The sequence below is a fragment of the Pinisolibacter sp. DMC100 genome (assembly GCF_056313705.1).
In genome coordinates, this window is sequence record NZ_JBQUZT010000006.1 from 1 (window position 1) to 110,116 (window position 110,116).

At 69.7% G+C, this 110,116-nt stretch carries 111 protein-coding genes, 1 tRNA gene and 1 pseudogene (1 of these 113 cut by a window edge); 74 read left to right on the forward strand and 39 right to left on the reverse strand.

Features of this window, described 5'->3' with window-relative positions:
* Positions 1-234 precede the first annotated feature (234 nt).
* A tRNA-Met gene (locus tag ACT541_RS17340) sits at positions 235-311 on the forward strand.
* A gap of 271 nt (positions 312-582) precedes the next feature.
* Here the strand turns inward: ACT541_RS17340 and ACT541_RS17345 are convergent.
* Positions 583-780, reverse strand: a complete 198-nt coding sequence (locus tag ACT541_RS17345) for a hypothetical protein (protein WP_476138356.1) — start codon at positions 778-780, stop codon at positions 583-585.
* 549 nt (positions 781-1,329) lie between these two features.
* Here ACT541_RS17345 and ACT541_RS17350 point away from each other — a divergent pair.
* Positions 1,330-1,896, forward strand: coding sequence for an RBBP9/YdeN family alpha/beta hydrolase (locus ACT541_RS17350; RefSeq protein WP_476138357.1), 567 nt, complete (start codon positions 1,330-1,332; stop codon positions 1,894-1,896).
* Between the two features lie 76 nt (positions 1,897-1,972).
* Here ACT541_RS17350 and ACT541_RS17355 read toward each other — a convergent pair whose 3' ends face one another.
* The 8 genes from ACT541_RS17355 to ACT541_RS17390 form a co-directional block, all read right to left on the reverse strand.
* A complete protein-coding gene (locus ACT541_RS17355; protein WP_476138358.1) occupies positions 1,973-3,064 on the reverse strand; it encodes a sulfate/molybdate ABC transporter ATP-binding protein in 1,092 nt (363 codons plus the stop codon).
* A 7-nt stretch (positions 3,065-3,071) separates the two neighbouring features.
* Positions 3,072-3,965 carry a sulfate ABC transporter permease subunit CysW gene (gene cysW, locus ACT541_RS17360; RefSeq protein WP_476138359.1) on the reverse strand — a complete coding sequence of 298 codons (894 nt, stop codon included), beginning with the start codon at positions 3,963-3,965 and terminating at the stop codon, positions 3,072-3,074.
* Positions 3,965-4,825 (reverse strand): sulfate ABC transporter permease subunit CysT, encoded by an 861-nt coding sequence (gene cysT / locus ACT541_RS17365; RefSeq protein ID WP_476138360.1) that lies wholly within the window; start codon positions 4,823-4,825, stop codon positions 3,965-3,967. Before cysT ends, cysW begins: the two co-directional genes overlap by 1 nt.
* 77 nt (positions 4,826-4,902) lie before the next feature.
* Positions 4,903-5,973, reverse strand: a complete 1,071-nt coding sequence (locus ACT541_RS17370) for a sulfate ABC transporter substrate-binding protein (RefSeq protein ID WP_476138361.1) — start codon at positions 5,971-5,973, stop codon at positions 4,903-4,905.
* A gap of 222 nt (positions 5,974-6,195) precedes the next feature.
* The gene (locus ACT541_RS17375; protein ID WP_476138362.1) at positions 6,196-6,780 is read right to left on the reverse strand and encodes a LysE family transporter; all 585 of its coding nucleotides are present in this window, start codon (positions 6,778-6,780) and stop codon (positions 6,196-6,198) included.
* The gene (locus ACT541_RS17380; RefSeq protein ID WP_476138363.1) at positions 6,777-7,235 is read right to left on the reverse strand and encodes an RrF2 family transcriptional regulator; all 459 of its coding nucleotides are present in this window, start codon (positions 7,233-7,235) and stop codon (positions 6,777-6,779) included. Before ACT541_RS17380 ends, ACT541_RS17375 begins: the two co-directional genes overlap by 4 nt.
* A gap of 183 nt (positions 7,236-7,418) precedes the next feature.
* Positions 7,419-7,979 (reverse strand): NADPH-dependent FMN reductase, encoded by a 561-nt coding sequence (locus ACT541_RS17385; protein ID WP_476138364.1) that lies wholly within the window; start codon positions 7,977-7,979, stop codon positions 7,419-7,421.
* Between the two features lie 158 nt (positions 7,980-8,137).
* A complete protein-coding gene (locus tag ACT541_RS17390; RefSeq protein WP_476138365.1) occupies positions 8,138-8,329 on the reverse strand; it encodes a CsbD family protein in 192 nt (63 codons plus the stop codon).
* A 245-nt stretch (positions 8,330-8,574) separates the two neighbouring features.
* On the opposite strand from ACT541_RS17390, the gene ACT541_RS17395 reads away from it, so the two are divergent.
* The 5 genes and pseudogenes from ACT541_RS17395 to ACT541_RS17415 all read left to right on the forward strand — a co-directional run.
* Entirely contained in the window at positions 8,575-8,721 is a 147-nt protein-coding gene (locus ACT541_RS17395) for a hypothetical protein (RefSeq protein ID WP_476138366.1), read from the forward strand.
* 1 nt (position 8,722) lies between these two features.
* On the forward strand, positions 8,723-9,349 hold the full coding sequence (locus tag ACT541_RS17400) for an exopolysaccharide biosynthesis protein (RefSeq protein WP_476138367.1): 627 nt from the start codon (positions 8,723-8,725) through the stop codon (positions 9,347-9,349).
* The gene (locus tag ACT541_RS17405) at positions 9,346-10,248 is read left to right on the forward strand and encodes a lipid kinase (protein ID WP_476138368.1); all 903 of its coding nucleotides are present in this window, start codon (positions 9,346-9,348) and stop codon (positions 10,246-10,248) included. The genes ACT541_RS17400 and ACT541_RS17405 overlap by 4 nt, the downstream gene beginning before the upstream one ends.
* Before the next feature lie 32 nt (positions 10,249-10,280).
* Complete coding sequence (locus ACT541_RS17410; RefSeq protein WP_476138369.1) at positions 10,281-10,508, forward strand: hypothetical protein; 228 nt, start codon at positions 10,281-10,283, stop codon at positions 10,506-10,508.
* A 79-nt stretch (positions 10,509-10,587) separates the two neighbouring features.
* A pseudogene (locus tag ACT541_RS17415) lies at positions 10,588-11,439 on the forward strand (YihY/virulence factor BrkB family protein); the annotation flags it as partial.
* Here the strand turns inward: ACT541_RS17415 and ACT541_RS17420 are convergent.
* Positions 11,397-12,581 carry a zinc-binding metallopeptidase family protein gene (locus tag ACT541_RS17420; protein WP_476138370.1) on the reverse strand — a complete coding sequence of 395 codons (1,185 nt, stop codon included), beginning with the start codon at positions 12,579-12,581 and terminating at the stop codon, positions 11,397-11,399. The pseudogene ACT541_RS17415 and the gene ACT541_RS17420 overlap by 43 nt on opposite strands.
* Before the next feature lie 201 nt (positions 12,582-12,782).
* Positions 12,783-13,088, reverse strand: coding sequence for a hypothetical protein (locus ACT541_RS17425; protein ID WP_476138371.1), 306 nt, complete (start codon positions 13,086-13,088; stop codon positions 12,783-12,785).
* A gap of 380 nt (positions 13,089-13,468) precedes the next feature.
* Here ACT541_RS17425 and ACT541_RS17430 point away from each other — a divergent pair, with 380 nt between their 5' ends.
* From ACT541_RS17430 to ACT541_RS17445, 4 genes are all read left to right on the forward strand, one after another.
* A complete protein-coding gene (locus tag ACT541_RS17430; protein ID WP_476138372.1) occupies positions 13,469-13,633 on the forward strand; it encodes a DUF1328 domain-containing protein in 165 nt (54 codons plus the stop codon).
* 312 nt (positions 13,634-13,945) lie between these two features.
* Positions 13,946-15,451 carry a sensor histidine kinase gene (locus ACT541_RS17435; protein WP_476138373.1) on the forward strand — a complete coding sequence of 502 codons (1,506 nt, stop codon included), beginning with the start codon at positions 13,946-13,948 and terminating at the stop codon, positions 15,449-15,451.
* Between the two features lie 29 nt (positions 15,452-15,480).
* On the forward strand, positions 15,481-15,894 hold the full coding sequence (locus ACT541_RS17440; protein WP_476138499.1) for a response regulator: 414 nt from the start codon (positions 15,481-15,483) through the stop codon (positions 15,892-15,894).
* Position 15,895: 1 nt separating this feature from the next.
* Complete coding sequence (locus tag ACT541_RS17445) at positions 15,896-16,987, forward strand: sensor histidine kinase (protein ID WP_476138374.1); 1,092 nt, start codon at positions 15,896-15,898, stop codon at positions 16,985-16,987.
* 104 nt (positions 16,988-17,091) lie between these two features.
* Here ACT541_RS17445 and ACT541_RS17450 read toward each other — a convergent pair whose 3' ends face one another.
* The 3 genes from ACT541_RS17450 to ACT541_RS17460 form a co-directional block, all read right to left on the reverse strand.
* Complete coding sequence (locus ACT541_RS17450) at positions 17,092-17,388, reverse strand: hypothetical protein (protein ID WP_476138375.1); 297 nt, start codon at positions 17,386-17,388, stop codon at positions 17,092-17,094.
* A gap of 124 nt (positions 17,389-17,512) precedes the next feature.
* Complete coding sequence (locus ACT541_RS17455; protein ID WP_476138376.1) at positions 17,513-17,899, reverse strand: hypothetical protein; 387 nt, start codon at positions 17,897-17,899, stop codon at positions 17,513-17,515.
* A gap of 2 nt (positions 17,900-17,901) precedes the next feature.
* Positions 17,902-18,312: a hypothetical protein gene (locus tag ACT541_RS17460; protein WP_476138377.1), complete on the reverse strand. Its 411-nt coding sequence runs from the start codon at positions 18,310-18,312 to the stop codon at positions 17,902-17,904.
* 200 nt (positions 18,313-18,512) lie between these two features.
* Between ACT541_RS17460 and ACT541_RS17465 the strand changes: the two genes are divergently transcribed.
* Entirely contained in the window at positions 18,513-19,598 is a 1,086-nt protein-coding gene (locus ACT541_RS17465) for an AI-2E family transporter (RefSeq protein WP_476138378.1), read from the forward strand.
* A 114-nt stretch (positions 19,599-19,712) separates the two neighbouring features.
* Here the strand turns inward: ACT541_RS17465 and ACT541_RS17470 are convergent, their stop codons facing one another.
* Positions 19,713-20,270 carry a sigma-70 family RNA polymerase sigma factor gene (locus ACT541_RS17470; RefSeq protein WP_476138379.1) on the reverse strand — a complete coding sequence of 186 codons (558 nt, stop codon included), beginning with the start codon at positions 20,268-20,270 and terminating at the stop codon, positions 19,713-19,715.
* Positions 20,267-20,467, reverse strand: coding sequence for a NepR family anti-sigma factor (locus ACT541_RS17475; RefSeq protein WP_476138380.1), 201 nt, complete (start codon positions 20,465-20,467; stop codon positions 20,267-20,269). The genes ACT541_RS17470 and ACT541_RS17475 overlap by 4 nt, the downstream gene beginning before the upstream one ends.
* Before the next feature lie 194 nt (positions 20,468-20,661).
* Between ACT541_RS17475 and ACT541_RS17480 the strand changes: the two genes are divergently transcribed.
* Both ACT541_RS17480 and ACT541_RS17485 read left to right on the forward strand, forming a co-directional pair.
* The gene (locus ACT541_RS17480; protein ID WP_476138381.1) at positions 20,662-21,465 is read left to right on the forward strand and encodes a response regulator; all 804 of its coding nucleotides are present in this window, start codon (positions 20,662-20,664) and stop codon (positions 21,463-21,465) included.
* 49 nt (positions 21,466-21,514) lie between these two features.
* A complete protein-coding gene (locus tag ACT541_RS17485) occupies positions 21,515-22,855 on the forward strand; it encodes a sensor histidine kinase (protein ID WP_476138382.1) in 1,341 nt (446 codons plus the stop codon).
* Between the two features lie 8 nt (positions 22,856-22,863).
* Here the strand turns inward: ACT541_RS17485 and ACT541_RS17490 are convergent, their stop codons facing one another.
* Entirely contained in the window at positions 22,864-23,706 is an 843-nt protein-coding gene (locus ACT541_RS17490; protein ID WP_476138383.1) for a LysR substrate-binding domain-containing protein, read from the reverse strand.
* 125 nt (positions 23,707-23,831) lie between these two features.
* Between ACT541_RS17490 and ACT541_RS17495 the strand changes: the two genes are divergently transcribed.
* On the forward strand, positions 23,832-24,869 hold the full coding sequence (locus tag ACT541_RS17495) for a bile acid:sodium symporter family protein (protein ID WP_476138384.1): 1,038 nt from the start codon (positions 23,832-23,834) through the stop codon (positions 24,867-24,869).
* A gap of 3 nt (positions 24,870-24,872) precedes the next feature.
* On the opposite strand, the gene ACT541_RS17500 is transcribed toward ACT541_RS17495, so the two are convergent.
* Positions 24,873-25,295 (reverse strand): HutP family protein, encoded by a 423-nt coding sequence (locus ACT541_RS17500; RefSeq protein ID WP_476138385.1) that lies wholly within the window; start codon positions 25,293-25,295, stop codon positions 24,873-24,875.
* Positions 25,296-25,701: 406 nt separating this feature from the next.
* On the opposite strand from ACT541_RS17500, the gene mdcB reads away from it, so the two are divergent.
* The 19 genes from mdcB (at position 25,702) to ACT541_RS17595 (ending at position 41,932) form a co-directional block, all read left to right on the forward strand.
* Positions 25,702-26,676 (forward strand): triphosphoribosyl-dephospho-CoA synthase MdcB, encoded by a 975-nt coding sequence (gene mdcB, locus ACT541_RS17505; RefSeq protein ID WP_476138386.1) that lies wholly within the window; start codon positions 25,702-25,704, stop codon positions 26,674-26,676.
* A 138-nt stretch (positions 26,677-26,814) separates the two neighbouring features.
* Positions 26,815-28,029: a Na+-transporting malonate decarboxylase, carboxybiotin decarboxylase subunit gene (madB, locus tag ACT541_RS17510; protein WP_476138387.1), complete on the forward strand. Its 1,215-nt coding sequence runs from the start codon at positions 26,815-26,817 to the stop codon at positions 28,027-28,029.
* Positions 28,030-28,054: 25 nt separating this feature from the next.
* Positions 28,055-28,918, forward strand: coding sequence for a biotin--[acetyl-CoA-carboxylase] ligase (locus ACT541_RS17515; RefSeq protein WP_476138388.1), 864 nt, complete (start codon positions 28,055-28,057; stop codon positions 28,916-28,918).
* Positions 28,915-30,579 (forward strand): malonate decarboxylase subunit alpha, encoded by a 1,665-nt coding sequence (gene mdcA, locus ACT541_RS17520; protein WP_476138389.1) that lies wholly within the window; start codon positions 28,915-28,917, stop codon positions 30,577-30,579. Before ACT541_RS17515 ends, mdcA begins: the two co-directional genes overlap by 4 nt.
* 12 nt (positions 30,580-30,591) lie before the next feature.
* On the forward strand, positions 30,592-30,903 hold the full coding sequence (mdcC, locus tag ACT541_RS17525) for a malonate decarboxylase acyl carrier protein (protein WP_476138390.1): 312 nt from the start codon (positions 30,592-30,594) through the stop codon (positions 30,901-30,903).
* A 16-nt stretch (positions 30,904-30,919) separates the two neighbouring features.
* Positions 30,920-31,876 carry a biotin-independent malonate decarboxylase subunit beta gene (locus ACT541_RS17530; RefSeq protein ID WP_476138391.1) on the forward strand — a complete coding sequence of 319 codons (957 nt, stop codon included), beginning with the start codon at positions 30,920-30,922 and terminating at the stop codon, positions 31,874-31,876.
* A gap of 16 nt (positions 31,877-31,892) precedes the next feature.
* The gene (gene mdcE, locus ACT541_RS17535) at positions 31,893-32,774 is read left to right on the forward strand and encodes a biotin-independent malonate decarboxylase subunit gamma (protein ID WP_476138392.1); all 882 of its coding nucleotides are present in this window, start codon (positions 31,893-31,895) and stop codon (positions 32,772-32,774) included.
* A 78-nt stretch (positions 32,775-32,852) separates the two neighbouring features.
* Positions 32,853-33,941, forward strand: a complete 1,089-nt coding sequence (locus ACT541_RS17540; RefSeq protein ID WP_476138393.1) for an AMP-binding protein — start codon at positions 32,853-32,855, stop codon at positions 33,939-33,941.
* Positions 33,938-34,723, forward strand: coding sequence for a malonate decarboxylase holo-[acyl-carrier-protein] synthase (gene mdcG, locus ACT541_RS17545; protein WP_476138394.1), 786 nt, complete (start codon positions 33,938-33,940; stop codon positions 34,721-34,723). Before ACT541_RS17540 ends, mdcG begins: the two co-directional genes overlap by 4 nt.
* 38 nt (positions 34,724-34,761) lie before the next feature.
* The gene (locus ACT541_RS17550; protein ID WP_476138395.1) at positions 34,762-34,971 is read left to right on the forward strand and encodes a biotin/lipoyl-containing protein; all 210 of its coding nucleotides are present in this window, start codon (positions 34,762-34,764) and stop codon (positions 34,969-34,971) included.
* A 171-nt stretch (positions 34,972-35,142) separates the two neighbouring features.
* Complete coding sequence (gene madL, locus ACT541_RS17555) at positions 35,143-35,541, forward strand: malonate transporter subunit MadL (protein WP_476138396.1); 399 nt, start codon at positions 35,143-35,145, stop codon at positions 35,539-35,541.
* A gap of 10 nt (positions 35,542-35,551) precedes the next feature.
* Complete coding sequence (gene madM / locus ACT541_RS17560; protein ID WP_476138500.1) at positions 35,552-36,319, forward strand: malonate transporter subunit MadM; 768 nt, start codon at positions 35,552-35,554, stop codon at positions 36,317-36,319.
* A gap of 118 nt (positions 36,320-36,437) precedes the next feature.
* Entirely contained in the window at positions 36,438-37,322 is an 885-nt protein-coding gene (locus tag ACT541_RS17565) for an energy-coupling factor ABC transporter ATP-binding protein (RefSeq protein WP_476138397.1), read from the forward strand.
* Positions 37,319-37,966 carry an energy-coupling factor transporter transmembrane component T gene (locus ACT541_RS17570; RefSeq protein ID WP_476138398.1) on the forward strand — a complete coding sequence of 216 codons (648 nt, stop codon included), beginning with the start codon at positions 37,319-37,321 and terminating at the stop codon, positions 37,964-37,966. Before ACT541_RS17565 ends, ACT541_RS17570 begins: the two co-directional genes overlap by 4 nt.
* 2 nt (positions 37,967-37,968) lie before the next feature.
* Positions 37,969-38,544: a biotin transporter BioY gene (locus ACT541_RS17575; protein WP_476138399.1), complete on the forward strand. Its 576-nt coding sequence runs from the start codon at positions 37,969-37,971 to the stop codon at positions 38,542-38,544.
* A gap of 30 nt (positions 38,545-38,574) precedes the next feature.
* Positions 38,575-38,775, forward strand: coding sequence for a hypothetical protein (locus ACT541_RS17580; protein WP_476138400.1), 201 nt, complete (start codon positions 38,575-38,577; stop codon positions 38,773-38,775).
* A 67-nt stretch (positions 38,776-38,842) separates the two neighbouring features.
* Entirely contained in the window at positions 38,843-39,241 is a 399-nt protein-coding gene (gene madL / locus ACT541_RS17585; RefSeq protein ID WP_476138401.1) for a malonate transporter subunit MadL, read from the forward strand.
* A complete protein-coding gene (madM, locus tag ACT541_RS17590; protein ID WP_476138402.1) occupies positions 39,238-40,002 on the forward strand; it encodes a malonate transporter subunit MadM in 765 nt (254 codons plus the stop codon). Before madL (ACT541_RS17585) ends, madM (ACT541_RS17590) begins: the two co-directional genes overlap by 4 nt.
* A 241-nt stretch (positions 40,003-40,243) precedes the next feature.
* Positions 40,244-41,932, forward strand: coding sequence for a methyl-accepting chemotaxis protein (locus ACT541_RS17595; protein ID WP_476138403.1), 1,689 nt, complete (start codon positions 40,244-40,246; stop codon positions 41,930-41,932).
* A gap of 57 nt (positions 41,933-41,989) precedes the next feature.
* Here ACT541_RS17595 and ACT541_RS17600 read toward each other — a convergent pair whose 3' ends face one another.
* Together ACT541_RS17600 and adh are read right to left on the reverse strand one after the other, a co-directional pair.
* Complete coding sequence (locus ACT541_RS17600; protein ID WP_476138404.1) at positions 41,990-42,394, reverse strand: DUF779 domain-containing protein; 405 nt, start codon at positions 42,392-42,394, stop codon at positions 41,990-41,992.
* A gap of 179 nt (positions 42,395-42,573) precedes the next feature.
* Complete coding sequence (adh, locus tag ACT541_RS17605) at positions 42,574-44,094, reverse strand: aldehyde dehydrogenase (RefSeq protein ID WP_476138405.1); 1,521 nt, start codon at positions 44,092-44,094, stop codon at positions 42,574-42,576.
* A 324-nt stretch (positions 44,095-44,418) separates the two neighbouring features.
* On the opposite strand from adh, the gene ACT541_RS17610 reads away from it, so the two are divergent.
* From ACT541_RS17610 to ACT541_RS17710, 21 genes are all read left to right on the forward strand, one after another.
* Positions 44,419-46,428: a sigma-54-dependent Fis family transcriptional regulator gene (locus ACT541_RS17610; RefSeq protein WP_476138406.1), complete on the forward strand. Its 2,010-nt coding sequence runs from the start codon at positions 44,419-44,421 to the stop codon at positions 46,426-46,428.
* A 316-nt stretch (positions 46,429-46,744) separates the two neighbouring features.
* Positions 46,745-47,584 carry an XdhC family protein gene (locus tag ACT541_RS17615; protein ID WP_476138407.1) on the forward strand — a complete coding sequence of 280 codons (840 nt, stop codon included), beginning with the start codon at positions 46,745-46,747 and terminating at the stop codon, positions 47,582-47,584.
* Between the two features lie 115 nt (positions 47,585-47,699).
* Positions 47,700-50,465 carry a molybdopterin-dependent aldehyde oxidoreductase gene (locus tag ACT541_RS17620; RefSeq protein WP_476138408.1) on the forward strand — a complete coding sequence of 922 codons (2,766 nt, stop codon included), beginning with the start codon at positions 47,700-47,702 and terminating at the stop codon, positions 50,463-50,465.
* Between the two features lie 122 nt (positions 50,466-50,587).
* Positions 50,588-52,945, forward strand: a complete 2,358-nt coding sequence (locus ACT541_RS17625; RefSeq protein WP_476138409.1) for a pyridine nucleotide-disulfide oxidoreductase/dicluster-binding protein — start codon at positions 50,588-50,590, stop codon at positions 52,943-52,945.
* The gene (locus tag ACT541_RS17630) at positions 52,942-53,160 is read left to right on the forward strand and encodes a DVU_1557 family redox protein (protein ID WP_476138410.1); all 219 of its coding nucleotides are present in this window, start codon (positions 52,942-52,944) and stop codon (positions 53,158-53,160) included. Before ACT541_RS17625 ends, ACT541_RS17630 begins: the two co-directional genes overlap by 4 nt.
* Complete coding sequence (gene trsM / locus ACT541_RS17635) at positions 53,160-53,870, forward strand: DVU_1556 family methyltransferase (RefSeq protein ID WP_476138411.1); 711 nt, start codon at positions 53,160-53,162, stop codon at positions 53,868-53,870. Before ACT541_RS17630 ends, trsM begins: the two co-directional genes overlap by 1 nt.
* Entirely contained in the window at positions 53,867-54,325 is a 459-nt protein-coding gene (locus ACT541_RS17640) for a DVU_1555 family C-GCAxxG-C-C protein (protein ID WP_476138412.1), read from the forward strand. The genes trsM and ACT541_RS17640 overlap by 4 nt, the downstream gene beginning before the upstream one ends.
* A complete protein-coding gene (locus tag ACT541_RS17645) occupies positions 54,322-55,494 on the forward strand; it encodes a DVU_1551 family NTP transferase (RefSeq protein WP_476138413.1) in 1,173 nt (390 codons plus the stop codon). Before ACT541_RS17640 ends, ACT541_RS17645 begins: the two co-directional genes overlap by 4 nt.
* 17 nt (positions 55,495-55,511) lie before the next feature.
* On the forward strand, positions 55,512-56,897 hold the full coding sequence (gene trsS / locus ACT541_RS17650; protein ID WP_476138414.1) for a radical SAM (seleno)protein TrsS: 1,386 nt from the start codon (positions 55,512-55,514) through the stop codon (positions 56,895-56,897).
* The gene (locus ACT541_RS17655) at positions 56,894-58,219 is read left to right on the forward strand and encodes a DVU_1553 family AMP-dependent CoA ligase (protein WP_476138415.1); all 1,326 of its coding nucleotides are present in this window, start codon (positions 56,894-56,896) and stop codon (positions 58,217-58,219) included. The genes trsS and ACT541_RS17655 overlap by 4 nt, the downstream gene beginning before the upstream one ends.
* The gene (locus ACT541_RS17660) at positions 58,201-58,845 is read left to right on the forward strand and encodes a histidine phosphatase family protein (protein WP_476138416.1); all 645 of its coding nucleotides are present in this window, start codon (positions 58,201-58,203) and stop codon (positions 58,843-58,845) included. The genes ACT541_RS17655 and ACT541_RS17660 overlap by 19 nt, the downstream gene beginning before the upstream one ends.
* Positions 58,846-59,101: 256 nt before the next feature.
* Positions 59,102-59,506 (forward strand): ExbD/TolR family protein, encoded by a 405-nt coding sequence (locus tag ACT541_RS17665; protein WP_476138417.1) that lies wholly within the window; start codon positions 59,102-59,104, stop codon positions 59,504-59,506.
* 55 nt (positions 59,507-59,561) lie between these two features.
* Positions 59,562-60,257 (forward strand): energy transducer TonB, encoded by a 696-nt coding sequence (locus ACT541_RS17670; RefSeq protein WP_476138418.1) that lies wholly within the window; start codon positions 59,562-59,564, stop codon positions 60,255-60,257.
* A 37-nt stretch (positions 60,258-60,294) separates the two neighbouring features.
* On the forward strand, positions 60,295-62,844 hold the full coding sequence (locus ACT541_RS17675; RefSeq protein WP_476138419.1) for a TonB-dependent receptor: 2,550 nt from the start codon (positions 60,295-60,297) through the stop codon (positions 62,842-62,844).
* Positions 62,844-63,437 carry a MotA/TolQ/ExbB proton channel family protein gene (locus ACT541_RS17680; protein WP_476138420.1) on the forward strand — a complete coding sequence of 198 codons (594 nt, stop codon included), beginning with the start codon at positions 62,844-62,846 and terminating at the stop codon, positions 63,435-63,437. The genes ACT541_RS17675 and ACT541_RS17680 overlap by 1 nt, the downstream gene beginning before the upstream one ends.
* A 64-nt stretch (positions 63,438-63,501) precedes the next feature.
* On the forward strand, positions 63,502-65,430 hold the full coding sequence (locus ACT541_RS17685) for a bifunctional 2',3'-cyclic-nucleotide 2'-phosphodiesterase/3'-nucleotidase (RefSeq protein WP_476138421.1): 1,929 nt from the start codon (positions 63,502-63,504) through the stop codon (positions 65,428-65,430).
* Between the two features lie 118 nt (positions 65,431-65,548).
* Positions 65,549-66,688 (forward strand): ABC transporter ATP-binding protein, encoded by a 1,140-nt coding sequence (locus ACT541_RS17690; protein ID WP_476138422.1) that lies wholly within the window; start codon positions 65,549-65,551, stop codon positions 66,686-66,688.
* Positions 66,685-67,611, forward strand: a complete 927-nt coding sequence (locus tag ACT541_RS17695) for a carbohydrate ABC transporter permease (RefSeq protein ID WP_476138423.1) — start codon at positions 66,685-66,687, stop codon at positions 67,609-67,611. Before ACT541_RS17690 ends, ACT541_RS17695 begins: the two co-directional genes overlap by 4 nt.
* On the forward strand, positions 67,608-68,432 hold the full coding sequence (locus ACT541_RS17700; RefSeq protein WP_476138424.1) for a carbohydrate ABC transporter permease: 825 nt from the start codon (positions 67,608-67,610) through the stop codon (positions 68,430-68,432). Before ACT541_RS17695 ends, ACT541_RS17700 begins: the two co-directional genes overlap by 4 nt.
* Before the next feature lie 46 nt (positions 68,433-68,478).
* Positions 68,479-69,765 carry an ABC transporter substrate-binding protein gene (locus tag ACT541_RS17705; protein WP_476138425.1) on the forward strand — a complete coding sequence of 429 codons (1,287 nt, stop codon included), beginning with the start codon at positions 68,479-68,481 and terminating at the stop codon, positions 69,763-69,765.
* Between the two features lie 56 nt (positions 69,766-69,821).
* The gene (locus ACT541_RS17710; protein WP_476138426.1) at positions 69,822-70,622 is read left to right on the forward strand and encodes a phosphodiesterase; all 801 of its coding nucleotides are present in this window, start codon (positions 69,822-69,824) and stop codon (positions 70,620-70,622) included.
* Here the strand turns inward: ACT541_RS17710 and ACT541_RS17715 are convergent.
* On the reverse strand, positions 70,562-70,921 hold the full coding sequence (locus ACT541_RS17715; protein WP_476138427.1) for a hypothetical protein: 360 nt from the start codon (positions 70,919-70,921) through the stop codon (positions 70,562-70,564). The genes ACT541_RS17710 and ACT541_RS17715 overlap by 61 nt on opposite strands.
* Before the next feature lie 321 nt (positions 70,922-71,242).
* On the opposite strand from ACT541_RS17715, the gene ACT541_RS17720 reads away from it, so the two are divergent.
* The 4 genes from ACT541_RS17720 (at position 71,243) to ACT541_RS17735 (ending at position 76,138) form a co-directional block, all read left to right on the forward strand.
* Positions 71,243-72,397, forward strand: coding sequence for a glycerate kinase (locus tag ACT541_RS17720; RefSeq protein ID WP_476138428.1), 1,155 nt, complete (start codon positions 71,243-71,245; stop codon positions 72,395-72,397).
* Between the two features lie 44 nt (positions 72,398-72,441).
* Positions 72,442-73,857 (forward strand): pyruvate kinase, encoded by a 1,416-nt coding sequence (gene pyk, locus ACT541_RS17725; protein WP_476138429.1) that lies wholly within the window; start codon positions 72,442-72,444, stop codon positions 73,855-73,857.
* A gap of 134 nt (positions 73,858-73,991) precedes the next feature.
* Positions 73,992-75,125 carry a sugar diacid recognition domain-containing protein gene (locus tag ACT541_RS17730; protein WP_476138430.1) on the forward strand — a complete coding sequence of 378 codons (1,134 nt, stop codon included), beginning with the start codon at positions 73,992-73,994 and terminating at the stop codon, positions 75,123-75,125.
* Positions 75,122-76,138, forward strand: coding sequence for a GlxA family transcriptional regulator (locus ACT541_RS17735; RefSeq protein WP_476138431.1), 1,017 nt, complete (start codon positions 75,122-75,124; stop codon positions 76,136-76,138). Before ACT541_RS17730 ends, ACT541_RS17735 begins: the two co-directional genes overlap by 4 nt.
* Here the strand turns inward: ACT541_RS17735 and ACT541_RS17740 are convergent.
* The 5 genes from ACT541_RS17740 to katG form a co-directional block, all read right to left on the reverse strand.
* A complete protein-coding gene (locus tag ACT541_RS17740; RefSeq protein ID WP_476138432.1) occupies positions 76,102-76,653 on the reverse strand; it encodes a sarcosine oxidase subunit gamma in 552 nt (183 codons plus the stop codon). The genes ACT541_RS17735 and ACT541_RS17740 overlap by 37 nt on opposite strands.
* Positions 76,646-79,636, reverse strand: coding sequence for a sarcosine oxidase subunit alpha family protein (locus ACT541_RS17745; protein ID WP_476138433.1), 2,991 nt, complete (start codon positions 79,634-79,636; stop codon positions 76,646-76,648). The genes ACT541_RS17740 and ACT541_RS17745 overlap by 8 nt, the downstream gene beginning before the upstream one ends.
* On the reverse strand, positions 79,633-79,929 hold the full coding sequence (locus ACT541_RS17750; RefSeq protein WP_476138434.1) for a sarcosine oxidase subunit delta: 297 nt from the start codon (positions 79,927-79,929) through the stop codon (positions 79,633-79,635). The genes ACT541_RS17745 and ACT541_RS17750 overlap by 4 nt, the downstream gene beginning before the upstream one ends.
* Before the next feature lie 10 nt (positions 79,930-79,939).
* Positions 79,940-81,193: a sarcosine oxidase subunit beta family protein gene (locus ACT541_RS17755; protein WP_476138435.1), complete on the reverse strand. Its 1,254-nt coding sequence runs from the start codon at positions 81,191-81,193 to the stop codon at positions 79,940-79,942.
* A gap of 239 nt (positions 81,194-81,432) precedes the next feature.
* Positions 81,433-83,607: a catalase/peroxidase HPI gene (katG, locus tag ACT541_RS17760; protein ID WP_476138436.1), complete on the reverse strand. Its 2,175-nt coding sequence runs from the start codon at positions 83,605-83,607 to the stop codon at positions 81,433-81,435.
* Positions 83,608-83,717: 110 nt separating this feature from the next.
* Here katG and ACT541_RS17765 point away from each other — a divergent pair, with 110 nt between their 5' ends.
* Positions 83,718-84,632 carry a hydrogen peroxide-inducible genes activator gene (locus ACT541_RS17765; RefSeq protein WP_476138437.1) on the forward strand — a complete coding sequence of 305 codons (915 nt, stop codon included), beginning with the start codon at positions 83,718-83,720 and terminating at the stop codon, positions 84,630-84,632.
* A gap of 58 nt (positions 84,633-84,690) precedes the next feature.
* Here the strand turns inward: ACT541_RS17765 and ACT541_RS17770 are convergent, their stop codons facing one another.
* The 13 genes from ACT541_RS17770 to ACT541_RS17830 all read right to left on the reverse strand — a co-directional run bounded on the left by ACT541_RS17770 (position 84,691) and on the right by ACT541_RS17830 (position 97,314).
* Complete coding sequence (locus ACT541_RS17770) at positions 84,691-85,950, reverse strand: (Fe-S)-binding protein (protein WP_476138438.1); 1,260 nt, start codon at positions 85,948-85,950, stop codon at positions 84,691-84,693.
* A gap of 19 nt (positions 85,951-85,969) precedes the next feature.
* The gene (locus tag ACT541_RS17775; protein ID WP_476138439.1) at positions 85,970-87,715 is read right to left on the reverse strand and encodes a nickel-dependent hydrogenase large subunit; all 1,746 of its coding nucleotides are present in this window, start codon (positions 87,713-87,715) and stop codon (positions 85,970-85,972) included.
* Positions 87,716-87,797: 82 nt separating this feature from the next.
* Positions 87,798-88,451 (reverse strand): hypothetical protein, encoded by a 654-nt coding sequence (locus tag ACT541_RS17780; RefSeq protein ID WP_476138440.1) that lies wholly within the window; start codon positions 88,449-88,451, stop codon positions 87,798-87,800.
* Between the two features lie 5 nt (positions 88,452-88,456).
* Positions 88,457-89,512, reverse strand: coding sequence for a hydrogenase small subunit (locus ACT541_RS17785; RefSeq protein ID WP_476138441.1), 1,056 nt, complete (start codon positions 89,510-89,512; stop codon positions 88,457-88,459).
* Complete coding sequence (locus ACT541_RS17790) at positions 89,505-89,945, reverse strand: hydrogenase expression/formation C-terminal domain-containing protein (RefSeq protein ID WP_476138442.1); 441 nt, start codon at positions 89,943-89,945, stop codon at positions 89,505-89,507. The genes ACT541_RS17785 and ACT541_RS17790 overlap by 8 nt, the downstream gene beginning before the upstream one ends.
* A complete protein-coding gene (locus tag ACT541_RS17795) occupies positions 89,942-90,442 on the reverse strand; it encodes a hydrogenase maturation protease (RefSeq protein ID WP_476138443.1) in 501 nt (166 codons plus the stop codon). The genes ACT541_RS17790 and ACT541_RS17795 overlap by 4 nt, the downstream gene beginning before the upstream one ends.
* A 102-nt stretch (positions 90,443-90,544) precedes the next feature.
* On the reverse strand, positions 90,545-90,988 hold the full coding sequence (locus ACT541_RS17800; RefSeq protein WP_476138444.1) for a glycine cleavage system protein H: 444 nt from the start codon (positions 90,986-90,988) through the stop codon (positions 90,545-90,547).
* Positions 90,989-91,049: 61 nt separating this feature from the next.
* Complete coding sequence (locus ACT541_RS17805; RefSeq protein ID WP_476138445.1) at positions 91,050-91,430, reverse strand: DsrE family protein; 381 nt, start codon at positions 91,428-91,430, stop codon at positions 91,050-91,052.
* 179 nt (positions 91,431-91,609) lie between these two features.
* Positions 91,610-92,674, reverse strand: a complete 1,065-nt coding sequence (locus tag ACT541_RS17810) for a lipoate--protein ligase family protein (protein ID WP_476138446.1) — start codon at positions 92,672-92,674, stop codon at positions 91,610-91,612.
* Between the two features lies 1 nt (position 92,675).
* Positions 92,676-93,932 (reverse strand): radical SAM protein, encoded by a 1,257-nt coding sequence (locus ACT541_RS17815; protein WP_476138447.1) that lies wholly within the window; start codon positions 93,930-93,932, stop codon positions 92,676-92,678.
* Positions 93,929-95,041, reverse strand: coding sequence for a geranylgeranyl reductase family protein (locus ACT541_RS17820; protein ID WP_476138501.1), 1,113 nt, complete (start codon positions 95,039-95,041; stop codon positions 93,929-93,931). Before ACT541_RS17820 ends, ACT541_RS17815 begins: the two co-directional genes overlap by 4 nt.
* On the reverse strand, positions 95,038-96,084 hold the full coding sequence (locus ACT541_RS17825) for a radical SAM protein (RefSeq protein WP_476138448.1): 1,047 nt from the start codon (positions 96,082-96,084) through the stop codon (positions 95,038-95,040). Before ACT541_RS17825 ends, ACT541_RS17820 begins: the two co-directional genes overlap by 4 nt.
* 150 nt (positions 96,085-96,234) lie before the next feature.
* Positions 96,235-97,314, reverse strand: a complete 1,080-nt coding sequence (locus ACT541_RS17830) for an acetoin utilization protein AcuC (RefSeq protein WP_476138449.1) — start codon at positions 97,312-97,314, stop codon at positions 96,235-96,237.
* A 222-nt stretch (positions 97,315-97,536) separates the two neighbouring features.
* On the opposite strand from ACT541_RS17830, the gene dsrE2 reads away from it, so the two are divergent.
* The 14 genes from dsrE2 to soxB all read left to right on the forward strand — a co-directional run.
* On the forward strand, positions 97,537-98,037 hold the full coding sequence (gene dsrE2, locus ACT541_RS17835; RefSeq protein ID WP_476138450.1) for a sulfur carrier protein DsrE2: 501 nt from the start codon (positions 97,537-97,539) through the stop codon (positions 98,035-98,037).
* Between the two features lie 51 nt (positions 98,038-98,088).
* Positions 98,089-98,316, forward strand: coding sequence for a sulfurtransferase TusA family protein (locus ACT541_RS17840; protein ID WP_476138451.1), 228 nt, complete (start codon positions 98,089-98,091; stop codon positions 98,314-98,316).
* 154 nt (positions 98,317-98,470) lie between these two features.
* Positions 98,471-99,727 carry an OmpP1/FadL family transporter gene (locus tag ACT541_RS17845; protein ID WP_476138452.1) on the forward strand — a complete coding sequence of 419 codons (1,257 nt, stop codon included), beginning with the start codon at positions 98,471-98,473 and terminating at the stop codon, positions 99,725-99,727.
* 206 nt (positions 99,728-99,933) lie between these two features.
* Positions 99,934-100,485 (forward strand): ferritin family protein, encoded by a 552-nt coding sequence (locus tag ACT541_RS17850; protein WP_476138453.1) that lies wholly within the window; start codon positions 99,934-99,936, stop codon positions 100,483-100,485.
* A 118-nt stretch (positions 100,486-100,603) separates the two neighbouring features.
* A complete protein-coding gene (locus ACT541_RS17855) occupies positions 100,604-101,266 on the forward strand; it encodes a DsbA family protein (RefSeq protein WP_476138454.1) in 663 nt (220 codons plus the stop codon).
* A gap of 29 nt (positions 101,267-101,295) precedes the next feature.
* A complete protein-coding gene (locus ACT541_RS17860) occupies positions 101,296-103,107 on the forward strand; it encodes a sensor histidine kinase (protein WP_476138455.1) in 1,812 nt (603 codons plus the stop codon).
* Complete coding sequence (locus tag ACT541_RS17865) at positions 103,100-103,714, forward strand: response regulator transcription factor (protein ID WP_476138456.1); 615 nt, start codon at positions 103,100-103,102, stop codon at positions 103,712-103,714. The genes ACT541_RS17860 and ACT541_RS17865 overlap by 8 nt, the downstream gene beginning before the upstream one ends.
* A 247-nt stretch (positions 103,715-103,961) precedes the next feature.
* Positions 103,962-105,341, forward strand: coding sequence for a sulfite dehydrogenase (soxC, locus tag ACT541_RS17870; RefSeq protein ID WP_476138457.1), 1,380 nt, complete (start codon positions 103,962-103,964; stop codon positions 105,339-105,341).
* A complete protein-coding gene (locus ACT541_RS17875) occupies positions 105,325-106,380 on the forward strand; it encodes a c-type cytochrome (protein WP_476138458.1) in 1,056 nt (351 codons plus the stop codon). Before soxC ends, ACT541_RS17875 begins: the two co-directional genes overlap by 17 nt.
* A 64-nt stretch (positions 106,381-106,444) precedes the next feature.
* Positions 106,445-106,915 carry a thiosulfate oxidation carrier protein SoxY gene (gene soxY / locus ACT541_RS17880; protein ID WP_476138459.1) on the forward strand — a complete coding sequence of 157 codons (471 nt, stop codon included), beginning with the start codon at positions 106,445-106,447 and terminating at the stop codon, positions 106,913-106,915.
* Between the two features lie 21 nt (positions 106,916-106,936).
* Complete coding sequence (gene soxZ, locus ACT541_RS17885; protein ID WP_476138460.1) at positions 106,937-107,248, forward strand: thiosulfate oxidation carrier complex protein SoxZ; 312 nt, start codon at positions 106,937-106,939, stop codon at positions 107,246-107,248.
* Between the two features lie 56 nt (positions 107,249-107,304).
* Positions 107,305-108,120, forward strand: coding sequence for a sulfur oxidation c-type cytochrome SoxA (soxA, locus tag ACT541_RS17890; RefSeq protein ID WP_476138461.1), 816 nt, complete (start codon positions 107,305-107,307; stop codon positions 108,118-108,120).
* A 10-nt stretch (positions 108,121-108,130) separates the two neighbouring features.
* Positions 108,131-108,781, forward strand: coding sequence for a sulfur oxidation c-type cytochrome SoxX (soxX, locus tag ACT541_RS17895; protein WP_476138462.1), 651 nt, complete (start codon positions 108,131-108,133; stop codon positions 108,779-108,781).
* 67 nt (positions 108,782-108,848) lie between these two features.
* On the forward strand, positions 108,849-110,116 hold the 5' portion of the coding sequence (soxB, locus tag ACT541_RS17900) for a thiosulfohydrolase SoxB (RefSeq protein ID WP_476138463.1). Its footprint extends 454 nt past the window's final position; the window shows 1,268 of its 1,722 coding nt (coding positions 1-1,268); the start codon lies at positions 108,849-108,851; the stop codon falls past the right edge of the window.

The window sequence follows — 110,116 nt, forward strand, 5'->3', positions numbered from 1 at the left end:
CAGGCCTGCCAAGAACATCCCTTTCTCGATCCTTCTCTCACGACTTCGCCTCGGCGACACATCGCGAAACACGTCGAAACGACGATCCGCCCCGAAGGCTTCCGCCCGAGGGGCGTTCGGTCTTCAAGGGCTCCCCTTCGATCGAACCGACTTCCGCCGCCTCGCCACCGGGACGAGGATCGACGGCAAAGCCTCTCGGACGCTTCGCCGACCGCGAAACCGTCCACCGCCTCACGCGGGGTGGAGCAGCCCGGTAGCTCGTCAGGCTCATAACCTGAAGGTCGTCAGTTCAAATCTGGCCCCCGCAACCAAACACGAAAGCCCCTCCGGGAAAAAACCCGGAGGGGCTTTCGCGTTTCGGAAGGGCAAAAGGGCGGATGAGCGGGAGCACGTCACCCCGAGCACCGGCTCTCGCAGCGACGGCCTCGGAGAGCGTGGGCAGCGATGCCGACGTCGGTCGCTCGTGTCGGCACTTCACGGTTCGCCGGCGAAGCGGCTCTCTCCTTCCTCGGCCGGGGGATCGGATCCGCCGAAGGGCGGCGAGACCGGAACGCCAACTCCGACTGCTCCGGTCTTCGGGGATCAGGCCATGACGCGGCGGGCTCGGCGTGTGACGGCGAGCTCGCGTGCTGCGCGGTTGACCTGGTCGAGCGAACGGAAGATCCGACCCTCGAGGCCGTCGAAGGCGGGGGCGGAGGAGAAGAACTTGAAATCGCCCGGCTCACCGACCGCGACTCCCGCGGTCTGGTGGTGGACGTCGATGGCATAGGCGATGTGCATGGCGTCATTCGCCGCGTAGCTCGCGGCGTCCTCTGAAACGATGGCGAAGGGGGCTATCCGCCGTGAGCCGCTTCGTGCGCGGCCGTCCGGGCGGAGCGATCGGTGCGACGGACGGATCAGCGGTCGCTGCGACAGGTCGTGGACATGGGTACCTCCGAGGACGAGGAGCCCACGAAACCCTTCGTGGTGCTTTTAGCCTTGTTGACGCGGTGCAAGCTGCTCCGACAAATCCCGCGATCTCGGGGCGAAATCGCCCCGTCGATGGTTGCAGAATGCCCGCCGAGACGGGCTCCGTCGACGAACGGCGTTTCCGATATCCGTCCCGCGGGGAAAAAGTATACTTTCTTTGTGGACTATCTTTCGAGGCGCCGAGAGGCGGCTTCGCGCCACTCCCGGCGCCTTGCGCCACGCCGTCGCGCAAGGGCGGAGGCCTTTGAAAATCAAATCAGTTCCGGGTCTCGACTTTGGAACGTTCGACCACGCCGTCGGCCGCGTGTCGACCTAGACTGAGGGTTCATCGGGCGGATCCGCCCCGACGCGGAGGGACTCATGACCACGCTTCTGCTTCCCGGCCTCGACGGCTCCGGTCCCGGCCATTGGCAGCGCCACTGGGCCGACGAGGTCGCCGACACGGTGTTGGTCGACCAGGACGACTGGGCGCGCCCGGACCTCGAGCGCTGGCTCGCCCGCGCCGTCGCGGCGGTCGAGGCCGAACCCGGCGCCTTTCTCGCCGGCCACAGTCTCGGTGCCGTGTTGGCGGTGCATCTCGCCACGCGGCGACCCGATCTGCCGATCGCCGGTCTCCTGCTGGTCGCGCCGGCGGACGCCGACCGACGGGCGGCGGCGAATCCGCTCGTCGCCTCCTTCGCGCCGCTTCCGGTCGCCTCGCTCGGCTTCCCGGCGATCGTGGTGGCGAGCCGCAACGACCGTTGGATGTCGATCGATCGTGCACGCGTCCTCGCCGACATGTGGGAGGCGGGCTTCGTCGACATCGGCAAGGCCGGGCACATCAATGCGGAGAGCGACCTCGGCGTGTGGCCGGAGGGACTGGCGCTGCTCGATCGCCTGCGCCACATGGGCGGCGGCCTGACCGCGCGCCGAAGGGCGACGCGTTGACGGCGGGCGACGAGACGGGCGGCGGAGAGAACTCCCGCCGCCCGCTTCGTTCCGATCGGGCTTCCTGCCGGGTCCTTCAGCCGGCGGCGCGCGTCGCGACACCGGTCTCCTCGGCCGCTCCGCCGACCGAGCGGCCGTCGGCGAAGAAGATCCGCCAGCGCGTCGGCGCCAGCGTCAGTCGGTCGCCGATGGCGACGGCGATCTCCGGCGCCAGGTCGATCTCGACCGTCGTGCCGCCGTCGAGCGCGAGGTCGAGCCGGCGGGCGGTGCCGTGGCGGCGGGTGGCGACGACGATCGCGGAAGGCCCGCCGTCGCCGGTGCCGAGGCGCCAGTGCTGCGGCCGGACGAAGAGGGTCGCCGGCCCGGCGCCGAGGACGTCGACGCCGAGATCGAGGCGGGCGCCGCCGATCACCACCCGGCCGTGCTCGACGGTGACGGGGATGCGGCTGGCGTCGCCGATGAAGTCGAAGACGAAGGGCGAGGCGGGCGCGTCGTAGATCTCGTCCGGCGTGCCGATCTGTTCGATCCGCCCCTTGTTCAGCACCACCACCCGGTCGGCGAGTTCCAGCGCCTCGTCCTGGTCGTGGGTGACGAAGACGGTGGTGTAGCCGGTGTGGTCGTGGATCTCGCGCAGCCACTTGCGCAGATCCTTGCGCACCTGGGCGTCGAGCGCGCCGAAGGGTTCGTCGAGGAAGAGCACGCGCGGATCGACCGCCAGCGCCCGGGCGAGCGCCACGCGCTGGCGCTGGCCGCCGGAGAGCTGCGAGGGGTAGCGCTTGGCGAGCGTCGGCAGTTGGACGAGGTCGAGCAGTTCCTCGACCCGCCGCTTGATCTCGGCGCCGCTGGGGCGCTCCGACTTCGGCTTGACCGTGAGACCGAAGGCGATGTTCTCGGCCACCGTCATGTGGCGGAAGAGGGCGTAGTGCTGGAAGACGAAGCCGACGCGACGTTCGCGCACGGGAAGGAGCGAGGCGTCCTCCTCGCCGAAATGGACGGTCCCCGCGCTCGGCTGTTCGAGGCCGGCGAGCACGCGCAGCAGCGTCGTCTTGCCGGAACCCGACGGGCCGAGGAGGGCGAGGAGCTCGCCCGAGCGGATGTCGAGATCGAGCCCGTGGAGGGCGGGAAAGTCGCCGAAGTCCTTGGCGAGGCCGCGAATGTGAATGTCCATGGGTGCCTCAGTGCCGGGCCGAACGGGCGAGTTCGTCGCCGTATCGCCATTCGAGGAAGGTCTTGAGAACGAGCGTGACGAGCGCGAGGACCGCCAGGACCGAGGCGATCGCGAAGGCGCCGACGAAGTCGTACTCGTTGTAGAGGATCTCCACCTGCAGCGGCATGGTGTTGGTCTGGCCGCGGATGTGGCCGGAGACGACCGAGACCGCGCCGAACTCGCCCATCGCCCGGGCGTTGCAGAGAAGCACGCCATAGAGCAGGCCCCACTTGATGTTGGGCAGCGTCACCCGGGTGAAGATCGTCCAGCCCGACGCCCCGAGCGTCAGCGCAGCCTCCTCGTCGGCCGACCCTTGCGCCTGCATGATCGGGATCAGCTCGCGGGCGACGAAGGGGAAGGTGACGAAGATCGTGGCGAGGACCAGTCCGGGGACGGCGAAGATCACCTGGATCCCGTGCGCCTTGAACCACGGGCCGACGAGTCCGTTGGCGCCGAAGAGCAGCACGAAGACGAGGCCGGAGACGACCGGCGACACCGAAAAGGGCAGGTCGATCAGCGTGACCAGCAGGTTGCGGCCGGGAAACGAGAACCGGGTGATCGCCCAGGCGGCGGCGATGCCGAACACCAGATTGGCCGGCACCGAGATCGCCGCGACGAGAAGCGTCAGCCGGATCGCGGCGAGGGCGTCTGGATCGGCGAAGCTGGCGAAATAGGCGCCGAGCCCCTTGCGCAGGCCTTCGGTGAAGACCCCGGCGATCGGCAGGGCGAGCACCAGCGCGAGGAAGGCGATCGCCAGGGCGACGAGGACGCGGCGCGCCCCGGCGGTCTCGCCGATCGGCGGCGGCACCGGCAGCGCCCGCGGGCGGGGCGGATCGAGCGGAAACGTCTGGTCGGTCGCCATCACCACCTCTTCTCGGTCCAGTGTTGCAGGGCGTTGATCGCGAAGAGCAGGGCGAAGGAGACCGCCAGCATGACGACGGCGATGCCGGTCGCCCCGACGTAGTCGAACTCCTCGAGCTTGATGACGACGAGCAGCGGCGCGATCTCGGTCAGCCCCGGCATGTTGCCGGCGATGAAGACGATCGAGCCGTATTCGCCGACGCCGCGCGCGAAGGCGAGCGTGAAGCCCGTCAGTACCGCCGGAACGAGCGGCGGCAGCAGCACGCGGAAGACGGTCGCCGCCCGGCTCGCGCCCAGCGTCGCGGCGGCCTCCTCGACCTCGCGGTCGAGGTCGGCGAGGAGCGGCTGCACCGTGCGCACGACGAAGGGCAGGCCGACGAAGACCAGCGCCACCACGACGCCGAGGCGGGAATAGGCGACCTCGATGCCGATCGGCTCGAGGAACGACCCGATCCAGCCGTTCCTGGCGAAGAGGGCGGCGAGCGTGATGCCGGCGACCGCGGTCGGCAGCGCGAAGGGCAGGTCGACGGCGGCGTCGACCAGACTGCGGCCGGGGAAGCGGTAGCGCGTCAGCACCCAGGCGACGAGCACGCCGAAGACGGCATTGATCGCCGCCGCGATCAGCGCCGCGCCGAAGGAGAGTTCGAGCGCGGCGAGCACGCGCGGGCTCGCGAGCAGCTTGGCGAATCCGTCGATGCCGAGGCCGGATGCCTTCAGCACGAGCGCGGCGAGCGGGATCAGCACGACGAAGGAGAGCCAGACCACGGTCCAGCCGAAGGCGAGGCCGAACCCCGGCAGGACGCCGGAGACGAGCGGCGCGCGACGCGGAACGGTACGGGGGGAGGCGGGGACGTCGGTCATGGAGCGCCTTCGCAGGTGTCGATCACGCCGACGACCTCGGACCGAGCCGAGGTCGCCGTCTCACGCGCCGGCGCGGGTCAGTTCGCCGGCTTGTAGAGCTGGTCGAAGGTGCCGCCGTCGCCGAAGTGGAAGGCCTGCGCCTTGCCCCAGCCGCCGAACAGCGGATCGTCGATCGAGATCAGCTCGACCTTCGGGAAGCGGTCGAGCAGCGCCTTGTCGACGCCGGCGGGGTTCGACGGGCGATAGTGGTGCTTGGCGGCGAGGTTCTGACCCTTCTCCGAATAGAGGAAGGCGAGATAGGCCTCGGCCTGCTTGCGGGTGCCCTTGGCGTCGACGACGCCGTCGACCAGCGCCACCGGCGGCTCGGCGAGGATCGAATAGGGCGGTACGACGATGTCGAACTTGTCGGCGCCGAACTCGTCGAAGACGAGATAGGCCTCGTTCTCCCAGGCGAGCAGCACGTCGCCGAGACCGCGCTGGGCGAAGGTCGTGGTCGAGCCGCGGGCACCGGTGTCGAGGACGGGGACGTGTTTGAACAGCTCGGCGATGTAGGCGCGGATCTTGGCGTCGTCGCCCTTGTATTCCCTGGCCGCCCAGGCCCAGGCGGCGAGGTAGTTCCAGCGCGCGCCGCCCGAGGTCTTCGGGTTGGGCGTGATCACCTCGACGCCGGGCTTCACCAGATCGGACCAGTCCCTGATGCCCTTCGGGTTCCCCTTCTTGACGAGGAAGAGGATGGTCGAGGTGTAGGGCGAGGAATTGTTGGCGAGCCGCTTCTGCCAGTCGGCCGGCAGCTTGCCGGTGTGCTTGGCGATGGCGTCGATGTCGGCGGCGAGCGCCAGCGTCACCACGTCGGCGTCGAGGCCGTCGATGACCGAACGCGCCTGCTTGCCCGAGCCGCCGTGTGACGCCTTGATGGTGACCGTCTCGCCGGTCTTGGCCTTCCATGCGTCGGCGAAGGTCTGGTTCACCTCCTTGTAGAACTCCCGGGTGGGGTCGTAGCTGACGTTCAGGAGCGCGGTTTCGGCGCGCGCGAAGACCGTGGTGGCGAGAACGACGCCGAAGGCGGCGCCGACGATCGCGAGATCGCGGAGGCGTCGGCCGCGCCGGGCGGACGAGGGGAGCAGGGAACGCGCGTTGGTAGCCGGCATGCTGATCTCCGAGGGATCGAGGACATGCGATAAAAGCTATAGCATCGATGGACTATGTCTATTCCATAGATTTCGGACGATTGGAAGTGCGTTTCTCGTAGGGGGTGTCGGCCGGAACGGTGTTTCGCGCGAACCGCCGCGAGCCCTCGCCCGGAGAAAATGCTCCTGCTACGGGCGGCGAGGTACCGGGAGGGCGGCGGCTTCGGCCGGCGCCGGGCGGGCTCAGACGTAGGCGGAGACGGTCCGGCCGGCGATGACGACGGCGAAGCCGACGAGGGCGATCGAGGCGATCCTCGGCACCCATGCGGCGGCGGCGCTGCCGCCGTGGCGGCGGATGCGGTGTCCGAGGTGGAGCCAGGTGAGGCCGGCCGCCAGCACGACGCCGGAGAAGCCGGCGGTCCAGAGCGCGAGCGCGGCGAGGCCGTCGTGCGGCATCAGGACGAAGGCGAAGATCGCCGCCTTGGGATTGAACAGCGTGGTGAGGAAGATGCGTCCGGGCGTGATCACGCGCGAGGTCGCCTCCGCCTCCTCGCTGCGCCACAGGCAGCAGCCGAGCAGAACCAGATAGGCGGCGAGGCCGAGGCGGATCACCGGCGCGACCAGGGGCACGGCCTCGACCAGCAGGCCGCCGACCAGCCACAGGAGGTTGGTCGAGACGAGGTATCCGGTGAGTTCGGCGACGGCGAGACGCAGCGGCGGAGCCCCGCGCGCCGCGGCGCCGGCGGTGGCGAGCAGGGCATTGGTCGGGCCCGGCACGAACAGCACGAGCGCGGCACCGGTGAGGGCCGAGACGAGGTCCGCCGTCATCCGGCCGCTCCGGTCGGGCTCGTCGCGCCGCGGGCATCGTCGATCTTCGCCGCCATGTCGGCGAGCGACAGTGCGTCCAGCACGCCGGCCATGGCGTCGCGTACCTCGAGCATGGTGAGGCGCACGGCGCAGGCGGTCAGGTCGTGGCAGTCGTCGCAGGGCTGGTAGGCGGTGCGGCTGGCGCAGGCGATCGGGGCGAGCGGCCCGTCGAGGGCGCGGATGATCGAGCCGACCGGGATCTCCGCCGCCGGTTTCGCCAGGCCGTAGCCGCCGCCCGGCCCCTTCTTCGAGCGGACGAAGCCGGCATTGCGCAGATCGAGCAGGATCGCGTCGAGGAATTTCTTGGAAATGGTCTCGGCCGCCGCGATCTCGGCCGACTGCGCCATCCCCCCCGGCGTCAGCCGGGCGAGATGCACCATGGCCTTTAGGCCGTATTTCCCCTTGTTGGTCAGCACCGCGAACGCCTCCGATCTTCCTCTCGATAGTCGTTCACCCGGTGACGATCAATATGCCTCGCTCGCCGACGCCGCGGCTCCCGACCGTGCCGCGGACGCGATCGCTCGTCGTTCACGCCCGCGGCGGGGGGCTCTCGTCCGGCGGAACCGCTGCACGGGGGGGCGTCGTCGTCCGCCGACGGGTCACGCCTTCTTGGCGCGGTCGATCCAGTCTGCGAAGGCGGCGAGATAGGACTTCATGAACTCCGCCGTCTTCGGGTCGGCGAAGCCGCCGGTGGGCGCGAACATCGTGCCGGCGCCGCCGAGATAGGCCTCGGGCTGTTGCAGGGTCGGCATGTCGAGGAAGACGAGCGACTGGCGCAGGTGGTGATTGGCGCCGAAGGCACCGAGCGTGCCGGGCGTCAACGAGATCACCGCGGCGGGCTTGCCGGCCCAGACGCTGGCGCCGTAGGGACGCGATCCGACGTCGATCGCGTTCTTCAGGGCGCCGGGGACGGAGCGGTTGTATTCGGGGGTCACGAACAGTGCCGCATCGGCGGGCTTCACCGCCGCGCGAAAGGCGGTCCAGGCGACGGGCGCGACGCCTTCGTCGAGGTCGGGATCGTAGAGCGGCAGATCGCGGATCTCGACGAGCGACAGGTCGAGGCGATCTTCGCCCAGCCCGCCGAGCGCGGCGGCCAGTTGCCCGGTGAAGGCATGCTTGCGCAGGCTTCCGACGATGACGACGACGTTGTGTCTGGACATGTCTCTTCCTTTCGTTGGCGCATGGACCGCGTGACGGCGGGGGTTCGACGACCCGCCGTGCCGATGCCGATGCCGATGCCGATGCCGGCGACGCCGAACGCGAAACGCCCGCCCGACGGTCTCCCGTCGGGCGGTGCTCTTCGGCGATGCCGATGGCCTCACATCTTGTCGACGGCCTTCGCGAGCTTCGCCTTGCCGGCGCCGACGGCCTTCTGCAGGTCGCCCTTGGCTTCCTGGACGACACCTTCGGCCTTCAGTCGGTCGTCGTCCAGGATCTTGCCGGCGACCTGCTTGGCCTTGCCGGCGGCTTCGTTGGCGTAGCCCTTGATCTTGTCGGTGGTGGCGCTCATGGGACGTTCCTTTCGTCGTTTCCGTCGTTGGGATCTGGTCCATCGCTTCGTGATGCCGTGCTTCGCGGCTTCTGCGGTCGACTGTCCCCACAACGCCCGACGTGCGGGAACGGTTCCCGATGCGACGGGATATTCGATGCGGCCGGTTCGCCGATCGCGACGGCGGGAGGGAACTTCTCGCGCGTCCGCGCGTTCCTCGGACGAGGGCGCTCGAAGATCGCCCACCACCAACCACGAGGGTTCTCATGACTCGTCAGATGCTCGTCGCCATCGTCGTCGTCCTCGTCGTGGCCGTCGGTGTCCTCGGCTGGCAACTCCACGAAGAGCGCAAGCAGCCGGACGGGGTCGAGATCTCGATCGGCAACAACGGCATCTCGGTGAAGGAGAAGTGATTTGAAGACCTCGGCCGATGCCTTCGAGGCGCTGCGACGCCTCGAAGGGGAGCTGGTCGACGGGCGACGGCTGAAGGTCGGTGATCTGGTCGACACGCTCGGCACGGCGGGCTTTCCGCTGCTGTTCATCGTGCTCGCCCTGCCGCCCCTGATCCCCGTGCCCGGCCCCTGGGGCATGGCCTTCGGGACGCTCGTGGTGATCGCCGCGATCCAGTGCGCGTGGGGCTTCGATCGTCTGCGTCTTCCGAACGCCTTCGCCGAGTTCGCGTTGCCCGCGGGCGCTCTGCGGGTGGTGTTGCGGAAGGTGCTGCCGGTTCTCGACGGACTGCGCCGGCTGTTCCGGGCCGGGCGCCGACAGGAGCTGGCGGGCGACGGCGCGCGACGCGTCGCCGCCGTCCTGATCGCACTCCTCGGCTTCGCCGTCGCCCTCCCGATCCCGCTCGGCAACGTGCCGCCGGTCGTCGCGATCGTCGCGGTCGCCGTCTCCCTGCTGATGCGTGACGGGGTCGCGCTCGCCCTGTCCGGCCTCGTCGGACTGGCGGCGATCGCCTGGACGATCGCGCTCCTGTTCGTCGGCGCGAGCCTGATCGAGGGCCTGTTCGATCTGGTGGGAGGGCGGCTCGCATGACCGGACGCCGACGCGCGCTGGTCGTCGCCAACGAGAACGCCCGACGCGGTGCCGAGGTGCTCGCTCCGGCGCTCGAGGCGCTCGCTCGAAACGGCATCGAATGCGTGCGGGTGCAAGGCCGCGACGCGCGCGAGCTTCGCGAGCGGGTGTCGGCCCTCGCCGACGAGGCCGACATGATCGTCGCCGTCGGCGGAGACGGCACGGCGAACTCGGTCGCCGCCGCCGCGCTGGCGACCGGCCTGCCCATCGGGCTGGTGCCGGCCGGAACCGGCAACGATCTCGCCCGAACGCTGTCGCTGCCGCTCGCCCCCGCGGCGGCGGTGCAGGTGATCGCCGAGGGCAGGGCGCGTCGCGTCGACCTCGGCGAGGTGAACGGCCACGTCTACTTCAACGTCGCCAGTCTCGGTCTGTCGGTCACGCTCGCCGATCGACTGGAGAGCGGCGTCAAGCGTCGGTTCGGCCGCCTCGGCTATCTCGTCGCGCTCCTGCGCGCGATCGTCGACGCACGGCCGTTCCGCGCCACCATCCTGACGGAGACGGGCGAGACGATCGCGGTCGAGACACTCCAGATCGCCGTCGGCAACGGACGCCACTACGGCGGCGGCATGGTGGTGGAAGAGACCGCCGCCATCGACGACGGGCGGCTCGATCTCTATTCGCTCGAATTCCCGGCGGTGTGGAGACTGCTCGGCATCGCCGGCTCCTTCCCGCGAGGCCGGCACGGAGTGAGACCCGAAGTGCGCGCCCTGAGCGGAACGCGCTTCGAGATCCTGACGCGACGTCCGCGCTCGATCAACGTCGACGGCGAGGTTCTGACCCGCACGCCGGCGGTCTGTCGCGTTCTCCCCGGCGCCGTCCGCATCTTCGCGCCCGGAACGAAATCACACGCTCCGCGTTGAAACCCCGGACCCACGAACAGAGGAGACCAAACATGTCCCGAACGTTCATGATCTCCGCGGTGATCTACATGATGGTCCAGGCCGTCACCTTCGGGGTCGGCGCCCTCCTGCTTCTGGCGACGCCGCTCGCCGCGCAGGCCGAGGGGCTCTTCCCGTGGATGGTGCTGGCGACGTTCCTCGTCTCGGTCCCCGTGACCTGGGCTCTCGCCCCGCGCCTGAAGGCGCGGAAGGAGATCGGGCTGCCGATGGACGGCGTCTGATCGCCCGACCGGCGGGCCGTGCTCCGACCGGGAGCACGGCCCCGTTCCGTTTCGCGTGCCGAGCCGGGGAGAGGGAAGGATGCGACCGCTCAGGACCATCGTCGCCGCGGGCGCCGCCTTCGTGCTCGGCGCCGGACTGGGGCTCCTTCGGCGGCGCACGGCGGCCGACGACGCGCCCGCCGTGCCGTCGACCGTCGCGCGCGGACGGGCGATCCTGAGATCGGCGATCGACGACGGTCTGCTCTCGGTGTCGGCCGCGATCGCCTTCTATGCGCTGTTGTCGCTGGTGCCGGCGCTGTCGGTGCTGGTGTCGGTCTGGGGGCTGATCTGGCAGCCCGCCGACATCCCCGGCCAGCTCGCGACGATCGACCTGCCGCTGCCCCTGGAACTGCGCACCATCGTCGTCGAACAGGCGACGCGCCTCGCCGCGACCTCGTCCACCGCCCTGTCGTGGACCCTCGTCGGCTCGCTCCCGATCGCCGTCTGGAGCGCCAATGCGGCGGTGAAGGGCATGTTCGAGGGGCTCGGGCGGACGTGGGGTCTGCCGGAGACCCGCTCGTTCCTGCGGCTCAACCTCGTCACGATCGGCTTCACCCTGACGGCCGTCGCCGTGGTGGTCGCGACGCTGTTCGCCTTCGCGCTCTTTCCGGTTCTCTCCGAACGCGCCGGCGGCACGCCGACGGCGACGGTGCTCGGCCTCCTGCGTTGGCCGATCCTGCTCGGCCTCGGCTTCGGCGCCATCGTCTCGCTCTATCGCTTCGGTCCCGACCGGAGGCCGCCCCGCGCCGCGCTCCAGGTGCCGGGAGCTGCCTTCGCGACCGTCGCCTGGAGCGCGGCCTCCGCCGCCTTCTCCTGGTATGCGACGACGATCGGTTCCTATTCGGCGACCTACGGTTCGCTCGCCGGTGTCGTCGTCGTGCTGACCTGGGCCTGGGTCTCGGCGATCATCGTCCTCGTCGGGGCGGAGATCGCCGCCGACGCGGAACGGCGGGCGGCCGACGCCCCGTCTCGGCATCGCGCCTCTCTCACCAGATCGTGGACGAAGGCCAGTTTCGCCTCGATCTTCGGCGTCAGCACGAAGGGATAGACGTCGGGCTGGCCGAGCGAGCGATTGACGGCGTTGACCGCCACCGTCAGGCGCGGCCAGGCCGTCGCCAGGGTGCGGAAGTCGGCTTCGCGGTAGGGGTCGAAGTCGACCTCGAGCGCGTGCGTGTCGGCCGCACGCCCCTGCGGCGAGAGCGCGATGCCGAAGGCCGACGCGGTGTCGAGGGCATCCACCATGTGCATGTGATGGGCCCAGGTCTCGGCGAAGTCCTCCCAGGGGTGCGACGAGGCATAGGCGCTGACGAAGGCCTCCTGCCATCCGATCGGCGGTCCGCCGTCGTAGTGCCGGTGCAGCGCCGTCGCATAGTTGGCGCTCTCGTCGCCGAAGACGGCGCGAAAGGCGTCGATCCGTCCACCGTCGCGCACGAGTCGGTCCCACCAGTAGTGGCCGATCTCGTGGCGCAGATGGCCCAGCAACGTCCGGTAGGGTTCGCCCAGCCGCGTCCGCCGCGCCTCGCGCTCGACGTCGTCGGCCTCGGTGACGGCGAGCGTGACGATCCCGTCGGCGTGACCGGTGACGACCGGCTTCGCCGCGCCGCCCGGTTCCCCGACCTCGGCGAGATAGTCGAAGGCGAGACCCGCCACGGGATCCTCGGCTCTGGTCGGACAGGCGAGCCCCCAACGGCGCAGGGAATGAAAGAGATGGCGCTCGGCGATGCCGATCCGCCGCATGCCCTCGACGGCTTCGACATCGTCGAGCGGGGGGATCGTCCGGTGATGGCGACACACGTCGCAGAGAGTGTCGAAGCCGTCGGCGGCGAGGATGCGATTGCACCCGAACGGATCGGCATTCGCGCAGAGGCGCCAACGACCGCCGTCGCGAACCGAGATCCAGACGCCTTCGCGCGGCAAGAGGGCCGTCGGCCGGTCCGTGTCCGGGCGAAAGCCCAACCGATGGCCGCAGGCGAGGCAGGCGGTATTGTCGTAGTGCACGACGTTGGCGCATTCGTCGCAGGAGAAGAGGCGCACGTGGGCCCTCCTTGGAAGGTCGAACGCCTCTGTCGAGGCACGGCGGCGGCACGAGGCCCCGCCGCGAACGATACTCCATCATTGCGGGGCGACACGACGACGACGCATTTCGGCATCGCCGCGGCGGCGTCGACTTTCCCCCACGGACGAGACACGGCGAGGCCGCCGCCCGTCTCCGGGCGGCGGCCTCGCCGTGTCGCCTCAGCGGTAGCGGCAGACGCGACGGTCCAGGGTGTCGGACCACCAGCAGGTCTTGCCGTGACCGCGCGGGCGGGTGGCGTCGGCGATCACCGCACCGGCCGCCGCGCCGGCGACGCCGCCGACGACGGCACCGCCCGCGGTGCCGGAGGCCACGCCGCCGATGATCGCACCGCCGGTGCCGCCGATCAGCGCGCCGTCGAGCATGCGCTGGTCGCGCGGATTGGCGCAGGCGCCGAGCGTGAGGGCGACGGCGAGGGTGGAGAACAGGGCGACGCGCTTGGGAGCCGGGGCCGACGAGAGATTCATGGTGTCACCTTCGATTGGTCGGGTTGCGGGGCGGAACGGTCGAGACGCGTCGGACGCGTCAGCGATAGAAGATCGCGATCAGGATGATGATCGGGATCGGCACGCCGAGGAGCCAGAGCAGGAGGCCGCGAGTCATGACGAGATCCTTTCGACAGTGATCGTTCGCTCGAGGACAGCCGTTCCCCGTCGCGAATCCACCCGTCCGGTGGCGCGTCGTGGTCGGCTCGTTTCGGTCTCGAACCTTGCCGAGACAACGCCGGTCGGCGGTCGCCGGTTCCCGGGACGTGGCGAAAAATGCCGTGGCGCCGACCGTGGCCGACAGGGGAACCGGAACCGGTCCGCCGGCGTTGTGCGATCAATCCAACAGAGGAGATCCTCTCATGTTGCACTGGTCGCTCGTCTTCCTCGTCGTTGCGCTGATCGCGGCCGTGTTCGGCTTCGGCGGCATCGCCAACACCTCCGCCGGCATCGCCAAGATCCTGTTCGGCCTGTTCCTGATTCTCTTCCTCATCTCCTACGTCTCCCAGCTGGTGCCGGGCGCCTGAGGACGATCGGGATCTTCGAACCGAGAGGGCGTCCCCGGGCGCCCTCTTTCGCCGAAGGGCCGGGTGCCGTCGTCATCGACGAGGCCGACGGCGTGATCCGCCGCGGCCTGGCGCGACTGCTCACACCTTCGGTCGGTTCCACGTCGAAGATCCGGTCGCGGAGGGAACCGGACGGCGCGTGGTGCGTTGATCGGTACGAACGGCGGTCGCGACGGGACATCCCCGACGGGTGGACGGATCGGGCATGCCGCTCCATGTTGCGCGGGACACTCCCTGCGTCGGCCCACGAGTACCGAGAGAGCAACGGTCCGCATGATGGTCTTCCGGCGCCCGTTCGCCGCCTACAACATCCTCCTGCTCGGCATCGGGGCGGCGGCGTTGTTCGCCATCGTCGCCGCCGCCTTCGTCTTCTCGGCCAGAACCCGAGAGCAGTCGGGCGAAGCCCTGCGGGCGGCGCGGGTCGATCGCCTCGTGCTCGAGTTCATCTCCGATCTGGTCGACGCCGAGACGGCGCAACGCGGCTTCATCATCACCTCGAAAGAGAGCTATCTCGCGCCCTACGTCACCGCGCTCGAGGAATTCGAGAAGGATGCGGCGGAGCTGCGCGAACGGGCTCGCGAGTTGGACGGCGGCAGGCTCTTCGACGTCGCCGAGATCGATCGCACGATCGACGTCGGTCGCCGCAAGATGGAGCTGGTGAAGACCAACCTCGCCGAATTCCGTGCCGGCCATCTCGACGACATCAGGCTCGTGATCGCCTCCGATGCCGGCAAGAAGCTGATGGACGAGGTGCGGTCTCAGGGTGGGGCGCTGCGCGAACGGGCCGCCCGTCACCGCATGGACAGTGCCGCCGGCATGCGCGAAGCCGCCGCCTCGCTGACGACGATGATCTCGCTGGGCGCGGCGATGATCGTCGTCCTGGCGGTCGGTGCGACCCTGCTCATCCGCCGTCACATGAACGAGATCGAGCGGGCCCGGCGGGACCTCGCGGAGATCAACGAGGCGCTCGAGGAACAGGTGCGCGAGCGGACAGCCGGCGTGATGCGGGCGAACGAGGAGCTGCAGCGCTACGCCTACATCGTCAGCCACGACCTGCGCGCGCCGCTCGTCAACATCATGGGCTTCACCGCGGAACTGGAGGAATCGACCCGGACGATCCGCGAGCACTTCGAGATCGCTCCGCTCGACCGCGCGGTCCCCGGCAATCGCGACGTCGTGACCGCCGTGGAAGAGGACATCCCCGAGGCGCTGGGGTTCATTCGGTCCTCGACCGCCCGCATGGACGGGCTGATCAACGAGATCCTGAAGCTCTCGCGCGCCGGGCGGCGCCTGCTCGAGCCGGAGGCGCTCGACGTCGAAGCCGTCGTGCGGGACTGCATCGCCTCCATTCGGCATCGCTTCGACGAGGCCGGGGTGCAGGTCGAGATCGAGGGCAGGCTGCCCGCGATCGTCTCCGACCGCGCCGCCCTGCAACAGGTCTTCACCAATCTCCTCGACAATGCCGCGAAGTACCTCGTCGACGGGCGTCCCGGGCGGATCGTCGTCAGGGGGCGGATCGAGCGGTGGAACGCGATCTTCGAGGTCGAGGACAACGGTCGGGGCATCGCCGCCGCCGACCACGAACGCATCTTCGAGCTCTTTCGTCGCGCCGGCCCGCAGGACCGCCCCGGCGAAGGCATCGGCCTCGCCCACACCCGAGCGCTGGCACGCCGTCTCGGCGGCGACGTGACGGTGGTGAGCGACGGTACGAGTGGTACCCTGTTTCGCGTGGTCGTCGCCAAGGACCTCGCGCCGCGCATCCGGAGAGGTGACACGTGATCCGAGAACCCAAACCCGTCGTCATCGTCATGATCGAGGACGACGAGGGTCATGCCCGGCTGATCGAGAAGAACATCCGGCGGGCCGGCGTGACGAACGAGATCGTCGCCTTCCGCGACGGGACGACCGCGCTCGCCCATCTGCTCGGTCCGGACGGCAGTGGTGCGGTCAGCGCCGGGCGCTCGCATCTCGTGCTGCTCGATCTCAACCTGCCCGACATGACCGGGATCGACATCCTCGCCCGCATCAAGTTCAACGAGCACCTCAGGCGGTCTCCGGTGATCGTGCTGACGACGACCGACGACCAGCGCGAGATCCGGCGATGCTACGATCTCGGCGCCAACGTCTACATCACCAAGCCGCTCAACTACGACAGTTTCGCCAACGCGATTCGCCAACTGGGTCTGTTCCTGTCGGTCATGCAGATCCCGGAGGTCGACTGACTTGCCCTACGGCACCGAACTGGGCGGATCGATCACGGTTCTCCACGTCGACGACGATCCGGCCCTGTGCGCGCTGGTTCGCAGGGCTCTGGCGCGTCGCGGGCACACCGTCGTCGGCGTGGCGACCGGCGAGGAGGCGCTCGCCATGCTCGCCGAGGGCGGCGTCGACGTGGTGGCGCTCGACCACTCGCTCGCCGGGGAGACCGGTTTCGACATCCTCGCCCGTGTCGGTTCACGCGACCGCAGGCCGCCGATCGTCTACGTGACGGCCTCGGCCGATGCCCGGCTCGCCGTCGAGGCGCTGAAGAACGGCGCCGACGACTACGTGATCAAGGACACGTCGACCGACTTCTTCGATCTTCTGATCGCGGCGCTCGAACAGGCGTTCGACCGCTGGCGGCTGAGACGGGCGCGGGTCGAGAACGAGCGGGCGGTGCGCGAGGCGCGGGACCGCGCCGAACTGCTCCTCAAGGAGGTCAACCACCGAGTCGCCAACTCGCTCGGCCTGGTCGCGGCGATGGTGCGGATGCAGGCCTCGATCCTCGACGACGAGCGGGCGAAGCATGCGCTCCAGGAGACGCAGAACCGGATCGCCGCCGTCGCCGGTGTGCACCGCCATCTCTATGCGTCGCAGAACGTCGGCGAAGTCGAGATCGCCGCCTATCTCGGCCACCTCCTGCAGGAGCTCGGCACGGCGATGCGGGGCGAAGGCGCGATGCACGACATCGTCACCGAGTTGGCGCCGATCGTCATCAAGACCGATCGCGCCGTCTCCCTCGGCGTCATCGTCGGCGAGCTGGTGACCAACGCCTTCAAATACGCCTATCGCGACGGCGCGACCGGCGAGATCCGCGTCGGCGCGGTCGAGGACGACGATCGGGTCGTCGTCACCGTGGCCGACGACGGCGTCGGCTGGGACGGAACCGGGGAGGTTCACGGGACCGGGCTCGGTTCCAAGATCGTCCGGGCGATGAGCCGCAATCTCGATGCCGACATCACCTGGAGCCGCGGCGCGGTCGGAACCGTGGTGACGGTCGCGTTTCCCCGGTGTGTCGCCGAATCCGAGCCCGACGACGAATCCCGCCGAACCTGAACGCAGACGGGCGGTCGCCGTGCGGCGACCGTCCCTTCTCTCCGCTTCCCGTCCCGGCGCCCCCAATTCGCGAGCCGCCGTGGCGAGGGCGTCGTCGGCCGACGTCAGTCGACGGCGAAGGTGTCGGACGGCGCGGTCGGGCGATGGAAGGCGACGGCCCAACCGCCGGACCTGCCGGAGGCGGTTCCTTCCGACGCGCCGGGCTGGAACATCTCGCTCGGCGGGCCGCCGGCGGTGGTCTTCACCACCACGGTACAGGCTTCGGGCGGGCAGCCGTCCGCTGTCGGGACTTCGGGACGAGACGCTCTCTCCTTCGCGATCGAGAGGCCGACGAGGGCGCCGCCGGTCGCGAAGGTCAGGGTCAGGCCGAGCAGGGCCGTGGCGAAGGATCGGATACGCATGGGATCGCCTCCTGTCTTCGTTGTGTCTGCCGAAGTCTCGGACGTCTGTGGAGACAACGCTCGTCGTCGCATCCGGTTCCCGGCAACCGTGAATCCCGGGGCCGGGCCGGCGCGACGGCGTGGTTCAGTCCTCCCGGTGCGCCAGCCAGAATCCGATGCCGGCGGCGACGACCACGGCGGCGAGGCCGGTGTGGCGGAGCGCCAGCGACACCGCCGGCGGGCCGAGCGTGACCATCGCGCTGGTCTTCACGGCGCGCGCCACGTCGCGACGCGTCCGACGCAGGACGAGGATCATCGCGACGACCGCCGCGACGACGAGGGCGAGGGCCGAGACCGCCACGACGAGCGCGGCGGTCTCGGGATCGAGGCGACGTGTCAGCGCGATCTCCGCGGCGCGCCCGGCGAAGCCGAGCGCGACGAGGAGCGCCGCCGCCGCCAGGATGCCGAAGGCCGTGAGCAGAGCGCCGCGGCGTCGGACGAGGGCGACGTCGATGCCGACGAGCCGGGACATTCTCATCCGTGTCGACCGGGACGGGTGGCGAGGCCGAGCAGGATGCCGACGCCGGCGGCGATCGCGAGAGCGGTGACCGGACGCTTGGCGACCTGATCGGCGATCGAGTCGAGACCGTCCCTGCCCATGCTCCGGGCGTCTTCGACGAGCGCGCCGATGCGATCGGCGGTGGCGGCACCCGCCGCCTCGACCGCATCGCTCGCCGTGCCCGCCTTTTCGCCGGTGGCGGCGGCGAAGTCGTCGACGATGCGGCGCATCTGGGCGAGGGCCTCGCGGGCCGAGGCGGCGATCGCCTCGACCTGCGCGGCGACGGTCGCACCGGCCTCGCGGGCATCGGCGCCGGTGGCGGCCGCCTCGGCGGCGGCGTCCTCGGCGACGGTCGCGACCTTTCGGATGACGGTGGACTGGGCCATGGCGGTCTCCTCTCTCGTTCGAAGCGGGTGGAAGGGGGATCTCCGGCGGTTTCGACGACCGCCGGCTCGATGGGACAACGAACGAAGTCCCGTCGGGTTCCCCGTTCTCGTCGCGACATCGATCCGGGAACCTTCGCCGGTTCCGGGAATTGGGGTTCCGACGGCGCGATCGTCTTCGCGGCGCGACGAGGAGAACGCCCTTGAATCTTCCCGAACGAAACCCGATCGCCGTCGTTCCGGCTCGCGGACGCAGTCCGAGCGAGATCGCCCTCGTCGGCCTCTTCGGGCTCGCCCTGGTCGTCGCGCTGCATGCGGCGGCTTCGCTCGTCGTGCCGATGATCGCCGCCGTCGTGTTCGGTTCGGTGATCGCGCATGTCGGCGACCGCGTGCAGCGCTTCGGACTGCCGCCGCTGGTCGGCGGCATGGCGCTCGTCGTCGTCTCCGGCTTCGGTCTGTTCGTCCTGGTCGATGCGGCCGCGGAAGCGATCTCCGGTGTGGGAGAGCGTCTGCCGGACATGATCCATCGGGTCGAGACGCTGTTCGGACGTCTGCTCGAGCCCCTGATCACGTTGCGGACGCGCGTGGTGGGGTCCGGCTCCGTCCTCGGCGGTGCGGGGGCGACCTCGGGGCTGGAAGGGATCGCGTCGTCGATCGATCTGGCGTCGGTCACGGGGGTTCTCGGCGGCCTGACGCCGGCTCTGGGCGAGATCGCGATCTTCTTCCTGACCCTCGCCTTCTTCGTGGCGGGCCGGGCCGATCTCCGGCGCCGCGCCATTCTCGCCTTCGTCGACCGCGACCGGCGGCTGTCGGTCATCCGGGTGATGAACGCCGGCGAGGCCGCGCTGGCGAGCTATTTCGGCACGACGGCGATCGTCTATCTCGGCGTCGGTCTCGCGACGGCGGGTCTGGCCTGGGCCGGAGGGCTGACCAACCCGGCGCTCTGGGGCATCCTGACGTTCCTCGTCAGCTTCGTGCCGTTCCTCGGCGCGGCGCTGGTGACGTTCTCGCTTCTCGCCGCCGGCCTCCTCGCCCACGACACGCCGTTGGCGGCGATCTGGCCGGCCGGCGCCTTTCTCGCCGTCCACCTCGTGGCGGAGAACGGCGTCGTCCCGGCCCTCCTCGGCCGTCGATTCGAGATCAATCCGTTCCTCGTCTTCGTGGCGATCGTCGTCGGAACCTGGATGTGGGGTGCGCTCGGCGCCGTGCTCGCCATGCCCCTGGTGCTGCTCGCCCGGACTCTGGCCGAGGAGTTGACGAACGACCCGCGCCCGACGCTGCCCGGCTGACGCCGCCGCGGCCGAACCGACCGCTCCGGACGCGAGAAGGGCCCCGGAGCGATCGTGCTCCGGGGCCCTTCTCGTGCTCGAATACCCGGGACGTCGAAGGTGGCGGCGGGCCGGTCAGACGCCCGAAGCCATCGACGAGCGATCGGTGCCGTACGACGCGAAGCCCGATCCGATCTCGTCGAGCGAGTCGATGGACAGCGCCTGCATCAGCTTCGTCCGCGCTCGGTTGACGCGGCTCTTGATGGTTCCAACGGCGCATCCGCAGATCTCTGCCGCCTCCTCGTAGGAGAAGCCGGAGGCACCGACGAGGATCAGCGCCTCGCGCTGGTCCGGGGCGAGCCGATCGAGGGCGGAGCGGAAGTCGTCGAGGTCGAGATGGCCGTGTTGACCCGGAATCGAGACCAGGCGGGCGGCGGCCTCGCCGTCGACGTCCTGCACTTCCCGCCGCGCCTTGCGATACTGGCTGAAGTAGGTGTTGCGCATGATGGTGAAGAGCCATGCACGCAGGTTCGTCCCCGCGGTGAAGGAGCCCTGCGAGGCCCACGCCTTCATGAGGGTCTCCTGGACCAGATCGTCTGCCTTGTCGTGGCTGCCGGAGAGCGAGATCCCGAAGGCGCGCAGCGCCGGGAGCTCGGACAGCAGAGCCGTCTTGAGCGCGGTGATGGCCGTCATTTCGCCTCGCTTTCCGACTTCGCGCCGAGGGCGGCGCGCTCCTGCCTCTCGAGCTGGTCCAGCAGAGCGGTGAGCTTGTCCGGAACGGGCTCGGAGAGAATGGAGTCGTAGAACTCGCGCAGTTTCTCCCCCAGATGTGCCTCGACGGGCGCGCCGAGCGGCGGATTCTGCGACGGGGACTGCTTGCGGTGCGACATGGGTTGGTTCCTGCGGGGTCTTCGGAGTTCCGTCGGGATCGGTGGAGATCTCTCCGGCCACAACGCGCCCGCCGACGAGGAGTTCCCGCAAGGACGCGTTTTTTCGCGAGCCGAGGGAACCGAAGGATCTCTCCTGCGTTCGGACCGGTACAGACTACGATAGGGATCGTCGTCCTCAGTCGGGAAAGTGCTCCATGTCCATCACCGCCCTGATCGCCCCGCAGTTGCCCTTCCTGCGTCGCTATGCTCGCGCCCTGTCGGGCAGCCAGGCGAGCGGCGACGCCCATGTCGTGGCCATGCTCGAGGCGCTGGTCGCCGATCCGGACGGTTTCGACCGCACCGTCGAACCGCGTCTGGCGGCCTATCGCTGCTTCTCGACGATCTGGAACGCCAATCCGATGAACCGCATCGCCGAGACCCTCGACGACGGCGCGGCGGCGGCGGACCGGCATCTGGAGGCGCTCACCCCGCTGCCCCGTCAGGCGTTCCTGCTGACGGCGGTCGAGGGATTCTCGCCGCGGGACGCGGCGCTCGTCCTCGGGGTCGACGCCGAGACACTCGTCGAACTGCTGGACGAGGCGTCGCGTCGGATCGGCGAACAGGTCTCGGCCAGCGTGCTGGTCATCGAAGACGAGCCGATCATCGCGATGGACCTCGAGTCGCTCGTCGAATCGCTCGGACACACGGTGGTGGGCAACGCCCGCACCCGGAAGGAGGCGGTGGAGATCGCCCGTCGCACCCGTCCCGGACTGGTGCTCGCCGACATCCGCCTCGCCGACGGCTCGTCCGGCCTCGACGCCGTCAACGAGATCCTCACCGAGTTCGACGTTCCGGTGATCTTCATCACCGCCTATCCGGAGATGCTGCTCACCGGCACGCGTCCCGAGCCGACCTTCCTCATCGCCAAACCGTTCCGCGAGAACACGGTGAAGGCGGTGGTGTCGCAGGCCCTGTTCTTCGGTACGACGGCCTCGGCGGGGGTTCGCCGCTCGGCGTGATCCCGCCTGTCCGCGGTCGGGAGAGAGATCGGTGGCACCCGAAGCACTCATGGGACTCCGTTTCATCGTCGACACGGCGACGTTGCTCGCCTGCGCCTCGATGACGGCCGCGCTCCTCTGGTATCTCGTCGCCATCCGTGGGCGTCTCGGCGGTCTCGCCGGGGCGACCACGGTCATGGCGATGTTCGTCGTCGCCCTCGCCGTGACCCAGCTCGGACGCTATGCCCTCATCGGTGCGCCGAACAGCGTCGCGCTGTTCTACGTCGAGGCCGTGGCCGCCGCCCTGATGACGACGATGGCCATCGTCGTGTGGTTCCTGGTGCCCCGCCTGGTGTCGCAACCGACCCGCTGCGAGCTCCTCGAGGCCAATCGCCGTCTCGCCGAGGAACAGGCGGCGCGTCAGGCCCTGATCGAACAGATGCGCGGGCTCAACGGGGAACTCGAGCGAAGGGTCTCGGTGCGCACCCGCGAACTCGAGGTCGCCCGCCGCCGGTTCGAGATCGCCCTCGAGGGTACGCCGATCTCCGTCACCCAGCAGGATCGCGACCTGCGCTACACCTGGGCCTACAATCCGCCCAAGGGCCTGACCGAGACCGACCTGATCGGCCGACAGGCCGAAGAGGTCGTCCCGAGCGTCACCGCCGACGCGATGAGCCGCGTGCGACGGCGAGTGATCGAGACCGGTGTCGCCGAACGGTTCGAGGTCGGCCTGCCGCGCGTCGACGGCGAGGCGTGGTTCGAGGGGCGCGTCGAGCCGCTCGTCGAAGGCGGCGAGATCGTCGGCGTCACCACGGTCTCGATCGACATCACCGGTCACCGCAACCACGAGCGCGACATTCGCGAGATGCTGCGCGAGCTGACCCATCGCTCGAAGAACCTCCTCGCCGTCGTCCAAGGCATCGCCCGGCAGAGCGCGGCGCTGCACGAGGGAAGCGCCAAGACCTTCCTCGCGCCGTTCGAGGGCCGCCTTCAGGCCCTTTCGCGGGTTCACGAAATTCTCGTCGAGGAGAGCTGGCGGGGGGTTCCTCTGCGCCGTCTCGTCGAGGGCGAGATCAGGGCCGTCGGAGAGGCGCTCGCCGTTCGGATCGACGGCGCGGATCGACTGTTGTCGCCCGAAGCCGCCCAGAGCCTCGCTCTGGGGTTGCACGAACTGGTGAGCGACGCGGTGGCGACCGCGTGCGCCGGCACCGACGTCACATGGGGCGAGCAGGACGGGCGCTTCGTCCTGCGATGGGCGCGGTCCGGACCGCCGGCGCGGCTTCTCGGCGACGCCTATGGTCGGACGCTGCTGGAGCGACACCTGCCCCGCGCCCTGGCCGGACGCGTCGATCTCGACATCGGCCCGGCGGGGACGATCTGCCGTCTGGATGCGGACCCGGCCTTCCTCTGACCCGTGCCTCACATGATCTCGCGGATGAAGGTCATGATGGCGCGGACCGCGGGCGGCGGGCGGCGGGTGGCGGTGAGCAGGATGAAGTCGACGTGCGGCAGCGGCGGCAGACCGTCCGTCGCCTGCAGCGTCGCCAGACCGTCGGGAACGAGGCGGCTCGACTGGGCCGAGATGCCGAGCCCGGCGGCGATCGCGGCGCGCAGGCCGCCGAGGCTGCCGCAGGTGCAGGCGACGCGCCAGGGGACGCCGGCGGCGTCGAGTGCCTCGAGGACGAGCGCACGGGTGATGCTCGGCGGCGGATAGAGCACCAGCGGCAGGGCCGCGCCGGCGGTGGCGGACCAGTCGGGCGCCGCCAGCCAGACCAGCCGGTCGTGCCAGACGGTGACGCCGCGCTCGTCCTGCGGGCGGCGCTTGGCGAAGAGGAGATCGATCGCGGCATCGTCGAGCAGGGCGTGCAGCTCGGTCGACAGGCCGACGCGCAGCTCCAGGTCGATCGAGGGATAACGCGCGGAAAAGCGCCGCAACACGTGCGGCAGCAGCGGCGACAGCGCGAAGTCCTCGGAGACGCCGAAGCGGATGCGACCGCGCAGCTCCGACGCGGCGAAATAGGCGCGGGCGCGCTCCTGCGCCTCGACGATGCGGCGGGCGAGATCGACGAAGGCCTCGCCGTCGACGGTCGGGGCGACGCGGTGGGTGTCGCGGGTGAAGAGGCGGCGGCCGGTCTCCTGCTCGAGCCGACGGACGTGCTGGCTGATGGTCGACGGACCGACGCCGAGCCGGCGGGCCGCGGCGGTGAAGTTGCCCTCCTCGACGATGGCGAGAAAGGTCGCGACCAGATGCGGATCGAACATGATGGTGTTCTCGAAACGTGAATACCGATTGCATGGTATGCACGGTTCCGCATCATCGCCAAGCGCGGCATCCTCGCTCGTCGGCCGCACGATCCCGCGCGGCGTCGCAGCGCGAGGACACCCCCATGTCGACGGGACGCATCACCGCCGCCATCCGCCGGTTCGCGCCGGATCCCTTCACGATCGGCCTGATCGCGACGCTGATCGCGGCGAGCCTCTGGCCGGCGAGCGAGGCGATGGCGCCGACGGTGGCGCGCGCGACCGACGTCGCCATCACGGTGATGTTCTTCCTCTACGGCGCCAAGCTGGCGCCGAGCCGGGTGATCGAGGGGATCGCGCACTGGCGGCTCCAGTCGCTGATCTTCGGCGCGACCTGGCTGCTCTTTCCCGTCCTCGGCCTGATCCTGGCGCAGATCCTGCCGGCGGTGACGTCGCGCGACATCGTCATGGGGCTGGTGTTCCTGACGCTGCTGCCCTCGACGGTGCAGTCGTCGCTCGCCTTCACCTCGATCGCCGGCGGCAATCTGCCGGCCGCCATGTGCGCCGCCACCTTCTCCAACATCGCCGGCACGGTGCTGACGCCGCTGTGGGTCGCCGCCGCGCTGTCGCTGCAGGGCGACGCCGACACCTGGAGCGCGATCGGCGAGATCGTGCGGCTGATCGTCGTCCCCTTCGCCGTCGGACAGGTGGTGCGGCCGTGGCTCGCCGGATGGGTGGCGCGGCACGGGCGGCTGCTGGCGATCACCGACCGCGGCTCGATCCTGCTGATCGTCTACGGCGCCGTCGGGCGGGCGGTCAGGCTCGGCATCTGGTCGCGGCTCGAGGCGAGCGATCTCGTCGTCGTCGTGGTGGTCGAGGCGATGCTGCTCGCCGGCATGATCCTGACGATCGGTCGGGCGGCGCGGTTCGTCGGTCTCGATCGCGGCGACGAGATCGCGGCGGTCTTCTGCGGCGCCAAGAAGAGCCTGGCGACCGGCGTGCCGATGGCGGGCGTGTTGTTCGCGCCGGAACAGGCCGGACTGGTGCTGGTGCCGGTGATGCTGTTCCACCAGATGGAACTGATGACCGGCGCCTGGCTGTCGCGGCGCTACGCGCGCCGACATGCGTCGCCGTCTCCGTCGGCCGAGCCGATCGGAACGGCGACCGCCGCCGAGGGCGGCTGAATGTCACAAGTGCATCACGCCGAGGCCGAGACGCTCGTGATTGGTTTCCGGCAGGAAGGCGGATTCGCCGTAGGCGGCGACCACCAGCCAGGTGGAATCGGCGGCGAGCGCCACCTTCACCTTGAGGCTGCTGTCGCCCGGGATCGGCGGAATGAGGCCGCCGAGCGCCTCGAGGCCGGCGTGGATCAGGGCATGGGTGGCGCCGGGCGTGTCGCGCACGACGCCCGCCTTCATCGCCGCGTTGACGATCGACCGCGGGAAGGACCGGTTGATGTCGGTCTTGCGACCGCTGACCCAGGTCACCGCGACGCGGACCTTGCTCTCCTGCGAAATCTGCGCCTTGATCGCCTCTTCCTCGTCCTTCGACGACATGGCGAGAAGGACGGCGAGCTTGCCGAGGCGGTCGGCTTCCAGCGCGATCTTCATGACTGTTGCTCTCCCCGAGGGCGGGTTCGCGGCGTCGCGGCCGGCCGTCGGTCGCGATCCCCTAGCATGGCCCGCTCGGCGGCGGAACCGTCTTCGCGTGCGGCCGTCTCGCGGCATGCAATGCGGCCGAATACCTATGGGGCTCCTCCGCGTTGACGGACGAAGCAAACGATGGGATAGGTTGGCCGTTCCCGCTCCGGGTCGAGAGCAGAACCTCGTGACCTCTTGATCGACCCAAAAGCACTCGCCGCCGAAGACGCTTTCCGCGTCGCCGCGGCGATATCCACCGAGTGACAATAGACCCCTTGATGGTGGTTTCCGGACGATCTGCGCCTCGTGCCGCGGTCGTCTCGCTGTTCGTCCTTCAGAGCCTCGCTCTGGCCGACGGGCAGGTCGGATCGCCGTCATGGACCTGTCGCGCCTCTCCGATCTCGAGTCTCTGCCGCAGACCGCCGCGAGCGTCTCCGACGACGCCTGGGCGATCGGTTCGGCCTGCCTGACCGGCATTCTGCTCGAGGTTTCGGCCGATCCCAAGCCCGGCCTCGTGACGCCGCGCTCGATGGGCTCGCATGCCGACATGGACCTCCAGACGTTCATGCTGACGTCTGCGGCCATCGCTCCCTGTTTCTCGCGCTGCGCCCAGATCGGGCTCGATCTCGCCGCCACCCCGGCCGAGGTGCTGCCGCGCATCCGTTCCGTCGGCCGTCTCTACGACCGGCACCTTCTCGCCGCCTCCAACGGCATCAACACGCAGCGTGGTGCGCTCTTCGCCCTGGGCGTCACCGCGGCTGCCGCCGGCGTCTCTCGGGACGACCGGCGCCCCCATTCGGCCGAGGCGATCTGCGCCGCGGTCGCCGACGTGACCGCCGGCCTGGTCGAGCGCGAGCTCGTCGCCCGTCGGCGCGAACCGGTGACCGCCGGCGAGATCCTCTATGCGCAGCACGGCCTGTGCGGCATCCGCGGCGAGGTCGAGGAGGGTTTCCCGACCGTCCGCGGCCACGGCCTGCCGGCGCTGCGCGAAGCCCTCGCCGCCGGCGCCTCGCTCAATCGCGCGCTGCTCCACGCCCTCGTCGCCATCGTGGCGGAGGCGGAGGACACCACCGTCGCCTGGCGCGGCGGGCTGCCCGGTCTCGCCTTCGTGCGGACCGGCGCGGCCGCGGTGCGCGCACTCGGCGGGGCGATGACCGAGGCCGGTCTCTCCGCCCTGCGCCGCTTCGGCGAGGCCTGCGTCGAGCGCCGGCTCAGCCCCGGCGGCGGCGCCGATCTCCTCGCCGTCACCGTCGCCCTCTCCGTTCTCGAGGACGGCGACTTCCCGCCCTCGGCGACGGCCCGTTTCGAACACCTCACCCAGACCGACAGTCTTTCGGGAGAAAAACCATGAACGTCATCGTCTACGCGCTGATGGCCTACGGGATCACCGCGGTGATCTCCTACGCCGTCATCGGCGTGATCGTCATGCTCAACAAGTCTTTCGCCGGTTCGGAAACCGAGTGACGCGGCAAGGAACTGGAGAACGACAATGCTTCAGCAGCTCTTCACGATCTTTCCTGGCATCGGAACTCTGTTCGTCCAGGAACCGGCCATCGCCATCACGCGTCTTCTGCTGATGGTCTTCGGCTTCTTCCTCGCCTACCACGGCTTCAAGCGGACGCTCGAGCCGCTGATCATGGTGCCGATGGGCGTCGCCATGCTGTGCGTCAACGCCGGCGTGATGTTCCTGCAGGCCAACAAGATCGGCACGCTGATGCTCGATCCGATGATCTCGGATCCGGTGCAGCTGGTGAACGACATGCAGATCTACTTCCTGCAGCCGATCTACAACTTCGCCTTCTCGAACTCTCTGGTCGCCTGCATGCTGTTCTTCGGCATCGGCTCGATGGCGGACGTGTCCTTCATCCTGGCGCGTCCGTGGGCGGCGATGACCTGCGGCATCTTCGCGGAGATGGGCACCTTCGTCACGCTGGTGATCGGCTACTACTGCGGCCTCACCCCCGGTGAAGCGGCCGCGGTCGGTTCGATCGGCGGCGCCGACGGCCCGATGGTTCTCTTCGCCTCGCTGACGATGGCCAAGGACCTCTTCGTCCCGATCTCGATCATCGCCTATCTCTATCTGTCGCTGACCTACGCCGGCTATCCGTACCTGATGAAGCTCTTCGTTCCGGCGAAGTATCGCGCCATCGACTGCGAGATGGACTTCCCGGAAGTGTCGCAGCGCTCGAAGTTCATCTTCACCGTCGTCTCGGCCGGTCTGCTCTGCTTCCTGCTGCCGGTGGCCGCTCCGCTGATCCTGTCCTTCTTCCTCGGCATCGCCATCAAGGAAGCGCAGATCGAGGTCTACCAGGAGCTGCTCGAGAAGACGATCACCTACATGTCGACGCTGATGCTCGGCCTGGTGCTCGGCGTGCTCTGCGAAGCCTCGACCCTGCTCGACCCCCGCGTCGCCCTGCTCCTCGTCCTCGGCATCACCGCGCTGCTGGTCTCCGGTCTCGGTGGTCTGCTCGGCGGCTGGGTCGTGTGGATGTTCAACAAGAAGGGCTTCAACCCGCTGGTCGGCATCGCCGGTGTCTCCTGCGTGCCCACCACCGCCAAGCTCGCCCAGAAGATCGCGGCCGACGACAACCCCTACGCGATGATCTTCCCGGTCGCGATGGGCGCCAACATCTGCGGCGTCATCGTCTCCGCCATCGCCGTCGGCGTCTTCGTCTCGACCATCGCGCTCGTCGCTCCGCACTGATCGCGTGAGATCCCGGAGACCGGTCATGATCCACCCCCTCGACATCGCCGCCCGCGTCGACCGTCTGGAAGGCCTCGAAAGGGCTCGGGGCATCGGAAGCCGTGTCTTCGAGATCGCCTCGGTCGAAAGCTCCAACCGCCGTCTCGTCGAGATGGGGTGGGAGGGCGCCGGGCACGGCACCGTGCTCGTCGCTCGTGATCAGACCGCCGGTTCCGGCAAGGCCGATCGGTCGTGGTTCTCGACGAAGGACGGCAGCCTCTGTCTCTCCGTCCTGGTCGAGACCGGCCGCCCGCTCGCCGAGACCGCCCAGCTCACCCTCCTCGCCGGGGTGGCGATGCGTGAAGCCATCGCGCTCGCCACCGGCGTGGAGGCCGGGATCAAGTGGCCGAACGACCTCCTGGTCGGCAGCCGCAAGATCTGCGGGATCCTGGCCGAGGCCGCCTGCGACGACGACGGCGACGTCGCCTTCGCCGTCGTCGGCCTCGGTCTCAATCTCTCGATCCGACCCAGCGAGTTTCCGACGCAGCTGCAGTCGACGGCGACCTCTCTCGCCGCTCTGCCGGGGCGTCCCGTCACCCGGGACCACCTGATCGGCGTCTTTCTCGATGTGTTCGATCGCTGGTTCGAACTCTGGCGCCGTTCCGGTCTGGCGGCCTTCGCCGCGACCTGGACCGAACACGCGCTCGACGTCGGACGCATCGTCCGACTGGCCGAGGACGACCAGGAAACCCGTGCGCGTCTGATCGGCCTGGCCGAGGACGGAGCACTGCGCGTCCGGGGGCCCGACGGCGCCCTCCGCGACGTCCATTCCGGCGAGATCGTCACGGCTCCGGCCGCCGACCGCCGACCCTCGCAATTCTCAAAGACCCACATGGGGGTTCTCTCATGAAGATCGAAAGACGGTGGGATACGCTCGAGGCCGATACCCGCCAGCGCATGCAGGCCGCGGCCGCCTATATCGGGCCGGGCAAGCGGGTCAAGGCCGAGGACACGGTCGCTCTGCTCAAGGCGGTCATCCGCTCGGGCGATCGCGTCAACATCGAAGGCAACAACCAGAAGCAGGCCGACTTCCTCGCCGACTGCCTGAACAAGGTCGATCCGGCGGAGATCCACGACCTCCACATGGTGCAGTCCTGCGTGCCGCTGCCCTCGCATCTCGACATGTTCGAGAAGGGCATCGCCAAGAAGCTCGACTTCGCCTTCGGCGGCCCGCAGGCCGGCCGCGTCGCCAAGTTCATCTCCGAGGGCAAGCTCCAGCTCGGCGCGATCCACACCTACCTCGAGCTGTTCGGTCGCTACTTCCTCGACCTGACGCCGCGGGTGTCGCTGATCTGCGCCTACGAGGCCGACCGTGAGGGCAACCTCTACACCGGCTTCAACACCGAGGACACGCCGGTCATCGTCGAGGCGACCAAGTTCCGCCAGGGCATCGTCATCGCCCAGGTGAACAAGATCGTCGACAAGCTGCCGCGCGTCGACATCCCGGCCGACTGGGTCGACGCCGTGGTCGAGAGCCCCAAGCCGTTCTTCATCGAACCGCTGTTCACCCGCGACCCGGGCCTCGTCACCGACAACCACGTCCTCCTCGCCATGCTGGCGCTGAAGGGCATCTACGCCGAGTACAAGGTCAAGCGGATCAACCACGGCATCGGCTTCCTGACCTCGGCGATCGAGCTGATCCTGCCGACCTACGGCGAGGAACTCGGGCTCAAGGGTGAGGTCTGCACCCACATGGTGCTGAACCCGCACCCGACCATGATCCCGGCGATCGAGGCGGGCTGGGTCGACACGATCCATTGCTTCGGCGGCGAGCTGGGCATGGAAGAGTACGTCAAGGCGCGCTCCGACATCTTCTTCACCGGACCCGACGGTTCGCTGCGCTCCAACCGCGCCTTCGCCCAGACGGCCGGTCACTACGCCCTCGACATGTTCATCGGCGGCACGCTGCAGATCGATCCGTGGGGCAACTCGTCGACCGCGACCGCCAACCGCGTCGCCGGTTTCGGCGGTGCGCCGAACATGGGTTGCGACGCCAAGGGCCGTCGTCACGTCACCGAGAGCTGGCTGAAGTGCGGCCAGGAAGTGCCGCACATGGCCGACCAGATCGGCGACATGCCGCGCGGCAAGCGTCTGGTGGTGCAGGGTGCCGAGACCTTCGGTGAGGCGCGCGCGCCGACCTTCGTGGAGAAGCTCGACGCCTGGAAGCTCGCCGAGAACGCCGGCCTCGAACTGCCGCCGGTGATGATCTACGGCGACGACGTCACCCACGTCGTGACCGAGGAAGGCATCGCCTACCTCAACCGCGCTCCCGACATGGCGGCCCGCATGGCCGCGATCCGTGCCGTCGCCGGCTACACCGAAGTCGGTCTCAAGGCCGATCCGGCGGAGACGAAGCGTCTGCGCGAGGCGCGCATCTTCCTGACCCCGGAAGACCTCGGCGTCGACCGCAACCGCGCCAACCGCGACCTGCTCGCGGCGCGCTCGATGCGCGACCTCGTCGACATCTCGGGCGGTCTCTACAACCCGCCGACCCGCTTCCGCAACTGGTGATTGGAGTTCCTCATGTCTCTCGAGACGATTGAATTCACCGTCACGGGGCCGGCGACCGCCCCCCTGGCCGGCCGCGCCCACAACGGCGTCGTCGGGTCCGGCGACCTCGAGGTCCTGCTCGAGCCCAAGCCGGGCGCGGGTGCCGTCGCCGTCCGCATCGTCACGCCGGTCAAGGGCTTCGACGGCCTGTGGAAGCGCGTGGTCGAGCATTTCGTGACCGAGACCGGCCTCACCGCCGCGTCGATCGAGATCAACGACAACAACGCGTCGCCCGCCGTCGTCGCCCTGCGTCTGCGCCAGGCGCTCACCGACGTTCAGGCCTGAGCCGGGAGTTCCGAGAATGCCCAACTGGACGAAACTACAGACGAACAGCTTCCTGGAGTGCAGTGCGCGCGAGCGTGCGGTCGGCGTGGTCGACGAGGGCAGCTTCGTCGAACTGGGCGGTCCTTTCGACCGTCTCGTCAGCCCGCATCTCGTCGCGCTCGGCGAGGCGGTGGAGAACGACGACGGCATCGTCACCGGCGTCGGCCGGATCGGCAAGCGCCCGGTCTTCGTGATCTCGCAGGAAGGCCGCTTCATCGGCGGTTCGGTCGGCGAGGTCGGTGGTGCCAAGATGGTCGGCATCATCGACATGGCGATCGACTTCCGTGACCGCCTCGTGGCCGAGTTCCCGGACCTGCCGGCGTCGCAGCTGCCGCTCGTGGCGATCTCGTTCGAGACCGGCGGCGTGCGTCTGCACGAGGCCAATGCCGGCCTGCTCGCCCATGCCGAGGTGATGGACGCCATCCAGCGCGCCCGTCACAAGGTGCCGGTCGTCGCCCTCATCGGCTCGCGCATCGGCTGCTTCGGCGGCATGGGCTTCGTCGCCGCCGCCACCGACTGCATCGTGATGAGCGAGTTCGGTCGCCTCGGTCTCACCGGACCGGAAGTGATCGAGCAGGAGATGGGCAAGGACGAGTTCGACGCCTCCAACCGCGCGCTCGTCTATCGCACCACCGGCGGCCGCCACAAGTACGTGATGGGCGACGCCAACTTCCTGGTGGACGACAGCGTCGCCGCCTTCCGCGCCCAGCTCGCCGAACTCTGCGCCCTGCCGATCGAGGCCTTCGAACCGATGCGTCGCATCGGCTCGCCGGAGCTCGTCGAGAAGCAGCTGCGCGGCGTGGCGCTGGCGGTCGAGATCGCTCCGACCGACGCCCGCGACGTCTGGCGCCATGCCGGCAACAACGACCCCGTCGGTCTCGCCGACGGCCCGCTCTCGGACTTCCGCAAGTCCGTCCGTCGCCTCGAACTCTGACCGGGAGACGCTAGTCATGGAAACTCTACTGGGACAGGGTCGGGCCGCGATCGACCTGATCATCGACGCCGGCTCCTTCACCGAGGGCACGGTCGGCGCCCGCACCTTCGCCGATGCCGACTTCGGCCCCGGCGCGGTGGTCGGCACCGCGACGCTCGAAGGTCAGACCGTCACGGTCATCGCCTCCGACGCCGAGGCCTTCAACGAGAAGTTCCCCGTCGTCTACTCCGGCGTGATCGGGCTCGAGGAAGGCTACAAGATGGCCCAGGCCGTCTATGCCACCCTCGCCGCCGATGCCGAGAAGACCGCGGCGGAGAAGCGCCCGATCGTGCTGATCGTCGACACCCCCGGCAACGGTCCGGGCAAGGTCGAGGAGATCTTCGGCATGAACAAGGCGACCGGCGCCTATCAGTTGGCGCTGGCGGAGGCCCGGCTCGCCGGTCATCCGATCATCGCCATGGTGGTGGGTCGTGCCATCTCCGGCGCCTTCCTCTGCCACGGTCTGCAGGCCGACCGCATCCTGTCGCTGCCGTCCGAGTTCGGCACGATGATCCACGTCATGCCGATCACCTCGGTGTCGCGGATCATCAAGAAGGACGTCGAGCTGCTCGAGGTCCTGGCCAAGTCGAACCCGGTGTTCGCGGCGGGTCCCGCCTTCTTCCACAAGCTCGGCGGCGTCGAGGAACTCGTTCCCTCGATCGACGCGATGCGTCCGGCGATCGCCGCCCGCATCGCCGAGATCCGCGCGACCCGTGCCGCCGGCAAGGCGACCGGTCCGCGCGGCCGCGGCGAGCTCGGTGCCGAACGCGGCGGTCGCGTCGTGCGCCCGGCCGTCCAGGAGAAGCTGCGCACCGCCTTCGCCACGGTCGAGCAGCAGTTCCGTCCCGACGCCGCCTGATCGCAGGCGGACCGGGCCGCGTGACGCGGCCCGGTCCGACCCGCGGTCGCGCCCTCACGAGAACGATGGGGAACAGTCGTGTCCGAAGCCCTGAAAGCCTATGCCGCCGTCGCGGACCTGTTTTCGACCGTCCCGAACTTCGCGGAGATGCCGCGGCGTTCGCTGGCGGACAAGGGGATCGCCGGTCCGACCGCCGCCCATGTCGTGGAGGAGGTCCATACCCCCTTCAATCTCGCCTATCTCACGTTCACGACGGGATCTTCCGCGTTCCAGAACATCGTCGGCGTCACGCATGCCGAGATCGAGGCGCGCTGCGAGGCGACCCGTCGGGTGATGGAGGCGATCGGTGCGAAGCCGGGCGACCGGATGCTCGTCACCTACCCGCCGCTGATCAACGTCTTTTCCCGTGAGGCGTTGGATCGCTACGGCATCGAGTGGTTCTTCCTGGAGCGCTCGAGCCGCGGGGCCTTCATCACCGCCTTCTGCGGGGAGAAGCCGGCCGTCGTGCTGGGCGAATCCTCGTTCGTGCGCGCCTGCATCGCGGAGGCCGAGACCCTCGGCCTGCGCGACGACTTCCCCGACGCCTGCCGCATCGTCGTGGCGGGCACGCCGTTGGACCTCGAACTCCTGACCCGGGTCGAGACCTACGGCTGGCCCGTCCACGACCTCTACGGTTGTCAGGAATTCGGCTGGCTCACCCTCGACGGCCATCCCCTGCGCGACGACGTCGGCCTGGTGCCGTCGCCGGTCGGCGAGGGATGGTCGGAGTTGGTGGTCGGCGGCCTGCCGACCGGCGACAGTTTCCCGATCTCCGAGACCGGACACGTCTGCTCGGCCGAGGGCCGCGTCGTCACCTATCGGCGCCGGCGCACCCATCCCGAATACGAAGTGATCGTGGTGGCGACCACGGCCGCCAGCCGCGAGACGATCGATCGCGCCGCCCGCACCATCCTGCGCATCAAGGGCCGGGTGGTGAAGGTCTCGCCCGATCTTCGGACCTCCGCGCCCGAGACGGTGCTGCACCTGGTGCCGAGCCTCGGCCCGGCGGCGGAGCCGATCGAGATCCGCGGCCCCGTCGCGACCCGCGCCTTCGAAGACCTCGTGCGCGCCCAGACCGAGGTCCAGTCGGTCGCCAAGACCGACCCCGCATGGACGAAGACACGATGAACACGGCCCTGCTCCCCGTCCGTGACGGCGCGGTCGATCCGTGCACCGTCGCCCCGCTCGGCCTCGAAAGCCCGCTGCGCGCCCGCCACGTCATGGTGGAGATCGCGCCGACCCATCGCGCCCTGGTCGCCGAGGCGCTCGGCGCCGGCGTCCTGCCGATGCACGACCGCGCCGAGGTCGTCGCCCGGGCCCGCGCGCTCTTCGAGACGCGGGCGATCCCCGGGATCGTCTGCGCGCCGAAGGCGGCGCTGCCGGAGGGCTGGCTGCAGCTCGGCGTCTCCTTCCCCTTCCGTGACGGCGGCGTCCGCGTGCGCAGCGCCGTCGCGGTGCCGGCCACCGGCGTCGGTCGCGCCTTCACGCCGTGGCGGATCGCCGAGGCGGTGGCGCCGGGCGCCTTCCCCGAGGCGGCGATGCTCGCCGACCTCGTGGCGACCGGCCGGTCGATCGGCGTCGCCGTCGGCTTCTTCGGTTCGGCGGCGCTGACCGCGCTGACGGGCCTTGCCTACATGGAGCCGCAGTCCGACGTCGACGTCGTGGCGGCGGCGCGCTCCGGCGCGGACCTCGGACGGTTCGCGGCCGCCATGGCGGACTTCGCCCGCACTCGCGGGCGCCGCATCGACGTCGAGGTCGCCACGCCGGCGGGCCTCGGGGTCAAGCTCGAAGAACTTCTGTCGAACGTCACCGCGGTCGTCGGCCGCGGGATCGACGGCGTTCGGCTCGTCGAACGACGCCGGGTCCTGAGGGAGATCGACACGCTCCCTCCGGTCGTTCCGGTGCCGTGAACTCGGGGGCTCGAGGCCCCATCGCAAGGAGAAGTCAAATGGAACTCAAGTCGAAGATGCCGTCGAAGGTCGAGGCCATCAACGTCGCCGTCGGCGATGCCGTCACCAAGGGCACGGCCGTGGCCGTCCTCGAGGCGATGAAGATGAAGAACCCGCTCGTGTGCCCGGTCGACGGCACGGTCAAGTCGATCGCGGTCGCGGTCGGCGACCGCGTCAAGCCCGGCGCGCTCATCATGGTCGTCGAGTGAAATCGAACGATGCCGTCCGGGGGTGTCGTCGATGCCCCCGGACGCTTCAGGCAACCGGTCGCAGGACCAGAAGCAGCTCCGTCGGAAGACCGAGATTCGGCATGACCGATCCCGAGACTTCCTCCGGCGATGCGTGGTGAACGCCGACCGCTCTGTCAGGGGGAAAATTCAATGGTCATCTACGGTGTAATGATTCTGGGCCTGTGCATGTTCGTGGGGACATCCATCGGCCTGGCTCTCGGCAGCGCGCTCGGCGTCGCCGGTGATATCGGTGGCGTCGGCTTCGCGATGCTCATGCTCGTCTTCCTGACGCCCTGGCTGAAGGACAAGGGCTGGCTGCCGCGCGCTTCCGAAGACGGCATCATGTTCTGGAACGCGATGTACATCCCGGTCGTCATCGCCATGGCCGCGACCCAGAACGTCGCGGCGGCGCTGTCGGGCGGCTGGATCGCCTTCATCGCCGGCATCCTCTCCGTCGTCGTCTGCTTCGCCCTGATCCGTCCGCTCGCCGCCATGGCGGGCGCCGCGACCTCGACGTTCGGCGACGAGACCGAAGAAGCCAAGGCCTGAGGTGAGCACCATGCAGAACATGTTCCTCAACACCCTGATCGGCGACCGTCCGCTGATCTTCGCCTTCGTGCTGGTCGGCGTCCTCACCTGGGTCTGCTACGCCTTCTCGAAGAACGTCACCAAGGGCCGCATCCACGGCTCGGCGGTGGCGATCATCATCGGCCTGATCCTCGCCTACATCGGTGGCGTCACCACCGGCGGCAAGAAGGGCATCGCCGACATCCCGATGTTCGCCGGCTTCGCCCTGATGGGCGGCGCCATGCTGCGCGACTTCTGCATCGTGTCGACCGCCTACGGCGTGAAGCTCGAAGAGCTGAAGAAGGCCGGCATCGCAGGCTTCCTGTCGCTGGTCATCGGCACCGCGCTCGCCTTCGTGGTCGGCGTCGCCGTCGCCTATGCCTTCGGCTATCGCGACACCGTCTCGCTCACCACCATCGGCGCCGGCGCCGTCACCTTCATCGTCGGCCCGGTCACCGGTTCGGCGATCGGTGCCTCCTCCACCGTGATCGCGCTCGCCGTCGCCGCCGGCGTCGTCAAGTCGATCGCCGTGATGATCATGACGCCCCTGCTCGCCAAGCCGTTCGGTCTCACCAATCCGGCCGCGGCGATGGTCTACGGCGGCCTGATGGGCACCACCTCCGGCACCGCCGCCGGCCTCGCGGCGACCGATCCGCGCCTCGTTCCCTACGGCGCGCTGACGGCGACCTTCTATACCGGCTTCGGCTGCCTGGTCTGCCCGTCGGTCTGCTACCTCATCATGAAGATGATCTTCGGCTGAGGCCCGCCATCGAGACGAGGGGGCGACCGCCGGCCGCTCCCTCCCTTCCCGAATACCGGTCGGCGATCGCCCGCGGCGAACCGCGGCGCGATCGACCGAACCGTCCCGGAGACGTGCCATGATCACTCCGTCCAAACTCGCGCAGGGGCTGCGCCGGCTGCTCGGCCTCGGCCACGATGCCCGCCGCACGGCCTATGCCGGTGGCCAGTCGGTGCTACTGAGCGGCGGCTCGATCCGTCACGTCGCCTTCCACCGCGTCCGGCCGCTGCCCGATCGCCCCTTCGACGGGGTGACGATCGAGAGCGCGCTGCCCCAGCCGATCGAGAACGTCGGCCAGCGGATCGTCTTTTCCCATCTCTCGCTCGATCGTGGCGGACGGCGCGTGCTCGAGGACGTCGACTGCGTCCTCTCCGAGCACCGCATCGGCATCCTCGGCCTCAACGGCTCGGGCAAGTCCAGCCTGCTCAAGCTGGTGGTCGGGCTGCTCGCGCCGACCGAGGGCTGCGTCGCGCTCGACGGGCTCGATCCCGTCAGGGCGACGGCGCAGGTGCGCTCGCGCACCGGCTATCTCTTCCAGAGCGTCGACAACCAGATCGTCTACCCGATCGTCCACGAGGACCTCGCCTTCGGCCTCAACGGCCTCGAGGGCGACGTCGAAGCGGTGGTGCGCGGGGCGCTGCAGCGGCTCCAGATCGAGGATCTCGCCGATCGCCGCATCCACGAACTGTCCGGCGGCGAGCGGCAACTGGTGGCGCTGGCCGGCGTGCTGGCGCGCGATCCGCTGACCGTGCTCTTCGACGAGCCGACGTCGAGCCTCGACCTCGCCAACCGCAATCGCTTCTGCCGGGTGCTCGCCGAACTGCCGCAGCAGGCGATCGTCGTCACCCACGATCTCGATCTGGTCGAGACCTTCGATCGCGCCCTCGTCGTCTCCGACGGCCGCGTCGTCTTCGACGGCCGACCCGCCGAGGCGGTGCGCTTCTATCGCGGGAGGCATCAATGAGATCGGGTGGATCGCGGGCGACCCGCGTCAGGGTCGCGGCGGCGCTCGGCGGGCTCATGGCCTTCGGCGTCGCCCTCGCCTGGATCGCCGATCCGGCGGTGCTCGCCGTCGTCGCCGCGGCGGCCTTCGCCGGTCTGGCGCGGGCCCATCGCTCGGCCGCCCTGGCCTTCCGCGCCAGCCGCGGCGCGCTGCTGATGGTCGCCGCCATGGCGGCCTTCGGTGCCGTCGACGGCGACTGGCTCGGCGGCCTCGCGGTCTTCCTGCGTTTCGCCACGCTGGTCTCGGCGGCGCAGATCATCACCCGGCTGTGGAGCTGGAACGAGATCTGCGGCGCCTTCGAACTCATCCTGATGCCGCTCGAGAAGCTGCGTCTGGTCGATGCCGGGCGCTGCGCCTTCACACTGATGCTCGCCGTCCGCTTCGTGCCGCTGATGTGCGAGGAGATGGACGAGATCCGCGAGGCGCAGGCGCTGCGCGGGCTCGATCGCTCGGTGCTGGCGCTCGCCATCCCGCTCGGCCTGCGCATCCTGCTGCGCGCCGAGGAGATCGCCGAGGCGGTCGAACTGCGCGGCCTCGAACATGCCCCGCCCCTTCGCCGCGGCCCCACGGCCGGCCTCCTGCCGGCGCCCCAATCGAGGACATGAACATGCGATCGTCGTCATCCGCCCTCGGGCTCCGCGACCTGACCTTCGTCGCGCTCGGCGCCGGCTTCATCGTCGCGCTCGGCGCCGCGCCGGCCATTCCCGTCGGCCTGCTGCCGGTGCCGATCACGCTCCAGTCGATGGGGGTGATGCTGGCCGGCCTGATGCTCGGGCCGCGCAAGGGCACCTTCGCGCTCGCCGTCGTGCTCGGGCTGGTGGCCATGGGGCTTCCGGTGCTCGCCGGCGGTCGCGGCGGTCTCGCCGTGTTGGTCGGACCGACCGCCGGTTATCTGATCGGATGGGTGGGAGCGGCCCTGGTGGTCGGCCTCTCGGCGCGTCGGGCCCAGTCCCTGGTTCGTCCGGTCTCGCGGGGGGCGGCCTATTTCGGCGCCTGCCTCCTCGGCGGCGTCCTCGTCGTCCACCTCTGCGGCGTCGCCTGGCTCGCCTTCGCCGCCGGGCTGGGGCTCGCCAAGGCGACCATCGGCACCTTGATCTTCGTACCGGGTGACGTGCTGAAGGCGGCGCTCGCGGCGCTCGTCTGCCTCCGGATCGAGACCTTCATCACGCTCGACCGGACCTGATCCTCGAGCGAACTCGGGTGGCGCGCGACGATGACGGTGATCTTCTGCATCTCCATTGCGATGGTCTTCGTCGCCGCCGTCGTTCGGGTTCTTCTGCATTTCGTCGACAATGTGAGTGAAAGGAAAAATCACTCGGAAACACAGGCCGGGCTGGCGAGGGTCGTAAACATACTTACAATTGCGATGATCGCCCTCGGTATCATCTGGTATGTCGGTTCTTTCTATCAATAGTTGCTCATCATTTTGAGGAGATTGCAGTAATTCCTGCCGTTTCGGCGGGATGGATGGGAGGAACAGCATGATCATATACGGAGTTGCGATCCTCGCCGGGTGTCACCTGGCGGGCGTCGCATTCGGCGAGTGGCTGGGAGCGCTGCTCGGCGTGAAGTCGAACGTGGGAGGCGTCGGCTTCGCGATGTTGCTTCTGATCTTCGCGACGGACTGGATGCGCCGGAGCGGACGCCTGCCGAAGCTCACCGAAGGGGGCATCCTCTTCTGGAGCGGCATGTACATCCCGATCGTCGTGGCGATGGCGACGCTGCAGAACGTCGTCGCGGCGGTGTCCGGCGGCTCCATTGCGGTGATCGCGGGGGTGGGAACCGTCGCGCTCTGCTGGTCGCTGGTGCCGATCCTGGCCCGGATCGGTGGACGCGAACCGCCGTTGCCCGGCCTCGAGCGCAAGGGGGCCGGCCGATGACGATCATCGCGGACACCGTTGCGGCGAACGGACTGGTCTTCGCCTTCGCGGTGGTCGGACTGGTGGTGTGGATCTCCTACGTCGCCTCCAGCCACCTCAGCCGCGGGCGGCTGCACGGCTCGGCGGTCGCCATCCTCGTCGGCCTCGTGCTCGCCTGGGTCGGCGGCCGGGTCACCGGCGGAACCAGGGGGCTCGCCGACATCCCGCTCTTCGCCGGTCTGGCGATCCTCGGCGGATCGATGCTGCGCGACTTCGCGATCGTCTCGACGGCCTTCGGCGTCGATGTCCGCGAGATCCGGCGGGCGGGCGTGACGGGCGTGCTGTCGTTGTTCCTGGGCGTCTTCCTGTCCTTCGCCTTCGGCGCCCTGGTCGCGCTGGCCTTCGGCTATACCGACGCGGTCAGTCTGGCGACGATCGGCGGCGGCGCGGCGACCTACATCGTCGGTCCGGTCACCGGCACGGCCCTCGGCGCCTCCAGCGAAGTGGTGGCGCTCTCGGTCGCGGCGGGGCTGATCAAGGCGGTGCTGGTGATGGTCGGAACGCCCCTGATCGCACCGCTGATCGGCCTCGACAACCCGAAGGCGGCGATGGCCTACGGCGGGTTGATGGGCACCACCAGCGGCGTCGCCGGCGGGCTCGCCGCCACCGACGAGCGGCTGGTGCCCTACGGGGCGATGACCGCCACCTTCTACACCGGGCTCGGCTGTCTGGTCGGGCCGTCGGTGGTCTATCTCTTCATCCGCGCGTTCACGGGCGGATGAGAGGGCCATCGAACCGGTTCACGCTGCGGCACGACGATGCCTCTGCGTAAATCGGTTGCATAAAACGACAAGGCACGCGGCGCGGGTTTTCCCGCGCCGCGAGTCGTCGGGGGGCACCCTCGCTTGGCCGATCCGGCGGCCCGCCCGATCCCGCGCCTCCACGGGCTCGGGCGACGTCGTCGGATCATCGCTCGGTCATCCATCGTCGGGAGATGGATGCGGAACGAGAACGGGATCGATCATGCTGCTCAAACTCTCCATCGGAACGCGCCTCAGCCTCATGGTCGCGCTGACCATCCTCGGCATCTTCGCGGCGGCGGTCATCGGGTTGTGGACGCTCAGGTCCGAACTCTATGCCGGCCGGCAGCAGGAGCTGCGCAACGTCATGGACGCGGCGATCTCGGTGGCGCGCGCCGACATGAAGGCGGCCGGCGGGGCGGAGAGCGAGGCGGGGCGCAAGGCCTTCGTCGCGGCGCTCGGCGCGGTACGCTTCGGCCCGGCGGGCGACGCCAACTACATCCTCGCCTACGACTATGCCGGCACCACGCTGGTCCATGCCAATCCGAAGAACATCGGCGTCAACCGGATCGCGGTGAAGGATCCCGACGGCGTCGAGTTCGTCCGGCTCTTCGTGTCGATCGCCCGTTCGCCGGCCGGTACCGGCATCGCCCGCTACTCGGCCGAGAAGGGCGCCGGCGGCGTCGTGCTGCCGAAGGTGACGGTGATCCAGAACCTGCCGGAGATCGGCGGCTTCGCCGGCCTCGGCGCCTATGTCGAGGACATCGACGAGATCTTCATGGCGCGCAGCCGGCAGGTGCTCGGCCTCGCCCTGGTGCTGTCGCTGGCGGTGGCGGCGCTGGCCTTCGCCATCCGCCGCTCGATCGTCCGCCCGGTCACCGAGATCACCGCCAAGATGGGGCGGCTGTCGGAGGGCGACACCGCCATCTCCATCGACGGCACCGAGTTGCGGACCGAGGTCGGGGCGCTGGCGCGTGCGCTCGCGGTCTTCCGCGACAACGCGGTCGAACGCGCCGCCGCCCACGAGCGCGAGCGTCGCGAGGAGGCGGCGAAGGCGGAGCGGGCGGAACGCATCACCGAGCTCACCCGCGCCTTCGACGGTCACGTCGGCCGCACGCTGACGACGCTCGACGGTGCGATCGGCGCGCTCGAGGGCTCGTCGCAGGCGCTCGCGGCCTCGGCCGAGACCACCACCATGCGCTCGGCGACCGCGGCGGCGGCCGCCGAACAGGCCGCCGCCAACGTCCAGACCGCCGCCGCGGCGACCGAGGAGCTCTTCGCCTCGGTCTCGGCGATCCGCGAACGGGTGACCGAGTTCTCGCGTCTCTCCGACACGGCGAACGATCAGGCACGGTCGGCCGGCGAGCAGATCGGCGGGCTCGAGACCGCGACCGATCGCATCGGCGAGGTGCTGAAGCTGATCGCCGACATCGCCGAGCAGACCAATCTGCTGGCGCTCAACGCGACGATCGAGGCGGCGCGGGCCGGCGACGCCGGCAGGGGTTTCGCCGTCGTGGCGGCCGAGGTGAAGGGGCTCGCCAGCCAGACCGCGCGGGCGACCGAGGAGATCGCCGCCCAGATCGACGGCGTCCAGAGCGAGGCGCGACGCACCGTCGAGGTGATCCGCACGATTTCGGAGACCGTCGGCCGGGTCGGCTCGATCGCCGCGGAGATCGCCTCCGACGTCGAGCAGCAGAACGACGCCACCGCCGAGATCGCCCGCAACGCCCAGGAGGCGGCGACCGGAACCTCGGAGGTCTCGCACTCGATCGACGGCGTCCGAGAGGCCGCGGCGCGGACCCGTGACACGTCGAAGAGCCTCGCCGATGCGGCCGAGGCCCTGCGCGGCGAGACCGACTCGCTCAGGAACGTCGTCGAACGGTTCCTCGAGGACGTCCGTTCCAACGGCTGAACCGTGACCGGCGAGCCCGGCGCCGTCAGAGCGGCGCGGGTCGTCGGTTCGGCGCCGTCAGAGCGGCGCGAGGGCCGCCAGTTCGGCGTCGTCGAACAGGCTCGAGCGGGTGAGGAAGCGGCGGCCGGTGCCGTTGTCGAGGCTGAACATGCCGCCCATTCCGGGCACCACGTCGATGATCAGCCGGGTGTGGCGCCAGTAGTCGAACTGCGAGCGCGACATGTAGAAGGGCGTCTCGCCGAGGTGGCCGATCAGCACGTCGCCGTCGCCGACGAGATAGTCGCCGCGCGGCCAGCACATCGGCGTCGAGCCGTCGCAGCAGCCGCCGGACTGGTGGAACAGCACCGGTCCGTGGCGGGCGATCAGGGCGTCGAGAAAGGCGAAGGCGAGCGGGGTCGCCGTCACCCGCAGGGGGGCGCCGTTCGGTCCCGTCGTCGCCGCGCCGTAGGATTCTCCGGGCATCGCGCGCTCCTTGTCGCTGGACGAAGGAACCGCGCCCGCGGGGAACGGGCGCGGCCTTTCGGCGAGCCGACGGGGGAAGAGACGAGGGAGAGACCGTCGGCTCGCGGGGGAGGGGGCGACGCGCCTCGTGGGCGCGCCGCTCGTCGATCGGAAGAAGCAGCGCTCCTTCGCGTCGTCGATCAGAAGAAGCCGAGCTTCTTCGGGTTGTAGGAGACCAGGAGGTTCTTGGTCTGCTGATAGTGGTCGAGCATCATCGAGTGGGTCTCGCGACCGATGCCGGACTGCTTGTAGCCGCCGAAGGCCGCGTGGGCCGGGTAGGCGTGGTAGCAGTTGGTCCAGACGCGGCCGGCCTGGATGTTGCGGCCGAAGCGGTAGAGCGTGTTGGCATCGCGCGACCACACGCCCGAGCCGAGGCCGTAGAGCGTGTCGTTGGCGATGTGGAGCGCTTCCTCCTCGGTCTTGAAGGTGGTCACCGACACGACCGGTCCGAAGATCTCCTCCTGGAAGATGCGCATCTTGTTGTTGCCGTGGAAGACGGTCGGCTTGACGTAGAAGCCGCCCTCGAGGTCACCACCGAGGTGGTTGCGCGCACCGCCGGTGAGGAGCTCCGCGCCTTCCTGCTTGCCGATGTCGATGTAGGAGAGGATCTTCTCCATCTGCTCGGACGAGGCCTGGGCGCCGATCATGGTCTGGGGATCGAGCGGAGACCCCTGCACGATCGCCTCGACGCGCTTGAGGGCGCGCTCCATGAAGCGGTCGTAGATGTCCTCCTGGATCAGCGCGCGCGAGGGGCAGGTGCAGACCTCGCCCTGGTTCAGCGCGAACATGACGAAGCCCTCGATCGCCTTGTCGAAGAAGTCGTCGTCCTCGTTGGCCACGTCCTTGAAGAAGATGTTGGGCGACTTGCCGCCGAGCTCGAGCGTCACCGGGATCAGGTTCTGCGAGGCGTACTGCATGATCAGACGCCCGGTCGAGGTCTCGCCGGTGAAGGCGATCTTGGCGATGCGGTTCGACGAGGCGAGCGGCTTGCCGGCCTCGAGGCCGAAGCCGTTGACGATGTTGAGCACGCCCGGGGGCAGCAGGTCGGCGATCATCTCGATCAGCACGAGGATGGAGGCCGGGGTCTGCTCGGCCGGCTTCAGCACGACGCAGTTGCCGGCGGCGAGCGCCGGGGCGAGCTTCCACACCGCCATCAGGATCGGGAAGTTCCACGGAATGATCTGACCGACCACGCCGAGCGGCTCGTGGAAGTGATAGGCGATGGTGTCGTGGTCGATCTCGGAGAGCGTGCCTTCCTGCGCGCGGACGCAGCCGGCGAAATAGCGGAAGTGGTCGATCGCCAGCGGGATGTCGGCGGCGGTCGTCTCGCGGATCGGCTTGCCGTTGTCCCAGGTCTCGGCCAGCGCCAGGGTCGCGAGGTTCTCCTCCATGCGATCGGCGATGCGGTTCAGGATGTAGGCGCGCTGGGCGACGTTGGTCTTGCCCCAGCCGTCCTTGGCGGCGTGCGCGGCGTCGAGGGCGAGCTCGATGTCGGCGGCCTGCGAACGGGCGACTTCGCAGATCTTGCGGCCATTGATCGGCGAGACGTTGTCGAAGTAGCGCCCGTCGACCGGGGCCACCCACTTGCCGCCGATGAAGTTCTCGTAGCGGGCGCGGAACGGCGTGACGGGCGTGGAGACGGTGGTTGCGGGTTGGTTCATCTCGTTTTCCTCCCAGTGTTCTGGTGCGGAGAAGGTTGCCAGTCCCGTGCCAACCGCCGGCGCGTCTCGTTCTTTCGACAGTGTGCACTGCGGTAAGCGACTGACTCGCAACAAGCGGGTCGAATCGGTTCGCAGAGGAATCGTCATGTCGGACTCGACGCAACGTCCGAGGCGCATTACCTCCGTCGCAAGAAGCGACGAAACCGTCGCGGGGAAGCGTCGCAGGACGCGACCGTCGCGATCCGCCGGCAACAGGCGGACGCCGAACAGGGAGAGCGACGCGAAGGCCCCTCGTGGGGCGAACGCGGTCGCCGGGAGGAAACGATGTCCAGTCTGCCGCCGCTGCGCCGCGAAGGCCCTTCGACCATTCTGCCGACCCGTTCGGCGACGCGTTCGATGACGGCGATCCGTCGCCGCTTCGCGCTCGAGGGCGAGATCGCCGACGATCTGGTGCCGGCGCCGATCCGCCGCTCGTGGCAACGCTGCGCCGCGCTCGGCCTGCGCATGGACATGCGCCCGACCGTCGAGCCGCTCGGCCGCGCCGACTTCGGCGAACGCCGCGGCCGCAGCGAGCGGCTGCGGGTGGCGGCGCTCACCGCGATGCAGCGTCTGCACGAGGCGGCGGGCGGCGACGGCGTCGTCATCCTCGCCGACGGCGACGGCGTGGTGATCGAACGCCACGGCGACGGCGGCTTCGCCGACCGGGCCGAGCGGGTGGCGCTCACCCCCGGCGTGGTCTGGTCGGAAGGGTCGACCGGCACCAACGCCATCGGCACGGCGCTCGCCGAACGGCGCGACGTCACCGTCTTCGGCGCTGAGCACTTCTTCGAGAGCCACCGCGTGCTGACCTGCTCCGCCGCGCCGATCTTCGGCCCCGACGGCGAGACGCTGGGCGTGCTCGATCTCTCCGGCCGCGCCGAGGGACGGGCCTCGGGCGCGACCGTCGACGTCCGCGCCGCGGTCGCGGCGATCGAGCGGACGCTGTTCCTCGAGGCGACGGCGGGCAGCCGCGTCCTCGGCATCCGCCGCGACGGCGGGCGGTCGAGCGAGGGCGGGGAGGGGCTCCTCGCCTTCCGCGACGATCGGCTGGTGGCGGTCGACCGGGTCGCGCTGGCGCTGCTGGAACGCGACCGCGAGGCGCTGACGGGGCGGCGGTGGGGTGACCTCTTCGAGGGGCGTTGCCCGAACCCCGACACGGTCGATCGCCTCGTCACCCGCGACGGCCGGGCCTGCCTCGGCCGGCTGCACGCCAGCGGCACGACGTCCTCGGTCGGCTGGCGCGCGGGACGGACGGCGGTCGCCGCCGTGCCGGCCGTCGTTTCGCCCCCGGCGCCGCCGCGGGTGCCGGCCGCACCGGCGATCGTCTCCGACGCGGCGCGCGACCGGGCGCTCGCCCGGGCGACGCGGCTGATCGATGCCGACGTGCCCGTCCTCGTCCAGGGCGAGACGGGCACCGGCAAGGAGGTCTTCGCCCGTGCGCTGCACGACGGCTCGCGGCGGGCGGGGCGCCCCTTCGTCGCGGTCAACTGTGCGGCGCTGCCGGAAGGGCTGATCGAGGCGGAACTCTTCGGCTACGAGGAGGGCGCCTTCACCGGTGCGCGGCGCAAGGGGGCCAAGGGCCTGATGCGCGAGGCAGACGGCGGCACGCTGTTCCTCGACGAGATCGGCGACATGGCGCTGCCGCTGCAGGCCCGCCTCCTGCGGGCGCTGCAGGAACGCGAGGTGACGCCGCTCGGTGGCACGCGGCCGGTTCCGGTCGACTTCGCGCTGATCTGCGCCACCCACAAGGGCCTGCCTGAGGCGGTGGAGGCGCGCGCCTTCCGCCAGGACCTCTATTTCCGCATCGCCCAGTACACGGTCGAGCTGCCGCCCCTGCGTGGCCGACCCGATCTGGCCGAGGCCATCGATCGGCTGTGGGCCGAGCAGGCGCTTGCGACCGGAGGGGCGACGGAAGGGGCGACGCTGGCACCGGAACTCCGTGCCCATCTCGCCGCCCACGACTGGCCGGGCAACTTCCGTCAGCTGACGACGGTGCTGCGGACGCTGGCGATCCTCGCCGATCCCGGCGAGGTGCTGACCGTCGATGCCCTGCCGGCCGACCTCAGGGCCGGGCCGCGGAGCACCGTCGCTCCGGCGGCGCCCGCCGGCGGCGAGCCGATCCGGGTGCCGGCCGGGGCGGTGGCGGCCGAGCGATCCGACGAGCGGCTCGACGCCGTCACCCTCGCGGCGATGCGCGCCGTGCTCGCCGATTGCGGCGGCAACGTCACCCGCGCCGCGGCGCGGCTCGGCGTCCATCGCTCCACCCTCTATCGCCGGCTCTTCGACGGTCGGTGACGGCGCCGGACCGGACCCGGCACGGGCTCGGCCTTCGCCGAAACACCGCGGTTCACCTCGGGTTTCTCCGGGAGACTGCGTATCTGTCGGCCAGCCGACAGTCGTTATGATAGATTCGACATAAGGAATCGTCGGCCGCAGGGAGGCGCGTCGACGAAAAATGCCGGTCGCCGGATTCTCGTCCGCACCGACCCCCGGCGGCCATGGCCGCGACGGGTCCTTCGTCCCGCCGGTCGGCCGTCCGCAGCGCGTGGAAGCCCCGGGCCTCGGCTCGGCACGCGCCGCCGGACCGGATCAGAAGCGGAGCGCGATGACGATGGACGTCTACGAAGACCTCATCAACGAGAGAAACGCGGGCCGAGCCTGCGCGCTGGCGACCATCGTCGCCTACAAGGGATCCATTCCGGCCGCCTCGGACGCCAAGATGGTGGTCCACGAGGACGGCCGGATCGTCGGTACCGTCGGCGGCGGTGCGGCCGAAGCCGAGGTGATCCTCGCCGCCCGCGAGGTGATCGCCAAGGGCCGGCCGCAGATGGTCTCCTTCTCGCTGCACGACAACCCGAAGCTCGACACCGGCATGGTGTGCGGCGGCAGTCTCGACGTCTACGTCGAGCCGATCCTGCCGACCCCGACGATGTACCTCTTCGGTGCCGGCCACGTCGGTGTCGTCACGGCGCGGGCGGCGGAGGCAGCGGGCTGGTCGACGGTGATCGTCGACGACCGCGAGGAGTTCGCCACGACGGATCGCTTCCCCGGCGCTCGCTCGGTGATCGCCGAGTCCTTCGACACCGCCATGGCCGGGCTCGAGCCGGACAGCCGCTCGGCGATCTTCATCGCCACGCGCTGCCACGAGCTCGACGGCAAGGTCCTGAAATGGGCCCTCGGAACCAAGGCCGGCTACATCGGCATGATCGGCTCCAAACGCAAGGTCCTCACGGTCTTCGCCGCGCTGCAGAGCGAGGGCGTGCCGGCCGAGGCCTTCGAGCGTGTCCATGCGCCGGTCGGCCTCGACATCGGTGCGGAGACGCCGGCGGAAATCGCCGTCTCCGTGATCGCCGAAGCGATCGCCTGGCGCCGTGGCGCCGAGGCGGTCCGCCCGATCATGCGCACCATGCGCAACCTCGGCCAGGCGGCGACGAGAAAGGAGGCCTCGTGACGCGGAGGGCGACCGCGTCGACCCGGACTCGCATTCGGCAATTCCCAGAACACCAAAACCAATCGGTCTCTACGGCGTGGGCGACGGACGCCTCACCGCAGGAAGGAGACGAAACATGAAGCGCATTCCTCTCAACGTGAACGGCGTCGATCGTTGGATCGTCGCCGAAGGCGACGCGAGCCTCGCGGACGTGCTGCGCGAGCAGATGCTGCTCACCGGCTGCAAGGTGTGTTGCGAAGACGGCCAGTGCGGATCCTGCACCGTCGTGCTCGACGGCAAGCCGGTTCGCGCCTGCACCCTGCCCATGACGAAGGTCGCCGAGAACGCCGCGATCACCACGATCGAAGGCCTCGGCACCCCGTCGAACCTGCACCCGCTGCAGATCGCCTGGATGGCCCACGGCGGCGCCCAGTGCGGCGTCTGCACCCCCGGCTTCATCATGTCGGCCAAGGTGCTGCTCGACAACAACGTGAACCCGACGCGCGAACAGGTCCGCGCCTGGTTCAACCGCAATCGCAACCTCTGCCGCTGCACCGGTTACAAGCCGCTGGTGGACGCGGTGATGGACGCGGCCGCGATGATGCGCGGCGAGAAGACCGCCGAACAGATTCTCGACAAGCCGAAGGCCGACGGTTCGATCCTCGGAACCAAGGCCATCCGTCCCTCGGCGCTCGCCAAGGTCACGGGCACCTGGGACTTCGGCGCCGACATCGCGCTGCGCATGCCGGAAGGCACGCTGCGTCTGGCGCTGGTCCAGGCCGAGGTCAGCCACGGCCTGATCAAGAACATCGACACGGCGGAAGCCGAGAAGATGCCGGGCGTCGAGCGGATCATCACGTGGAAGGACGTCGGCGGCAAGAACGCCATCACCGGCCTCATCACCTTCCCGACCAACAAGGGCGACGGCTGGGATCGTCCGATCCTGTGCAAGGAGAAGATCTTCCAGTTCGGTGACGCGATCGCCATCGTCGCCGCCGACACCGAGGCCCATGCCCGCGCGGCGGCCGCCAAGGTCAAGGTCGACGTCGAAGTGCTGCCGGCCTACATGTCCGGCTTCGCGGCGCTCGCCCCCGACGCGATGGAGATCCATCCCGGCGTGCCGAACGCCTACTACGAGCAGGGCGTCGTCAAGGGCGCCGACACCAAGCCGCTCATGGCGAGCGCGGCGGCGGTGGTCGACATCACCACCTACTGCTCGCGTCAGCCGCATCTGCATCTCGAGCCCGACTGCGGCGAAGCCTATGTCGACGACGACGGCGTGCTGACCATCCTGTCGAAGTCGATCGGCGTGCATCTCCATCACGCCATGATCTGCCCCGGTCTCGGCATTCCTCCCGAGAAGCTGCGGATCATCCAGAACCCGACCGGCGGTACCTTCGGCTACAAGTTCTCGCCGACGATGGAGGCGCTGCTCGGCGTCGCCGCGCTCGTCACCAAGAAGCCGGTGTCGCTGGTCTACGACCAGTTCCAGAACATCACCTACACCGGCAAGCGCAGCCCGGCCAACATCAACATCAAGCTCGCCTGCGACAAGAACGGCAAGCTGACGGCGATGGAGACCGACTGGTGGCTCGACCACGGTCCGTACTCGGAGTTCGGTGACCTCGTGACCCTGCGCCAGGCGCAGTTCACCGGCGCCGGCTATCACCTCGAGAACATCCGTGGCAAGGGCCTCACCGTCGCCACCAACCACGCCTGGGGCTCCGCCTTCCGTGGTTACGGCAGCCCGCAGGCCTTCCTGGCGTCCGAAATCGCCATGGACATGCTGGCGGAGAAGATGGGCGAGGATCCCCTCGAGTTCCGCTACAAGAACCTCTACAACGAGAACTCGACCACCCCGACCGGCCAGAAGCCCGAAGTGCTGGTGTTCAAGCAGCTCTTCGACATGATCCGGCCGCGGTATCTCGAAGCCAAGGCCCGTTGCGCCGCGTTCAACAAGGTCAACACCGCCACCAAGCGCGGCGTCGGCATCTCGCTCGGCATCTACGGCTGCGGCCTCGACGGTCCGGACAGCTCCGAGGCGCGCGTCGAGATCACCCCGAACGGCTACGTCGTCCATTCGGGTTGGGAAGACCACGGCCAGGGCGCGGATCTCTCCGCCCAGACCATGGCGCACGAAGTGCTCCGGGTCGCCGGCGCCAAGCAGGACGACATCAAGCTGGTGATGGCCGACACGTTCGGTCCCAACGGCGGTCCGGCCGGCGGCAGCCGTTCGAACGTCTTCTGCGGCAACGCCATCCGCGTCGCCGCCGAGATGCTGCTGAACGCCATGAAGAAGGCCGACGGCACCTATCGCACCTACAAGGAGATGGTGGCCGAGAACATCCCGGTCTCCTACGACGGCAAGTGGGTGGCGGCGGCCTGCACGGACTGCTCGCCCGACACCGCCCAGGGCAATCCCTTCCCGATCTACATGTACGAAGTCTTCCTGCCGGAAGTCGAAGTCGACATGGAGACCGGCAAGGCGACCTGCGTGAAGCTGGCGACGGCGATCGACGTCGGCACCGTCATCAACAAGGCGACCTGCGACGGTCAGATCTACGGTGGTCTCGCCCAGGGCATCGGCCTGGCGCTCACCGAGGACTTCGACGATCTGGAAACCCACACCACCCTGCGTGACTGCGGCATTCCCTATCCGAAGGACATCCCCGACGAGATCGAGATCATCTACTCCCAGACGCCGCGGGCCGACGGTCCCTTCGGGGCGGCCGGTGTCGGCGAAGCGCCGCTCACCGCGCTGCATCCGGCGATCCTCAACGCCATCTACAACGCCTGCGGCGTGCGGATCTTCAGGATCCCCGCTCTGCCGGAAGCGATCCTGATGGGCATCGAGGCCAACCGTGGCGCGGCCGCCGCCAAGCAGGGCGAACCGGCCGAGTGACGACCTTCGTCATGTCGCGTCGGACATGACGCGGCTCAAAGACGGAACCCGCGGCATCTTCCATGCTGCGGGTTCCCCAAAGCCGGATCGGATCCATCCGCCGATACCGGAAGGAGGCGACGATGGACGGCGAACAGGTCAAGGCATGGGAAGCCCTCTGCATCGAGGAGCAGCCGCCGGCCTGTACGGCCGCCTGCCCGCTCCACGTCGATGCCCGCGCGATGGCCGAGAAGATCGCCAAGGGCGACTTCGTCGGCGCCTTCGCGGTCTATGCCCGGATCGTCCCCTTTCCCGCGATCGTCGCCCATGTCTGCGACCACCCCTGCGAGCCGGCCTGCCGCCGCGCCGAGGCCGGTGGATCGATCGGGATTTCCGCGCTCGAGCGCGCCTGCGTCGAGGAGGCCTACGCGGTCCTGACGCGCGCGCCGCAGCGTGCCCGCAAGCCGAAGAGGATCGCCGTGGTCGGCGGCGGGCTGACGGGGCTCACGGCGGCCCACGACCTCGCCATGAAGGGCCATCTCGTCACCGTGCTCGAGGCCGATGCCCGGCCGCTCGAACGGCTGCGCCATTTCGATCCCGACGTGCTGCCGCCCTCGGCGATCGAGGCCGATCTCGGCGCGCTCGCCCGGCTCGGCGTCGAGATCGTCTGTCGTGCGCGGGTGTCCGGCGGTGACGGGCCGAACGGGCTCGACCGGCTCGCCGCCGACTACGACGCGGTGCTGATCGCCCCCGGCCGCGGGCCGACGCCCGCCTTCGCGCCGACGCTGGAGATGACCGCCGACGGGCGGATGGCGATCGACTGCAACGCCTGCACCACGTCGCATCCCAAGATCTTCGCCGCCTGCCTGCGCTCCGAGACGCGGCACGCGACCGACGGCACCTTCGCCGACTATTCGCCGATCGGCTCGATCCACGACGGACGGCGGGCGGCGATGACGGTCGATCGCTTCCTGCAGGGCGCCAGCCTGACGGCGGGGCGCGGCGACAGCGGTTCGCAGGCCTCCTGCCTCCATGTCGCGGTCGAGGCGCATGCGCCGGTCGCCCCGGTGGTGCCGGCCGATCCGGTCAAGGGCTACGACCGCGCCGAGGCGATGGCGGAGGCGGCGCGCTGCTTCCCCTGCCGCTGCCAGGAATGCGTCAAGGCCTGTCCCTACCTCGCCCGTTACGGCAGCTATCCCAAGCGCTACGTCCGCGAGATCTGGAACAACGACGGCATCGTCATGGGCAACCGCAAGGCCAACCGGATGATCGACGGCTGCACGCTGTGCGGCCTCTGCGCCGAGATCTGCCCGAACGACCTGTCGATGGGCGAGGTCTGTCTCGACGCCCGCCGGTCGATGGTGCGGCGGGGCAAGATGCCGCCGTCGCATCACGACTTCGCCCTGCGCGAGCTCGCCTTCTACCGTTCGGCCGAGGCGACGCTGGTGCGTCACCAGCCCGGCCACGACACGAGCGCGGTGCTGTTCTTCCCCGGCTGCCAGCTCGCCGGCTCGCGGCCCGATCACGTGCGGCGGATCTACGATCACCTCGCGGCGCGGATCGACGGCGGCGTCGGGCTCTTCCTCGACTGCTGCGGCGCGCCGGCCCATTGGGCCGGGCGGGTCGAGCTGCACGACGAGATCCGCACCGCCTTCGATGCCGAATGGCGGCGGATGGGCAAGCCGAAGGTCGTCACGGCGTGCTCGTCTTGCCTCAAGATGTTCCGCGACTTCCATCCGGAGGTCGAGGCGGCGTCGCTGTGGACGGTGCTCGAGATGGTCGGCCTGCCCGAGGCGCCGACGCTCACGGCCCCCCTCGCCGTGGGGCCGCTCGCCATCCACGACCCCTGTACCGCGCGCCACGACCCGGCGACGCAGGAGGCGGTGCGGGCGATCGCGGCGACCCGTGGCATCGCGCTGCGCGAGCTGACGGGCGCGGAGAAGACCACCTGCTGCGGCTACGGCGGTCTCGTCACCTATGCCGACGCGGACGTCGCCGACGCCATCGTCACGGCACGGATCGCCCAGAGCCCGGACGACTTCCTCGCCTATTGCGCCATGTGCCGCGACACCTTCGCCAAGCACGGCAAGCGCACCGCCCATCTGCTCGATCTGGTCTTCGCCGACGAGGGCGATCCGGCCGGGCGGATCGATCCCGGCCTGTCGCGCCGCCGTGACGCGCGGCTGCGGTTGAAGGCCGACCTGATGCGCGATCTCTGGGGGGAAGACATGGACGTTCCATTGCCGCGGATCGCACTGACGGTGCCCGAGGACGTCCGGCGCGACATGGAGCGCAAGCTGCTGCTGGTCGAGGACGCCGAGCGCGTGATCGCCGAGGCGGAGGCCTCCGGCCGGCGGCTGAAGGACCCGGCGACGGGCCGTCTCGTCGCGGCGCACCGCAGCGGTGAAGTGACCTGCTGGGTCGCCTATGAGCCGGACGGCGACGGCTTCGTTCTGCGCCGCGCCTGGAGCCATCGCATGAGCGTGGAGGCCAAGCCGTGACCGAGACCCCGACCACCCCCATCCTCGAAGCGCCGGCGATGATCTGTCTCGCCTGCGACGTCGCCCTCGAACCCGGAAAGATCGAGGCCGCCTATCTCGGCCAGACCTTCCCGGTCGATCTGCCGCGCTGTCCGAAATGCGGCTTCGTCTACGTCAGCGAGGAACTCGCGGCGGGGCGGATGCTGAAGGTCGAGCAGGCGCTGGAGGACAAGTGATGCAGGTCGCGCCGTCCACTGCCGGTCTCTACGGCGACGGCCGCGTCTGCGGCCCGGACGGCGCACCGCTCAGGCCGGGCGGGCCGGAACTGACCGAACGCCTCCTCGATCGCGCCGCCTTCCCCGCCGGTGGGGTGGTGGTCGACGTCGGCTGCGGCCAGGGGACCGGGGTCGCGGCCCTGTCGCGCCGCGGCCTGCGCGCGATCGGCGTCGATCGGGCGGCGGCGACGCTTCGAAGGGCACGCGAACGCGAGGGCGCCGCGCGTTTCCTCCTCGCCGACGCCGTCCGCCTGCCGTTCGCGACCGGGTCGCTCGACGGCGTCCTCGCCGAATGTTCGCTCTCGACCATGCCCGACCGCCGCGCCGCCCTCGCCGAATGGGCGCGGGTGGTGGCGATCGGCGGGCATCTGGCGCTCTCCGACGTCTTCGATCGCGCCGATCCGGTACGCGGCGGGGCGGGCGCGCTCGCCGCCGTGCCGCGGGATCTCGCGGCCGACCTCGCGGCGAGCGGCTTCGCGCCGATGTGGTTCGAAGACTGTTCGCAGGTTCTGAAGAACTGGGTGGCGCGCTTCGTCTTCGCCCACGGCTCGCTCGACGCACTGTGGGGCGAGGGCTGCGGCGCGACCGTCGACGGCCGGCGGCCGACCCGGCCGGGCTATTTCATGCTGATCGCCGCGCGCGTCGCCGGCGGTCCGGAGGTTTCGTCATGAGCGATCCCGACACCACCTTCCGCATCGCCGAGATGCTGCTCTCCGGGCTCAAGTGCAGCCACGTGCTGATGAAACTGGCGCTGGAGGCGCAGAACCGCGACGATCCCGATCTCGTCCGCGCCATGTCGGGTCTGGCGCTCGGCATGGGCCAGGGCTTCAACTGCGGCGCGCTGTCGGGCGGCTGCTGCGTGCTCGGCCTCGTCGCCGGACGGGCGGGCGAGGACGAGGCCGAAGACCCGCGCTTCGCCTCGGTGCTCGACGCCTTCTCCGGCTGGTTCCACACCTCGGCGAAGCAGCGCTTCGGCGGCATCGACTGCGCCGACATCATGAAGTTCGACCAGGCGCTGAAGGCCGAGCGCTGCCCGGCGCTGATCGGCGAGGTCTGGGACAAGCTCAACGAGATCCTCGCCGAACACGGCATCGATCCGACCGAGGTCCGGAGCGAGACGCCATGACCGACGCGCCCGCCCTCGCGACCGACCGCACCCGCGTCGCCGCGGTCGTCCTCGCCGCCGGCCGCTCGACCCGGATGGGCTCGTCGAAGCCGCTGCTGCCCTTCGGCGGCCGCACGGTGATCGAGCACGTCGTGGCGACGCTGGCCGAGGCCCGGATCGGACCGATCCACGTCGTCGTCGGCCATCGCGGGGCGCAAGTCGCGGCGGTGCTCGCCGGTGGTCCGGCGGTGGTGGTCGAGAACGCCGCCTACGATCTCGGCATGTATTCGAGCCTGCGCGCCGGTATCGCCTCGCTGCCGGAAGCGATCGCCGGCACGCTGCTCATCCCCTGCGACGTGCCGGCGGTCCGGGCTTCGACCTTCGCCCGCGTCGCCGAGGCGGGGCTGGCGCGGGGCGGCATCGTCCATCCGACCTTCCGCGGCGAGCCCGGCCATCCGCCCTTCCTGCCGAAGGGACTCTTTCCCGAGATCATCGCCGGCGACGGCGAAGGGGGCCTGCGTGCGCTCCTCGCCCGGCACGAGGCGGAGGCCTCGACCGTTGTCGTCTTCGATCGCGCCTGTCTCCACGACATGGACCACCCGCCGGAACACGCCGCGCTCGCCGAGGCCCTGGCGCATCGCCACGTGCCGGAGCCCGACGAATGCGAGGCGATCCTCGAGGCCCATGCGGTCGCCGAGCCGATCCGCCGGCACTGCCGGGCGGTGGCGGCGCTGGCGGTCGATCTGGCGCGGCGGCTCAATGCCGCCGGCGTCGCGCTCGACGTCGATCTCGTCGGCGCCGGGGCGCTGTTGCACGACGTCGCCAAGGGCCACGCGCGTCACGCCGAGGTCGGGGCGGCGATCCTCGCCGATCTCGGCTTTCCGCGCGTCGCCGCGGTGATCGCACGGCACATGGCGATCGACTTCGCTCCCGGCGACCCGCTCGACGAGGCGGCGGTGGTGCATCTCGCCGACAAGTGCATCGCCGGAGAGCGTCGCGTCGGTCTCGACGAACGCTTCGCCCCGGCCGAACGACGTTTCGGCGACGATCCGGCCGCCCTCGCCGGCGCGCGTCGCCGCAGGGCCGCGGCCGAGGCCGTGTTGCGTGCGGTCGCGGCCCGCATCGACTTCGCCGACGGACCCGCGCCGCCGGCGGCGCCGCCCTTCGTCGAGGTCAGGATCGGCCGATGAGCTGCTGCGAGACCCCCGTGACGCGCACCGACACCGAGAGCGTCTGCCCGGTCTGCCTGGCGACGATCCCGGCGGAGCGACGGGTGGTCGGCGACGCGGTGCATCTGGTCAAGACCTGTCCCGAGCACGGGACCTTCTCGACGCCGGTCTGGCGCGGCGTCGCCTCCTATGCCCGATGGGGCGCCGGCGCGCGGGTGCAGGCTCGGCCGACGGTGACGGCGACGACGGTCGACCGCGGCTGTCCGCACGACTGCGGCCTCTGCCCCGATCATCGCCAGCAGAGCTGCTGCGTCCTGCTCGAAGTGACGTCGCGCTGTGATCTCGCCTGTCCGGTGTGTTTCGCCTCGGCCGGACGGCAGGGGACGGACGCCTCACTCGAGGAGATCGGTGGGTGGCTCGACGTGCTCAACGAGGGCGGCGGCCGCGTCCACATCCAGCTCTCGGGCGGCGAGCCGACGGTGCGTGACGATCTGCCGGAGATCGTCCGGCTGGTGCGCGCCCGCGGCTTCGACTTCGTCCAGCTCAACACCAACGGCGTCCGTCTGGCGATGGAGCCGGCCTATGTGGCGGCCCTCGCCGAGGCCGGGCTCGACTGCGTCTTCCTGCAGTTCGACGGGGTCGACGACGCCGTCCACAAGGCGCTGCGCGGGGCGAAGCTGGCGCGGCTGAAGGACCTGGCGATCCGCCGCTGCGGCGACGCCGGGATCGGCGTGGTGCTGGTGCCGACGGTGGTGCCCGGCATCAACGACGGCCAGATCGGCGCCATCGTCGATCATGCGATCGCGCTGATGCCGGTGGTCCGCGCCGTGCATTTCCAGCCGATTTCCTATTTCGGCCGCCGTCCCCACGAGCCTACCGCGGCCGACCGCATCACCCTGCCCGAGGTGATGGCGGCGCTGATCGCCCATTCGGGCGGCACCATCGCGCTCGACGACTTCAATCCCGGTTCGGCCGAGAACCCCTATTGCTCGTTCAGCGGCCGTTTTGCGGTCGATGCCGCGGGGCGGCTGCGCTCGACGGGGGCGAAGGCGTCGTGCTGCGGCGTCCCGGCCGAGGCCCCGAAGGACGAGGCGAGCGCCTGTTGCGGCTCGACCCGGCCGAGCGCCGACGTCGCCCGCGCCCGGCGCTACGTCGCCGGCCAGTGGACGCGGCCGGTGGGGGAATTGGACGGCGAGGGCGATGCCTTCGACCGGTTCCTGGCGGCGCAGGAGCGGATGCTCGGGCTTTCCGGCATGGCCTTCCAGGACGCCTGGACGCTCGACCTCGAGCGGCTGCGGCAATGCCACATCCACGTCGTGTCGCCGGACAAGCGCGTGATCCCCTTCTGCGCCTACAATCTGACCGACCGCGACGGCGGCGCGCTGCACCGGCCGCAGACGCGGCGGCGGGAGGCGGCGCCGTGACGACCCCGCTCGACGATCGGCTGGCGGCGCTGCACGGGCTTCCGCCCGACTTCGGCCGTGCCGACCTCGAGGCGCTGCAGTTCGCTCGGCTCGCCGAGACGATCGCCCATGCGCGCGCCCGCAGCCCGTTCTACCGCGACCGGACCGACTGGCCGGAGGGGCCGATCGACGGTCGTGCGGCGCTGGCGCGTCTGCCCTTCACCACGCCCGACGATCTCGTCCGCGCCGATCCGCCGCTCGCCGCGGTGTCGGCGGGCGAGATCGAACGGATCGTGACGCAGCCGACGTCGGGGACGACCGGGGCGCCGAAGCGGGTCGGCTTCTCGGCCGAGGACCGCGAGGCGACGCTCGACTTCTTCCATCACGGCATGACGCTCTTCACGGGTCCCGAAGACCGCGTCGCCATCGCCTTTCCCGCCGATCGGCCGGGCGGTGTCGGCGATGGGCTCGCCGCGGCGCTGCGTCGGCTGGGGGCGACGCCGCTGATCGTGCCGAGCGACGCGACGCCGGAAGAATTCGCCGATTTTCTGCGCCGCGAGCGGGCGACGATGGCGGCCGGGCCGCCGGTGCGGCTGCTTGCGGCCGCGCGGGTGTCGCGTTTCGACGGCGGCGCGCCGATCCGGCTCCGGGCGGTGCTGGTCAGTTCCGACCATACGAGCGGGGCGTTGAGGCGTGGTCTCGAACGGGCCTGGGGCGCGGCCGTCCACGACCACTGGGGCATGACCGAGACGGGTTACGGCGGGGCCGTCGAATGCGGGGCGCACGCCGGGCTCCACGTCCGCGAGGCCGATCTGCTCGTCGAGGTGATCGATCCGGCGACCGGCACGGTCTGTCCCATGGGCGAGCCGGGCGAGGTGGTCGTCACCACGCTCGGGCGGCGTGCGATGCCGCTCCTGCGTTATCGCACCGGCGACCGTGGAAGGCTGATCGACGCGCCCTGCGCCTGTGGCTCGCGCCTGCTGCGTCTCGTCGGGCTCGACGGGCGGCTCGACGGCGACGTCGCGATCGACGGGCGGCGCTTCGGCATGCCACGGCTCGACGAGATCCTGTTCGGCGTCGACGGGGTCTGCGACTTCGAGGCCCGTTTCGTCGACGGCGCGCCGCCGACGCTTGCCGTCTCCGTCGCGGCGGTCTCGGCCTGGCCCGACACGGCGATCGTCGCGGCGGTCGAGGCGGCCGTCGCGTCGGACGGACTCGTCGGTCCGCTCGTCGCCACCGGGCGGCTCCGCCTCGCGGTCGGGCGCAGCGAGGGCACGATCGTCGCGCGGCGGGGCAAGCGCCGGCTGATCCGGGAGGAGGCGCGATGCGCCGCGTTCACCTGATCCGCCACGGCGCGGTCGTCGGCGACGGCCATCGCCGCTATCTCGGGCGCACCGATCTGGCGATGAGCGAGGCCGGAATCGCGCAGATCGCGGCGCTCGCCGAAGTCTTCGCCGAGGCGCCGCCCTTCGACGTCGTGTGGTGCAGCGATCTCGATCGGGCGCGGCAGACGGCGGAGATCCTCGCCGCACCGCGGGCGATCCCGATCCGGGTCGACGCGCGGCTGCGCGAGATCGACATGGGCGACTGGGAGGGGCTCGACCGGGCGACGCTGGCCGCGACCGATCCGGAGGCCCATGCGGCGCGCGGGCGCGATCTCTTCGGCTTCCGTCCGCCGGCCGGCGAGAGCTTCGCCGACGTGCTCGCCCGCGTCCTGCCGGTCTGGGCCGAAATCGCCGGCGACGCCGGCGACGCCCGGATCGCGGTGGCGGGGCATGCCGGCGTCCATCGGCTGATCCTCTGCCGCATTCTCGGCATGGCGCCGGAGAACCTCTTCCGCCTGCCCAAGACCTACGGCCACGTCGACGTGCTGGAGCGCGGGCGCGACGGATGGGTGGCGCGGCTGCTGGATGCCGGGCCGATGGCGCTCGCCGACTGGCTGCGCGGATCGTCGCCGCAGGCCGCCTGACGGCCGGGCGTCGATCGACCCGCCGGGCCGATCGGGGAACCGTCGGCCACCCCTCCCGCATGAATTCGGATCGAAGCGGCGCCGCCTGTCGCACTGCAACGTGCCGCCCCGTCGCGGACGCTGTTGCGCGATCGTACAAACCTTTACGAATCGTTGATTTTCAATATTAGCCGAATAAACGTGCGGGTTGTCATCATAGGTTTTGCTATATCGTCTACGTTTGCGCCGCAATAAGGCATATTTGTGGTGTAACGACATGCGAGTCTGGCCGGAGAGAAAGGAACGTCACGCACGGATCGAGATCATTCCGATGATCGACGTGATGATGTTCCTTCTCGTATTCTTTGTATTGATCAGCACGAACGTGCTGCCGGCGCTCGGCCTCAAGGTCAATCCGCCGTCTTCGGCGCATCCCGACAAGGTCGTCGAGAAGGTCCGCTACACCGTCGGCATCGATCGCGAGGGTCGGATCTTCCTCGACGGGCGGCCGATGGAGCTCGCCGTACTCGCCGAGACGCTGAAGACCGCGACCGCCGAGAAGCCGGCGGCGGTGGTCATCGCCGGCGACGAGGGCGCCGCCCTGCAGACTCTGGTGAGCGTTCTCGACGCGCTGAAGTCGGCGGGTGTCGGCAGCGCGCAGATCGTCACGAGGGCGAAGTGAGTGCGTGCCGATCATGAAACCCGACCGGGACGCTCGTCTTTCGAATGCCGTCGCGATGCTGGTGATGGCCGGGGCGGTCTATGCCGCGGCCTCCTCGGCCGCGTCGCTGCCGCCTCCGCCGCCGGTGGAGACGACGATGGAACTGTCGCTGGCGCCCGCCGAGGAAGCGGCCGCGGAAACGCCGACGCCGCCGGCGGAAGAGCCGCCGCCGGAACCGCCGCCGCCGGAGCCCCCGAAACCCGAGGAGCCCCCGCCGCCGGAGCCGCCCCCGCCGCCACCGGAACCGCCGGTGCCCGATCCGCTGCCGGCGGTCGAGCCGCCGCCCCCGCCGCCGAAGCCCGAGCCGCCGAAACCCGTTCCGCCGAAGCCGGATCGGCCCAAGCCGCCGAAACCGGAGAAGCCGCGCGAGGAGAAGCCGAAGCCGGTGCGTCCCGCCGCGGAGAATCCGGCGCCGGCCGCCAGGGCCGCCGCGCCGGCGCGGCCCGCCTCGGCCGGCAACGCGGCACAGTTCCGCGCCTGCCTGCAGAGCCGGGCGCGCTACCCGACCTCGAAGGAGGCACGGCTGCAGAACCCGCACGGATCGGTCGGCGTCACCGTCTCGATCTCGGGCACGTCGATCACCGGCGTCTCGGTCACCGCGAGCTCCGGCTCGTCGATCCTCGATGCCGCGGCCCGGTCGAGCGTCCTCTCCTCCGGCTGCGGTGCGCTCGCCGGCGGTGCGAGCTCGCTCTCCGGACGCATCCAATTCTGAACCCTTCGCGCCAGACGAACCGACAGGACCGATCCCCATGACCCTTCGTCTTCTCGCCGTCGCCCTGCTCGCCACGACCGCCCTGTGCGGTGGTGCGCAGGCGCAGTCCCAGCCCTCGGCCGCCGATCAGGCGACGCAGGTCGACAAGAAGAAGCAGCGCGCCAAGCCGGCCGCGGCCGCGGCGGCTCCCGCCCCGGCCGCTCCGGCGGCGGAGGCGAAGCATCGCCGCGATGCCCGCGCCCTGCCGGGCATGACCGCGGCGCCGACCGATTTCGGCACCGTCTACGCCCAGGGCGGCGGCTCGACCGAGGGCACCTCGGCGGGTGGCTCGACCGGCAAGGATCTCGGCGGCGGCTACATGATCGAGGAAGAGGTCCCCAAGACCCGCTCGACGGTGACGCGTGACGCGATCGACAAGCTGCCGCCGACCGCCAACCCCTATCAGATGATCGACCTGCTGCCGGGCGTGAACGCGACCTCGACCGACGCGACCGGCCTCAACGGCGGCGACATCACCATCCGCGGTGCGGAATCGGGCCAGATCGGCTTCACCATCGAGGGCGCGCCGGTCAACGATTCCGGCAACTACGCGCTCTATCCGCAGGAATATGTCGACGGCGAGAACATCCAGCAGGTCTCGGTGGCGCAGGGCACGCCCGACCTCGACAGCCCGCACATCGGCTCGTCGGGCGGCGTGATCAACCTCTACATGCGCGATCCGTCGAAGGAGCGCGGCGGCTACGTCTCCTCGACCATCGGCATGCACAATCACTGGCGCAACTATCTGCGCCTCGAGAGCGGCCAGATCGAGAACTTCCGCGGCTACGTCTCCTATTCCTACAATTACCGTGATCACTGGTCGGGTGTCGGCACCGACAACCGCACCCACATCGACACCAAGATGGTGTGGGACCTCGATCCCGGCAATCACATCCGCGCTTCGGTGATCTACAACCGTGCGCTCAACAACTTCTACGCCAACCCGACGCTGGCGCAGTTCAACACCGGAACCTGGCTGCCGAACTACAACGCCAATCTGACCGGCAATGCCTCGACCGACACGAACTATTACAAGTACAAGGCCAATCCGTTCGAGAACGCGATCGTCTCGCTGCCGTCGGACTTCCGCATCACCGACAACCTGACCTACGACGTCGTGCCCTACTTCTGGTACGGCTTCGGCTCGGGCGGCGGCGTCTCGACCATGACGGAAGGCTCGTCGGTCTACTACGGCAACGTCGGCGTCAACGGCGTCGACTGGAACGGCAGCGGCACGGTCACCGCCGGCACGAAGGTCAACTACTACAATCCGTCGATCACCCGGACCTATCGTCCCGGCATCGTCAACAAGCTGACCTACGAGTGGGGCGACCACAAGATCGTCGGCGGCTACTGGTTCGAGCAGGCGTTCCATCGCCAGTCGGGCCCGTATCAGTCGCTCGACGCCTCCGGCAACGTCCGCGACTACTTCATGACGGACGGCGACGGCTACACCATCACCACCGGTCCGCTCGCCGGCCAGACGCTGATGAAGCGCCTCGCCACCACGCGCACCACGACCCACATGTTCTTCCTCGGCGATACCTGGTCGATGTTCGGCGACACGCTGAAGCTCGACTACGGCGTCAAGCAGGCCTTCGTCACCCGCGACATCACCAACGAAGCGCCCGGCACGACGCGTGATACCCGTTTCACCGACGTCGCGACGCTGCCGCAGATCGGCCTGAACTGGAAGTTCATGCCGGAGCACCAGGCCTTCGTCAGCCTGGCCACCGCCTTCCGCAGCGTGCCGAACTACGCGCTCTACGACAGCTTCTCGACCTCGAGCGGCTCCATCTCGCCGGCCGGCCGGCCCAATCCGGAGCGGGCGACGACGATCGAGTTCGGCCATCGCTATCAGGGCGAGCTCTTCGCCACGTCGCTGTCGGCCTACGGCACTCACTTCACCGATCGTCAGGTGTCGACCTACGTGCTCGACGGCTCGGGCAACTCGGTGTCGAGCTACACCAACGCCGGCACGGTCAACAAGATCGGCCTCGACGCCGAGGTCGGCACCCGCCGCTTCTTCGGCGGCCTGCGCCCCTATGCCTCGATGTCGCTGGGTCTGACGCGGATGGAAGACAATCTGCCGACCACCACGCGGATCAACAGCAGTTCGCCCTATCGCAACGACTGGTACGCCACCGCCGGCAAGCAGTTGCCCAAGTCGCCGAACGTCATCGCCGCCCTCGGCCTCGACTGGGACGACGGCACCTATCTCGCCAATGCCTCGGTCAAATACGTCGGCCCGCAGTATTCGACCTACATGAACGACGAGCGCATGCCGGGTTACGCCCGCCTCGATGCCGCGCTCGGCTATCGCTTCGGCGACGTCAACGTGGCCGACAAGGCGACGATCAAGAAGCCCGAACTGCGCCTGTCGATGACCAACCTGCTCGACCAGCGCATGCTGACCGGCATCTATTCGACCAAGACCAACGCGGCCGCGACGACCTCCGTCCTCGGCTCGACGATCTCCGGTTCGGCGCCGACCTACTACATGAGCGAGGGCTTCTCGATGATGCTCACCTTCAAGGCGGCGTTCTGATGGGCATTCACATCGACACCGCCTATTTCCACGAGATCTGCATCGCGGTTCTCTACGGTTTCGCGGCTCTGCTGACCTTCGTGCTGGTGGAGCGGATCGTCTACTACGGCATCCTGAAGTGGCGGGTGCATCGCATCCGCAAGGGGCTCGACGCCTCCGGTCGACTGACGTCGCGCGGCGAGAGCCTCGCCGGGCGCGACGTGCTCGCCCGGTCGATCGCCGACTACGTCGCCGTCCAGGACGAGCCGGAGATCACCCGGTCGCGCGTCGAGGACCTGTCCTCGGCGCTCTACCTGACGATGGACGCGCGGGTCTCCGCGCGTCTGTGGGTGCTCGACACGGTGGTCACGGCGGCGCCGCTGCTCGGCCTGCTCGGCACCATCCTCGGCATCATGGACACGTTCGACGCGCTGTCGGCCGGCGGCATCTCCGATCCGGCGGCGGTCAGCCGCGGCATCGCGGCGGCGCTGCTCGCCACCGCCATCGGCATCGGCACGGCGCTCTACGGGCTGATGGCCCACAACCTCCTCCACCGGGTGGCCGACGTCATCCTCGAGGAGTTCAAGAGCTTCCTGCTCGCCGCCACCCGCTGATCCTCGACGCGCGGCCTTTCGCGGCCGCGCGTCCGTCCTGCTTCCGCGCTCGACGAGGGCCGCCATGTCGATCCATCCCAGCCGCCGCGACTTCCTCGGCGCCGCCGCCCTTCTCGGAGCCTCGGGGCTCCATCCGGCGCTCGCCGCCACGCCGCGGCTGCGGCTGGCGATCCTGGCGACCTCCGATCTCCACATGGCGCTGACCGACTGGGACTACTACAAGGCCCGGCCGGACCCGACGACCGGGCTCTCGCGCGTCGCCACGCTGATCGCGGCGGCGCGGAAGAGCTTCGCCAACACGCTGCTGGTCGACAACGGCGATCTCCTGCAGGGCAACCCGCTGGCCGACCAGATCGCGCGCGGCGGTCTCGCGGACGGCGCGATCCATCCGGCCTATCGCGTGATGAACGCGCTTCGTTACGACGCCGCGACGCTCGGCAATCACGAGTTCAACTACGGTCTCGATTTCCTCGAGCGCTCGCTGCGCGGCTCGGCCTTCCCGCAGATCTCGGCGAACATCCGCCGCGCCGACGGTACGACCTTCCTGCCGGCGACGACCATCCTCGAACGTCGCTTCGTCGACGAGGCCGGTACGGCGCACGACCTGAAGATCGGCGTGATCGGCTTCGCGCCGCCGCAGATCATGGTCTGGGACAAGTCGAACCTCGAGGGGCGTCTCACGACCGACGACGTGATCGAGGCGGCGGAACGCCACGTGCCGGCGCTGCGCGCGGCCTGCGACGTGGTGGTTGCGCTCTGCCACGGCGGCGTCGGCGGCGGGCCGCGTCGCAAGGGCGAGGAGAACGCCGGCCTGCATCTGGCCGAGGTGCCTGGCATCGACGTGGTCGTCACCGGCCATTCCCATCGCGTGCTGCCCGGCCCCGACTTCGCGGGACAGGCGGGCGTCGACGCGGTCAAGGGAACGCTCGCCGGCAAGCCGGCGGTGATGCCGGGCTTCTGGGGCAGCCATCTCGGCGTCGTCGATCTCGGGCTCGTCCAGGACGGCGGCCGCTGGCGGATCGCCGACTTCGCCTGCGAGGCACGGCCGATCGCCCGGCGCGACGGGCAGAAGACGGTCGCTCTGGTCGAGCCCGATCCGGAGGTCGAACGCCTCGTCCGCCCGGAACACGAGGCGACCCGGGCGTATGTCGACCAGCCGGCCGGCCGTTTCGCCCGTTCGATCGACAGCTATTTCGTCTGGACGGGGCGCGATCCGGCGACGACGCTGGTCAACCGCGCCCAGACCGAATACGCCCGCCGGCTCCTCGCCGGTACCGAATACGAGAAACTGCCGCTGCTCTCGGCGATGGCGCCGTTCCGCGCCGGCTACACGCCGGATTCGTGGATCGACATCCCGGCCGGACCGGTGGCGCTGCGCCAGGTCGCCGATCTCTACGCCTATTCCAACACGCTGGTGGTGGTGAAGGTGACCGGCGCGCTGCTGCGCGAATGGCTCGAGCATGCCGCCCGCGTCTTCGCCCGCATCGTGCCGGGCGCGGCCGAGGTGCAGTCGCTCATCGAGCCGAAGATCCCGTCCTACAACTTCGACGTGATCTCAGGGCTCACCTGGACGATCGACGTCACGCGCCCGCCGCGCACCGATGCCCAGGGCCGCATCGTGACGCCCGAGGGCGGACGCATCTCCGATCTGAAACACGAGGGCCGGCCGATCGACGAGGCGTCGGAGTTCCTGGTCGTCACCAACAACTATCGCGCCGACGGCGGCGGCGGCTTCCCCGGCATGGACGGCGGCCGAGTGGTGCTGCGCGCGCCCGACGGCAACCGCGACGTCGTCCTGAAGTGGGTGATGGAGCAGCCGGAGGTGACGGTGCCCGACGAACGCCCCTGGCGTTTCGCCCCGCTCGGCAAGCCGACCACCGTCGCCTTCGACGGCGCGCCGCAGGCCCGGACCCGGCTCGCCGAGGCGCCGGAACTGCGTGAGATCGCCGCCGTCCGTGAGGGCTGGACACGCTGGGCCTTCGACCTCGCGTGAGGCGCGCAAGCCTTACCATGGGGCAGGCGTGACACTGTCATGGACAGTTCACGGGACCGTCACGCCGCCTTCGCGTTCTTCGGGGAAACCCGCATGTCTTCGACGAAAGGAGCATGTCATGGACCCCCAATCGGTCGCGGTCACGGGCGTCGACAAGAGCTTCGGCGGGGCGCGCGTCCTCGACGGGATCGACCTCTCGATCGAGCCGGGCGAGTTCGTCTCGCTGGTCGGCGAATCCGGTTGCGGCAAGTCCACGCTGCTCAGGATCATCGCCGGGCTCGAGAGTCCGGATCGCGGGCGGGTGACGATCGGCGGCACCGACGTGACGCAGGTCGATCCGAGCGATCGCAACATCGCGATGGTGTTCCAGTCCTACGCGCTCTATCCGCACATGACGGTGAAGCGGAACATCGCCACGCCGCTCAGGATGCGTCGCCTGTCGCTCGCCGGCCGCATGCCGCTTCTCGCCCCCTTCGTGCGCGGACGCGGCGCGGTGCTCGAGGCGATCGACCGGGAAGTCGCCGCCGCCGCCGCCATGCTCAAGATCGAGGACCTGCTCGATCGCCGTCCGGCGCAGCTCTCCGGCGGCCAGCGTCAGCGCGTGGCGCTGGCGCGGGCGCTGGTGCGCTCGCCCGCCGCCTTCCTGATGGACGAGCCGCTCTCCAATCTCGACGCCAAGCTGCGCACCCACATGCGCGAGGAACTGGCGGCGCTGCACCGCCGGCTCGGCGCCACCTTCGTCTATGTCACGCACGACCAGGTCGAGGCGATGACCATGTCGAACCGCATCGCGCTGATGGACGGCGGCCGCATCCTGCAGTTCGGCACCGCGGCCGATCTCTACGAGCGGCCCGCGTCCCTCGCCGTCGCCCGGTTCATCGGTTCGCCGTCGATCAACCTGCTGCCGGTCGAGATCGAGGCGGGCGGGTCGATCACCGCCTTCGGCCGGCCGTTCGGCATCCGGGCGACGGCCGATGCCGGGCCGGCGGTGCTCGGCGTTCGGCCGGAGGACGTGGTGGTCGGGGCGCCGGGCCTGCCGGCGCGGCTGGTGCGGGTCGAACGCCACGGTGCCGATTGTTTCGAGACCTACGCGCCGCTCGCCGACGACACGCTGCGCATCGTCGCCCGCCGGGCGCCGAGCGCGGTCGCCGGGGCGGACGAGGTCGTGTCGCTCGGCATCGTCGCCGAACGGGTCCATCTCTTCGACGCCGACGGGCAGCGTCGCCCGACCGCCTTCCGCGTCGAGGTGCCGGCATGAGTGTCGCGGCGACCCTTTCCGGCGCGGTCCGGACGATGGCGCGACCGATCGGCCGCGAGGCGCGGGCGCGGCGGACGGGGCTGCTCTTCGCGGCGCCGGCGGTCTTCCTGCTCGTCGCGATCTACCTCGTGCCGATGATCGTGCTCGCGGGCTTCGCGCTGACGGACTATCGGCTCGGGTCGCTCGCGACCCGCTTCGTCGGGCTCGACAACTTCGTCCGCGCCTTCTCCGATCCGGTCTTCGTGCGGGCGACCGCCAACACCGTGCTCTATGCGGCGATCGTCATCCCCGGCGGCGTCTTCCTCGGGCTCGGGGCGGCGCTCCTGGTCGAGGGGCGGCGGCGCAGCCGGTCGTTCTTCGAGACCGCCTATTTCCTGCCGGTGACGGCGACGCTCGTCGCCATGGCGACGGTGTTCCAGTTCCTGCTGCACCCGTCGATCGGGCCGATCAACGCGGCGATCGTCGCGCTCGGCTTCGAGCCGGTCGCCTTCCTGTCGACGCCGAAGCTCCTGGTGCCGACCATGGCGGTGATCGGCATCTGGCAGGTCGTCGGCTTCAACATGGTGCTGTTCCTCGCCGGCCTCTCGGGCATCCCGCGCGATCTCCACGAGGCGGCGCGGCTCGACGGCGCACGCCACCCGATCGACCGGTTCCTGACCGTCACCTGGCCGATGCTCGGACCGACGACGATGTTCGTCGTCGTCACCACCTCGATCACCGCCTTCAAGGTGTTCGAGACCGTCGCCGTGCTCACCCACGGCCGCGGCGGCACCGAGACGATGCTCTACGACCTCTATCTCGAGGGCTTCGAATATTCGAACACCGGTTATGCCGCGGCACTGACGCTGCTCTTCCTGGCGGTCGTCCTGGTGCTGTCGATCGGCCAGACCCTCCACCTCGATCGCAAGGTTCACTATCGATGAGCGGCTCGACGGGACGCTGGGTTTCACGCGCGGTGCTGGCCGCCGGGGCGGCCCTGATGCTGCTGCCGTTCTGGTGGATGCTGCTCACCGCCATGCGCTCGCCGGCGGAGATCTTCCACGGCTCGCTCCTGCCGGTGATCGACATTGCCGCGGCGCTCGACAACTTCGGCCGGGCGGCGGCGCAGGTGCCGATGGCGCGGTTCATGGCGAACGGCGTGATCGTCTGCGGCGGCATCCTCGCGGTGCAGGTGCTGACGGCGGTGCCGGCGGCCTATGCGCTCGCCAAGCTGCGCTTTCCCGGCCGCGATCTGCTCTTCGCCACGGTGGTGGCGGCCCTCGCCGTGCCGATGCAGGCGCTGGCGCTGCCGCTCTTCGTCGGCCTGTCGAAGGCGGGGCTGCTCGACACCTACTTCGCGATGATGGTGCCGTTCTTCCTGTCGGTCTTCGCCATCTTCCTCTTCCGCCAGTCGTTCCGCTCCTACCCCGACGAGATCGTCGACGCGGCGCGGCTCGACGGGTTCTCGGAGTGGGAGATCTGCTGGGGCCTCGTCCTGCGCGGCTCGCTGCCGGCGCTCGCGGCCTTCGCGGTGTTCTCGGTGGTCGCCCACTGGAACGACCTCTACTGGCCGATGATCGTCGTCTCGTCGCCCAGCCTCGCGCCGCCGCCGCTCGGCATGATGATCTTCGCCGACGTCGAGAGCGGCGCCAACTACGGCGCGCTGATGGCCGGCGCGACGATGATCACGGCGCCGATGGTCGTCGCCTTCCTTCTCGCCCGGCGGCAGTTCGTCGCCGGCATCACGATGTCCGGGGTCAAGTGACCCGGAAAGCGCCTCCCGCTCCAAACCAGACGAAACGGAGATCCCCATGTCGTTCGTGAAACGCATCGCCGCCGCCGCGCTCGCGGTCGGGCTCGCGTTGCCGGCCGCGGCCTCGGCCGAACCGGTGACCCTCAAGGTGCTCTACAACCTGCCGGGCTTCACCAAGTTCCATCAGCCGATCGCCGACGCGTTCATGGCCGCCAACCCGGACGTCAAGATCGAGTTCCTGGCGCCGGCCGCCGGCTACAACGAGGGCCAGCAGCAGGTGCTGCGCGCCGCCGTCACCGGCAATCTGCCGGACGTCTACTTCTCGGGCTACAATCTGACCGCCGAGCTCGTCCACACGCTGGCGCCGCGCGGCCAGATCTCCGATCTCGGGCCGTTCATCGCCAAGGAAGGCGGTCAGGCCTTCCTCGACGCCAACTATTCGCCGCGCATGGCGGCGCTCGGCGTGATCGACGGCAAGCAGTACGGCCTGCCGGTCAACGCCTCGTCGCCGATCATGTACGTGAACGCCGATCTCGTCCGCAAGGCGGGCGGTGATCCCGAGCACATGCCCGACACGTTCGACGGCCTGATCGCGCTCGCCAAGAAGATCCACGACGCCGATGCGAAGGTCGCCGGCATCGCCTACGACATCGCCGGCTGGCCGGACGACTGGCTGTGGCAGGCGCTGATCGTGTCGCAGGGTGGCCAGCTGGTCGATCCGGCGACCGGCAAGGCCGGCTTCGACAACGCCATCGGCCTCAAGGCGCTGCAGTTCACCCGCCGCTTCGTCACCGAGGGTGGCCAGGTGGTGCTCGACTGGGATCAGGCGCGCCAGCAGTTCGGCGCCGGCCTCACCGGCTTCCTGTTCTCGACGCCGGCCCACGTCCAGACCATCGAGGGTCTGGTCGGTACCCGCTTCAAGCTCGTCACCACGACCTTCCCGCTCGAGGACAAGGTCAAGGGCGGCGTGCCGACGGGCGGCAACTCGGCGGTGATGCTGACCCAGGACAAGGCCAAGCAGGACGCGGCCTGGAAGTACCTCAAGTGGATCACCGGTCCGGCGGCGCAGAACACCATCGTCCGCATCACCGGCTATCTGCCGACCAACAAGAACGCCACCGGCCCGGACTATCTCGGCCCCTACTACGTCGAACGTCCCAACGTGAAGACGGCGTCGCTGCAGGCCGACAAGTCGCTGCCGTGGGCGGGCTATCCGGGCGGCGATTCCGTCCGCATCTGGCGCACCCAGCGCGACATCGTCGGCAAGGTGATGCGCGGCGAGGTCTCGCCCGAGCAGGGTCTGAAGGACATGGTCGCCGAGACCAACGCCCTGATGACCAAGTGAACGAGGGATCCGGTCGACGGCGTGGGGGCATCCCCCGCGCCGTTCCGGAAGCGACCATGAAGATCATCCAGATCACCGATACCCACCTCGTCCGGCCCGGCCGGCGGGTCAACGGCGTCGATCCGGAGGCGCAGCTGCGCGCCGCGATCGCCGACATCGTCGATCGTCACGCCGACGCCGAACTCCTGGCGATCACCGGCGATCTCTGCGACGACGGCGATCCGGAAGCCTACGGGCTGCTCGACGACATCCTGGCGCCGCTGCCCTTCCCCTATCGGCTGATGCTCGGCAATCACGATCATCGCCCGGCCTTCGTCGGCGCCTTTCCGCATCACCCGCGCGACGCGGCCGGCTACGTCCAGTCGTGGCTCGACACGGCGCACGGGCGGCTGCTCTTCCTCGACACGCACGAGGCGGGGGTGATCGGTGGGATCTACGGGCCGGATCGGCTCGCCTGGCTCGACGCGGCGCTGGCGGGCGCGGGCGAGGAACCGGTGACGGTCTTCCTCCACCATCCGCCGTTCCCCGACGGGCTCGCCCATTTCCGCAACATCGGCCTGCACGACGACGGCGCGGTGATGGCGCGGCTCAGGGCTCATCGGCCCGGCGTGCGTCACGTGGTGTTCGGTCACGTCCACGTGCCGATCGCCGGCAACGACCGCCACGGCATCGCCTTCTCCTCGGGTCAGGCCTGTGCCCATCGCTTCGTCACCGACATCGACGATCTGTGCCCGGCCTGGACCGACGGTCGGCCGTGCTACCGGGTGCTGGTGATCGACGACTTCGGCTTCCGCGCCTATGCCTCGGAGGTCGGCGAGACGCCGACGGCCAAGGCGACGTTCTGCGCCGGCCCCTGAGCGGCGCTCGCGCGATCGGCCTTCCTCCGTCCGCCGTCGCGGGCCGCGATGCGTTCGAGCATCCGTTCCGCGGCGACGGCGGCGGCACGCGAGCCGTCGGCTACGCCCGACACTTCCTTCATGTCCCAGGACGACGCCGTCCAATGCCAGCGGCCGGCGTCCGGACCGCCGACGATGCGATGGACGCGGCCGTAGCCGACGCCGGCCATCGAGGCGAAGAAATCCGGCCTGCGCTCACCTTCGGACCTGCCGAAGGGGCGCCAGTTCAGCCGCGGCTTGTCGATCTGTTCTTCGCTCATCATCCCTCTGCCGTGGCTCGGGTCCGCGCGCTCGCGCTTCGAGACGAGCCTGCGACGGTCTTCGTTGCCGATTGATGACGGTCTCCCCGTCGACCGGGCCGCGCGACGCGCCCGGCGCGTCGGCGGATCGCGCGGCCGTTGCCAGCGGGGGACGGGTGCCGCATCACCAAAATGGTGATGACGCCCAATTTGTGAGTTTCACCATCAAAATTTCATGGTCATTCGCACGAAGACGAGGCGTTCGCTTCGGCGTAGTCTCGGCGCAGGTCGAAATCGTGCCGTTACGGCACGGAGACAGATCGTCGCGCCAGGGAGAGACCCATGAAGATCGTCGTCGCGCCGGACTCGTTCAAGGAGAGCCTCTCGGCCCTCGACGTGGCGCACGCGCTCCGCGACGGCTTCGCCGAGGTGTGGCCGGACGCCGACTACGCGCTGGTGCCGGTCGCCGACGGCGGCGAGGGGACCGTCGACGCGCTGGTCGCCACGACCGGCGGCAAGCGGGTGGCGACGCGGGTCGTCGGCCCTCTCGGCAACCAGATCGAGGCCTTCTGGGGCCTCTCGGGCGACGGCAAACTGGCGATCGTGGAAATGGCGGCGGCGGCAGGACTGATGCTGGTGCCGCCGGCCGAACGCAATCCGCTGGTCACCACCACCTGGGGCCTCGGCCAGCTCATCCGCGCGGCGCTCGACGCCGGCGCCCGGCGTTTCGTCGTCGGCATCGGCGGCTCGGCCACCAACGACGCCGGCGCCGGCATGATCCAGGCGCTCGGCGGGCGGCTGCTCGACGCCGAGGGCCGCGATCTGCCCCCCGGCGGCGGCGCGCTGGCGTCGCTCGAGCGGATCGATTTCTCCGGGCTCGATCCCCGGCTTTCCGAATGCACCATCGACGTCGCCTGCGACGTCGACAATCCGCTCTGCGGCCCCAAGGGCGCCTCGGCGATCTTCGGACCGCAGAAGGGCGCGACGCCCGAGATGGTCGCGACCCTCGATCGCAACCTCGCCCGCTTCGCCGCGGTGGTGAAGGCGCAGCTCGGCCTCGACGTCGCCGACCTCCCCGGATCCGGCGCCGCCGGCGGGCTCGGTGCCGGCCTGCGCGCGGTGGTCGGGGCGACGCTCCGGCCGGGCGTCGAGATCGTCATGGAGGCGGTCGGCATGGATGCGATCGTCGCCGACGCCGACCTCGTCGTCACCGGCGAGGGCCGCATCGACGGTCAGACCGTCCACGGCAAGACGCCGGTCGGCGTCGCCGCGGTGGCGCGCCGCCACGGCTGCCCGGTGATCGCCATCGCCGGCTCGGTCGGCGCCGGCGCCGAGGCGGTCCACGCCCACGGCATCGACGCCGTCTTCGGCATCCTGCCGCGCCCCTGCACCCTCGCCGAGGCACTCGCCGAGGCCGAACCCAACCTGCGCCGCACGGCGCGCAACGTCGCCGCCACCCTGGCGCTCGGCGGCTTCGGCCGAGGCGCGAAGGACTGAGCGGCCCCCACTCCATCCGCCTCCGGGCGTCGAGGATTCGATCGATGAAACGCCAGCGCAGAGCCAAGATCGTCGCCACCGTCGGACCGGCCAGTGCCGATCCGGCCATGCTGAAGCGCCTGTTCGAGGCGGGCGTCGACACGTTCCGTCTGAACTTCAGCCACGGCTCCCACGCCGATCACGCCGCGGTCTTCGCCGCGATCCGCGATCTCGAGCGCGAGACGAAGGCACCGATCGGCATTCTCCAGGACCTCCAGGGTCCGAAGATCCGCATCGGCCGGGTCGCCGGCGGCAAGGTCACGGTCGCGGCCGGCGACAGCGTCGTCTTCCGCCCCGGCACCGAGCCGGGCGGCGTCGACGCCCTGCCGCTGCCGCACCCCGAGATCTTCGCCGCGGTGCTGCCGGGTCACGAACTGCTGATCGACGACGGCCGTGTGCGGCTGCGCGTCGTCGCGGTCGCGGCCGACCGGATCGCGACCGAGGTGGTGGTCGGCGGCACGCTCTCCGACCGCAAGGGTGTCAACCTGCCGGGAACCGTGCTCGACCTGTCGCCGCTGACCGCCAAGGACCGCGCCGACCTCGCCTTCGGCCTCGAGCTCGGGGTCGACTGGGTGGCGCTCTCCTTCGTGCAGAAGGCCTCCGACGTGATCGAGGCGAAGGCGCTGATCGGCGATCGCGCCGGTCTCGTCGCCAAGATCGAGAAGCCCTCGGCGCTGGACGAGATCGACGCGATCATCGCCATGTCCGACGGCATCATGGTGGCGCGCGGTGACCTCGGCGTCGAGATCCCGCACGAGCACGTGCCGGGCCGGCAGAAGGAACTGGTGCGCGCCTGCCGCCTCGCCGGCAAGCCGGTGATCGTGGCGACGCAGATGCTCGACTCGATGATCACCTCGCCGACGCCGACCCGCGCCGAGGCCTCCGACGTGGCGACCGCGATCTACGACGGCGCCGACGCCGTCATGCTCTCGGCGGAATCGGCGGCGGGCCAGTATCCGGTCGAGGCAGTGTCGATGATGGACCGCGTCATCCGCGCGACCGAGGCCCACGGGCTCTATCCTTCGATCGTCCATGCCTCGGCGACGCACGACGAGCGCACGGCGCAACACGGCGTCGCGGCGGCGGCGGCCGATCTCGCGGTGTCGATCGATTCCGCTCTGATCGTCGCCTTCACCTCGTCGGGGGCGACCGCGGCGCGCATCGCCCGCAAGCGGCCGGCGCTGCCGATCCTGGCGCTGACGCCGTCGAGCACGGTGTCGCGGCGTCTCGCGCTGATGTGGGGCGTGCAGGGCCTGCCGTCGAACGGCGCCCACGGCTACGACGAAATGATTTCGCTGGCGACCCGCGCGGCGCTCGACGAGGGGCTGGTCGAACGCGGCCGCAACTTCGTGGCGGTCGCGGGCATTCCCTTCGGGGTGGCGGGTTCGACGAACAATCTCCGGGTCGTCGAAGTCGCCTGAACCCTGCCGGACGGTGCCGTCGGCATCCGTACGGTCGGCGCGGGAGAGGACCCTCCGCCTCTCCCGCGCACTTTTTTGCGCTATGGTCGGGACACGACGCGCCGTGCCGCCGGCGCGCGACCGGAGGATCTCGCGTGAACATCGATCGTCAGCTGGCCCAGTCGATCGTCGACCGTTCGATGCAGATCATCGACTGCAACATCAACATCATGGACGCCCGCGGCGTGATCATCGCCAGCGGCGATCCGGCGCGCGTCGGTGAGATCCATCAGGGCGCGCTGCTGGTCCTGTCGCGCCAGAAGGTGATCGAGATCGACGAGGCCTTCGCGCCGAAGCTCGACGGCGTGCGCCCGGGCGTCAACCTGCCGCTCCGGGCCGGCGACGAGGTGGTCGGCTGCATCGGCCTGACCGGCGATCCGGCCGAGGTGGCGCGGTTCGCCGAACTCGTCCGCCTCGCCGCCGAGACCATGCTGGAACAGGCGCGGCTCGCCGACCTCGTCGCCCGCGACGCGCGCATGCGCGAGGAATTCGTGCTGGCGCTGGTGCGCGGCGAGGCGCTCGAGCCCTCGCGGCTCGAATGGGCGACGCGTTCCGGCCTCGATCCGGCGCTGCCGCGCGTCGCCGTGGTGATCGAGGTCGACGGCGGCGGGCTCGAGCGCGAGGCGCTGCTCGTCGAGCTGCAACGGCTGCACACGCTGATCGCGACGCCGCAGCGCGGCCATCTCGCCGCCACCCTGTCGCTCGACGAAGTCGTCGTACTGATGCCGGCGGCCGCCGATCCGGCGGTCCATCGCCGGCTGGTCGATGATCTGGCGCGTCGGCTGCGCGGTCGCAGCCCGCTCGGCCTGCAGTTCGCGCTCGGCCGCGCCTTCGAGGGTGCCGACGGCGTCGCCCGGTCCTACCGCGTGGCGACGGCGACGCTCTCGGTCGGCAGGCGGAACGGCGGGGCGGGCGACGTCTTCGTCTACGACGACCTGCGCCTGCCGGTGCTGGTCGCCTCGCTCGGCGACGGCTGGCAGCGGCACGAACTCGCCGAACCGGCCCGGCGGCTGGCGGCGGCGGATCGCAAGGGCGAACTCGCCCGCACGCTCGCCGCGTGGTTCGACAACGGCATGCAGCATGCCCGCACCGCCGCGGCGCTCGGCATCCACCGCAACACGCTCGACTATCGCATGAAGCGGATCGCCGAGATCTGCGGCGTCGATCTCGGCGCGACGGCGGATCTGATGCTGCTCTACCTCGCCCTCCAGGTGGACGAGACGCGATGACGGCGGCTCCGGTGCTCCGGGTCGGCTTCGTGCCGGCGCACAATTTCACGCTCTCGGCGCTGTCGCTCTTCGTCGACACGCTGAGACTGGCGGCGGACGAGGGCGACCGCTCGCGCCCGATCCGCTGCCACTGGTCGATCATGGCGGCGAGCCCGCAACCGATCCGCGCCTCCTGCGGCCTCACCGTCAACCGCACCGCGCCGCTCGGCGAGCCGACCGACTTCGACTACGTGGTCGTCGTCGGCGGCATCCTGCACGGCGGCGACCAGATGGACGGCGAGACGCTCGCCTGGCTGAGGAAGGTCGCAGCGGCCGGGGTGACGCTGGTCGGTGTCTGCACCGGGTCCTTCGTGCTGTCGCGCGCCGGCTTGATGAACGGGCGGCGGGTCTGCGTCTCGTGGTATCACGCCGCCGACTTCGCCGAGGCCTTCCCCGACCAGATCCCGGTCGCCGATCGGCTCTTCGTCGACGACGGCGACCGCGTCACCTGTTCCGGCGGGGCGGGGGTGGCCGATCTTGCCGCGCACCTCGTCGAACGCCACATCGGCCGGGCGCCGGCGCTCAAGGCGCTGCACGTCATGCAGTTGCAGGCGGCGCGCGGGGCGGATGCCGCCCAGCCGCATCCGCCGCTCGACGAGGCGGTCGGCGACGAACGGGTGCGCCGGGCGCTCCTCGTCATGGAACAGGCGATCGCCGAGCCGATCGCCATCGAGACGATCGCCGAACGGGCGGGGCTCTCGGCGCGCCAGCTCGAGCGCCTGTTCCGCGCGACGCTCGGCGCGTCGCCGGCCGCGGTCTACCGCCGGCTGCGGCTTTCGCACGCCCGCTGGCTGATCGAGAACACGACGAAGAGCCTGACGACGGTGGCGGTCGAGACCGGCTTCTGCGACGCCTCGCACTTCTCGCGCCAGTTCCGCGCCGTCTTCGGGCTGGCGCCCTCCGACCTGCGCGGTGGGGCACAGCCCGAGCGGGGCGATCAGCGCGCCGCTTCGTTCAGCACGCCGAGGACGTAAGGCGCGAGGGACCGCGCCGTCTCGATCCGCCAGGAGGCGCCTTCGGGGCGGACGAGGACGATCTCGGCCTTGGCGAAGACGGTGCGGCTCGCCGATCCCGGCGGGAAGACGTGATCGGCGAGATCGAGCGGGCTGGCGGCATTGACGATCTCGGGCACGCGTTCGCCCTCGAGCGCGAGGCCGACGTTGCGGTGGGAGACGTCGACGGCCGAATGGAAGGTGTCGGCGAGCGCCGCGTCGATCGCGGCGGGGAGCGTCGCTTCCTCTGCTTCGGGGGCGACGAGCAGCCACTCGTCGGGGCCGAGCCGCGCGGCGAAACGATCGGCGGTGCCCCGCACCGTGTTGATGGCGCCGGTGAGGTCGAAGCCGGCGACGTCGGTTCGGGTCGCTGCGATCTCGGGGGCGAGGCGCAGGACGAGGCGGGCGGCGAGCGGGGCCGGTTCGATCGTCACGCCGGGAAGGGGCGTCGCCGCGGGGCCGAGGGCGGGGCGGCGGATCGGGGTCGGGTCAGCCATCGAGGCGTTCTCCCTTCGCGTCGAAGAACACGGGCGAGGCGACCACCGCGCGGGTGAAGCCGCCGGCGTCGGTCGAGATCCACACGGTCTCGCCGATGCGGGCGCGGCCGCCGGCGACGACGGCGAGCGCGATCGACCGGTCGAGCACGGCGCTGGCGTAGCTCGAGGTGACGTGGCCGATCATCTTCATCGGGATCGGCTGGCTCGGCGTGGCGACGATCTGGGCGCCCTCGACCAGTACCTCCTTCGGATCGACCGGCAGGAGGCCGACGAACTGGCGGCGATCGGGGACGAGCATGTCGGGGCGGGTGAGCGAGCGCTTGCCGACGAAGTCGGGCTTCGCTCGCGCGATCATGCCGCCATAGCCGACGTCGTCGGGCGTCATCGTGCCGTCGGTGTCCTGACCGACGACCAGATAGCCCTTCTCGGCGCGCAGCACGTGCATCGCCTCGGTGCCGTAGGGCGTGATGCCGAAGGGCTCACCCGCGGCATGGACCGCCTCCCAGACGGCACGGCCGTGGTCGGCCGGCACGTTGATCTCGAAGCCGAGTTCGCCGGTGAAGGACACGCGGAAGAGCCGGGTCGGCACGCCCGCGATGCGGCCCTCGCGGACGCTCATGTGGGGCATGGCGGCGGCCGAGAGATCGATCCCCTCGACGAGGCTTTCGAGCACGGCACGGGCCTTCGGACCCTGCACCGCGATCACCGCCCATTGTTCGGTGGTCGAGGTCAGGTGGACGCGCAGCTCCGGCCATTCGGTCTGGAGATAGTCCTCCATGTGGGCGAGGACGCGGGCGGCACCGCCGGTCGTCGTCGTCACGTGGAAACGGTCGGCGGCGAGGCGGGCGACGACGCCGTCGTCCATGACGAAGCCGTCCTCCTTCAGCATCAGTCCGTAGCGGCAGCGCCCCGCTTCGAGCCTGGCGAAGGCATTGACGTAGAGCCGGTTCAGGAATTCCGCCGCATCGGGGCCGACGACCTCGATCTTGCCGAGGGTCGAAGCGTCGAAGAGGCCGACGCTCGCGCGTACCGCCCGGCATTCGCGGGCGACGGCGGCGTGCAGGTCCTCGCCCGCCGAGGGGAAGGCCTGCGCGCGCAGCCACTGGCCGACCGGCTCGAAGAGGGCGCCGCGCTCTTCCGCCCAGTCGTGGATCGGCGTGCGGCGGGTGGGCTCGAACAGGTCGTGGCGGTTGATGTTGACCAGCGCGCCGAAGGAGACCGGCGTGAAGGGCGGGCGGAAGGTCGTGGTGCCGACCGCCGGGACCTCGCGGTCGAGCAGCTCGGCGACGAGGCCGAGGGCGTTCATGTTGGACGTCTTGCCCTGGTCCGACGCCATGCCGGTGGTGGTGTAGCGCTTGACGTGCTCGATCGAATGGAAGCCCTCGCGCACGGCGAGACGGATGTCCTTGGCGGTGACGTCGCCCTGGAAATCGACGAAGGCGCGGACCTTCACCGGGTTCTCGTCGGTCGGCAGGACGCGGACGGGGACGAAGCCGGTCGGCGTCGGCGTGGCGGAGAAGCTCCGGGTCTCGGAGACCCCGGCGGCTTCCGCGCCGGCGGACCAGCCTTCGGCGAGGCAGGCGGCGAGGTCGAAACGGGCGCGGCAGGCGCCGGCCGAGCGTTCCTTCTGCACCGAGGTGCCGGGGACGAAACAGTCGATCGCCGCATCGAAGACCAGCTTGCCGCGCGACTGCGAGAAGAGATGGACGCTCGGCGTCCAGCCGCCCGACATGCCGACGCAGTCGCAGGGGAGCGACCGGCGCGGGCCGACGATGCGACCGGTCGCGTCGATCGGGGCGACGACGAGGGCGGAGAGGCGGGTCTTGCCCTCGGCGCGGATCACCGTGTGGCCGGAGAGCACGGTCACACCGGCGGCGAGCGCCTCGGCGCGTTCGGGGCCGGCGATCTCGGCGGCACGCAGGTCGACGATGGTCACGGCGATGCCGGCGGCGGCCGCGTCGAGCGCGGCGCGATAGGCCGAGGCGCCGGTGGTGGCGAAGACGGCGCGGGTGCCGGGCAGGGCCGCCCAGCGATTGACGAAGGCGCGGACGCTCTCGGCCAGCATGATGCCGGGGCGGTCGTTGTCGGCGAAGACCAGCGGCCGCTCGAAGGACCCGGTCGCCAGCACGACCTCGCCCACCCGCATCTGCCACAGCCGCTCGCGCACCCGCCCGTCGGGCGCGTCGAGATGGTCGGCGACGCGCTCCACGCCGACGACGTGGTTGTGATTGTAGTAACCGAAGACCGTGGTGCGCGGCAGGCAGGTGACGTTCGAAGCCGCCGCCAGTTCGGCGACCGTCTCGGCGAGCCACTGCGCCGCGGGCTTGCCGTCGATCTCGGAGGTGAGGTCGTGCAGCAGCGAGCCGCCGAACTCCGCCTGTTCGTCGGCGATCGCCACGCGCCTGCCCGAACGGCTCGCGGCGAGCGCCGCGGCGAGGCCGGCGGGGCCGGCGCCGACGATCAGCACGTCGAAATGGGCGTGGCGATTGGCGTAGCGGTCGGGATCGGGGGCGGTCGGCGCCTTGCCGAGGCCGGCGGCGGCGCGGATGATCGGTTCGTAGACCCTGGTCCAGAAGGACTTCGGCCACATGAAGGTCTTGTTGTAGAAGCCGGCGACGAAGAGCGGCGCCAGGAGATCGTTGATCGCGCCGACGTCGAAGGCGAGGCTCGGCCAGCGGTTCTGGCTCGTGGTCTTCAGCCCGTTCGTCGCCTCGATCACCGAGACGCGGTTGTTGGGATCGACCCGGCCGGGGCCGCGATCGACGGCGACCAGCGCGCTCGGTTCGTCCGACCCGTGGGTCAGGATGCCGCGCGGGCGGTGGTACTTGAAGGAGCGGCCGACGAGGTGGCGGCCCGCGGCGATCAGCGCCGAGGCGAGCGTGTCGCCGCGGAAGGCGGGAATTTGTTCGCCGTCGAAGGAAAAGGTGATCGGCTTCGAACGGTCGATGCGACCGCCGGAGGCGAGGCGACGGGGGGCGGTCATCGGGCAGTCTCCGCGCGCGTCGGGTCGGGGCGCGGTTCGCCGCTGCGATAGGTGGCGAGGAAACGGTCGCTCACCGTGTCGCGCAGGGCGTTGAACCAGCGGCCACAGCCGTGGACGTGGTTCCAGCGTTCCGCCAGCACGCCCTTGGTGTTGGAGCGCATGTAGAGGAAGTTCGCCCAGGCGACGTCGTCGAGGGCCGACGGGTCGACGGGGCGGGCGATGTGGGCCTCGCCGCCGCAGCGGAACTCGGTCTCGGCGCGCGGCCCGCAGAAGGGACAGTCGATCAGCAGCATCTCGGGGTCCTCAGTGCGCGACCGCGGCGGCGGCGGCTTCGTCGATCAGTCGGCCGGTGACGAACCGATCGAGCGAGAAGGGGCGGGAGATCGGGTGGGGTTCGCCCTTGGCGACACAGTGGGCGAAGAGGTTGCCCGAGCCCGGCGTCGCCTTGAATCCGCCGGTGCCCCAGCCGGCGTTGACGTAGAGGCCGGGGATCGGCGTCAGGCCCTGGATCGGCGAGCGGTCGACGGTGTTGTCGGTGATGCCGCCCCAGGAGCGCATCATCTTGACCCGGGTGAAGATCGGGAAGAGCTCGCAGATGGCGTCGAGCGTGTGGATCGGGATCTGCAGGCCGCCCTGCTGCGAATAGCCGACGTATTGATCGGTGCCGGCGCCGATCACCAGTTCGCCCTTGTCGGACTGGGAGACGTAGGCGTGCACCGCGTTCGACATGACGACGCAGGGCATGGTCGGCTTCATCGGCTCGGAGACCAATGCCTGGAGCGGCTGGCTCTCGAGCGGCATGCGCACGCCGAAGAGGCTCATCAGCTGCGAGGTATGGCCGGCGACGGAGACGCCGACGCGCTTGGTGGCGATCGACCCGCGCGATGTGACGAGACCGCAGACGGTGCCGAAGGCGTCGCGCTCGAGGCCGAGCACCTCGCAGTTCTCGACGATGTCGACGCCCAGAGCGGAGGCGGCGCGGGCGAAGCCCCAGTTGACGGCGTCGTGGCGGGCGGTGCCGCCGCGCCGCTGCAGGGCGGCGCCGAGGACGGGGTAACGCTTGCCCGGCGCGATATCGAGCTCGGGGCAGAAGGCCTTGGCCTCTTCCGGGGTCAGCCACTCGTTGTCGATGCCGTTGAGGCGATTGGCGTGGACGTGGCGGCGGAAGCTCGCGACGTCGCGGTGGTGATGCGCCAGCATCAGGATGCCGCGCTGGGAGAACATCACGTTGTAGTTCAGCTCGGCCGACAGGCCCTCCCAGAGCTTCAGCGAATGCTCGTAGATCGCGGCGCTCTCGTCGTAGAGGTAGTTCGAGCGGACGATCGTGGTGTTGCGGCCCGAGTTGCCGCCGCCGATCCAGCCCTTCTCGAGCACCGCGACATTGGTGATGCCGTGTTCCTTGGCGAGGTAGTAGGCGGTGGCCAGCCCATGGCCGCCGCCGCCGATCACCACGGCGTCGTAGGACGCCTTCGGCGAGGCCTTGCGCCATTGCTCGCCCCAGCCGAGATGGGCGCCGAAGGCCTGGGCCACCAGGGAGGAGAGGGAGAACCTTCGCATCGTTCGCTCTTTCGCCGTCGACCGCGGAACGTCGTGCCGACCGGCCGGGCGGGCGCGACGGCGACAGTGTCGCGGGTTTGTCTGCGCGGGGCTTGCAGGCGCGCGACGTCGGCTTGGATTTTTCCGACATGACGTGTCGGTTCCGTCGTGGCGGCGAGGTGCGAACGAAACCGCCCGGCGCATGGGGGGCGCCGGGCGGTTCCTTCGGGCGGGGCATCGCTGGGGACGACGTCTCGCCGTCACCGGAGGTCGAAGCGATCGGCGTTCATCACCTTGACCCAGGCGGCGACGAAGTCCTTGACGAATTTCTCGCGGTTGTCGTCCTGGGCGTAGACCTCGGCATAGGACCGGAGGATCGAGTTCGAGCCGAAGACCAGATCGACGCGGGTCGCCGTCCACTTCACCGCTCCGGTCGCCCGGTCGCGGATCTCGTAGGTGCCCGAGGCGGTCGGGGCCCAGGTGTTGGCCATGTCGACGAGGTTGACGAAGAAGTCCGTCGTCAACGCGCCGACCCGGTCGGTGAAGACGCCGTGGCGGTTGCCGCCGTGGTTGGCGCCGATCACCCGGAGACCGCCGACGAGCACCGTCGTCTCCGGCCCGGTCAGGCCCATCAGCTGGGCACGATCGAGCAGCAGATCTTCGCCCGGCACCGCCCAGTCCTTCTTCAGCCAGTTGCGGAAGCCGTCGTGGACGGGCTCCAGCACCGCGAAGGAGGCGACATCGGTCTGGTCCTGGCGCGCGTCGCCGCGGCCGGGGGCAAAGGGCACCGCGACGTCGAAGCCCGCGGCCTTGGCCGCCAGTTCGATGCCGACGTTGCCGGCGAGCACGATCGTGTCGGCGACGCTGGCGCCGACGTCCCGGGCGATCGCTTCCAGAACCGTCAGCACCTTGGCGAGGCGGGCGGGCTCGTTGCCCTCCCAGTCCTTCTGCGGGGCGAGACGGATGCGGGCCCCGTTGGCGCCGCCGCGGAAGTCGGAGCCGCGGAAGGTGCGGGCGCTGTCCCAGGCGGTCGTCACCAGATCGGCGATCGAGAGACCCGAGGCGACGATCTTCGCCTTGGCAGCCCCGATGTCGAAGCTCTTCGGGCCGGCGGGGATCGGGTCCTGCCAGATCAGATCCTCGGCCGGAACATCCGGGCCGATCCAGCGCGACTTCGGTCCCATGTCGCGGTGGGTCAGCTTGAACCAGGCGCGGGCGAAGGTCTGCGAGAAATAGGCCGGGTCGGCGTGGAAGCGCTCGGAAATGGCGCGATAGGCCGGGTCGAGCTTCATCGCCATGTCGGCGTCGGTCATGATCGGGTTCTTCCGGATCGACGGGTCCTCGACGTCGACGGGGCGGTCTTCGTCGCGGATCGACACGGGCTCCCACTGCCAGGCACCGGCCGGGCTCTTCCTGAGTTCCCACTCGTGGCCGAGCAGCATGTCGAAATAGCCGGTGTCCCAACGGGTCGGGTGCGTCGTCCAGGCGCCCTCGAGGCCGCTCGTCACGGCGTCGCGACCGACGCCGCGGGAGGTGTGGTTGACCCAGCCCAGACCCTGCTCGGCGATGTCGGCGCCTTCCGGGGCGGGACCCAGATTCTCGGCGCGGCCGTTGCCGTGGGCCTTGCCGACGGTGTGGCCGCCGGCGGTCAGGGCGACGGTCTCCTCGTCGTCCATGCCCATGCGGGCGAAGGTCTCGCGGACCTGCGCGGCGGTGGCGAGCGGATCGGGTTTGCCGTTGACGCCTTCCGGGTTGACGTAGATGAGGCCCATCTGCACCGCGGCGAGCGGGTTCTCCAGGGTCGCCGGATCGGCGACGTTCTCGTAACGGCCGTCGGAGGGCGCCAGCCATTCCTTCTCGGCGCCCCAGTAGACGTCCTTCTCGGGATGCCAGATGTCGGGGCGGCCGAAGGCGAAGCCGTAGCTCGGCAGGCCCATCGACTCGTAGGCCATGGTGCCGGCGAGCAGCATCAGGTCGGCCCAGGAGATCCTGTTGCCGTACTTCTTCTTGATCGGCCACAGCAGGCGGCGGGCCTTGTCGAGATTGCCGTTGTCCGGCCAGGAGTTCAGCGGCGCGAAGCGCTGGTTGCCGGTGTTGCCGCCGCCGCGGCCGTCGGCGCTGCGATAGCTGCCGGCCGAATGCCAGGCCATGCGGATCATCAGGCCGCCGTAGTGACCCCAGTCGGCCGGCCACCAGGCCTGGCTCTCGGTCATCAGCGCCTTCAGATCGGCCTTCAGCGCGGCGACGTCGAGGGTGGCGACCGCCTTCGCATAGTCGAAGCCGGCGCCCATCGGGTCGGTCTTGCCGTCGTGCTGGTGGAGAATGTCGAGGTCGAGTGCGTTCGGCCACCACTTGGTGACGGGCTCGGCGGCGCGGGTGGTCGCGCCGTGCATGAAGGGGCACTTGCCCGCGGGCGTCTCGGCAGATCCGGTCATCGTCGTCTCCCTCGGCCGCGTGTCGCGGCTTCGTTGCGGTGTGAATGGGGTAGCACCGGTCATCGATAAGGAGAATTTTGAACTTCCTATTTCCGTGATAAGAAAAACTCATGAACCCGATTTCAATGCGCCATCTCCGTTACATGGAGGCCCTCCTGCGTCACGGCCACTTCGGCCGGGCGGCGGAGGCGATCAACATTTCGCAACCGGCCCTGTCGTTGCAGATCCGCGAGCTCGAGGCGATCCTCGGGGCGCCGCTGGTCGAGCGCGGCGGGCGGCAGATCCGGCCGACCCGCTTCGGCGAGGCCTTCGCCGCGCGGGCTTCGGAGATCCTGCGTTCGGTCGACGATCTCGCCGATCTGGCGCGGGTCTTCCGCGGGCCGCTTGCGGGGCCCCTGCGGATCGGTGTCATCCCGACGATCGCGCCCTACCTCCTGCCGCGCCTGATCGCGACGCTGGCGGCGAGCCATCCGGCGCTCGACGTCGTGCCGCGCGAGGCGGTGACCGGGACGCTCGTCGCCGAGCTCCTCGACGGGCGGCTCGACACGGCGATCCTCGCCCTGCCTATCTCCGAACCGGGGCTTACCGAGCATCCGCTCTTCGACGAGGAGTTCATGCTGGTGCGCCCCGAGGCCGAGCGCGACGAGCCGGTGCTCTCGGTCGAGGACCTGCATCGGCGGCGGCTCCTCCTGCTCGAGGAGGGGCACTGTTTCCGCGAACAGTCGCTCGCCTATTGCCGCCTGCCGTCGGTGCGGTCGGGCGACGTCATCGAGGGCAGCACGCTGGCGACGCTGGTGCAACTGGTCGGCGCCGGGCTCGGCGTGACGCTGGTGCCGGAGATGGCGGTCTCGGTCGAGACGCGGTCGGCCCGCGTCGTCGCCCAGCGCCTGCCCGAGCCGCGGCCGACGCGGACGATCGGCATGATCTGGCGCCGCTCCAACCCGCTCGGCGTGCGCTATGCGGAGCTGGCGGACGGGTTGCGCGAGGGGTGTCGGGGGCCGACGGAGACGGGCGGCGTCCTCTGACACGCGAAAGCCCCGGCCTCGCGGCCGGGGCTTCCCGTGGGCGCATCGGACGGCGTGGTCAGTCGTCGTCCTTCTCGATGAGATGCGAGGCCATGATCTCGACGATGCTCTCGAGCTTGCCGCCCCATTTGGTCGCGGCCTTGGCCTCGTCCATGGTCAGGCGGCAGTTGGCGCAGGCCGAGACGAGGGTGTCCGTGCCGGTCTCGGCGACCTGATCGGTCTTGATCTTGAAGACCTTGTAGCGGATCGGCGCCGAACGGGCGATCGCCTGGACGCCGCCGCCGCCGCCGCAACACCAGTTGGAATTGGCGGTCGGCGTCATCTCGCGGAAGTCGCTCATCAGCCCTTCGAGCAGATAGCGGGCATCTTCCGTCGCCCCGCCGCGCCGCGAGATCTGGCAGGGGTCGTGGTAGGTGCAGGGCTCGTCGAAGGGCTTGAACTCGAACTTGCCCTCGCGCTTCAGCTTGGCGAGATATTCCGTGATGTGGAACACCTCGAAGGGCAGCGGCCGGCCGATGACGTTGGCCGCCTGCCAGCGCATCACGCCATAGGCGTGGCCGCATTCGGGAATGATCACCGTCTTCACCTTCAGCGCCTCCGCCGCCTCGACGATGCGCATGGTCATCGTCTTGGCGATGTCGGCCTTGCCGGAGAGGTAGCCGAAGTTGGTCGACTCGTAGCCCTTCGACGAGAAGGTCCAGTTGACGCCGGCATGGTTCAGGAGCTTGCCCATCGAGACGATGCTGTCGGGGTACTTCATCATCTCGATCGACGAGACGGTGAGCAGCACCTCGGCGCCTTCCTTGTCGAGCGGCAGGTCGATCTCGTTGTCGTCGGCGAGCCATTCGAGGCGGTCTTCGAGCTTCTCCGGCGTGAGGCCGAGCGGGCTGCCGCGATCGCGGCTGTTCTCGGCTGCGGCGAAGAGGTCGGCCGGGCCGATGCCGGCAGAGGCCAGCGCCTGACGGGTGGCGCCGGTGATCGAGGCGATGTCGATGCCCATCGGGCAGACCAGCGTGCAGCGCCCGCACATGTTGCAGGTGTCGAAGATCAGCTCTTCCCACTCGGTCAGATCCGCCTCGGTGACCTTCGGCGCGATGCCGAGGAGGCCGAGGAAGCCGGTCTTGGAACGGTGGGCCTTGAGGATCGGCTGCAGCTTCCAGGCGGGCGTGTACTTCGGGTCCTTGGTCGCCTGATAGAAGTGGCAGGCTTCGGCGCAGAGGCCGCAGCGCACGCAGGATTCCGCCCAGGTGGCGAGCGGTCGGCCGACGAGGCCGACGAACTTGTCGACGGCGGCCTGGACGTTGACTTGGTCGGTCATGGGAGACGTCTCCTCGGGCTCAGCTCACGCGGATCTGCATCAGTTCCTCGCCGTCCGCGTCGGTGACGTGGACCGCGCAGGCCAGGCACGGATCGAAGGAATGGATGGTGCGCTGGATCTCGATCGGCTGCTTGGGATCGTGCATCCGATGGCGATCCATCAGCGCCGCCTCGTAGGCACCGGGCTGGCCGGAGGGGTCGCGCGGGCCGGCGTTCCAGGTCGAGGGCACGACCGCCTGATAGTTGGCGATCTTACCGTCCTCGATCACGATGTAATGGGCGAGACCGCCGCGCGGCGCCTCCATGTAGCCGACGCCCTTGGCGTGCTTCGGCCAGGTCGAGGGCTCCCACTTGGCGGGATTGTGGACCGCGAGATTGCCGGCCTTGATGTTGGCGGTGAGCTGGGCGAGCCAGCCGTCCATCCGATCGGCGATCAGCTTGGTCTCGAGCGTGCGGGCGGCGGTGCGGCCCATGGTCGAGAACATGGCGGTGACCGGAAGATCGAGCTTCTTCAGCGCCATGGTCGCGAGATCCTTGGTCTCGGCATGGCCCTTGGCGAGCAGCATCAGCACGCGGGCGAGCGGGCCGACCTCGACGGCATGGCCGCGCCAGCGCGGGGCCTTGAGCCAGGAATATTCCTTGTCGACGTCGAGATGGCTGTAGCTGCCCTTCGGCCCGGTGTAGGCGAATTTCGTCTCGCCCTCCCACGGGTGCAGGCCCTTGTCCTTGCCACCGGCGTAGTCGTACCAGGAATGGCCGATGAACTCCTGCACCTGGGTCGGATCGCCGAGGTCGATCGGGTGGATCTTGGAGAGATCGCGGCCGAGGATGACGCCGGCCGGGATCAGGTTCGACGACGGATCGCCCGAGCCCTTCTCGGGGAAGTCGCCGAAGGTCATGAAGTTGCCGAGGCCTTCGCCGCGGGCGAACCAGTCCTTGTAGAACGAGGCGATGGCCAGCGTGTCCGGCACATAGACCTCGTCGACGAAGGTCTTCATCTTCTGGATCAGCTGACGGACATGCTCGAGGCCGAGCACGTTGACGGCGGTCGAGGCCGAGCCGGAGCCGGCGACCGGCGCCGAGGAGATCGGCGAAGGGGCGCCGCCGACGAGGAAGTTCGGGTGCGGGTTCTTGCCGCCGAAGATGGTGTGGACCTGCACCACCTCGCGCTGCCAGGCGAGCGCTTCCAGATAGTGGGCGACCGCCATCAGGTTCGCTTCCGCAGGCAGCCGGTATTCCGGATGGCCCCAGTAGCCGTTGGAGAAGATGCCGAGCTGACCCGCCTCGACGAACTTCGCCAGCCGCTTCTGCGTCTCGGCGAAGTAGCCGGGCGAGGACTTGGCCCAGGGGCTGATCGACTGCGCCAGCGCGGACGTCGCCTTCGGGTCGGCCTTGAGAGCGGAGACCACGTCGACCCAGTCGAGGGCGTGGAGGTGGTAGAAGTGCATGACATGGTCGTGGACGTATTGCGCGCCGACCATGAGGTTGCGGATGAGTTGGGCGTTCTCGGGAATTTCATACCCGAGCGCGTTCTCCACCGCGCGCACCGAGGCGAGACCGTGCACCAGGGTGCAGACGCCGCAGATGCGCTGAGCATAGGCCCAGGCGTCGCGCGGGTCGCGGCCCTGCAGGATGATCTCGATGCCGCGCACCGAGGTGCCCGACGAGTACGCCTTGGAGATGGCGCCGTCGGCGCCGGTCTCGGCTTCGATGCGAAGATGACCCTCGATCCGGGTGATGGGGTCGACGACGACACGCTCCGTCATGGATCGCGCTCCGGTTCAGCCGTCCCGGCGGGTGCCGCGCGGGACGAGGAAGGGGGTCGGGCGGGGGCGCCCGAGACTCGGTTCAGACGCCGCGGCGGGCGAGGAAGGCGCCGGTGGTGGCTCGCGAGACGAAGACCAGCACCGCGTGGAAGAGCTTGCCGAAGGGCAGCCAGATCAGCAGGAGCGCCACCGACAGGATGTGGATGGCGAGCAGCGTCTCGTAGCGGGCGCCGACGTGGCCGACCGCGACGAGGCCGGTGACGACCGGCGCCAGGGTCACGAACCACGAGAAGTAGTCGTCGGCGTTCGAGATGAAGCGCTGCACCGGGCTGGTCATGCGCTTGACCAGAGCCGCCGCGAGGCTCAGCACCGTCACCGCGCCGACGACGTAGACGAGGCCCGAAGGCAGCGTCGGCCACGAGAGGCCCGTCAGGTTCTTGATGAAGAGCATGTGCGGGCGGAAGCCGAAGACCACGATCGCCAGACCGAGGTGGAAGACCCAGCCGTTGACGAAGGCGAAGCGCTCGGCGAAGGCGAAGGTCGGATGCGGCACCATGCGCCGGCCGATCTCGCGCAGGCCGGCCATGAAGGGGCCGGGCGTGCCGGGACGTGGCACGGTGCGGTCGGCGGGCTTGCCGAGGAAGAGGATGGCGAAGAGGCGCCAGAGGACGCCGAACACCATGACGGCCATGGCGACGTTGATCGCGGGGCCGCGGGCGAAGTCGAGCAGATCCATGGTTCTCACCCCTTCTTGAGCGAAGACTTGCGGCTGCGGGCGACGGCCGCGGCGGCGACACCGGCTACCGCTCCGGCGAGTGCGGCACCGCCGACCAGCTTGGCGGTCGGGCCGATCGAGCCGGAGAGCGGCGTGTAGAAACTGCCCTTGTCCCAGAAGTCGGGCTCGGAGCAGCCGAGGCAGCCGTGGCCGGACTGGATGGGGAAGGACACGCCGGCGTTCCACTTGGTGGTGGCGCAGGCGTTGTAGGTGATCGGGCCCTTGCAGCCGACCTCGTAGAGGCACCAGCCGTTGCGCGCGCCCTCGTCGTCGAAGCTCTTGGCGAACTGGCCGCGCTCGTAATAGGGACGGCGATAGCAACGGTCGTGGATGTTGTCGCCGAAGAAGGCCTTCGGACGGCCCAGGTGATCGAGTTCGGGGATCTTCCCGAAGGCGAGCAGGTGGGCGATCGTGCCGGTCATCGCCTCTGGGATCGGCGGACAGCCGGGGATGTTGATGATCGGCTTGTCCTTGACGATGTCGCCGACCGAGACCGCGCCGGTGGGATTGGGACTGGCCTTGGGGATGCCGCCGTAGGCCGCGCAGGTGCCGATCGAGATGATGGCGAAGGCGTCCTTGCAGGTGGCCTTCAGCGTCTCGAGGTTCGATTCGCCGGCGGTCGCCGAGTACATGCCGTCGAGGCCGAGCGGGATCGCGCCGTCGACGGCGACGATGTACTTGCCCTTGTTGGCCTCCATCGCCTGATGGCGGGCATGCTCGATCGCCTCGCCGGAGGCGGCCATCAGCGTGTGATGGTAGTCGAGCGAGATGAAGTCGAAGATCAGGTCCTCGAGCGTCGGCCCGAAGGAGCGGGTGATCGACTCGGTGCAGCCGGTGCATTCCTGGAACGACAGCCAGATCACCGACTGCCGTCTGGCCTTGGCGAGGCCCTCCGCCATCGCGCGGGAGGCGGCGGGCGTCAGCGCCATCATGGAGCCGAGCCAGGAGGCATATTTGACGAAGGCGCGGCGCGAGACGCCGTGAGCCGCCAGTCGTTCGCCGAGTGTTTCGAAGTCAGCCACGGGACGGTTCCTCCACCGGGACGAGAGGGAGCGGGGCGGCGGCGAGGCCGTTGAGCCGGAGACTGGCGGCGGCGACGTCGTCGGGATGGGATGCGAGGATGTCGGGCGAGCGCGTCACCGCCAGTTCGCGGGTGACGACGCGGTCGTCGGCGGCGTAGTGGCGGATCCACCAGACGCCGGAAAAGCCGGTCTCGACCACTTCGGAACGGCCGGCGACGTCGAGTTCGCACGTCACCTCGCCGCGGCCGAGCACCTCTTCGAGGGCGGCGAGATCGGCCTCGGCGAGCGTCAGCGCGTCGAGGGCGACGATCGTCTCCTCGCCGTCGGCGGCGAGGCGGGAAAGCGCCGTCGCGAGCTCGCCGAGCAGGGCGCGGACGATCGGGCGGGTCTCGCCGGCCTCTTCGCGTTCCGGGACGGGGTCGTGGACGTTCATGCCTGGCCTCCCCAGCGTTCGATGAGTTCGGCGACGCGGACCTTGGCCTCGGGTACGGCGGCGAAGACCTGCGGCTGCGGTTCGGCGCCGAGGGTGATGTCGCCGACCTGGACGGCGACCATGGCGCGGCGTTCCGGCTTGGTGCCGATCAGTTCGGCGGTCAGCACGAGGTCGGAGACGGCGATCTCGTGCGGCGTCGAGCGCTTGACGCGCAGCAGCGCGTCCATGTCGTCGCCCTCGAAGAGGCGCACCTCGCCGAGCGCGCCGCCGAAGTCGGCGGCGTCGACCAGGATCAGCGCCTTGCGGTTCTCGATCAGCGGCAAGAGCGCCAGACCGATGGTGCCGCCGTCGTGGAAGATCACGGACGGGTCGGCGGGGGCGGCGTCGCGTTCGGCCATCAGCTCGCGCACCACCATGACGCCGACGCCGTCGTCGGTGAGCAGCGTGTTGCCGACGCCGAGGACGACGATGTCGGGAGAGGCGGGTTCGATCTGCATGAGAGCCCCCGAGCGCGTCGGGTTTCGGGCACACGACGACCCGTCGCGGATCCCGCACGGGGATCCGCTCCATCGATCGTCGTCATGGGAGGCGTGGGCGGATCAGCCGGCGCAGCCGGCGAACCCGTCCGCGGCCATCTTGGCCTCGTATTTGTCGGAGACCGCGGTGCCGGGCGTCAGCGTCGCCTTGACGTCGGCCCAGCCTTCCGGCTCGAGCTCGATCATCCAGCCCTTCACGTAGGGGTCTTCGTTGGCGATCGTCGGGGTGGCGACGAGGGCCTCGTTGACCGCGACGACGTTGCCGCCGACGGCGGACTTGGCCGGGCCGACCCACTTGCCGCTCTCCACCGTCGCGCAGGACTTGCCGGCGGCGATCGGCTTGCCGGCCTTCTTCGGGGTGAAGGCGACGAGCTTGCCGGCGAGCGCCACGGCGACCTGGGTCATGCCGATCTGCACCTTGCCGCCGTCGAGTTCGCGATACCAGGTATGGCTCTCGACGTCGTAGAGCAGGTCGTCGGGAAGATTGCAGCCACGGACCACGGGCATGGGATTTCACCTCTCCGCAAGGGCGGTCGCCGGTCCTCGAGGCCCGGCGACGCCGGACAACTCAGTAGGTCAGGACGCGGACCTCGTCGTCTTCCATGATCTTCTCGAGCATGTAGGCGGCACCGACCACGCCGGAGCATTCCGGGATCAGGTCCTCGACGGTGATGTCGAAGAGATCGAGGTTGGGCGAGCAGGACTTGAAGACGACGCCGGCGCCGTGGGCGTCCTTGATGAAGTCGTAGACGGTCTTCGGGCTGCCCGGCTTGACCACCAGCTTCTCGGCGACGCCCTTCTTGAGCAGGATGCCGGAGGTGGCGGTCATGATGACCTCGACCTCGTAGTCCATCGCCGCGGCGACGGTGGCCTGGAAGAGGGGGGCGCCGAGTTCCTCGCCGTTGCGCGGGTCGGTGTTGGACATGACGATCAGGAGCTTGCTGGCCACTTCTCTCTCCCTCGAGGTTGGGGGCGGCCGGGGATGAAGCGCGCCGGTGCCCGATCTCGTAACATTATGATGTTCTAATCTATTGCTTCCGTGTCGGATGGGCGTCCGTCTTTTCCCCGCTGTGACATCCGGTGATGGTGGAAAGCTTCGATCCATTTCGGTGGCGACGCTGCGTTCCGTCAGGCGATGTTCGCGGCGGCCTCCGCGATGACGACCGCGAAATCGGCGGGTTTCGCCGAAAGAAGCCCGACGCCGGCGGTTGCGAAGAAACTTTCCACTCTTTCGCCGATCTCGGCGACGGGCGTGCCGCGCAGCGCCGCTTCGAGGTCGAGCACGGTGCGCGGCGGGGTGACGAAGAAGTCGCCGGTGATCAGCACTTCGCGGATGCGGTCGGAGGCCGCGCCCTCGCGGCGGACCCAGGCCTCGATCGTGCCGCCGGGACCGGTGGCGATCGCGTGGCCGGATTCCTCCGGCGGCGTGTCGATCTCGGCGACGAAGGCGTCGGTGCCGATCTCCTCGGCGAGGACGGCGGCGGCGCGGGCCTCGAGGCGCGGGTCGATGGCGACCGGCGTCGGGTCGATGCCGAGCCGTTCGGAGAGACCTGCGAGGAGCGCCTCGCGGATCGCCGCGGTCGAGGGCAGGGCTTCGCCGAGCAGCGTGCGCAGCGTGGTGATTCGGGCGCCGGCATCGTCGAGGGCGCGCTTGGCGAGCTTCGCCTCGGGCACGTTCAGTGCCTTCAACATGCGTGACGCATCCATGTCGACGAGGATCGTCGCCTGGTAGAACAGCGTGTCGCCGTCGAAGAAGCCGCCGGTGCCGGAGATCTTGCGGCCGTCGACCTCGATGTCGTTGCGCGGCCGGTAACGGGCGGGCACGCCGAGCCTCGTCAGCCCCAGCGCGATCGCCTCGCAGACGCCACGGGCGACGTCGCCGAGGCTCGGCAGGTCGAGGCTGCGGCGATGGAACACCAGTTCCAGGCCGAACTGGCCCTCGTCCATGTAGAGCGCGCCGCCCCCGGTGATGCGGCGGACGGTCTCGACGCCGTTGTCGTGGCACCAGTCGAGGCGGATCTCGCGCGACAGCGACTGATGCCGGCCGACCAGCGCCGAAGGCGGGAAGGTCAGGAAGCGGACGGTGTCGCCGATCTCGCCGGCGCGGTGGGCGTCGATCAGCGCCTGATCGAAGGCGATGTTGGCGCGGCCGCCGCGCAGACCCGTGTCGACGACGCCGAAGGGCACGCCCATGTCACGCCTCCACCTTGGCGAGGCCGAGCTGGCGGCGGATCTTCGCCCGATCGCGCTTGTTGGGCGGGAACGGGTAGGAGGCGATGTTCGAGGGCGGGCCGTCGCCGTAGGGGCGGTCGCAGGCCGAGACGTCCTCCGGTCCCTTGCCGGGGCAACCCGAGGTGCGGAAGGCGGTGCCGGCCTCGATCACCGCCTCGACGTCCGCCCTTGGCAGACCGAAGTCGATCACCCGGCCGTGGTCGTCAAAACGCATGTGGTCGAGGCGGACGCCGGCGTAGTCGATCAGATAGCGGCCGAGCTGGACGCGGCGCCACTGGTCGCGCGGCGTCGCCGGCAGGTGGTCCATCAGCGAGCCCTGTTCGGGGAAGAAGGCGAACATGTGGGAATGGCCGCCGAAGTCCTTCACCTTCTGCACCATGGCCAGCATTTCGGCCTCGGTCTCGCCCATGCCGGCGATCAGGTGGACGCCGATCTTCTCGGGGCCGAAGATCTCGGCGGCGTGGCCGAGCACGTCCCAGTAGCGCTCCCAGCGATGCGGTCCGTCGACCGACTTGCCGCGGGTGCGCTCGAAGATCTCGGGCGTCGCGGCGTCGAAGGCGACGGTGAACATCTCGGCGCCGAGGTCCTTGAGGCGCGCCACGTCGGTGCGGTCCATCGAGGTCGGGTTCGACAGGATCGAGACCGGGATGTCGGCCGGATCGATCCGGTCGGTCCAGGTCTTCAGCACCGCGAGCGTGTCGGCATCCGAATTCGGATGGGTGATCATCGAGATGCACATGCGGTGGAAGCTGGTCTTCGCCCCCTGCGCCTTCACCCGATCGACCACCTCGACCATCGGCACCGCCGGCCAGTCGACGCGGATGAAGTTGCGGTCGGCGTAGTCGCGTTCCGCCTCGCGGTGGCGGGCGAGGCCGCAATAGGCGCAGTTGGCGCGGCAGCCTTCGGGGTAGGTCAAGAGCAGGTTGAGGCAATGGGTGCAGCTGCAGCGATGCATCCGCCCGCCCATCAGGCCGAGCGAGATCGCCGCCGCGGTCGAGACCTGGACGTAGTCGGGCGAGCGCATGTCCGGGGTCTGGATGTTGGCGTTGGGCATGTAGACGCCGGCGGGGGCGGCGCCGGCTTGCCTGACGCGGGCGCCGTTCCTCGCATCGGCGGGGACGGCGGCGGGCGCGCGCGGCGTCATCGCCTCGAAGGCGTTGACGTCGCTCTCGCCGGGGGCGGTGGCGCGCGGGCGGGCCGGGGTTTCGAGGCAGCTCATGCGGCAACTCCCTTGGCGGGCGGGGACGCGGTCGCCTCGTCGGCGAGCGGCTCCCAATAGGCGTCGAAGGCGATCCAGGACCGGGCGAGATCGTCGGGTCCGGCGGTGGCCGCACGGCAGGCGGCGAGGATTTCGGCGCGCCGGTGGGCGGCGCGGGAAAGGGCGGCGCCGAAGAGATCGGCGATTTCCTCGGCATAGTCGGCGGCGGCGGCGGTCTCGCCCGCGGCGAGGGCGCTCGCCGCCTCGCCCGCCATGCGGCCGGAGATCACGGCGGCGGCGATGCCGGCACCGGTCACCGGATTGGCGAGGCCGCCGGCATCGCCGGCCAGCAGCACGGGGAGGGCGCCGATCCGTCCGGTCACCGCGAGGAGGCCGCCGGCCGGGATCGCCCCGCCGGTGAGGGCGGTCGTCGTCTCGCCGATGCGGCCCTCGTCGATCAGGCGGCGGCGCAGGGCGTCCAGCAGATCGGGCAGGCGGTCGCGGTCGGCGGCGTCGACGCCGACGCCGAGATTGGCGACGTCGCCCTTGGGGAAGAGCCAGCCGTAGCCGCCGGGGATCGCCGTCGAGAGATAGATGTCGGTGGCCGCATGGGGCACGCGGAGCGGCACCGTCACCTGACGGGTCTGGGCGAGTTCGGTGTTGATCGCGCCGATCGTGCGGCCGACGCGCGAGCGCGGGCCGTCGGCGCCGATCACCACCTTCGCGGCGATGCGGGTGCCGTCGGCGAGGGTGATGCCGGCTTCGTCGATCGCGGCGAGCGACCGGTCGAAGAGGCAGGTGGCGCCGGCCTCGCGGGCGGCCTCGACCAGACCGGCATCGAAGCGGGCGCGGTCGACGATATGGCCGGGCAGGGGATCGCGGCGGGCGGCGCCGTCCTCGACATAGGTGTCCATCGCCTCGATCGGCTGGACGACGAAACGGCCGAGGCCGGCGACTTCGGAGCCGAGCGAGCGCGGCACGAACTCGGCGCACTGCACCGGCAGGCCCGGCAGGGTGCGGCGGTCGATGCCGATCACCCGGGCGCCGCGGGCGGCGGCGGCGCGGGCGGCGGACGCCCCGGCGGGGCCGAGGCCGATGACGGCGACGTCGCAGGCGAGGGGCTCTCTCATGCCGCGCAAGGGGTGGAGCGCCCCTTCCTCTCGATACCGCCGTCGATGCTCTCGCGCATCGAGCAGCAGGCGGTCTGGCGTTCGACCGGGCGGCCGAGGCGGGTGGCGAGTTCCACCGCGCCGTCGGCGGGGAAGGCGATGGCGTCGAGGCCGGCCATCACGGCATAGGCGTCGACGGTGCGCTTGTGCATGCCGGCCGGCCGGGCGCAGCCGAGCAGCACCTCGCGATCGGCGATGCGGGCGCGGCCCTCGAGGAAGATGCGGCCGACCTCGGCGGCATCCGGCGTCTCGAAGGTGCCGGGCGCGGCGTGGAACGGCATGATCACCACGAAGACCAGCGAATGGACCGGGTGGCGGGCGACGATGTCGAGGGCGCGGGCCTCGCCGAGGATGCGGCCGAAGTGCAGGCCGATCACCACGTGGGGGACGACGTCCATGGAGGTCGCGCAGAGATGGGCGAGCGTCTCCTCGAAGTCCTCGACCCGGCGGTCGAGGTGGTAGACGTCGCGGATCGTCTCTTCCGCGCCGATCACGTCGAGCATGACGGTGTCGACGCCGGCGTCCTGCAGGGCGCGGGCGCGCGGCGCATCGAGAAGGGCGGAGTGGACGGCGATCTCGAGCCGCGGGAAGTCGCGCTTCAGTCCCTCGATCACCGGCAGGAAACGCTCGTAGCGGATCTCGTTGCGGCGGTCGGAGCCGCCCGACAGCAGGAAGCCGGAGAGGCCCTTCAGCGCGATCAGGTCACGCACGCGGGTGTCGAGATCCTCGGGGCGCAGCGCCGGGATCATCGGCTTCAGGATCTCGGTGCGGCAGTGCTCGCAGTTCAGCGCACAGGCCGAGCCGGTGATCGAGAAGGCCGGGAAGGAGGCCTTGGAACAGCCGGAGAGCTCGCTCGTCTCGTATTCCTTGAAGGTCGGCGTGGCGAAGCGCAGCGCGCCGAGAGGACGGGCGCCCGCACGGGCCTCCATCGCGGCGACCAGCGCCGCGTCGAAGGGGGCATCCTCCAACGGCTCGATCGCGTCGAGGATCTCGCTCCAGCCCATCGTTTCCTCCGCTCGACCCGCAGGGCGGATCATATTCGTCTTCGCTGATATTTCCGAAGACAAAACGACGCTTCGGGGGCTGGCGCAATCGGGGGGAACGCGTTCCGGTAAGGTCTCGATCGTCGCAGCACGTAGGAAAGACGCTTTCCATCACGGCGTCCGAATCGCCGCGGCGATCGCCCGAATCTCGTCGCGCACCGGACCGTTCGAGGGGTGATCGATCAGCGTCTCGAACCAGGCCGGATCGCGATCCTCCTCCTCGACGAGGTCGCAGTCCAGGGCCGAGAGGCGGCGGCGCGAGACCTCGGGCAGGCGGTCGGGCGCGGGGAAGCCGGCGAGCGCGCCCCAGAGTGCCGCCCAGTGGCGAGCGAGTGTCCACGGATTGTAACCACCGCCCCCGAGCACGACGGCGCGGGGCGCGCGGGCGACGACGGCGAGCGTCGCGGCGATCAGCGCGCGGTTGGAGAGCCGCATGGCGGAGAGCGGATCGCCGAGGAGCGGATCGGCGCCGCAGGTGACGACGACGGCCTGCGGTGCGAGGCGCTCGAGGATCGGCACGACCGCCTCGTCGATCAGATGCGCCAACTCGTCGTCGACCAGCCCGCGCGGGACGGGCAGGTTGCGGGCGCGGCCCTCGCGGCGGTCGTCGAGCGCGCCGGTGCCGGGGAAACGGCCGGCCTCGTGGATCGAGATGGTGTGGACGCGGGCATCGGCGGCGAAGGCATTTTCGACGCCGTCGCCGTGGTGGGCGTCGAGATCGACATAGGCGACGCGGTCGAGGCCGGCGTCGAGGAGGCCGAGCACGGCGAAGACCGGGTCGTTGAAGTAGCAGAAGCCGGAGGCGCCGTCGGGCCGGCCGTGGTGGGTGCCGCCGGCCGGGTGGAAGACGATGCGGCCGTCGAGCGCCAGGCGCGCCGCCTCGAAGGAGCCGCCGACGCTGGTGGCGGCGCGCTCGAAGACGCCGGGAAACAGCGGATTCTCCATCGTGCCGAGGCCGTGGCGGCTGCGAACGGCGGCCGACACGACCCCCGTGGCGTCGGCCTCGCGCAGCGCGGCGATCCATGCGGGGGTGTGGAACCGGGACAGAAGCTCCTCGTCGGCGACCGGCGAGGGGCGATTCCGGCCGGCGAGCCAGCCGAGATCGGCGGCGAGATCGAGCGCCGTCTCGACCCGCGGGATCGCGAGCGGGTGGTTGCGTCCGTACGCCGCACGCCGATAGACTTCGGACATCACGACGAGGGCATCATTCTGAAAACCGGCCGTAATTTCCGTCATGGCGCCGATCCCGTCTTCCCCGACCGGGCGGTAAGCAGATTTCCATCGCAGAAACACAGACTTGCCGCTCGATCCGCACAGGCATAGCACTCAAATTCGAAAATACGAATGTTTTCATGAGTGGGTCGCGGTATCGTATCGCGTGGCCTCGCTCCGGTCGAAAGGGCATCGACGTCCATGACCACCACCGACGACAATTCCACCAAGTCGATGACCATCATCGTCACCAAGGGGTCGCTGGACTGGGCCTATCCGCCCTTCATCTTGGCGACGACCGCGGCGGCGATGGGGGTCGACGTGACGTTGTTCTTCACCTTCTACGGTCTCGGTCTTCTCAAGAAGAAGCTCGACCTGCAGGTGACGACGCTGGGCAACCCCGCGATGGTCATGCCGATGGGCGGCATGCATCTCTCGATGCCCAATCTCATCGGTGCGTTGCCCGGCGTCGACGCCGCCGCGACCAAGATGATGAAGGACATGATCGCCAAGAAGGGCGTGGCCTCGATCGAAGAGCTGCGCGACATGGCGATCGAGTGCGACGTCAAGATGATCGCCTGCCAGATGACGATGGATCTGTTCGAGTTCAAGCTCGAGGACATGATCGACGGCATCACGCTCGGCGGCGCGGCGTCCTACATGGAAAACGCCCTGAAATCGAACATCAACCTCTACATCTGACATCGCCACGCGGCCGCGAGCGCGGCGTCGGGCGAGCCGAGGAGACAAGTCATGGCCGATCAGGTTCTCGACGCGAAGGGCCTCAACTGCCCCCTTCCGATCATCAAGACCAAGAAGATGCTCAAGGACCTGCCGGTCGGCGGGACGCTCGAAGTGCTGGCGACGGACCCCGGTTCGGTCGCCGACTTCGCCGCCTTCTGCCGCACCACCGGCAACGAACTCGCCGAGCAGGGCCAGGACGGCGGCGTTTTCCGCTTCGTCATTCGCCGGGCATCGTGAGAAATTTTTGCTGATGAGGCGCGGGATACCGCGTGTCATCGGGGATTCATCGTAGCGTTCAGTGTCGAATCTGGAACGTCTTTCCTCAGCGGCCCGCCGGGCCGTGCGCGGGCCGGGGGGCTCGGACGAGGGGCGGACGGCTTGGGGGAAAGTCATGAGCAAGATGCGTCGAGCGGCTCGGGTGGTCGTGCCGGCAGTGGTCGCCTTCGGATTCGCCACCGCGGCAAATGCCACGGAAGGCTATTTCCAGACCGGTTACGGCACGATCCAGAAGGCCCAGTCGGGCGCGGGCGTCGCCCATCCGGAAGACGCGATGACGCTCTCGGTCAACCCGGCCGGCCTGACCTCGGTCGGCCGCCAGTTCGAGGCGGCCTTCACGCTGTTCTCGCCGCGGCGCGAGTTCACGTCGACCAACACCTTCCCCGGCACCTTCCCGACGACGCGCGGAACGGTCACCAGCACGCAGGAAATCTTCCTGATGCCGAACATGGCGTGGTCGTCGCCGATCGACGCGCAGTCGGCCTGGGGCGTGGCGCTGTTCGGCAACGGCGGCATGAACACCAACTATCAGTCGAGCGTCTTCGGCGCCGGCCAGACCGGCGTGAACCTCGAGCAGATGTTCCTGACCGTCGGCTACGCCCGCAAGATGGGCGACTTCTCGGTCGGCGTGGCGCCGGTCGTGGCGATGCAGAAGTTCCGGGCGACCGGCTTCGGCTTCTTCGACCAGGCGGCCTTCACGTCCAAGCCCGGCAGCCTGACCAACAACGGCGACGACTACGCCTGGGGCGCCGGCCTGCGCGCCGGCTTCCTGTGGAGCCTGACCAAGGAGTTCCGCATCGGCGCTTCCGGCCAGACGCCGATCTGGTCGACCAAGTTCGACAAGTATGCCGGTCTCTATGCCGACGGCGGCTCGTTCGACATTCCCGCCAACGTGACGGTCGGCATCGCCTACGACGTCCTGCCGACGCTGACGGTGATGGTCGACTATCGCCACATCTTCTATTCGGGCGTGCCGGCGATCGCCAATTCCGGTGCGGCGCTCGGCGGGCCGGTTCCGCTCGGTGCCTCCGGTGGCGCGGGCTTCGGCTGGAAGGACGTCGACGTGATCGCGGTCGCCGCCGCCTGGAAGGCGACGAAGGACCTGACCCTGCGCGCCGGCTATTCGCACAACAACAGCCCGATCGGCTCCGATCAGGTGTTCTTCAACACCGTCGCCCCCGGCGTCGTCACCGACCACATCTCGCTCGGCGCCTCCTACGACTGGACGAAGAACCTGACGATCGATCTCGCCGCCGCCTACGTGCCGAAGGCGTCGGTCACCGGTCCCGATCCGTTCGGCGCGCCGGGCGACACGATCACCCTCTCGATGTCGCAGTGGGAAGCCTCGTTCGGCGTCCGCTACAAGTACTGAGCACCGTCTCGACGACGGAAAACGGCGGCGCGGGCGAGAGCTCGCGCCGCTTCGTCGTTCTCGTCGGCGATCGCGCCCGCGGCCGCGTCCAAATCGCGCGGATGCGCCATTCCACTAAAACATATATTGCGCATCGAACTTCAATCGTTATCCTACCGACGAGGATCCGACCGAGAGGCGGCGGGTCTTTCTCGGGGGAGCGGGCGATGTACGTGACCTCTCGCGACGTGCGGTCGGGCAAGGGTTGCGGCCACGACGATCACGGCACGGCGGGCCGGTGCGGTTGTGCCGAACCGCGGCTCGACGCGCTCGCCGGGCCGCTCGAACCGGCCGTCCGCGACGCCCTGCTCGAGGCGCTCGACGACGAACATCGTTCGATCGCCTTCTGTGCCGCGGTGCTGGATCGCTTTCCCGCCGCGATGCCCTTCGCCCACATGGTCGGGGCCGAGACGCGCCACGCCGCCAAGATCGCGGCGGTGCTGCGGGCCTGCGGTGTCGCCGTGCCGGAGAATCGCCATCTCGGCTCGGCGGCGATCGCGCGGCTGGTGCCGGCCTCCGTCGCCTGCGCCTGCGACATCGCCGTCAAGGCCGAGCTCGACAACGTGGTGCTCTACGAGGACCGGCTTCTTCCCGCCGTCGCCGACCAGCCGGTCGTCACCGAGCTCTTCACCTGGCTGATGATCGCTTCGCGCGACCGTCATCTGCCCGCCTATCGGCGTTGGACCGCGGGTCAGCGCTTCGGAGGCATCGCGCCGTGACGGGCGCATTGCGCCTCTTCGAAGGCTGGTACTTCCGCACTTTCCGTTGATCGCGACCGCGGTTCGGCCGATCCTCGCGCGCGAGGGTGCCGCCGGGCGGCAACGGTCGGGAGGGCGGATGACGGATCGACGGAGGGTCGCGGCGGGGCTCGCGGCGTGGGCGGGAGTGCTGGCGGCGGGGCGGGCCGATGCGGCGTCGCTGCCGCTCGTCTCCGACGACGGCTCGCCGATGCGGAACACGATCCTCCCGGACGCAGACGCGCTGCGGCGGGTGGCGACGACGCAGCGCTTCGGCGCTGCCGACGCCGACGTCGTGATCGTCGAGGCCTTCGACTACAACTGCGGCTACTGTCGCGCCGCGGCTCGCGATCTCGACGATCTGACCCGGGCCGATTCCCGACTGGCGCTGGTGCCGCTGCATCTGCCGATCCTGTCGCCGGGGTCTGTCGATGCCGCCCGCGTCCAGATCGCGGTGCTGCGACGGTACGGGGGCGACGCCGCGCGGGCGTTGCACGTCGCGCTGCTCGAGGCGCGCGGCTTCGTCGACGGGGCGAAGGCGCGGTCGATCGCGGGCGATCTCGGCGTGTCGGTCGGCGAGGCGGAGATCGCCGCCGCCGACGGCGAGGTGGCGGCGCAGCGCGCGCTCGCCGGACGGTACGGGCTGAAGATCACCCCGACCTTCGTGATCGGCGACGTCGCCTTCGTCGGCTGGCCTGGGCGGCCGACGATCGAGCGTTTCGCCGCCGCGATGCGGCGATGCGGCCGGATCGCCTGCGCCTGAGAGATCGCGAAAGTCGGAGCGGGGGACACGTGGACAAATTCGCCGCGCCGGTTCAATTTCAATACATGAACCGATTTGAATATGTCCGGCGTGGCCTTCTCGGCCTGCTCGGGGTGCTCCTTTTCGCGCTGTCGACGCTGCCTTCGGGCGCGGCCGAGGAGCCGCGGGTGGTGCGCGTCGGGGTGCTCGCCTATCGCGGTTCGGAGGAGGCGGAGACCACCTGGGAGACGACCTTCGGCCATCTGGCGCAGACGCTGCCGCAGTATCGCTTCGAGATGGTGCCGGGCAGCGCCGCCTTCCTGACGGCGGCGGTGGCGGCGCAGCGGCTCGACTTCCTCGTCACCAATCCCGGCCATTTCCTCGAACTGGCGATCGGTTATTCGGCGACGGCGATCGCCACCGAACAGGACATGGACGGCACGGCGGCGGCGGAATCGGTCGGAGCGGCGGTGGTGGTGCCGGCCGATCTCGGCGAGGTGCAGCAGCTCTCCGACCTCAAGGGCCACCGCATCGCCGCGGTCGGCTCGGAGGCCTTCGGTTTCCGCGCCGCCTGGGCGGAGTTCCTCGAGCGCGGCGTCGATCCGTTCAAGGATGCGAACCTCTTGTTCGTCGGCTTTCCGGTCGAGGGCGTGCTGGAGGCGGTCCGCACGGGACGTGCGGACGCCGGCGTCGTCCGTTCGTGCCTGCTCGAGAAGCTGGTGGCGGAGGGCAAGGTCCGCGCCGATGCCTTCCGCGTCGTCGGGCGGCGGGCGTCGGGGACGTTGCGCTGTCAGGTCTCGACCCGGCTCTATCCCGGCTGGCCCTTCGTCAAGGTCGCCCAGACGCCGACGCCGCTCGCGCGCGACGTCGCCAAGACGCTCATTGCCATGCAGCCGACGACCGGCGACGTGGTGTGGACCGACCCGGTCGACTATCAGCGCGTCCAGGACCTCTATCGCGCCCTCAAGGTCGGGCCCTACACGCCGTTCTCGCGGCTCGGCATGCTCGACTTCGCCTTCGAGCATCGCTGGTGGGGGGCGGCGATCGTCATGGCGATCGCCTGGTGGCTGATCCATGTCGGCCGTGTCTCCTACCTGCTGCGCAAGCGGACGCAGGAACTGCAACGGGCACACGAGCTCGCCCGGCTCGAGAGCGAGCGGATGGAACACACCGTCCGCCTGTCGCTGATGGGCGAGATGGCGAGTTCGCTCGCCCACGAGATCAACCAGCCGCTGGCGGCGATCCTCTCCTATGCGCGCGGCTGCGAACGGCGGATCGACGGCGGCACCGACCCGGAGGGCGTGCGCGAGGGGGTGCGCCGCATCGCCGTGCAGGCCGAGCGGGCGGGATCGATCGTCCGACGGATGCGCGACTTCGTGCGCAAGAACCCGTCGCGGCAGGTGCCGGTCGATCCGGCGGCGATCGTCGCCGACGCGCAGGCGCTGTTCGAATCGACGGCGACGGCGCGCGGGGTGAAGATCGAGGCCGACGTGCCGGCGCGGCTGCCGACCATCCGCGCCGACCGGCTGCAGATCGAGGAGGTGCTCTTGAACCTGCTGCAGAACGCGCTCGAGGCGGTCGCCGATCGGCCCGAGCCGCGCATTCGCCTCACCGCCGAGGACGGCGCCCACACCGTCGACTTCGCCGTCGCCGACAACGGTCCGGGCGTCGCGCCGGGGGCGCGCGATCTGCTGTTCGAGGCCTTCTTCACCACCAAACCCGAGGGGCTCGGCCTCGGCCTGTCGCTCAGCCGCACCATCGTGGAAGCCCACGGCGGGCGGCTCGAACTCGATCTCGACCGACCGGGCGAGACGGTCTTCCGTTTCCGCCTGCCGCAACTCGAAGAGGAAACACGTGTCTGACCCGACGCCGATCATCCACATCGTCGACGACGATCCGGCCGTGCGCGACGCGGTCGCCTTTCTGGTGTCCTCGCTCGGCTACGCCCACGAGGTCTCGACCTCGGCGAAGGAGTTTCTGGCGAAGCTCGACGACGACCGGCCGTCCTGCGTCGTGCTCGACGTGCGGCTGCCGGGGATCTCGGGGCTCGAGCTCCAGGGCGAGTTGATCCGGCGGGGCTCGCCCTGCGGCATCATCTTCGTCTCGGGCCATGGCGACATCCCCAAGGCGGTGCGCGCCGTGCGCCTCGGCGCCTTCGATTTTCTGGAAAAGCCGTTCGACGATCAGGTCCTGCTCGACCGCATCGGCGAGGCGTTGGCGGCGAGCGGTGAGGCGATCGAGGAGCGACGGCGCAAGAGCGATCTCGAGCGGCGGCTCGGCTGCCTCACCGATCGCGAGCGCGAGGTGCTGGCGCTGGTGGTCGCCGGCAAGACGTCGAAGGCGATCGCCCTCGACCTCGACATCTCGGTGAAGACGGTCGAGAACCACCGGCACAATCTGATGACCAAGGCCGGCGCCGGCTCGGTGGCGCAGCTGATCGCCTGGGCTCAGGAGCCGGCGGCGGGTTGAGTTTCCGCTCGTTTTGCAGTGCACCTGGGTGGAAACCCCCAGGCGCCCCCGGCACCGACCCCGATAGGAACTTTCCCGTATCCCCTTAGGCTGGACCCATTCGAAGATCCGCCCGGCAAAGCATCGGGCGGACGCGAGGGGCAGGAAACGACCGGACGAGGAGGGGCGGAACGCCCTTTCCGCGAACGCCTCAGCTCACCCCTCGATGGACATTCCCGGGCGACCGGGACGATGCGCGAGGGGGCTGATGACGAAGGGCACGCGTAACATCGACGACTGGACGAGCGAGCGGGAGCGCCCGCGCCTTCGCCGCGCGCCGGAGAACTTCCTCGCGCCCGACGAGATCGCCGCCGTCTCGGCCGGCCGTCGTGGCTTCCTGCGCGGCTCGTTCCTCGCCGCCGCCGCCGCCATGACCGGCGGTGCCGCGGTCGCCCAGGAGAAGCCGGCCGGCGAGGACGCCATCCTCAAGTTGCCGCCGTGGTCGACGTCGCTCGGCCAGCCGGTCGCGGCGACGCCGTATGGTTTGCCGTCGAAGTACGAGACCGCGATGCAGCGGCGCCAGAGCCCGGGTCTGACCCAGGTGGCGGGCTCTTCGGTCTCCTTCATGCCGCTCCAGGGCATGTTCGGCATCATCACGCCGTCGGGTCTGCACTTCGAGCGCCATCACCAGGGCTGGCACGACATCGACCCGTCGCGCCACCGGCTGATGATCGACGGCTCGTCGCCGGAGATGGTCAAGAAGGCCAAGGTCTACACGCTCGACGACCTGATGCGGATGCCGTCGGTGTCGCGCATGCACTTCATCGAATGCGGCGCCAACACCGGCATGGAATGGGGCAACGTGGCGGTGCCGACCGTCCAGTACACCCACGGCATGTTGTCGTGTTCCGAGTTCACCGGCGTGCCGCTGCGCACCCTGCTCGAGGACTGCGGCGCCGACTTCACCAAGGGCAAGTTCGTGCTGGCGGAAGGTGCCGACGGCTCGTCGATGACCCGCACCATCCCGATCGAACTGGTCATGTCGGGCGAGGTCATCGTCGCCTACGGCCAGAACGGCGAGATGCTGCGCCCCGAGAACGGCTATCCGCTGCGGCTGATCGTGCCGGGCGTGCAGGGCGTGTCGTGGGTGAAGTGGCTGCGCCGCATCGAGCTCGGCGACATGCCCTACGCCACCAAGGACGAGGCGGTCCACTACATCGACCTGATGCCGGACGGCCAGCACCGCCAGTACACCTCGATCCAGGAGGCGAAGTCGGTGATCACCTCGCCGTCGGGCGGCCAGACGCTGCTCGACAAGGGCCATTACAACGTCACCGGCCTCGCCTGGTCGGGTCGCGGCAAGATCAAGCGCGTCGACGTCTCCTTCGACGGCGGCATCAACTGGATCGAGGCGCAGCTGCAGACCCCGGTTCTGTCGAAGTGCCTGACGCGGTTCAACGTCGGTTGGGACTGGGACGGTCGCCCGGCGATCCTGCAGTCCCGCGCCATGGACGAGACCGGCTATGTCCAGCCCGGCTACCGGGCGCTGCGGGCGGTGCGCGGCACCCGCTCGATCTATCACAACAACGCCATCCAGTCCTGGAAGGTCGCGATGAACGGCGAGGTGAGCAATGTTCAGGTTCTCTGATCGCGGCTCGCTCCTCGCCGGCGTCGTCGCCTTCGGCCTCGTCCTGGGCGCCGGCGCGGCGCGCGCCACCGACGACTTCGCCGGCATCGGCCGGGCCGCCACGCCGGCCGAGGTCAAGGCGTGGGACATCGACGTGCGCCCCGACTTCAAGGGCCTGCCCAAGGGTTCGGGCAGCGTCGAGAAGGGCGAGCAGGTGTGGGAGGCGAAGTGCGCCGTCTGTCACGGCACCTTCGGCGAGAGCAACAAGATCTTCTCGCCGCTGGTCGGCGGCGTCGAGAAGGACGATCTGAAGACCGGCCACGTCGCCGCGCTGAAGCGCACCGACTTCCCGGCGCGCACGACGCTGATGAAGGTGGCGACGGTCTCCACCCTCTTCGACTACATCCGCCGCGCCATGCCGTGGAACGCGCCGAAGTCGCTCTCCGACGACGAGGTCTATGCGGTCCTCGCCTATCTGCTGAACCTCTCCGACGTGGTGCCGGGCGACTTCGTGCTCGACGACCGGTCGATCCGCGAGGTGCAGAAGATCATGCCGAACCGCAACGGCATGACCTGGGATCACGCCATGTGGCCGTCGGCGGCCTTCACCGGCAAACCGGTCGCCCCCGACGTCAAGGCCGAGCCCTGCATGAAGGCCTGCAAGAAGGAGCCGGAGATCGGCTCGATGCTGCCCGAACACGCGCTCGCCTCGCACGGCAATCTCGCCGACCAGAACCGCCCGTTCGGCCCGGTGCGCGGGCAGGTGACGGCGGCCTCGACCGAGGTCGTGGCGGTGCGGCCGAAAGGCGCCGTCATCGCCGATTCGAACGGTTGCCTCGGCTGCCACGCGCCGAACGCCAAGCTGGTCGGCCCGAGCTACGTCGAGGTGGCCGGCAAGTACAAGGGCGCGGGCGACGCGGCGACGAAGCTCTTCGCCAAGGTTCGCGCCGGCGGCGAAGGCGTGTGGGGCGACATGGCCATGCCGCCCCAGGAGGAGATCAGGGACGACGACCTGAAGGAGGTCCTCGGCTGGATCCTCGCGGGGGCACCGGAAAAGTGAGGCGCGGGGCGCGCTTCGACACAGCGACGCGCCGGCGGCGCGCAATGACGGAGGAGACGACGACATGAACAGGCAGACGATCGATCGGCGAGGCTTCCTCGCGCGCGCGGCGGCCCTCGGGCTGACCACGGCGCTGGGGACGACCCTCGCCCCCCACTTGGCGCGGGCCGAGTGGATGAAGGCGGCCTTCGACGGCAAGTCGCTCGCCGACACCTACAAGGCGATGGGCGTCGCCGACGCCAAGGAGAGCGGCGACGTGCAGATCCTCGCCTCCGACATCGCCGAGAACGGCGCGGTTGTGCCGATCCAGGCGGTCTCCAAGATCGCCGGCACGACGCAGATCTCGGTGCTGGTCGAGAAGAACCCGAACATGCTGGCGGCGCTCTTCGACATCGGCCCGGACATGGTCCCCGACGTCACCACCCGCATCAAGATGGGCCAGACGTCGAACGTCGTCGTGCTCGTCAAGGCGGACGGCAAGTACTTCACCGCGACCAAGGAAATCAAGGTCACGCTCGGCGGCTGCGGCGGCTGATCGAAGACCGGAGGACACGACATGGGCAATCCGATGAAGATCCGCGCCGCCTCCAAGGACGGCGTCACCGAAGTCAAGGTTCTGATGAGCCACGAGATGGAGACCGGCCTGCGCAAGGACGCCTCGGGCAATCTCGTCCCGGCATGGTTCATCGCCGAGATCACCGCCAAGCTGAACGACAAGCCGGTGATGACGGCGCAGTGGGGACCCTCGGTCTCCAAGAACCCGTTCCTCGCCTTCAAGATCAAGGGCGGCAAGGCCGGCGACAAGATCGCCGTCACCTGGACCGACAACAAGGGCGACACCCGCACCGACGAGGCCTCCGTGACCTGATCGGTCGCGCGCGGTCCCGGAAGAAGAACGAGAAGACCACGAGGGAGGGGAGAACCATGAGACGACGGCATGCTGTCGGGCTCGCCGCGCTGATCGCCGTCGCCGGGCCTTGGGCCGGCGCGGCGCTGGCGGAGGGCGACAAGTCGATCGAGAGCATCGAGGCCTATCGCGAGGCGCTGAAGGACGGCAACCCGGCCGAGCTCTTCGAGGCTCAGGGCGAGGAGCTCTGGAAGAAGCCGGCGGGGCCGAAGAACGTCTCCCTCGAGACCTGTGATCTCGGCATGGGCCCGGGCGTCGTCAAGGACGCCTATGCCCATCTGCCGCGGTACTTCAAGGACACCGACAGGGTGCAGGACGCGGAGAGCCGCGTCCTCACCTGCATGGCGACGATCCAGGGCATCGACGTCGCCAAATACGTCTCGGCCGGCTGGGGCAGCCCCGAGAAGGACGCGCTCAACGCCATCGCCACCTACGTCTCGGGCATGTCGAAGGGCACCAAGGTCGCCGTCTCGACCGCGCACCCGAAGGAAAAGGCGATGGTCGAGCTCGGCCGGCGGATGTTCTACTACGCCGGCGGTCCGCACGACTTCTCGTGTTCCACCTGCCACGGCCAGGACGGCACCCGCATCCGCCTGCAGGAACTGCCCTACATCCCGTCGCAGAAGGGGGCCGCCTCCGGCTGGACCTCGTGGCCGGCCTACCGGGTCAGCGCGGGCCAGATGTGGGGCATGCAGTGGCGCCTCGCCGACTGTTTCCGCCAGCAGCGTTTCCCCGAGCCGATCTACGGATCGGACGTGACGGTGGCGCTCTCGATGTTCATGGCCGCGACCGCCAACGGCGCGACCATGGACACCCCCGGCATCAAGCGTTGAGGAGGCGGACATGACGAAGACCACGCTTTCCGCCACTCTCGCCGCCGCCGCGATGGCCGGTGGTCTCTTCCTCGCCTCCTCCGCCTTCGCCGGCGGATCGTGGGGGCCGGGCGCCGACGATGCGGCCTTCGAGGCGATGCTGAAGTCCGGTTTCCGCGAGAAGGGCATCGCCAAGCTCGATCGCCTGAAGCAGGACGAGACGCAGGCCTTCTGCTCCGACCCGAAGGTGGCCGAGGCCAAGGAATCGGCCAAGAAGCGCGCCGAGATCGAGGCGGCGAACCTCGCCACGGTGAAGTGGCCGTCGGACGGCAAGTTCCTCGGCGACTTCAAGGAGGGCGAGAAGATCGCCCAGTCGGGCCGCGGCCTGACCTCCACCGACAAGGCCGATCAGGTCAACGGCGGCAATTGCTACAACTGCCACCAGATCTCCAAGACCGAGATCTCCTACGGCACGATCGGCCCGAGCCTGCTGGGCTACGGCAAGATCAAGGGCACCTCGGAGGAGGCGCTGCGCTCCACCTGGGCGAAGATCTGGAACTCCAAGGCGTCGAATGCCTGTTCCAACATGCCGCGCGCCGGCCACATGGGCATCCTCGCCGAACAGCAGGTCAAGGACCTGATGGCGCTGCTGCTCGATCCGAACTCCCCGGTCAACAAGTGACGAGAGGGCCGATCGACCGGATCGGCCCTCACACTTCCCGCTCCGACACGAGACGAGGCGCGACGCCATGAACCGCCGTGAATTCCTGCATCTGCTCGCCCTGGCGTCCGCCTCCGGCATGGCCCTGCCGACCGAGATCGTCCGCGCCGAGGCCGCGGCCGACCGCCTCTACGACGCGCCCGCCTTCGGCAACGTGTCGCTCCTCCACATCACCGACTGCCATGCCCAGCTGAAGCCGATCTGGTTCCGCGAGCCCAACGTCAACCTCGGCGTCGGCGCGATGAAGGGGCAGGCGCCGCACGTGGTGGGCAGGGCCTTTCTCGACCACTTCGGCCTCCCCGCCGGCGGGCCGGAGGCGCATGCCTTCACCTATCTCGACTTCGAGAAGGCGGCGCAGGTCTACGGCCGGGTCGGCGGGTTCTCGCACCTCGCGACGCTGGTGAAGCGCATCCGCGCGACCCGTCCGGGCGCGCTGCTGCTCGACGGCGGCGACACCTGGCAGGGGTCGGGCACGGCCCTGTGGACCAAGGGTCAGGACATGGTCGAGGCGGCGAAGCTCCTCGGCGTCGACGTGATGACGCTGCACTGGGAGTGCACCTACGGTCAGGACCGGGTGAAGGAGATCGCCGAGAAGGACTTCGCCGGCCACATCGAGATCGTGGCGCAGAACATCAAGACCACCGACTTCGGCGACCCGGTCTTCGCCCCCTTCTCGATGCGCGCGGTGAACGGCGTCAAGGTGGCGGTCGTCGGCCAGGCCTTCCCCTACACGCCGATCGCCAATCCGCGATACATGGTCTCGGAATGGACCTTCGGGATCCAGGAAGAGAACATGCAGAAGACGGTCGACGACGCCCGCGCCCAGGGGGCGCAGGTCGTCATCGTCCTCTCCCACAACGGCATGGACGTCGACCTCAAGATGGCGTCGCGGGTCCGCGGCATCGACGCGATCCTCGGCGGCCATACCCACGACGGCATGCCCAAGCCGACCATCGTCGCGAACCCCGGCGGCAAGACGCTCGTCACCAATGCCGGATCGAACGGCAAGTTCCTCGGCGTGCTCGATCTCGACGTGAAGGGCGGCAAGGTCTCCGACTTCCGCTATCGGCTGCTGCCGGTCTTCGCCAATCTGCTGAAGGCCGACACCGAGATGGATGCGTTGATCGGCAAGATCCGCGCGCCCTTCGAGGCCAAGCTCTCCGAGAAGCTGGCGGTCTCCGAGGGGCTCCTCTATCGCCGCGGCAACTTCAACGGCTCGTTCGACCAGCTGATCCTCGATGCGCTGATCGCCGAGAAGGACGCCGAGATCGCCTTCTCGCCCGGCTTCCGCTGGGG

What these genes read in the sequence shown, in the direction of transcription:
- ACT541_RS17480 (WP_476138381.1), top strand. Translation starts at nt 20,662, where the DNA reads ATGTCCATCACCGCCCTGATCGCCCCGCAGTTGCCCTTCCTGCGTCGC.
- ACT541_RS17830 (WP_476138449.1), bottom strand. Translation starts at nt 97,314, where the DNA reads ATGTCCGAAGTCTATCGGCGTGCGGCGTACGGACGCAACCACCCGCTC.
- ACT541_RS17820 (WP_476138501.1), bottom strand. Translation starts at nt 95,041, where the DNA reads ATGAGAGAGCCCCTCGCCTGCGACGTCGCCGTCATCGGCCTCGGCCCC.
- dsrE2 (WP_476138450.1), top strand. Translation starts at nt 97,537, where the DNA reads ATGACCACCACCGACGACAATTCCACCAAGTCGATGACCATCATCGTC.
- ACT541_RS17840 (WP_476138451.1), top strand. Translation starts at nt 98,089, where the DNA reads ATGGCCGATCAGGTTCTCGACGCGAAGGGCCTCAACTGCCCCCTTCCG.
- ACT541_RS17665 (WP_476138417.1), top strand. Translation starts at nt 59,102, where the DNA reads ATGCGAGTCTGGCCGGAGAGAAAGGAACGTCACGCACGGATCGAGATC.
- ACT541_RS17875 (WP_476138458.1), top strand. Translation starts at nt 105,325, where the DNA reads ATGTTCAGGTTCTCTGATCGCGGCTCGCTCCTCGCCGGCGTCGTCGCC.
- soxA (WP_476138461.1), top strand. Translation starts at nt 107,305, where the DNA reads ATGAGACGACGGCATGCTGTCGGGCTCGCCGCGCTGATCGCCGTCGCC.
- ACT541_RS17455 (WP_476138376.1), bottom strand. Translation starts at nt 17,899, where the DNA reads ATGTCCCGGCTCGTCGGCATCGACGTCGCCCTCGTCCGACGCCGCGGC.
- ACT541_RS17615 (WP_476138407.1), top strand. Translation starts at nt 46,745, where the DNA reads ATGGACGTCTACGAAGACCTCATCAACGAGAGAAACGCGGGCCGAGCC.
- ACT541_RS17435 (WP_476138373.1), top strand. Translation starts at nt 13,946, where the DNA reads ATGATGGTCTTCCGGCGCCCGTTCGCCGCCTACAACATCCTCCTGCTC.
- soxX (WP_476138462.1), top strand. Translation starts at nt 108,131, where the DNA reads ATGACGAAGACCACGCTTTCCGCCACTCTCGCCGCCGCCGCGATGGCC.
- ACT541_RS17700 (WP_476138424.1), top strand. Translation starts at nt 67,608, where the DNA reads ATGAGCGGCTCGACGGGACGCTGGGTTTCACGCGCGGTGCTGGCCGCC.
- ACT541_RS17775 (WP_476138439.1), bottom strand. Translation starts at nt 87,715, where the DNA reads ATGACGGAGCGTGTCGTCGTCGACCCCATCACCCGGATCGAGGGTCAT.
- ACT541_RS17490 (WP_476138383.1), bottom strand. Translation starts at nt 23,706, where the DNA reads ATGTTCGATCCGCATCTGGTCGCGACCTTTCTCGCCATCGTCGAGGAG.
- ACT541_RS17620 (WP_476138408.1), top strand. Translation starts at nt 47,700, where the DNA reads ATGAAGCGCATTCCTCTCAACGTGAACGGCGTCGATCGTTGGATCGTC.
- ACT541_RS17735 (WP_476138431.1), top strand. Translation starts at nt 75,122, where the DNA reads ATGACGGCGGCTCCGGTGCTCCGGGTCGGCTTCGTGCCGGCGCACAAT.
- ACT541_RS17410 (WP_476138369.1), top strand. Translation starts at nt 10,281, where the DNA reads ATGTCCCGAACGTTCATGATCTCCGCGGTGATCTACATGATGGTCCAG.
- mdcE (WP_476138392.1), top strand. Translation starts at nt 31,893, where the DNA reads ATGGAAACTCTACTGGGACAGGGTCGGGCCGCGATCGACCTGATCATC.
- ACT541_RS17355 (WP_476138358.1), bottom strand. Translation starts at nt 3,064, where the DNA reads ATGGACATTCACATTCGCGGCCTCGCCAAGGACTTCGGCGACTTTCCC.
- cysW (WP_476138359.1), bottom strand. Translation starts at nt 3,965, where the DNA reads ATGGCGACCGACCAGACGTTTCCGCTCGATCCGCCCCGCCCGCGGGCG.
- ACT541_RS17625 (WP_476138409.1), top strand. Translation starts at nt 50,588, where the DNA reads ATGGACGGCGAACAGGTCAAGGCATGGGAAGCCCTCTGCATCGAGGAG.
- ACT541_RS17595 (WP_476138403.1), top strand. Translation starts at nt 40,244, where the DNA reads ATGCTGCTCAAACTCTCCATCGGAACGCGCCTCAGCCTCATGGTCGCG.
- ACT541_RS17375 (WP_476138362.1), bottom strand. Translation starts at nt 6,780, where the DNA reads ATGACGGCGGACCTCGTCTCGGCCCTCACCGGTGCCGCGCTCGTGCTG.
- ACT541_RS17405 (WP_476138368.1), top strand. Translation starts at nt 9,346, where the DNA reads ATGACCGGACGCCGACGCGCGCTGGTCGTCGCCAACGAGAACGCCCGA.
- ACT541_RS17705 (WP_476138425.1), top strand. Translation starts at nt 68,479, where the DNA reads ATGTCGTTCGTGAAACGCATCGCCGCCGCCGCGCTCGCGGTCGGGCTC.
- pyk (WP_476138429.1), top strand. Translation starts at nt 72,442, where the DNA reads ATGAAACGCCAGCGCAGAGCCAAGATCGTCGCCACCGTCGGACCGGCC.
- ACT541_RS17810 (WP_476138446.1), bottom strand. Translation starts at nt 92,674, where the DNA reads ATGGGCGTGCCCTTCGGCGTCGTCGACACGGGTCTGCGCGGCGGCCGC.
- ACT541_RS17575 (WP_476138399.1), top strand. Translation starts at nt 37,969, where the DNA reads ATGCGATCGTCGTCATCCGCCCTCGGGCTCCGCGACCTGACCTTCGTC.
- soxZ (WP_476138460.1), top strand. Translation starts at nt 106,937, where the DNA reads ATGGGCAATCCGATGAAGATCCGCGCCGCCTCCAAGGACGGCGTCACC.
- ACT541_RS17640 (WP_476138412.1), top strand. Translation starts at nt 53,867, where the DNA reads ATGAGCGATCCCGACACCACCTTCCGCATCGCCGAGATGCTGCTCTCC.
- ACT541_RS17460 (WP_476138377.1), bottom strand. Translation starts at nt 18,312, where the DNA reads ATGGCCCAGTCCACCGTCATCCGAAAGGTCGCGACCGTCGCCGAGGAC.
- mdcA (WP_476138389.1), top strand. Translation starts at nt 28,915, where the DNA reads ATGAAGATCGAAAGACGGTGGGATACGCTCGAGGCCGATACCCGCCAG.
- ACT541_RS17765 (WP_476138437.1), top strand. Translation starts at nt 83,718, where the DNA reads ATGAACCCGATTTCAATGCGCCATCTCCGTTACATGGAGGCCCTCCTG.
- ACT541_RS17475 (WP_476138380.1), bottom strand. Translation starts at nt 20,467, where the DNA reads ATGTCGCACCGCAAGCAGTCCCCGTCGCAGAATCCGCCGCTCGGCGCG.
- ACT541_RS17660 (WP_476138416.1), top strand. Translation starts at nt 58,201, where the DNA reads ATGCGCCGCGTTCACCTGATCCGCCACGGCGCGGTCGTCGGCGACGGC.
- ACT541_RS17530 (WP_476138391.1), top strand. Translation starts at nt 30,920, where the DNA reads ATGCCCAACTGGACGAAACTACAGACGAACAGCTTCCTGGAGTGCAGT.
- ACT541_RS17825 (WP_476138448.1), bottom strand. Translation starts at nt 96,084, where the DNA reads ATGGGCTGGAGCGAGATCCTCGACGCGATCGAGCCGTTGGAGGATGCC.
- ACT541_RS17495 (WP_476138384.1), top strand. Translation starts at nt 23,832, where the DNA reads ATGTCGACGGGACGCATCACCGCCGCCATCCGCCGGTTCGCGCCGGAT.
- ACT541_RS17395 (WP_476138366.1), top strand. Translation starts at nt 8,575, where the DNA reads ATGACTCGTCAGATGCTCGTCGCCATCGTCGTCGTCCTCGTCGTGGCC.
- soxC (WP_476138457.1), top strand. Translation starts at nt 103,962, where the DNA reads ATGACGAAGGGCACGCGTAACATCGACGACTGGACGAGCGAGCGGGAG.
- ACT541_RS17600 (WP_476138404.1), bottom strand. Translation starts at nt 42,394, where the DNA reads ATGCCCGGAGAATCCTACGGCGCGGCGACGACGGGACCGAACGGCGCC.
- ACT541_RS17850 (WP_476138453.1), top strand. Translation starts at nt 99,934, where the DNA reads ATGTACGTGACCTCTCGCGACGTGCGGTCGGGCAAGGGTTGCGGCCAC.
- ACT541_RS17515 (WP_476138388.1), top strand. Translation starts at nt 28,055, where the DNA reads ATGATCCACCCCCTCGACATCGCCGCCCGCGTCGACCGTCTGGAAGGC.
- ACT541_RS17430 (WP_476138372.1), top strand. Translation starts at nt 13,469, where the DNA reads ATGTTGCACTGGTCGCTCGTCTTCCTCGTCGTTGCGCTGATCGCGGCC.
- ACT541_RS17790 (WP_476138442.1), bottom strand. Translation starts at nt 89,945, where the DNA reads ATGAACGTCCACGACCCCGTCCCGGAACGCGAAGAGGCCGGCGAGACC.
- ACT541_RS17690 (WP_476138422.1), top strand. Translation starts at nt 65,549, where the DNA reads ATGGACCCCCAATCGGTCGCGGTCACGGGCGTCGACAAGAGCTTCGGC.
- ACT541_RS17855 (WP_476138454.1), top strand. Translation starts at nt 100,604, where the DNA reads ATGACGGATCGACGGAGGGTCGCGGCGGGGCTCGCGGCGTGGGCGGGA.
- ACT541_RS17695 (WP_476138423.1), top strand. Translation starts at nt 66,685, where the DNA reads ATGAGTGTCGCGGCGACCCTTTCCGGCGCGGTCCGGACGATGGCGCGA.
- soxY (WP_476138459.1), top strand. Translation starts at nt 106,445, where the DNA reads ATGAACAGGCAGACGATCGATCGGCGAGGCTTCCTCGCGCGCGCGGCG.
- madL (WP_476138401.1), top strand. Translation starts at nt 38,843, where the DNA reads ATGATCATATACGGAGTTGCGATCCTCGCCGGGTGTCACCTGGCGGGC.
- ACT541_RS17450 (WP_476138375.1), bottom strand. Translation starts at nt 17,388, where the DNA reads ATGCGTATCCGATCCTTCGCCACGGCCCTGCTCGGCCTGACCCTGACC.
- ACT541_RS17720 (WP_476138428.1), top strand. Translation starts at nt 71,243, where the DNA reads ATGAAGATCGTCGTCGCGCCGGACTCGTTCAAGGAGAGCCTCTCGGCC.
- ACT541_RS17745 (WP_476138433.1), bottom strand. Translation starts at nt 79,636, where the DNA reads ATGACCGCCCCCCGTCGCCTCGCCTCCGGCGGTCGCATCGACCGTTCG.
- ACT541_RS17715 (WP_476138427.1), bottom strand. Translation starts at nt 70,921, where the DNA reads ATGAGCGAAGAACAGATCGACAAGCCGCGGCTGAACTGGCGCCCCTTC.
- ACT541_RS17845 (WP_476138452.1), top strand. Translation starts at nt 98,471, where the DNA reads ATGAGCAAGATGCGTCGAGCGGCTCGGGTGGTCGTGCCGGCAGTGGTC.
- ACT541_RS17350 (WP_476138357.1), top strand. Translation starts at nt 1,330, where the DNA reads ATGACCACGCTTCTGCTTCCCGGCCTCGACGGCTCCGGTCCCGGCCAT.
- madM (WP_476138402.1), top strand. Translation starts at nt 39,238, where the DNA reads ATGACGATCATCGCGGACACCGTTGCGGCGAACGGACTGGTCTTCGCC.
- mdcB (WP_476138386.1), top strand. Translation starts at nt 25,702, where the DNA reads ATGGACCTGTCGCGCCTCTCCGATCTCGAGTCTCTGCCGCAGACCGCC.
- ACT541_RS17570 (WP_476138398.1), top strand. Translation starts at nt 37,319, where the DNA reads ATGAGATCGGGTGGATCGCGGGCGACCCGCGTCAGGGTCGCGGCGGCG.
- madM (WP_476138500.1), top strand. Translation starts at nt 35,552, where the DNA reads ATGCAGAACATGTTCCTCAACACCCTGATCGGCGACCGTCCGCTGATC.
- ACT541_RS17750 (WP_476138434.1), bottom strand. Translation starts at nt 79,929, where the DNA reads ATGCTGCTGATCGACTGTCCCTTCTGCGGGCCGCGCGCCGAGACCGAG.
- madL (WP_476138396.1), top strand. Translation starts at nt 35,143, where the DNA reads ATGGTCATCTACGGTGTAATGATTCTGGGCCTGTGCATGTTCGTGGGG.
- ACT541_RS17580 (WP_476138400.1), top strand. Translation starts at nt 38,575, where the DNA reads ATGACGGTGATCTTCTGCATCTCCATTGCGATGGTCTTCGTCGCCGCC.
- ACT541_RS17385 (WP_476138364.1), bottom strand. Translation starts at nt 7,979, where the DNA reads ATGTCCAGACACAACGTCGTCGTCATCGTCGGAAGCCTGCGCAAGCAT.
- mdcC (WP_476138390.1), top strand. Translation starts at nt 30,592, where the DNA reads ATGTCTCTCGAGACGATTGAATTCACCGTCACGGGGCCGGCGACCGCC.
- ACT541_RS17770 (WP_476138438.1), bottom strand. Translation starts at nt 85,950, where the DNA reads ATGACCGACCAAGTCAACGTCCAGGCCGCCGTCGACAAGTTCGTCGGC.
- ACT541_RS17345 (WP_476138356.1), bottom strand. Translation starts at nt 780, where the DNA reads ATGCACATCGCCTATGCCATCGACGTCCACCACCAGACCGCGGGAGTC.
- ACT541_RS17500 (WP_476138385.1), bottom strand. Translation starts at nt 25,295, where the DNA reads ATGAAGATCGCGCTGGAAGCCGACCGCCTCGGCAAGCTCGCCGTCCTT.
- ACT541_RS17740 (WP_476138432.1), bottom strand. Translation starts at nt 76,653, where the DNA reads ATGGCTGACCCGACCCCGATCCGCCGCCCCGCCCTCGGCCCCGCGGCG.
- ACT541_RS17780 (WP_476138440.1), bottom strand. Translation starts at nt 88,451, where the DNA reads ATGGATCTGCTCGACTTCGCCCGCGGCCCCGCGATCAACGTCGCCATG.
- adh (WP_476138405.1), bottom strand. Translation starts at nt 44,094, where the DNA reads ATGAACCAACCCGCAACCACCGTCTCCACGCCCGTCACGCCGTTCCGC.
- ACT541_RS17645 (WP_476138413.1), top strand. Translation starts at nt 54,322, where the DNA reads ATGACCGACGCGCCCGCCCTCGCGACCGACCGCACCCGCGTCGCCGCG.
- ACT541_RS17815 (WP_476138447.1), bottom strand. Translation starts at nt 93,932, where the DNA reads ATGAGCTGCCTCGAAACCCCGGCCCGCCCGCGCGCCACCGCCCCCGGC.
- ACT541_RS17370 (WP_476138361.1), bottom strand. Translation starts at nt 5,973, where the DNA reads ATGCCGGCTACCAACGCGCGTTCCCTGCTCCCCTCGTCCGCCCGGCGC.
- ACT541_RS17470 (WP_476138379.1), bottom strand. Translation starts at nt 20,270, where the DNA reads ATGACGGCCATCACCGCGCTCAAGACGGCTCTGCTGTCCGAGCTCCCG.
- ACT541_RS17800 (WP_476138444.1), bottom strand. Translation starts at nt 90,988, where the DNA reads ATGCCCGTGGTCCGTGGCTGCAATCTTCCCGACGACCTGCTCTACGAC.
- ACT541_RS17710 (WP_476138426.1), top strand. Translation starts at nt 69,822, where the DNA reads ATGAAGATCATCCAGATCACCGATACCCACCTCGTCCGGCCCGGCCGG.
- katG (WP_476138436.1), bottom strand. Translation starts at nt 83,607, where the DNA reads ATGACCGGATCTGCCGAGACGCCCGCGGGCAAGTGCCCCTTCATGCAC.
- ACT541_RS17440 (WP_476138499.1), top strand. Translation starts at nt 15,481, where the DNA reads ATGATCGAGGACGACGAGGGTCATGCCCGGCTGATCGAGAAGAACATC.
- madB (WP_476138387.1), top strand. Translation starts at nt 26,815, where the DNA reads ATGCTTCAGCAGCTCTTCACGATCTTTCCTGGCATCGGAACTCTGTTC.
- ACT541_RS17390 (WP_476138365.1), bottom strand. Translation starts at nt 8,329, where the DNA reads ATGAGCGCCACCACCGACAAGATCAAGGGCTACGCCAACGAAGCCGCC.
- ACT541_RS17610 (WP_476138406.1), top strand. Translation starts at nt 44,419, where the DNA reads ATGTCCAGTCTGCCGCCGCTGCGCCGCGAAGGCCCTTCGACCATTCTG.
- mdcG (WP_476138394.1), top strand. Translation starts at nt 33,938, where the DNA reads ATGAACACGGCCCTGCTCCCCGTCCGTGACGGCGCGGTCGATCCGTGC.
- ACT541_RS17425 (WP_476138371.1), bottom strand. Translation starts at nt 13,088, where the DNA reads ATGAATCTCTCGTCGGCCCCGGCTCCCAAGCGCGTCGCCCTGTTCTCC.
- trsM (WP_476138411.1), top strand. Translation starts at nt 53,160, where the DNA reads ATGCAGGTCGCGCCGTCCACTGCCGGTCTCTACGGCGACGGCCGCGTC.
- ACT541_RS17675 (WP_476138419.1), top strand. Translation starts at nt 60,295, where the DNA reads ATGACCCTTCGTCTTCTCGCCGTCGCCCTGCTCGCCACGACCGCCCTG.
- ACT541_RS17755 (WP_476138435.1), bottom strand. Translation starts at nt 81,193, where the DNA reads ATGCGAAGGTTCTCCCTCTCCTCCCTGGTGGCCCAGGCCTTCGGCGCC.
- cysT (WP_476138360.1), bottom strand. Translation starts at nt 4,825, where the DNA reads ATGACCGACGTCCCCGCCTCCCCCCGTACCGTTCCGCGTCGCGCGCCG.
- ACT541_RS17565 (WP_476138397.1), top strand. Translation starts at nt 36,438, where the DNA reads ATGATCACTCCGTCCAAACTCGCGCAGGGGCTGCGCCGGCTGCTCGGC.
- ACT541_RS17670 (WP_476138418.1), top strand. Translation starts at nt 59,562, where the DNA reads ATGCTGGTGATGGCCGGGGCGGTCTATGCCGCGGCCTCCTCGGCCGCG.
- ACT541_RS17550 (WP_476138395.1), top strand. Translation starts at nt 34,762, where the DNA reads ATGGAACTCAAGTCGAAGATGCCGTCGAAGGTCGAGGCCATCAACGTC.
- ACT541_RS17485 (WP_476138382.1), top strand. Translation starts at nt 21,515, where the DNA reads ATGGGACTCCGTTTCATCGTCGACACGGCGACGTTGCTCGCCTGCGCC.
- ACT541_RS17685 (WP_476138421.1), top strand. Translation starts at nt 63,502, where the DNA reads ATGTCGATCCATCCCAGCCGCCGCGACTTCCTCGGCGCCGCCGCCCTT.
- ACT541_RS17680 (WP_476138420.1), top strand. Translation starts at nt 62,844, where the DNA reads ATGGGCATTCACATCGACACCGCCTATTTCCACGAGATCTGCATCGCG.
- ACT541_RS17795 (WP_476138443.1), bottom strand. Translation starts at nt 90,442, where the DNA reads ATGCAGATCGAACCCGCCTCTCCCGACATCGTCGTCCTCGGCGTCGGC.